Origin of the sequence: Flavobacterium sp. BFFFF1, from assembly GCF_002256285.1 — a bacterium.
GTDB lineage: Bacteria > Bacteroidota > Bacteroidia > Flavobacteriales > Flavobacteriaceae > Flavobacterium.
In genome coordinates this window covers 1-115,343 of record NZ_NKJE01000008.1, presented here as the reverse complement: position 1 = coordinate 115,343, position 115,343 = coordinate 1, and the positions used below count along the sequence as shown (strand labels likewise).

General features: G+C 43.1%; 103 protein-coding genes and 2 tRNA genes (1 of these 105 running past the window's edge). 44 read left to right on the top strand and 61 right to left on the bottom strand.

What is annotated here, in order from left to right; all coding sequences use genetic code 11:
• The 3 genes from CFE23_RS07035 to CFE23_RS07025 form a co-directional block, all read left to right on the top strand.
• Positions 1–2,175, top strand: the 3' portion of a protein-coding gene (locus tag CFE23_RS07035) for a PBP1A family penicillin-binding protein (RefSeq protein ID WP_291086121.1). It extends 159 nt beyond the left edge of the window; 2,175 of the gene's 2,334 nt are visible here — the last part of the coding sequence; its start codon lies beyond the left edge, outside the window; the stop codon is at positions 2,173–2,175.
• A 108-nt stretch (positions 2,176–2,283) separates the two neighbouring features.
• Entirely contained in the window at positions 2,284–2,982 is a 699-nt protein-coding gene (locus CFE23_RS07030; RefSeq protein ID WP_291086118.1) for a CoA transferase subunit A, read from the top strand.
• A 96-nt stretch (positions 2,983–3,078) separates the two neighbouring features.
• Positions 3,079–3,735, top strand: coding sequence for a CoA transferase subunit B (locus CFE23_RS07025; protein WP_291086115.1), 657 nt, complete (start codon positions 3,079–3,081; stop codon positions 3,733–3,735).
• Between the two features lie 29 nt (positions 3,736–3,764).
• On the opposite strand, the gene CFE23_RS07020 is transcribed toward CFE23_RS07025, so the two are convergent.
• Both CFE23_RS07020 and CFE23_RS07015 read right to left on the bottom strand, forming a co-directional pair.
• Complete coding sequence (locus tag CFE23_RS07020) at positions 3,765–4,214, bottom strand: DUF1569 domain-containing protein (RefSeq protein ID WP_291086112.1); 450 nt, start codon at positions 4,212–4,214, stop codon at positions 3,765–3,767.
• A gap of 14 nt (positions 4,215–4,228) precedes the next feature.
• The gene (locus tag CFE23_RS07015; protein WP_291086109.1) at positions 4,229–5,920 is read right to left on the bottom strand and encodes an ABC transporter ATP-binding protein; all 1,692 of its coding nucleotides are present in this window, start codon (positions 5,918–5,920) and stop codon (positions 4,229–4,231) included.
• Positions 5,921–6,092: 172 nt separating this feature from the next.
• On the opposite strand from CFE23_RS07015, the gene CFE23_RS07010 reads away from it, so the two are divergent.
• Positions 6,093–8,975, top strand: coding sequence for a S8 family serine peptidase (locus CFE23_RS07010; RefSeq protein ID WP_291086106.1), 2,883 nt, complete (start codon positions 6,093–6,095; stop codon positions 8,973–8,975).
• Between the two features lie 83 nt (positions 8,976–9,058).
• Here CFE23_RS07010 and CFE23_RS07005 read toward each other — a convergent pair whose 3' ends face one another.
• The 15 genes from CFE23_RS07005 to hemA form a co-directional block, all read right to left on the bottom strand.
• Positions 9,059–9,772, bottom strand: coding sequence for a 3'-5' exonuclease (locus CFE23_RS07005; RefSeq protein ID WP_291086102.1), 714 nt, complete (start codon positions 9,770–9,772; stop codon positions 9,059–9,061).
• 26 nt (positions 9,773–9,798) lie between these two features.
• Positions 9,799–10,953 (bottom strand): serine hydrolase, encoded by a 1,155-nt coding sequence (locus CFE23_RS07000; protein WP_291086099.1) that lies wholly within the window; start codon positions 10,951–10,953, stop codon positions 9,799–9,801.
• A gap of 63 nt (positions 10,954–11,016) precedes the next feature.
• Complete coding sequence (locus CFE23_RS06995; RefSeq protein ID WP_291086096.1) at positions 11,017–11,490, bottom strand: methylated-DNA--[protein]-cysteine S-methyltransferase; 474 nt, start codon at positions 11,488–11,490, stop codon at positions 11,017–11,019.
• A gap of 237 nt (positions 11,491–11,727) precedes the next feature.
• Positions 11,728–12,108, bottom strand: a complete 381-nt coding sequence (locus CFE23_RS06990) for a c-type cytochrome (protein WP_291086093.1) — start codon at positions 12,106–12,108, stop codon at positions 11,728–11,730.
• On the bottom strand, positions 12,105–12,506 hold the full coding sequence (locus CFE23_RS06985; protein ID WP_291086090.1) for a cytochrome c: 402 nt from the start codon (positions 12,504–12,506) through the stop codon (positions 12,105–12,107). The genes CFE23_RS06990 and CFE23_RS06985 overlap by 4 nt, the downstream gene beginning before the upstream one ends.
• A gap of 144 nt (positions 12,507–12,650) precedes the next feature.
• On the bottom strand, positions 12,651–13,637 hold the full coding sequence (hemB, locus tag CFE23_RS06980; RefSeq protein ID WP_291086087.1) for a porphobilinogen synthase: 987 nt from the start codon (positions 13,635–13,637) through the stop codon (positions 12,651–12,653).
• Positions 13,638–13,670: 33 nt separating this feature from the next.
• Positions 13,671–14,030, bottom strand: a complete 360-nt coding sequence (locus tag CFE23_RS06975) for a four helix bundle protein (RefSeq protein WP_291086084.1) — start codon at positions 14,028–14,030, stop codon at positions 13,671–13,673.
• Positions 14,031–14,064: 34 nt separating this feature from the next.
• Positions 14,065–14,967 carry an oxygen-dependent coproporphyrinogen oxidase gene (gene hemF, locus CFE23_RS06970; RefSeq protein ID WP_291086081.1) on the bottom strand — a complete coding sequence of 301 codons (903 nt, stop codon included), beginning with the start codon at positions 14,965–14,967 and terminating at the stop codon, positions 14,065–14,067.
• Positions 14,948–15,499, bottom strand: a complete 552-nt coding sequence (locus CFE23_RS06965; protein ID WP_291086079.1) for a GNAT family N-acetyltransferase — start codon at positions 15,497–15,499, stop codon at positions 14,948–14,950. The genes hemF and CFE23_RS06965 overlap by 20 nt, the downstream gene beginning before the upstream one ends.
• A complete protein-coding gene (locus tag CFE23_RS06960; protein ID WP_291086076.1) occupies positions 15,492–15,842 on the bottom strand; it encodes a hypothetical protein in 351 nt (116 codons plus the stop codon). Before CFE23_RS06960 ends, CFE23_RS06965 begins: the two co-directional genes overlap by 8 nt.
• Before the next feature lie 9 nt (positions 15,843–15,851).
• Positions 15,852–16,280: a hypothetical protein gene (locus tag CFE23_RS06955; protein ID WP_291086073.1), complete on the bottom strand. Its 429-nt coding sequence runs from the start codon at positions 16,278–16,280 to the stop codon at positions 15,852–15,854.
• Positions 16,281–16,286: 6 nt separating this feature from the next.
• Positions 16,287–17,318, bottom strand: a complete 1,032-nt coding sequence (hemE, locus tag CFE23_RS06950; protein WP_291086070.1) for a uroporphyrinogen decarboxylase — start codon at positions 17,316–17,318, stop codon at positions 16,287–16,289.
• Entirely contained in the window at positions 17,319–17,975 is a 657-nt protein-coding gene (locus CFE23_RS06945; protein ID WP_291086067.1) for a uroporphyrinogen-III synthase, read from the bottom strand.
• A complete protein-coding gene (hemC, locus tag CFE23_RS06940; RefSeq protein WP_291086064.1) occupies positions 17,972–18,886 on the bottom strand; it encodes a hydroxymethylbilane synthase in 915 nt (304 codons plus the stop codon). The genes CFE23_RS06945 and hemC overlap by 4 nt, the downstream gene beginning before the upstream one ends.
• Positions 18,886–20,142: a glutamyl-tRNA reductase gene (gene hemA / locus CFE23_RS06935; RefSeq protein ID WP_291086061.1), complete on the bottom strand. Its 1,257-nt coding sequence runs from the start codon at positions 20,140–20,142 to the stop codon at positions 18,886–18,888. The genes hemC and hemA overlap by 1 nt, the downstream gene beginning before the upstream one ends.
• Before the next feature lie 227 nt (positions 20,143–20,369).
• On the opposite strand from hemA, the gene CFE23_RS06930 reads away from it, so the two are divergent.
• From CFE23_RS06930 to CFE23_RS06910, 5 genes are read left to right on the top strand one after another with little or no spacing between them, the layout of a single operon-like run.
• On the top strand, positions 20,370–21,242 hold the full coding sequence (locus CFE23_RS06930; RefSeq protein WP_291086059.1) for an AraC family transcriptional regulator: 873 nt from the start codon (positions 20,370–20,372) through the stop codon (positions 21,240–21,242).
• A 10-nt stretch (positions 21,243–21,252) separates the two neighbouring features.
• Entirely contained in the window at positions 21,253–22,269 is a 1,017-nt protein-coding gene (gene hemH, locus CFE23_RS06925; RefSeq protein ID WP_291086056.1) for a ferrochelatase, read from the top strand.
• A 36-nt stretch (positions 22,270–22,305) separates the two neighbouring features.
• Positions 22,306–22,866 (top strand): CopD family protein, encoded by a 561-nt coding sequence (locus CFE23_RS06920; RefSeq protein ID WP_291086053.1) that lies wholly within the window; start codon positions 22,306–22,308, stop codon positions 22,864–22,866.
• A 41-nt stretch (positions 22,867–22,907) separates the two neighbouring features.
• Positions 22,908–23,699 (top strand): enoyl-CoA hydratase-related protein, encoded by a 792-nt coding sequence (locus CFE23_RS06915; protein ID WP_291086050.1) that lies wholly within the window; start codon positions 22,908–22,910, stop codon positions 23,697–23,699.
• A 15-nt stretch (positions 23,700–23,714) separates the two neighbouring features.
• The gene (locus CFE23_RS06910) at positions 23,715–25,427 is read left to right on the top strand and encodes a hypothetical protein (RefSeq protein ID WP_291086047.1); all 1,713 of its coding nucleotides are present in this window, start codon (positions 23,715–23,717) and stop codon (positions 25,425–25,427) included.
• Between the two features lie 32 nt (positions 25,428–25,459).
• On the opposite strand, the gene CFE23_RS06905 is transcribed toward CFE23_RS06910, so the two are convergent.
• Complete coding sequence (locus tag CFE23_RS06905; RefSeq protein ID WP_291086044.1) at positions 25,460–25,969, bottom strand: acyl-CoA thioesterase; 510 nt, start codon at positions 25,967–25,969, stop codon at positions 25,460–25,462.
• A gap of 64 nt (positions 25,970–26,033) precedes the next feature.
• The gene (locus tag CFE23_RS06900) at positions 26,034–26,963 is read right to left on the bottom strand and encodes an SPOR domain-containing protein (RefSeq protein WP_291086041.1); all 930 of its coding nucleotides are present in this window, start codon (positions 26,961–26,963) and stop codon (positions 26,034–26,036) included.
• 101 nt (positions 26,964–27,064) lie between these two features.
• On the opposite strand from CFE23_RS06900, the gene dprA reads away from it, so the two are divergent.
• Positions 27,065–28,165, top strand: a complete 1,101-nt coding sequence (gene dprA, locus CFE23_RS06895; protein WP_291086038.1) for a DNA-processing protein DprA — start codon at positions 27,065–27,067, stop codon at positions 28,163–28,165.
• Here dprA and CFE23_RS06890 read toward each other — a convergent pair whose 3' ends face one another.
• Entirely contained in the window at positions 28,166–30,652 is a 2,487-nt protein-coding gene (locus CFE23_RS06890) for an Hsp70 family protein (protein WP_291086034.1), read from the bottom strand.
• A gap of 9 nt (positions 30,653–30,661) precedes the next feature.
• On the bottom strand, positions 30,662–30,949 hold the full coding sequence (locus tag CFE23_RS06885) for a hypothetical protein (RefSeq protein WP_291086031.1): 288 nt from the start codon (positions 30,947–30,949) through the stop codon (positions 30,662–30,664).
• Positions 30,950–31,060: 111 nt separating this feature from the next.
• Here CFE23_RS06885 and CFE23_RS06880 point away from each other — a divergent pair, with 111 nt between their 5' ends.
• A complete protein-coding gene (locus CFE23_RS06880; protein WP_291086027.1) occupies positions 31,061–32,533 on the top strand; it encodes a hypothetical protein in 1,473 nt (490 codons plus the stop codon).
• On the opposite strand, the gene trpS is transcribed toward CFE23_RS06880, so the two are convergent.
• Positions 32,526–33,503, bottom strand: coding sequence for a tryptophan--tRNA ligase (trpS, locus tag CFE23_RS06875; RefSeq protein WP_291086024.1), 978 nt, complete (start codon positions 33,501–33,503; stop codon positions 32,526–32,528). The genes CFE23_RS06880 and trpS overlap by 8 nt on opposite strands.
• A gap of 68 nt (positions 33,504–33,571) precedes the next feature.
• Between trpS and CFE23_RS06870 the strand changes: the two genes are divergently transcribed.
• Complete coding sequence (locus tag CFE23_RS06870; RefSeq protein WP_291086021.1) at positions 33,572–34,312, top strand: lysophospholipid acyltransferase family protein; 741 nt, start codon at positions 33,572–33,574, stop codon at positions 34,310–34,312.
• An 84-nt stretch (positions 34,313–34,396) separates the two neighbouring features.
• Here the strand turns inward: CFE23_RS06870 and CFE23_RS06865 are convergent, their stop codons facing one another.
• From CFE23_RS06865 to recA, 4 genes are all read right to left on the bottom strand, one after another.
• Positions 34,397–36,208 (bottom strand): outer membrane beta-barrel protein, encoded by a 1,812-nt coding sequence (locus CFE23_RS06865; RefSeq protein ID WP_291086018.1) that lies wholly within the window; start codon positions 36,206–36,208, stop codon positions 34,397–34,399.
• Complete coding sequence (locus tag CFE23_RS06860) at positions 36,205–36,747, bottom strand: sigma-70 family RNA polymerase sigma factor (protein ID WP_291086015.1); 543 nt, start codon at positions 36,745–36,747, stop codon at positions 36,205–36,207. The genes CFE23_RS06865 and CFE23_RS06860 overlap by 4 nt, the downstream gene beginning before the upstream one ends.
• Positions 36,748–36,771: 24 nt before the next feature.
• Positions 36,772–37,185: a hypothetical protein gene (locus tag CFE23_RS06855; protein WP_291086012.1), complete on the bottom strand. Its 414-nt coding sequence runs from the start codon at positions 37,183–37,185 to the stop codon at positions 36,772–36,774.
• 111 nt (positions 37,186–37,296) lie between these two features.
• The gene (gene recA / locus CFE23_RS06850; protein WP_291086202.1) at positions 37,297–38,298 is read right to left on the bottom strand and encodes a recombinase RecA; all 1,002 of its coding nucleotides are present in this window, start codon (positions 38,296–38,298) and stop codon (positions 37,297–37,299) included.
• 194 nt (positions 38,299–38,492) lie between these two features.
• On the opposite strand from recA, the gene CFE23_RS06845 reads away from it, so the two are divergent.
• The 3 genes from CFE23_RS06845 to CFE23_RS06835 all read left to right on the top strand — a co-directional run bounded on the left by CFE23_RS06845 (position 38,493) and on the right by CFE23_RS06835 (position 40,946).
• The gene (locus tag CFE23_RS06845) at positions 38,493–39,227 is read left to right on the top strand and encodes a lysophospholipid acyltransferase family protein (RefSeq protein ID WP_291086009.1); all 735 of its coding nucleotides are present in this window, start codon (positions 38,493–38,495) and stop codon (positions 39,225–39,227) included.
• Between the two features lie 7 nt (positions 39,228–39,234).
• Positions 39,235–40,221 (top strand): acyl-ACP desaturase, encoded by a 987-nt coding sequence (locus CFE23_RS06840; RefSeq protein WP_291086006.1) that lies wholly within the window; start codon positions 39,235–39,237, stop codon positions 40,219–40,221.
• A 71-nt stretch (positions 40,222–40,292) separates the two neighbouring features.
• A complete protein-coding gene (locus CFE23_RS06835; protein ID WP_291086004.1) occupies positions 40,293–40,946 on the top strand; it encodes an HD domain-containing protein in 654 nt (217 codons plus the stop codon).
• Between the two features lie 52 nt (positions 40,947–40,998).
• Here CFE23_RS06835 and pyk read toward each other — a convergent pair whose 3' ends face one another.
• The 5 genes from pyk to CFE23_RS06810 form a co-directional block, all read right to left on the bottom strand.
• Positions 40,999–42,429 carry a pyruvate kinase gene (gene pyk / locus CFE23_RS06830; protein WP_291086002.1) on the bottom strand — a complete coding sequence of 477 codons (1,431 nt, stop codon included), beginning with the start codon at positions 42,427–42,429 and terminating at the stop codon, positions 40,999–41,001.
• A 4-nt stretch (positions 42,430–42,433) separates the two neighbouring features.
• Positions 42,434–42,907: an IPExxxVDY family protein gene (locus CFE23_RS06825; RefSeq protein WP_291085999.1), complete on the bottom strand. Its 474-nt coding sequence runs from the start codon at positions 42,905–42,907 to the stop codon at positions 42,434–42,436.
• Between the two features lie 115 nt (positions 42,908–43,022).
• On the bottom strand, positions 43,023–43,763 hold the full coding sequence (gene rnc / locus CFE23_RS06820; RefSeq protein ID WP_291085996.1) for a ribonuclease III: 741 nt from the start codon (positions 43,761–43,763) through the stop codon (positions 43,023–43,025).
• 7 nt (positions 43,764–43,770) lie between these two features.
• Positions 43,771–45,024 (bottom strand): beta-ketoacyl-ACP synthase II, encoded by a 1,254-nt coding sequence (gene fabF, locus CFE23_RS06815; protein ID WP_291085987.1) that lies wholly within the window; start codon positions 45,022–45,024, stop codon positions 43,771–43,773.
• A gap of 258 nt (positions 45,025–45,282) precedes the next feature.
• On the bottom strand, positions 45,283–45,519 hold the full coding sequence (locus tag CFE23_RS06810) for an acyl carrier protein (RefSeq protein WP_007137004.1): 237 nt from the start codon (positions 45,517–45,519) through the stop codon (positions 45,283–45,285).
• A 179-nt stretch (positions 45,520–45,698) separates the two neighbouring features.
• On the opposite strand from CFE23_RS06810, the gene CFE23_RS06805 reads away from it, so the two are divergent.
• The 5 genes from CFE23_RS06805 (at position 45,699) to CFE23_RS06785 (ending at position 50,493) form a co-directional block, all read left to right on the top strand.
• Positions 45,699–46,268 (top strand): phosphoribosylglycinamide formyltransferase, encoded by a 570-nt coding sequence (locus tag CFE23_RS06805; RefSeq protein ID WP_291085984.1) that lies wholly within the window; start codon positions 45,699–45,701, stop codon positions 46,266–46,268.
• On the top strand, positions 46,265–46,663 hold the full coding sequence (locus CFE23_RS06800) for a DUF4348 domain-containing protein (RefSeq protein ID WP_291085982.1): 399 nt from the start codon (positions 46,265–46,267) through the stop codon (positions 46,661–46,663). Before CFE23_RS06805 ends, CFE23_RS06800 begins: the two co-directional genes overlap by 4 nt.
• 8 nt (positions 46,664–46,671) lie before the next feature.
• Positions 46,672–47,151, top strand: a complete 480-nt coding sequence (gene rnhA, locus CFE23_RS06795; RefSeq protein ID WP_291085979.1) for a ribonuclease HI — start codon at positions 46,672–46,674, stop codon at positions 47,149–47,151.
• A gap of 325 nt (positions 47,152–47,476) precedes the next feature.
• Positions 47,477–48,403 carry a PfkB family carbohydrate kinase gene (locus CFE23_RS06790; RefSeq protein WP_291085976.1) on the top strand — a complete coding sequence of 309 codons (927 nt, stop codon included), beginning with the start codon at positions 47,477–47,479 and terminating at the stop codon, positions 48,401–48,403.
• A gap of 191 nt (positions 48,404–48,594) precedes the next feature.
• Positions 48,595–50,493 (top strand): amidophosphoribosyltransferase, encoded by a 1,899-nt coding sequence (locus CFE23_RS06785; RefSeq protein WP_291085973.1) that lies wholly within the window; start codon positions 48,595–48,597, stop codon positions 50,491–50,493.
• A gap of 323 nt (positions 50,494–50,816) precedes the next feature.
• Here CFE23_RS06785 and dusB read toward each other — a convergent pair whose 3' ends face one another.
• Positions 50,817–51,809 (bottom strand): tRNA dihydrouridine synthase DusB, encoded by a 993-nt coding sequence (gene dusB / locus CFE23_RS06780; RefSeq protein WP_291085970.1) that lies wholly within the window; start codon positions 51,807–51,809, stop codon positions 50,817–50,819.
• Positions 51,810–52,153: 344 nt separating this feature from the next.
• Positions 52,154–52,225, bottom strand: a tRNA-Arg gene (locus tag CFE23_RS06775).
• Between the two features lie 261 nt (positions 52,226–52,486).
• On the opposite strand from CFE23_RS06775, the gene CFE23_RS06770 reads away from it, so the two are divergent.
• The 3 genes from CFE23_RS06770 to CFE23_RS06760 all read left to right on the top strand — a co-directional run bounded on the left by CFE23_RS06770 (position 52,487) and on the right by CFE23_RS06760 (position 54,239).
• Positions 52,487–52,963 carry a hypothetical protein gene (locus CFE23_RS06770; protein ID WP_291085967.1) on the top strand — a complete coding sequence of 159 codons (477 nt, stop codon included), beginning with the start codon at positions 52,487–52,489 and terminating at the stop codon, positions 52,961–52,963.
• 47 nt (positions 52,964–53,010) lie between these two features.
• Positions 53,011–53,748: a hypothetical protein gene (locus CFE23_RS06765; RefSeq protein WP_291085964.1), complete on the top strand. Its 738-nt coding sequence runs from the start codon at positions 53,011–53,013 to the stop codon at positions 53,746–53,748.
• A gap of 89 nt (positions 53,749–53,837) precedes the next feature.
• Positions 53,838–54,239, top strand: a complete 402-nt coding sequence (locus CFE23_RS06760) for a hypothetical protein (RefSeq protein WP_291085961.1) — start codon at positions 53,838–53,840, stop codon at positions 54,237–54,239.
• Positions 54,240–54,241: 2 nt separating this feature from the next.
• On the opposite strand, the gene CFE23_RS06755 is transcribed toward CFE23_RS06760, so the two are convergent.
• The 3 genes from CFE23_RS06755 to CFE23_RS06745 form a co-directional block, all read right to left on the bottom strand.
• Positions 54,242–55,390 (bottom strand): ATP-binding protein, encoded by a 1,149-nt coding sequence (locus CFE23_RS06755; protein ID WP_291085958.1) that lies wholly within the window; start codon positions 55,388–55,390, stop codon positions 54,242–54,244.
• A gap of 254 nt (positions 55,391–55,644) precedes the next feature.
• The gene (locus CFE23_RS06750; protein ID WP_291085956.1) at positions 55,645–56,394 is read right to left on the bottom strand and encodes an SDR family NAD(P)-dependent oxidoreductase; all 750 of its coding nucleotides are present in this window, start codon (positions 56,392–56,394) and stop codon (positions 55,645–55,647) included.
• Positions 56,395–56,418: 24 nt separating this feature from the next.
• Positions 56,419–57,291 (bottom strand): aldo/keto reductase, encoded by an 873-nt coding sequence (locus CFE23_RS06745; RefSeq protein WP_291085953.1) that lies wholly within the window; start codon positions 57,289–57,291, stop codon positions 56,419–56,421.
• A 214-nt stretch (positions 57,292–57,505) separates the two neighbouring features.
• Between CFE23_RS06745 and CFE23_RS06740 the strand changes: the two genes are divergently transcribed.
• The 8 genes from CFE23_RS06740 to CFE23_RS06705 all read left to right on the top strand — a co-directional run bounded on the left by CFE23_RS06740 (position 57,506) and on the right by CFE23_RS06705 (position 66,478).
• Positions 57,506–58,510 carry a MoxR family ATPase gene (locus CFE23_RS06740; protein WP_291085950.1) on the top strand — a complete coding sequence of 335 codons (1,005 nt, stop codon included), beginning with the start codon at positions 57,506–57,508 and terminating at the stop codon, positions 58,508–58,510.
• 89 nt (positions 58,511–58,599) lie between these two features.
• Positions 58,600–59,466: a DUF58 domain-containing protein gene (locus tag CFE23_RS06735; protein ID WP_291085947.1), complete on the top strand. Its 867-nt coding sequence runs from the start codon at positions 58,600–58,602 to the stop codon at positions 59,464–59,466.
• A gap of 16 nt (positions 59,467–59,482) precedes the next feature.
• Complete coding sequence (locus tag CFE23_RS06730) at positions 59,483–61,120, top strand: hypothetical protein (RefSeq protein ID WP_291085944.1); 1,638 nt, start codon at positions 59,483–59,485, stop codon at positions 61,118–61,120.
• The gene (locus CFE23_RS06725) at positions 61,120–62,121 is read left to right on the top strand and encodes a VWA domain-containing protein (RefSeq protein WP_291086199.1); all 1,002 of its coding nucleotides are present in this window, start codon (positions 61,120–61,122) and stop codon (positions 62,119–62,121) included. Before CFE23_RS06730 ends, CFE23_RS06725 begins: the two co-directional genes overlap by 1 nt.
• Before the next feature lie 6 nt (positions 62,122–62,127).
• On the top strand, positions 62,128–63,168 hold the full coding sequence (locus tag CFE23_RS06720; protein ID WP_291085941.1) for a VWA domain-containing protein: 1,041 nt from the start codon (positions 62,128–62,130) through the stop codon (positions 63,166–63,168).
• 3 nt (positions 63,169–63,171) lie between these two features.
• Positions 63,172–63,936: a tetratricopeptide repeat protein gene (locus CFE23_RS06715; RefSeq protein WP_291085938.1), complete on the top strand. Its 765-nt coding sequence runs from the start codon at positions 63,172–63,174 to the stop codon at positions 63,934–63,936.
• Between the two features lie 28 nt (positions 63,937–63,964).
• A complete protein-coding gene (locus CFE23_RS06710) occupies positions 63,965–65,716 on the top strand; it encodes a BatD family protein (RefSeq protein WP_291085935.1) in 1,752 nt (583 codons plus the stop codon).
• Between the two features lie 18 nt (positions 65,717–65,734).
• On the top strand, positions 65,735–66,478 hold the full coding sequence (locus CFE23_RS06705) for a tetratricopeptide repeat protein (RefSeq protein ID WP_291085932.1): 744 nt from the start codon (positions 65,735–65,737) through the stop codon (positions 66,476–66,478).
• Here CFE23_RS06705 and CFE23_RS06700 read toward each other — a convergent pair whose 3' ends face one another.
• Positions 66,479–66,985, bottom strand: a complete 507-nt coding sequence (locus tag CFE23_RS06700) for a CvpA family protein (protein WP_291085929.1) — start codon at positions 66,983–66,985, stop codon at positions 66,479–66,481.
• Positions 66,986–67,106: 121 nt separating this feature from the next.
• Here CFE23_RS06700 and CFE23_RS06695 point away from each other — a divergent pair, with 121 nt between their 5' ends.
• From CFE23_RS06695 to CFE23_RS06685, 3 genes are all read left to right on the top strand, one after another.
• The gene (locus tag CFE23_RS06695; protein WP_291085926.1) at positions 67,107–67,463 is read left to right on the top strand and encodes a hypothetical protein; all 357 of its coding nucleotides are present in this window, start codon (positions 67,107–67,109) and stop codon (positions 67,461–67,463) included.
• A gap of 62 nt (positions 67,464–67,525) precedes the next feature.
• The gene (gene pheS, locus CFE23_RS06690; RefSeq protein ID WP_291085923.1) at positions 67,526–68,545 is read left to right on the top strand and encodes a phenylalanine--tRNA ligase subunit alpha; all 1,020 of its coding nucleotides are present in this window, start codon (positions 67,526–67,528) and stop codon (positions 68,543–68,545) included.
• A 181-nt stretch (positions 68,546–68,726) separates the two neighbouring features.
• Complete coding sequence (locus CFE23_RS06685; protein WP_291085920.1) at positions 68,727–69,134, top strand: hypothetical protein; 408 nt, start codon at positions 68,727–68,729, stop codon at positions 69,132–69,134.
• Positions 69,135–69,137: 3 nt separating this feature from the next.
• Here CFE23_RS06685 and CFE23_RS06680 read toward each other — a convergent pair whose 3' ends face one another.
• The 8 genes from CFE23_RS06680 to CFE23_RS06645 all read right to left on the bottom strand — a co-directional run bounded on the left by CFE23_RS06680 (position 69,138) and on the right by CFE23_RS06645 (position 74,903).
• Positions 69,138–69,347, bottom strand: a complete 210-nt coding sequence (locus tag CFE23_RS06680; protein ID WP_291085918.1) for a hypothetical protein — start codon at positions 69,345–69,347, stop codon at positions 69,138–69,140.
• On the bottom strand, positions 69,348–70,343 hold the full coding sequence (locus CFE23_RS06675; RefSeq protein WP_291085916.1) for an NAD(P)H-dependent glycerol-3-phosphate dehydrogenase: 996 nt from the start codon (positions 70,341–70,343) through the stop codon (positions 69,348–69,350).
• 235 nt (positions 70,344–70,578) lie between these two features.
• Positions 70,579–71,154, bottom strand: coding sequence for a nicotinate (nicotinamide) nucleotide adenylyltransferase (gene nadD / locus CFE23_RS06670; RefSeq protein WP_291085914.1), 576 nt, complete (start codon positions 71,152–71,154; stop codon positions 70,579–70,581).
• A 62-nt stretch (positions 71,155–71,216) separates the two neighbouring features.
• On the bottom strand, positions 71,217–71,810 hold the full coding sequence (gmk, locus tag CFE23_RS06665) for a guanylate kinase (RefSeq protein WP_291085912.1): 594 nt from the start codon (positions 71,808–71,810) through the stop codon (positions 71,217–71,219).
• Positions 71,810–72,670: a YicC/YloC family endoribonuclease gene (locus CFE23_RS06660; protein WP_291085909.1), complete on the bottom strand. Its 861-nt coding sequence runs from the start codon at positions 72,668–72,670 to the stop codon at positions 71,810–71,812. Before CFE23_RS06660 ends, gmk begins: the two co-directional genes overlap by 1 nt.
• Before the next feature lie 124 nt (positions 72,671–72,794).
• A complete protein-coding gene (locus CFE23_RS06655; RefSeq protein WP_291085907.1) occupies positions 72,795–73,328 on the bottom strand; it encodes a 3-hydroxyanthranilate 3,4-dioxygenase in 534 nt (177 codons plus the stop codon).
• Between the two features lie 26 nt (positions 73,329–73,354).
• Complete coding sequence (locus CFE23_RS06650) at positions 73,355–73,711, bottom strand: exodeoxyribonuclease VII large subunit (RefSeq protein WP_291085904.1); 357 nt, start codon at positions 73,709–73,711, stop codon at positions 73,355–73,357.
• A 91-nt stretch (positions 73,712–73,802) separates the two neighbouring features.
• A complete protein-coding gene (locus tag CFE23_RS06645) occupies positions 73,803–74,903 on the bottom strand; it encodes an endonuclease/exonuclease/phosphatase family protein (RefSeq protein ID WP_291085901.1) in 1,101 nt (366 codons plus the stop codon).
• Positions 74,904–75,038: 135 nt separating this feature from the next.
• Here CFE23_RS06645 and CFE23_RS06640 point away from each other — a divergent pair, with 135 nt between their 5' ends.
• From CFE23_RS06640 to CFE23_RS06625, 4 genes are all read left to right on the top strand, one after another.
• Positions 75,039–77,891, top strand: a complete 2,853-nt coding sequence (locus tag CFE23_RS06640; protein ID WP_291085898.1) for a carboxypeptidase-like regulatory domain-containing protein — start codon at positions 75,039–75,041, stop codon at positions 77,889–77,891.
• A 12-nt stretch (positions 77,892–77,903) separates the two neighbouring features.
• Positions 77,904–78,518: a hypothetical protein gene (locus CFE23_RS06635; RefSeq protein WP_291085895.1), complete on the top strand. Its 615-nt coding sequence runs from the start codon at positions 77,904–77,906 to the stop codon at positions 78,516–78,518.
• Positions 78,519–78,536: 18 nt separating this feature from the next.
• On the top strand, positions 78,537–79,985 hold the full coding sequence (locus CFE23_RS06630; RefSeq protein ID WP_291085892.1) for a DUF5689 domain-containing protein: 1,449 nt from the start codon (positions 78,537–78,539) through the stop codon (positions 79,983–79,985).
• 593 nt (positions 79,986–80,578) lie between these two features.
• Complete coding sequence (locus CFE23_RS06625; protein ID WP_291085889.1) at positions 80,579–80,977, top strand: hypothetical protein; 399 nt, start codon at positions 80,579–80,581, stop codon at positions 80,975–80,977.
• A 121-nt stretch (positions 80,978–81,098) separates the two neighbouring features.
• Here the strand turns inward: CFE23_RS06625 and CFE23_RS06620 are convergent, their stop codons facing one another.
• From CFE23_RS06620 to serS, 9 genes are all read right to left on the bottom strand, one after another.
• Entirely contained in the window at positions 81,099–81,467 is a 369-nt protein-coding gene (locus CFE23_RS06620; protein ID WP_291085886.1) for a DUF2752 domain-containing protein, read from the bottom strand.
• 73 nt (positions 81,468–81,540) lie between these two features.
• Positions 81,541–81,927 carry a DUF4234 domain-containing protein gene (locus tag CFE23_RS06615; RefSeq protein ID WP_291085883.1) on the bottom strand — a complete coding sequence of 129 codons (387 nt, stop codon included), beginning with the start codon at positions 81,925–81,927 and terminating at the stop codon, positions 81,541–81,543.
• An 87-nt stretch (positions 81,928–82,014) separates the two neighbouring features.
• Positions 82,015–82,974, bottom strand: a complete 960-nt coding sequence (locus CFE23_RS06610; RefSeq protein ID WP_291085880.1) for a 2-hydroxyacid dehydrogenase — start codon at positions 82,972–82,974, stop codon at positions 82,015–82,017.
• Positions 82,975–83,146: 172 nt separating this feature from the next.
• A complete protein-coding gene (gene proC, locus CFE23_RS06605) occupies positions 83,147–83,923 on the bottom strand; it encodes a pyrroline-5-carboxylate reductase (RefSeq protein WP_291085877.1) in 777 nt (258 codons plus the stop codon).
• A gap of 10 nt (positions 83,924–83,933) precedes the next feature.
• Positions 83,934–85,283 (bottom strand): magnesium transporter, encoded by a 1,350-nt coding sequence (gene mgtE / locus CFE23_RS06600; protein ID WP_291085874.1) that lies wholly within the window; start codon positions 85,281–85,283, stop codon positions 83,934–83,936.
• A complete protein-coding gene (rsmA, locus tag CFE23_RS06595) occupies positions 85,273–86,052 on the bottom strand; it encodes a 16S rRNA (adenine(1518)-N(6)/adenine(1519)-N(6))-dimethyltransferase RsmA (protein WP_291085871.1) in 780 nt (259 codons plus the stop codon). The genes mgtE and rsmA overlap by 11 nt, the downstream gene beginning before the upstream one ends.
• A 40-nt stretch (positions 86,053–86,092) precedes the next feature.
• Positions 86,093–86,416 (bottom strand): DUF4286 family protein, encoded by a 324-nt coding sequence (locus tag CFE23_RS06590; RefSeq protein ID WP_291085867.1) that lies wholly within the window; start codon positions 86,414–86,416, stop codon positions 86,093–86,095.
• Positions 86,417–86,485: 69 nt separating this feature from the next.
• Positions 86,486–88,264 carry a tetratricopeptide repeat protein gene (locus CFE23_RS06585; protein ID WP_291085864.1) on the bottom strand — a complete coding sequence of 593 codons (1,779 nt, stop codon included), beginning with the start codon at positions 88,262–88,264 and terminating at the stop codon, positions 86,486–86,488.
• A gap of 73 nt (positions 88,265–88,337) precedes the next feature.
• Positions 88,338–89,609, bottom strand: coding sequence for a serine--tRNA ligase (gene serS, locus CFE23_RS06580; protein WP_291085862.1), 1,272 nt, complete (start codon positions 89,607–89,609; stop codon positions 88,338–88,340).
• A gap of 162 nt (positions 89,610–89,771) precedes the next feature.
• Here serS and CFE23_RS06575 point away from each other — a divergent pair, with 162 nt between their 5' ends.
• Positions 89,772–91,688 (top strand): M1 family aminopeptidase, encoded by a 1,917-nt coding sequence (locus CFE23_RS06575; RefSeq protein ID WP_291085859.1) that lies wholly within the window; start codon positions 89,772–89,774, stop codon positions 91,686–91,688.
• A 125-nt stretch (positions 91,689–91,813) separates the two neighbouring features.
• Here the strand turns inward: CFE23_RS06575 and CFE23_RS06570 are convergent, their stop codons facing one another.
• Both CFE23_RS06570 and CFE23_RS06565 read right to left on the bottom strand, forming a co-directional pair.
• Entirely contained in the window at positions 91,814–93,031 is a 1,218-nt protein-coding gene (locus CFE23_RS06570; protein ID WP_291085856.1) for an MFS transporter, read from the bottom strand.
• Between the two features lie 351 nt (positions 93,032–93,382).
• Entirely contained in the window at positions 93,383–94,426 is a 1,044-nt protein-coding gene (locus CFE23_RS06565) for a Gfo/Idh/MocA family oxidoreductase (protein WP_291085853.1), read from the bottom strand.
• 160 nt (positions 94,427–94,586) lie between these two features.
• Here CFE23_RS06565 and rseP point away from each other — a divergent pair, with 160 nt between their 5' ends.
• The 4 genes from rseP to CFE23_RS06545 all read left to right on the top strand — a co-directional run bounded on the left by rseP (position 94,587) and on the right by CFE23_RS06545 (position 100,266).
• A complete protein-coding gene (rseP, locus tag CFE23_RS06560) occupies positions 94,587–95,924 on the top strand; it encodes an RIP metalloprotease RseP (protein ID WP_291085850.1) in 1,338 nt (445 codons plus the stop codon).
• Between the two features lie 85 nt (positions 95,925–96,009).
• A tRNA-Asn gene (locus CFE23_RS06555) sits at positions 96,010–96,083 on the top strand.
• Between the two features lie 304 nt (positions 96,084–96,387).
• The gene (locus CFE23_RS06550) at positions 96,388–99,630 is read left to right on the top strand and encodes a YCF48-related protein (RefSeq protein WP_291085847.1); all 3,243 of its coding nucleotides are present in this window, start codon (positions 96,388–96,390) and stop codon (positions 99,628–99,630) included.
• 381 nt (positions 99,631–100,011) lie between these two features.
• Positions 100,012–100,266 carry a hypothetical protein gene (locus tag CFE23_RS06545; protein ID WP_291085843.1) on the top strand — a complete coding sequence of 85 codons (255 nt, stop codon included), beginning with the start codon at positions 100,012–100,014 and terminating at the stop codon, positions 100,264–100,266.
• A gap of 130 nt (positions 100,267–100,396) precedes the next feature.
• Here the strand turns inward: CFE23_RS06545 and CFE23_RS06540 are convergent, their stop codons facing one another.
• The 3 genes from CFE23_RS06540 to CFE23_RS06530 all read right to left on the bottom strand — a co-directional run bounded on the left by CFE23_RS06540 (position 100,397) and on the right by CFE23_RS06530 (position 106,097).
• Positions 100,397–103,486: a T9SS sorting signal type C domain-containing protein gene (locus CFE23_RS06540; RefSeq protein WP_291085840.1), complete on the bottom strand. Its 3,090-nt coding sequence runs from the start codon at positions 103,484–103,486 to the stop codon at positions 100,397–100,399.
• Between the two features lie 89 nt (positions 103,487–103,575).
• Positions 103,576–104,196 carry a response regulator transcription factor gene (locus CFE23_RS06535; RefSeq protein ID WP_291085837.1) on the bottom strand — a complete coding sequence of 207 codons (621 nt, stop codon included), beginning with the start codon at positions 104,194–104,196 and terminating at the stop codon, positions 103,576–103,578.
• On the bottom strand, positions 104,193–106,097 hold the full coding sequence (locus tag CFE23_RS06530) for a sensor histidine kinase (protein WP_291085834.1): 1,905 nt from the start codon (positions 106,095–106,097) through the stop codon (positions 104,193–104,195). Before CFE23_RS06530 ends, CFE23_RS06535 begins: the two co-directional genes overlap by 4 nt.
• A 368-nt stretch (positions 106,098–106,465) precedes the next feature.
• On the opposite strand from CFE23_RS06530, the gene CFE23_RS06525 reads away from it, so the two are divergent.
• Positions 106,466–110,215, top strand: coding sequence for a leucine-rich repeat protein (locus tag CFE23_RS06525; protein ID WP_291085832.1), 3,750 nt, complete (start codon positions 106,466–106,468; stop codon positions 110,213–110,215).
• A 540-nt stretch (positions 110,216–110,755) separates the two neighbouring features.
• Here the strand turns inward: CFE23_RS06525 and CFE23_RS06520 are convergent.
• Both CFE23_RS06520 and CFE23_RS06515 read right to left on the bottom strand, forming a co-directional pair.
• Entirely contained in the window at positions 110,756–111,739 is a 984-nt protein-coding gene (locus tag CFE23_RS06520) for an ATP-binding protein (RefSeq protein ID WP_291085829.1), read from the bottom strand.
• Between the two features lie 478 nt (positions 111,740–112,217).
• Positions 112,218–115,343, bottom strand: a 3,126-nt coding sequence (locus tag CFE23_RS06515; protein WP_291085826.1) for a T9SS type A sorting domain-containing protein, incomplete at its 5' end; no start/stop codon positions are given.

Genomic DNA, 115,343 nt, shown 5'->3' with positions numbered 1-115,343 from the left:
GAAGAATTGGAAAACCCAAACTCAAATCTTGCGACTGAAATCATATCGGCTGACGGCGTTACCATCGGGAAATTTTACAACGAAAACCGAACCTCCATCAAGTACTCCGACCTTCCGCAACACCTCGTAAAAGCACTTGTCGCCACAGAAGACGAACGTTTCTATGAGCACTCCGGAATCGACGGAAGGAGAACCGTTGGTGCTGTGGTGAGACTTGGAACGAATGGCGGCGCAAGTACCCTTACGCAACAATTGGCTAAGATGCTTTTCCATGGTGAGGGATCGAGATTCCTGCCATTCCGTGTCATACAGAAGGCAAAAGAGTGGATTATTGCAGTACGTCTGGAGCGGCAATACACCAAAAACGAAATCATCGCAATGTATTTTAACAAGGCAGATTTTGTGAATACTGCGGTTGGAATTCGGTCTGCCGCTAAAGTCTATTTCGGAAAAGAACCAAAAGATTTAACGATAGACGAAAGTGCGATGCTCGTCGGAATGCTGACCAACCCGTCATATTTCAATCCAGTACGTCGTGCGGAACGCGTGAAGACACGTCGGAATGTGGTACTGAACCAAATGGTAAGAAACGGTGTTTTGGATAAGGCCAAGGCCGAAGCGTTGATGAAAAAGCCAATCACACTGCACTTTCACCCGGAAAGTCACACAGATGGTATTGCCACCTATTTTAGGGAATACCTCCGCGACTTTATGAAAGAATGGGTAAAAGAAAACAAGAAGCCGGATGGCAGCGATTACGACATTTACACCGATGGACTTAAGATTTATACCACGATCGACTCCCGCATGCAGACTTATGCGGAAGAAGCAGTGACAGACCATATGAAAAACCTGCAGGAAGAGTTCTGGAGTCAGCAGAAAACCAACAAGAACGCACCTTTTGTTAACCTGAACGAGGGGGAGACTGAAAGGCTTATGCAAAGGGCACGCAAAAACTCTGACCGGTGGAGCATCATGAAATCGGATGATAAATCCGACGAGGAAATTGAGAAATCATTCGACGTGAAAACAAAAATGCGCGTATTTACCTGGAAAGGAGAAAAGGATACCGTCATGACGCCAAACGATTCCATTCGCTACTACAAACATTTCCTCCAATCCGGAGTGATGGCTATGGAGCCGCAGACCGGCCATGTGAAAGTGTGGGTTGGCGGAATAAACTACAAGCATTTCCAATACGACCACGTGGCCCAGGGTGCCAGACAGGTTGGTTCCACTTTTAAACCATTCGTATATGCCACAGCGATTGAGCAGTTGGGTATGTCACCCTGTGACTCTATCCTCGACTCCCCAATCACCATTCCAAAAGGCAGACACCACGTCACAGCCGATTGGACACCAAACAACTCAAACGGAGAATACCGCGGAATGGTTACCCTGAAAAAAGCTTTGGCCCTTTCAATCAATACCGTTTCAGCTAAACTCATTGATCGCGTTGGGCCGGAAGCAGTTGTAGATTTAACGCACAAGCTTGGCGTGAAATCAGATATTCCTGCACAGCCGTCAATAGCGTTGGGCGCGGTAGAAATTACCGTTCAGGACATGGTGGCGGCATACAGCACTTTCGCCAATGAAGGCGTGTACATCAAACCCCAGGTGATTTCCAAAATTGAGGATAAGAACGGTGTGGTATTGTATGAAACTGTGCCCGATTCTCACGATGTTTTAAATAAAGACATTGCCTATGCTGTGCTGAAATTGCTCGAGGGCGTTACCGAATCTGGTTCCGGGGCACGTTTGCGCACCGAGGGCGGCGGCAATGGTTACAACCGCGTAACAGGTTATCCTTACGTATTCAAGAACCCAATTGCAGGAAAGACCGGAACCACTCAGAACCAGTCGGATGGTTGGTTTGTTGGAATGGTGCCAAACCTTGCCACAGGTGTGTGGGTTGGAAATGAAGACCGTTCCGCGCATTTCAAAGGCATCACCTACGGACAGGGCGCAACCGCGGCACTTCCAATCTGGGCGATGTTTATGAAAAAATGTTATGGAGACAGCAGCCTGCATGTGTCAATGGAAGATTTCAAACGTCCGCCAAATCTTGCGATTAAAGTAGACTGTTATTCCCGCGTGGTCAAGGATTCAGCCGATACTGAAGGCGGAGAAGAACAAGATACGGACGAGTTCGACCTTGGGATGAATGGCGGGTGATTTAATATGAATATTTAAAACGATACGGATTTCGGCATGGCGAAGTAACCACTTTTCGGTTTTTTCGAATATTAAGAAGCAGTGTCTATCCTGTTAAAAATAGATTACATGATCAATAAGAAAGTAAATAGTGTTACCGAGGCGCTTGCCGGAATTGAAGATGGGCAAACCATCATGCTTGGTGGCTTCGGGCTTTGCGGGATTCCAGAAAACAGTATCGCTGAACTTGTGAGGAAAGATGTAAAAAACCTCACCTGCATTTCGAACAATGCCGGCGTCGATGATTTTGGACTTGGACTGTTGCTGCAAAAACGACAAATAAAAAAAATGATTTCGTCATATGTTGGCGAGAATGCAGAATTCGAGCGCCAGATGCTTTCCGGCGAACTCGATGTTGAACTGACTCCGCAAGGTACCCTGGCCGAGAAATGCCGTGCCGCGCAAGCGGGAATTCCTGCGTTTTTCACTCCAGCCGGTTACGGCACAGAGGTTGCCGAAGGTAAGGAAGCACGCGAGTTTAATGGCAAAATGCACATCCTTGAGCACGCTTACAAAGCGGATTTCGCGATTGTCAAAGCATGGAAGGGCGATGAAGCCGGAAACCTGATCTTTAAAGGAACGGCGAGAAATTTTAATGCACCCATGGCGGGCGCCGGAAAAATTACCATCGCCGAAGTTGAGGAATTACTCCCCGTCGGAAGCCTGGATCCGAATGAAATCCACATTCCTGGCATTTTGGTCCAAAGGATTTTCAAAGGCGATAAATTTGAGAAAAGGATTGAACAACGAACGGTAAGGAAAAAATAATTAGATAATCAGATAATCCAGTAATTAGAAAATGAGGGGCAACACCCTTTTAAATAATTATCCCGTTATCTCATTATCCCATTTTCTAATTGAATTATGCTTGGTAAAGAAGAAATAGCAAAAAGAATTGCAAAGGAAGTTAAAGACGGTTATTATGTAAACCTCGGCATCGGAATTCCGACGTTGGTTGCCAATTACGTCCGAACAGATATCGCTGTAGAATTCCAAAGTGAAAATGGCGTGCTGGGCATGGGCCCTTTTCCTTTTGAAGGAGAAGAAGATGCTGATGTGATTAACGCCGGAAAACAAACCATAACGACGCTGCCGGGTGCAAGTTTCTTCGATTCGGCATTCAGTTTTGGGATGATCCGCAGCCAACATGTGGATTTAACAATTCTTGGCGCGATGGAAGTGGCGGAAAACGGCGATATCGCAAATTGGAAAATTCCGGGTAAAATGGTCAAAGGCATGGGTGGCGCGATGGACCTGGTCGCTTCGGCTGAAAACATCATTGTAGCCATGATGCACGTCAATAAGGCTGGTGAATCGAAGATTTTAAAACGCTGTACTTTACCGCTTACAGGTGTAGGCTGTGTAAAGAAAGTTGTCACGGAATTGGCTGTTTTGGAAGTTACTCCTAAAGGGTTCAAGTTACTTGAACGCGCGCCGGGGGTTTCGGTAGAGCATATTATCGCATCCACGGAAGCGGAACTGATTATTGAAGCAGAAATTCCCGAAATGGTAATCAATTAAAAATCCAAGCCTGTTTTTGCAGGCTTTTTTTATAAGCCAAATTGTTTCAAATGGTGGTCAAGATGGAGGTATTGTAACGACCCCCACTCCTCGTCACTCATAAACCCGAAAAACGGATGCGTTTTATTTACGATGATCGCCGGTCCTTTTTCACCAAATGCCTTCACCTCCTGCACCAGCGTTATTTTTTCCTGATCAAAGTCCGGCGTTTCTACAATCTTAAATTGTGGCGCGGTCGGCGAGTTCTTCCCAAAACCCTGTTTTTTCAGGAAACTTTTTTTCGCCATTTTGCCAAACAACCATCCGATAAGCCCGTGTTTCAGGTTTAATTTTCCGGTCGCGACATCCATCGGCTTCTGGCAGTGCAGTAGCATTTGTGACGCGTTCATCTTTCCCCACAACGGCTGCGTTGTCGAGGATAATTTTTCAAGTCTCTGGAGGATGTTATTGTTGTCGTCAGGATTAAAAATATCGCCCATAACGCTTCGTTTTTTTAATTTCCTTTCGGGATAGCATCAATAAGTTTCTTAGTATATTCTTTTTTTGGATGGGCATACAATGTATCGGCATCCGCGATTTCCTCCATCTTCCCTTTATTCATCACCATGACCTGATCGCTCATATATTTAACGACGGCCAAATCATGTGAAATAAAAATATACGTAAAGCCAAAATTCTCCTTGAGTTCATTCAGTAAATTCAGGACCTGTGCCTGCACTGAAATGTCTAATGCCGATACAGATTCATCACAGACGATTAATTTTGGATGCAGAGCAATCGTTCTTGCGATTCCGATCCGCTGCCTTTGGCCACCTGAAAATTCATGTGGATAACGGACGAAATGGCTTTCATTTAAACCGACTCGTTCCAGGATTTCAATCGTTTTTGCTTTGCGCTCTTGGTCATTTTTATACAAGCCGTGTACCTGCATGGGTTCCATAATCGCCCTACCCACAGGTATTCTTGGATTTAGTGAGGAATAGGGATCCTGGAAAATAATCTGGACTTCCCGTCGCAGTTTCTTGGTTTGGGAAGGGGTGAGTTTTGTAATGTCTGTCCCACGATAAAAAATCTGCCCGGAAGTCGCTTTGTCCAATTGCAGAATGGCATTGCCAAGTGTGGATTTTCCGCATCCCGATTCACCGACAAGCCCAAGCGTTTCTCCTTCGTACAACTTAAAACTGACATCGTTTACCGCCTTAAACCCATGCTTTTTGCCCAACAACCCAACCGATGAAAAATATTCTTTTTCCACATTCATGGCTTCGAGCAAAGGGAGACTTGCATATAACTTCTCCTGACTTTCCGCTCGGTCAGCCGCAGACACGATGGCTGTTGGTACCGTATTTTCCAGATAATCCTTGATCGTTGGCAACCGTTTTAGCCTTACGTCAAGTGACGGCCGCGAACTGATAAGCGCTTTGGTGTAAACGTGTTGCGGCTTGTGAAAAACACTGTTGATGGCACCCTGTTCCACAATCTCACCTTTATACATCACCAAAACGCGGTTAGCGATTTCGGAGACCAGCGATAAGTCATGCGAAATAAAAATGATACTCATGCCGGTTTCTTTCTGGATTTCCTTAAGGAGTTGGATAATTTCTTTTTGGACGGTAACGTCGAGCGCAGTGGTGGGCTCATCTGCTATGAGAAGCTTCGGCTTACAGGCGATGGCCATAGCGATCATGACGCGTTGCTTTTGTCCTCCGGAAATCTGGTGGGGATATTTTTCATAAAGCGCCTCCGGATCTGGAAGTTTTACTTTTTCAAATAACGAAATCACCTCCGCATATGCCTGTTTTTTTGACAGTGACGTATGCCGTAATAATATTTCCTGTACCTGAAAACCGCACCGCAAAGAGGGGTTGAGCGAACTCATGGGTTCCTGAAAAATCATTGAGACTTCATTGCCTCTAAGCAACTGCAGTTCTTTTTGATTCAGTTTTGAAACATCCTTTCCATCAAAAAGAGCGCAACCAGATGAGAGTTTTGAAATCTCTTTAGGAAGCAAGCCCATGATGGCGAGTGAAGAAACGGATTTTCCTGATCCCGATTCGCCGACAATCCCCAGGATTTCATTTTCAAAAAGTGAGTAGGAAATATGATGGATAACAGGTTGCCATCCGTCTTTACCGCGGAAAGAGATTTCGAGGTCCTGTATGGTAAGCAAGGGTTTTTGATCCATTGGATAAAAATACTAAAAACAATCTTGTGAGCACAGAAACCAGATTAAGATTTAAAACGTAAAATTTAGAAGGAGCTTAACATCTTAGCCCTCAAATGCATATATTTGGCGAACTTTTTCTTAAATAACAAATAATATTTTGAATACTGCAACTTACAAATTAGGCTTTTTCATGTTGGCTTCAATATTCTTTTTTGGAGCAAAAGGATTTGCCCAGAATGCCAAGGAAATTAACGAAATCGTGAAACATTATGACTTGGTTAAGCTTAAAGCGCTCGAGCAACAATACACAAGAAAATCTGAAATAGAAAAGCAAAAGGCCTTGCAACTTGCCAGGATTAATGGCTGGCCCGAATTCCGTACAGGAAAGGATGGCTCGCAGGAAGAATTGGTGAAAGTGTCTCCGCTTGGTTTTCCCATTTATTATTCTACTTCAAATATCAACGCTGCCATTTCAACCCGGGCCAATATCCTTCAGTTTAGCTACAACCTAAAAGGACAGGGAATGACAGCGAGGGTTTGGGACGGAGGAAAAGTCCGGGCTTCCCATCAGGAATTTGGCGGTAGGGTTGCAGTAGTAGATGCCACCGCAGGACCCGACGGAAACAATTTCCATGCTACCCATGTAACCGGGACGGTAATTGCGGCTGGAGTTGATCCCGCTGCAAAAGGAATGGCACCTATGGCCAATGCCCGTACGTTTAATTGGACCAATGACACCGGTGAGGCCTTGTCAGAAGTACAAATGGGAATGTTGCTCTCCAACCATTCCTACGGCGTACCGTCGACATCAGTGCCTGACTTTTATGTTGGATCTTATGACGACGACGCGCGCACCTGGGATGAAATCGCCTATAATGCTCCCTATTATCTCATGGTTGCTTCGGCAGGAAATAATGGCGGAGATCCTAATGCGGGCGCATCTACGCCGGGTTTTGATAAGCTGACAGGAAATAAGGTGTCTAAGAATAATCTTGTTGTAGCGAATTGCCAGGATGCTAATATTTCTGCACAGGGCGATTTGATTGGTGTTTCGATTAATAGCAGCAGCAGTCAGGGACCAGCCGATGATTTGCGCATCAAGCCGGATATTACCGGAAATGGTACAAACTTATATTCCACCTTCCAGTCAAGTGACACTGATTACGGCTCCATTTCGGGAACTTCGATGGCTTCACCCAACGTAATGGGAACGCTCTTGTTGCTGCAACAACATTACAAAAATACCAATCAGAATTTCATGAAAGCAGCCACGTTGAAAGCGGTGGCCTGCCACACAGCAGACGATGCGGGACTAGCTGGACCTGATGCAGTCTTTGGCTGGGGATTATTAAACGCTAAGAAAGCTGCGGAAGCGATTACGAATAATGGTATTGGCTCGATTATCTCTGAAGAACATCTTGTTCAGGGGCAAACATACAGCATCACGGTAAATTCTGATGGCGTCACGCCGCTGTCTGCTACGATTGCATGGACCGATGTTCCTGGCGAAGTTGCCAGCGGAATCGCAAACGATGCCACGCCGGCCCTTGTAAACGACCTTGATATCCGTATTACTAAAAACGCAACTACTTTTTACCCATGGCGCTTAAGGGCAAATGCCAATTTGGTTGCAACAAACAATTCTGATAATAATGTGGACAATGTTGAAAGGATCGATATCCCCAATGCCTCAGGATCGTACACCATCACGGTGACACACAAGGGTATACTCTCGGGAGGGTGGCAGGATTTTTCCCTTGTTGTAACTGGGTCTGATTCGGAGTTCGCTTTAACGCCGGCTTCTCCTGACCAGGTGGTATGCAGCACCGGAACCGCGTCTTATACGTTCAATTACATTACCAGCTCCTTTGACCCTACGTCTTTTTCCGCAGTAAACCTGCCGCCCGGAGTGGTGGCTACTTTCAGCGAACAGTCACTGACCCTGCCGGATCCTGTGACAATGACACTTTCAAATCTTCAAAGCCTTGCTCCAGGTGATTATATCATTGGATTTAAAGGACAAAACAGTTCAGAATCTGAAATCCAGAATGTAAACCTGAAAATTTACACAAACAATTATGAAAATCTCACATTGGTCAGCCCAGCCAATATGCAACAGGGTCTTGCGACAGCGCTTAATCTGGATTGGGAGCCAGGTGTCAATGCGCAAAGTTACCGTTTACAAGTTTCTACTACACCCACGTTTACTGCGTTAGTGGTGGATCAGGAGACGCTGCAAACGGAATATGCGGTTACTGGGTTAAGCCAATCTACCAAATACTATTGGAGGGTGCTTCCGGTTAATGTTTGTGGACAGGCGGTCTCCAATACAGTGAACCGGTTTGATACAGGATCGCAGAATTGCAACCTGGTATTCGCAGCAACCGATTTTTCAGACGCATCAATTGCCAACACGGCCAACGCTGTCGGATCGGTTCCTGTAACAGTCACCGGCGGAATGACCGTCGGAAACCTGACGGCCAATATCGACATCACGCATACCTACATAGAAGATTTTACGGTATATCTTGAAGGGCCTGATGCACTGGGTAACCCGTTTATCAGGATATTTGAAGAACCATGCGGAGACAACGACAACATTGTGGCGACAATCAGTGATGCGGGTATAAATTATACCTGTGGCGCTAATCCTGGCATTTCGGGAACGGTAAAGCCACTTGATGCCCTGAGCAGCTTCAACAACATGCCGGCCGACGGTGTCTGGACGCTCTATGTGGTCGATGCATACAATGGAGATGGCGGGACAATCAACAGCTTCAGCCTGAATTTTTGCAACGTCGTTTCAGCCAATCTTTCGGTTGAAAACCAGATGGCGGACAATGTATCCGTGTATCCAAATCCAACTACGGGCATCTTAAATGTCAATCTTCCGGACAATGCTGAAGATACTACAATTACGCTTTATGACCTTCGTGGACGAAAGATATTCTCCAAACAAACGTCATTAACTACGGAGTCGATGAATATCGGCCAGTTACAGGATGGGATGTACGTGCTTTCCATCGAAAATGAGCATATTAAGACATCGAAAAAAGTGGTTTTGAGTAGGTAGGGAACCCCGGAATCAAGAAGCAAGAGACAAGAAGCAGGAGGTTCGTTTAGATAATCCTGACTCTTGTCTCTTTTTTATTCTGTCTAAACATGTATAATCTCATCATCAACCAATAATTCTTCGCGGCGTAGTTTTAGGAATACCTGCGCAACTGCAATGACGTCCTTTTCGCAATAGGTGACGATGCGGTCAATGTCTTTTTCGACATAATACACATGGCCTACCTGGCTGCCGTCGATATCGCCTTTCGGTGAGGGTATTCCGAGTACTTTAGTGAGTAGTTTTAAAGACGTAAAGTGTTTGTAATCGCCAAATTTCCACAATTCAAGCGTATCGAGATGCGGAATTTCCCATGGCTTTTTCCCAAACAGATTCAATTTTGATGGAATCTGTATTCCGTTGATAATCATCCGTCTTGCCAGGAACGGAATGTCAAACTCCTTTGCATTGTGTCCGCACAACACATGCTGTGCCTGGTTGAAATGGTTGTTCAGCAGGTTGTTGAAGTCTTTTAGAAGTTGCACTTCATTGCCAAAAAAAGAAGTCACCCGGAAGTGGCGGATGTCACCTTTCAGCGTAAAATATCCGGCAGAAATACAAACAATTTTCCCAAACTCAGCCCAGATTCCCGCCCGGTCATAAAAATCTTCGGGTGTATATTCATCACGGCGCTGGTATTGCGTTTTCTGTTCCCACAGCAGTTTCCAGTCGTCATCAAGTTGTTGGTAATGTTCCTCACAGGGAACGGTTTCAATGTCGAGGAACAGGATGTTCGGCAGTTGGATTTTTTCGATCATGGCGTGTAATTTATTTTAATTGGCGTTTATTTTCTTTTGGCTAACATCGCATAGGCCTGATCCAAATATACAAAAAAATCGTCGCTGTGCGGACTTCCCGTAGTACTATGAATATGGCTTTTGCCCAGCCGTACAATGATTACGTCGTCTTTTGGAATGACAATTACGTACTGGCCCAAATGACCCCGCATGTAAAAACCGTGCCTGCCTTTATAGTCAAAAAGCCACCAGCCATAACCATAATGTGGCGCATCCTTAAACCGCGGTGTTACTGATTTTGCAATGAAAGCACTGTCGAGGATTTGCTTCCCATTCCACTTCCCAAATTGTTTATACAGCTTTCCAAATCGGGCAAAATCGCGGGCGTTCGACGCAAAACAACAATACGCCTTCACCATGCCGTCCTTATGGTCGGTTTGCCAAAGAGCTTCATTGTCGGCGCCCATCGGCTTCCAGAAACTTTCCGATACATAATCGGCGAGACTTTTCCCCGCGGCCTTTTCAATACACATCGCCAACAATTGGGTGTTTCCGCTTAAATATTTATATGATTTTCCTGGTTCGTCAACGCCCTTTAATCCCAGCACGACCTTATTTAAATCGTCGTCGAAATACGCGCGTGTGGTGATGGAAAACGGACTGTAATAGGATTCATCCCAATTCAGTCCGGAAGCCATTGACGAGAGGTCCCCCACGGTCATCTTTACCGCAGTACCCAACTTGAATTCCGGAAAAAAATCGGACACCTTTTGGTCGAGGCTTTTGATTTTCCCTTCCATGATCGCTTTTCCGAGACAGGCAGAGACCACACTTTTCGCCATCGAGAAAGAGTTGGATTTGGAATCTTTGTTATAATCGTCATAATAGGTTTCGCTGAAAACACTGTCATTCTTGATGACCAAAAACGCAATCGTGCCGAGTTCCTTGTTTTGTTTTTCAAGCGACTCCGTCAGGCTGATTTTGTTGTAGTCTGTTGACTCGGCCCAGGGTTGCGGATTGCCCTTAGGAATTGTCCTGTTTTCAAAATAGTAGTAATCGTCCAGGAAGGCGGTCACATGGCCGTGGAAATATACTGTACGTACAGCGGTAATGAGGTATCCGTATCCTGTCACATATAAAAGGATCACGATGGAAACGATGATGATGGTGAACCATTTGAGGAATTTTTTAAGGAATTTCATAGTGCCGTTTTAGAAGTTGTACGGACTAATTTACACAATTTATTTGTGCGTAATTCCTTAAGATTAAAAAAGGCTTTGTTGTGCGGTCGGCGATTCGTGTTCCAACAGCCATTTTTTGCGCCATAAACCGCCGGCATAACCTGTGAGAGAACCATCGGTGCCAATGACGCGATGACACGGGACTACGATCCAAAGCGGGTTTTTGCCATTGGCCGAAGCTACGGCGCGGATGGCTTTGACATCCCCCAGTTTTTTGGTGATATCCATATAGGAAACGGTCTTGCCATAAGGGATTTTAAGCAGTTCCTGCCAGACTTTTTGCTGGAAATCCGTTCCCGAAGGATTCAGTTTAAATGTAAAATCTGTTCGTTTCCCTGCGAAATAATCCCGGAGCTGGTCTACTGCTTCCCGGAGCGTTTCCGGAATATTTTCAGAAATTTCTGTTTCGGAATTCCGTATGGAAATCATCGCAATGCCATTTTCATCGCCTGAAATTTCAGCGGTACCTAAGGGCGTTTGGATGTAGGCGGTTTTCATTTTGTAAAGATAAGCATAAGCGGCAGCGTTACAAAGCCGCTGCTTTCTTAGTTTATAAAGAATGAAACTCCCAATGTCGATTCATGGAGGCATTTGAAAACCCATATTCAACGGACGGAAGGAATTAACCAGCCAGCGTAAGAGAGTAACCAGCCGGCGCATGGAACCGACCAGCCGGAATACGGAACCAACCAGGCGGTGGAAAGGAGTGCCCGTTCAAAAGGGTTAAGTAAAAGGTTACTTAAAACTGTAAATGTAAGCTTCGAGCGCCTGCAGTTCTTCGTCGGTCATGTTTTTCGTAATGGCGAAATTGGTTTTCATGACTTCGTATTGCGATGGATCTACCAATGGCGCGCCATTCCCTTTCAGGAAATTTACGATGTCACCATTTTGGGCTTTGTAGATTTTGGCGATTTCCTGCAGGCTGGGTCCGATGATTTTCTGATCCGGCTTATGGCAGGAGTAGCAATTGCCTTTGCCTTCGAATAGTTCCCGGCCAAGCTGCACCGGTGTTTGGGTTTCTTCTGTTTCGGACGATCTATGGTCTTTTGGCGTTTCCTGTTTACAGCCGAGAAACCATAGCGCGACAATTAGTGTTAAATAAATTCTTGTTTTCATTGTATATATGTTTCAATTGCAGAAATTTCCTGCTTGGTGAGTTGTGGAAAAACGGCACAGGAGTCTTTAAATTTACCATTGTAAAGCGTGTGCTTCCGCGTGCCGTGGAGGTACTGATAAAGGTTTAATTTTGCTTTTTTATAAGCAGAAGCGACACCTCTTAGAGCCGGCCCGGTCATTTTTGCATCCAGTTTATGGCATGCTAAACAATTTGAATTATATAACGCCCTCCCTTTTTGGGCGACCGAATCCAAAAGTAAACTTGGTGTGCCGCAGATGAAATGTTCTCCGCAAGGCGGTTCGTTTTGCGGCAACTCCTGCGACATTGAAAACCAATAAATCATGGCTCCGGAACCAATCAGTAACAACAGCATCATGAATCTAATATAAGTTTTCATCTTGTAAATATACTGAACCCTAGCCCCGTCCCGAAGCTTCGGGAGAAGCGGCATCCTTTTTTGTTTTGCAGGATCGCCCTTCGACTGCGCTCAGGGTGACAAAATAAAAAAGATACAGCGGAGAGCGGGAAAAAGCGCTTTAAATTATTTATTCAAAAGCACGGATGCTTCCTTCGCAAAATACGTCGAAATCAGGCTCGCACCGGCGCGCTTGATACAATACAACTGCTCGATCATAATGCGGTCATGGTCCAGCCAGCCGCGTTCGGCAGCGGCTTTGATCATCGCATATTCGCCAGAAACGTGGTACACGGCAACGGGAACATTCACGGCATTTTTTACCTCGCGCACGATATCCAGGTAAGCGATTCCGGGTTTCACCATCACGATATCGGCGCCTTCCGAAACGTCATCCAATGCTTCTTTAATGGCTTCGATGCGGTTGGCATAGTCCATCTGGTAGGTCTTTTTGTCTTTCGGGATGTTTTGCGCATCGACCGGAGCCGAGTCCAATGCATCGCGGAAAGGCCCGTAAAAGGCCGACGCATATTTCGCGCTGTAACTCATAATCCCGACGTTGTGGTGGCCGTTTTCCTCGAGTGCTTTTCTGATCGCATAGACCCTTCCGTCCATCATGTCGGACGGCGCAACAAAGTCCGCACCCGCTTCCGCATGGCTTAAGCTCATCCGGGTTAAGGCGTCAATTGTTGGATCGTTCACGACGTACCCATTTTCGATAATGCCATCGTGTCCGTAAATGGAATAAGGATCGAGTGCGACGTCAGGCATGACGATCATCTCCGGTACGGTGTCCTTGATGGCGCGGATGGTTTGCTGCATCAGGCCATCTTTGTTCCAGGCTTCTTTTCCGGTGTTGTCCTTGAGATTTTCCGAAACTTTCACATATATGTTGACGGCACGGATGCCTAAATCCCAGGCTTCTTTCACTTCCTTTATGGTGTTGTCAAGCGAATGCCTGTAAATTCCAGGCATCGACGGAATAGCGGATTTGATGTCTTTTCCTTCAGCGACAAACATTGGGAGCATGAAATCCTGTGGACTCAGGCTGGTTTCACGGACAATGGAGCGGATGGATTCGTTGGTTCTTAATCTTCGGTTTCTGTTGAACATAGTTTTTGGCATTTAGCTGTCAGCTTTCAGTAGTCAGCCGACGTGGTTTAACTTCGTGATTAATCCGTTAAGCATTTTTTTTATTTCTTCGATTTGAGCTAATAAAGGTAAGCTTTGTTGGCGTTCAATAAATGTCAGGTCAGTACTTAATATGATTTGATATTCCAATTCGTTTGCCGATCCGAAAGCAATAATCAGGAAACGGCAAAAGTCTTTATCTGTTTTTCTGCCACAGCCTTCTGCAATATTCATAGGAATGGAAATGGCAGCCCTTTTCATCTGGCTTGAAAGTCCGAATATTTCTTCTTTCGGAAATACCTTAACTTCCTTATATACATCAAGGGCCAATTGATGTGCTTTCTGCCAAACTAAAAGTTTTCTATAATCTTTCATTTGCGGTTTCATATGCTGACAGCTAAAAGCTATATTATATCCACTCCACGGGAATTCTCAGAACACCTACTAATTTATCTTCCTCGCTTCCCGCTTCCGGATGATGGTCATATACCCATTGCACATGTGGTGGAAGGCTCATCAGGATGCTTTCGATACGGCCATTGGTTTTTAGTCCGAACAATGTGCCTTTGTCGTGAACGAGGTTAAACTCTACATAGCGGCCGCGGCGGATTTCCTGCCAGTTGCGCTGTGCTTCTGAATAGGGAAGCGCTTTTCGTTTTTCCACAATGGGGATGTAAGCTTCTGTAAAGCTGTTCCCGACCTCAGTGACAAAATTATACCAATCTTCCATCGTTTTGCCGTTTTCCGCTTTGCAATAATCGAAGAACAATCCGCCGATCCCGCGGGCTTCGTTGCGGTGCGCATTCCAGAAATACTGGTCGCATTGTTTTTTGAATTTCGGATAGAATGAAGCGTCGTGTTTGTCACAGGCCGTTTTGCAGGTTTGGTGAAAATGAATTGCATCTTCCTCAAACAGGTAGTACGGTGTCAAATCCTGGCCTCCTCCAAACCATTGCTGGATGACATTGCCTTCGCCATCATACATTTCGAAATAACGCCAATTCGCATGCACTGTAGGGACCATTGGGTTTTTTGGGTGGATGACGAGGCTGAGACCGCAGGCAAAAAAGTCGGCTTCGCCCACGTTGAACAGTTGGCGCATGGCTTCCGGCAGTGTTCCATGGACTGCGGAAATGTTGACACCGCCTTTTTCAATGACTGCGCCATTTTCAATCACACGGGTCCTGCCGCCACCGCCTTCCGGGCGTTCCCATAAGTCTTCGCGGAAGGTAGCCGTGCCGTCAGATTTCTCAAGCGCGGCACAAATGGTATCCTGCAGGTTTAATATGTAGTTATAGAACTGGTCTTTCATGATGATCTGATTTTAGCAATCCAAAATAAATAATATCTTCCAACGCGCCGTCGCCATTCCTGAATTCCTCGCGCAGCGTGCCTTCGGCAATAAAACCGTGCTTTGTGGCAATGCGCTGGCTGGCTGCATTTGTTTTTGAAGTGCAGATGTATACTTTATTCATGCCAAGGTTTTCGAAACAATAATCGATGGTTTCTGAAACAGCGCTGGAAATAATGCCGCGGCCTTCAAAGTCCTTGTCGACAAAATACGCCAGTTCACATTTGGCAATTCCGGTGTTGATGTTTTTAATGGACACATATCCGATCAGTCCGTTGGTTTCGGTATGTTTTATAAAGAAGTTAAATCCTTCCCGGTTGTCCTGTCTTTTTTTTGAAGCCAGTATGAATTCGTTTGTTTTTTCAGCAGAAATACAATTCGCCAGGGTTTTTGGGAATGTTTTCCGGATGTGTTCGCGGTTTCTATGCACCAGGCTAAAGAATGCTTCAGGCTGGATCTCATAAGGGGTCACTATTGTCCAGAAATCATTCATGGGCTTTTGCAGCGGCAATTTTGTGGTAAATATCAAAAGAGAATGTCTTGCTTTCCTTTTGAATGTATTCGTATACCACGATGGCTTTTGCAATGAGTTTTCCTTCAGGGAATTGGGACAGGAAATCGGCGAAATTTTCGGCGTTCTGCCAGTCGAAATGCAGTTTTTCAAGGTGTGAAACGAGTCCCTCAGGCGTCATCTCAAGAAGCGTGGCTGTATTTAACCCGATGCCGTTCAGTTCTGTGTCGAGCAAGTCAGGAACAAACGCGAGTTCCAGCAGCCTTTTCAGGATGTTGTTGATGCGTTCATTTTCTTCGTCGCGCAGCCCGGCTGTTAGAGGCATAACTATTGATTATTTGTAAGTGTAATTTTTACCACCGTCCTGAATTTCCACTTTTACGATGCTGTCAAAAGGAATTTCCCGTTCTGCAATTTTAAACAGTTTCGCTCCGCTTCCGAAAAGAATACCATTTTGTAACATCAGCGTATCAAAATACACGGTGTATTTCTTGCCGTTTCTGAGCGTAACGCGGGTTTCCAGTGATGGAGAATTGGCGAGCGTCACTAAGTTTCCATCCTTACTCATGACATTCACTACACTCAATGCATTTGCCTGATAAGAAATCGTCCCACCAAGCAAAGGATTGTTGATTTTTGCCTGTTTTGCCCCTTCAGGATTTGTCGATTCAAGTTGTTCTTTGAGGCTTTGCGGGCTTATTAGATATGTTTTGCACGAAAACATTGTCAGACAAAGCGCCAACAAGAATAGCGTTTTTTTCATCAGAATCTATTTGGAGGGATATTCTTTTACGGCATCGATGAATGCTTTGGCGTGGTCTACGGGAATGTTCGGCAGAATCCCATGTCCAAGGTTCACGATGTATTTATCCTTACCGAACTCGTCAATCATCTGGTGGACCATTTTCTTGATCGTAGGAATTGGGGACAGCAAACGCGATGGGTCAAAATTTCCCTGTAAGGTGATGTTCCCTCCCGACAGATAGCGCGCATTCCTTGGCGAACAGGTCCAGTCGACACCTAACGCCGATGCTTTACTTTTGCCCATTTCGCCCAATGCAAACCAGCAGCCTTTCCCGAATACGATCACGTGCGTTTCATCGGCGAGCGCTTCCACGATCTGGTTGATGTATTTCCATGAAAATTCCTGGTAGTCGACCGGCGAAAGCATGCCGCCCCAAGAGTCGAAAACCTGAACTGCATTCACTCCTGCAGCGACTTTTTTCTTTAAATAGGCAATAGTCGTATCAGTGATTTTTTGCAACAGCACGTGCGCGGCTTCAGGATGCGTGAAACAGAACCCTTTGGCCGTATCAAAACTTTTGGAGCCTTTCCCTTCTACAGCGTAGCAGAAAATTGTCCATGGTGAGCCTGCAAAACCGATTAACGGCACTTCATCATTGAGCATTTGCTTCGTCAACTTGATGGCGTCCATCACATAGCCAAGTGTTTCGTCGATGTCCGGAACAATGACTTTTTCTACGTCCTGCGGCGTGCGTATCGGGTTTGGCAAAAATGGTCCGACACTTTCTTTCATCAGCACTTCGATGCCCATTGCCTGAGGTACGACGAGGATATCCGAAAATAAGATTGCGGCGTCAGGTGCGATACGCCGAATCGGCTGTACGGTGATTTCAGCGGCAAGCTCCGGTGTCTGGCATCGCGTGAAGAAATCGTATTTGTCGCGCAGGGCGATAAATTCAGGCAGGTATCTTCCGGCCTGGCGCATCATCCACACAGGAGGTCTTTGAACAGTTTCGCCACGAAGGGCTTTCAGGAATAAGTCGTTTTTAATCGCCATTTATTTAAAATATTGTATGGTTTGGATGATCACGTTTTCGACACTAGGTTTGTTCGCAATCACGATGTTTTGTGTTTTCTGTGCCAAAGCTTTTGCGGTAGTTGCACCAATACAAAAGCAGGTTTCGCTTGAAATGCTGTTCGCCGCCAGAAATCCTTCTACCGTCGACGGACTGAAAAAAAGTATTCCGTTGACGCTGGCGTCTATTTTTTTTGGTGCCAAAGCAGTTTCGTACACCTCGATTTCATTGAAATGTATACCTGATATTTTGAGGCTTAACGGCAACGTTTCCAGACGCAGGTTTCCGCAGAAAAACGTAAAGGTTTCGGAGCGGTATCCGTTTTTGATGATTTCGGCAAGATCGGCCGCGTTTGGAGCAATTTCCAAAACCGTAAATCCAGCTTCATCTAATTTTTGTGCGGTTTTTTCGCCCACGCAAAAGCAGGGTTTTCTTCTAATTTCCTGCACATCCGGGTGCGCTGCGACGGCATTCACCGCGTTGGAACTCGTAAAAATCAGGTTGTCATGAATGTCTGTGAACGTAAAATTGATATGTTGTACCGAAATGAAATCGGCTTCAAGAACGGAGATTCCGGCATTCAGTAAAAACTGCCGTTGGTTTGGCAACAGCTTTTTTGTGGAAAGAACGCGTATCATTTGTTCAGGTCTTTCCTGATTTTGTCCATGACGTTTTCGCCGCCGTTCTGCAGGATTTCTTTCGCGCATTCGCTGCCGAAATCGCTGTAATGTTCCATTGAAATTGTCTTTTCAATCTGGATTTTATCTTTCCCGTCCAATGCGCACAACATGCCTTCGAAGCGGATTTCATTTCCAATAATTTGTGCCAGAGCACCGATTGGAGCTGTACAGCCGCCTTCGAGCGTTTTCAGGAACTGCCTTTCAATGTGTGTACAGATTTCGGTGTCGCGGTGATTCAGTTTTTGAACGGCTTCTGTACTGAAGAAATCGTCATGCATCGTTACTACGACCATGGCGCCTTGTGCTGGTGCCGAAATCATCCAGTCTAAATCAATATGTTTTTTTGGGGTGATACCGAGCCTTTCCAGGCCAGCCGCAGCGAATATTGCTCCGCCCCAATTGTTGTCTTTTAGTTTTTGCAGGCGCGTGTTGACGTTTCCGCGCAGGTCTGTTACCTGATGGTGTGGATAGCGGTGCAGCCATTGCGCCTGTCGGCGGAGGCTTCCGGTGGCAATGGTGAGCGGTTGTGTAAAATCGGGCGTTTCGTTGAAAACGAGAATGTCTACGGGGTTTTCACGTTCGAGTACGGCGCTTTGGATGATGCCTTTCGGTAAGGCTGTGGGGACATCTTTCATCGAGTGTACGGCGATGTCTACCTGTCCTGAAATCATGGCGACATCAAGTGTTTTGGTAAAAATTCCGGTAATCCCGAATTCGTATAAGGGCTTGTCTAAAATCAGGTCGCCTGTCGATTTTATCGCAATGACTTCTGTGGAATAGCCCAGGTCATTTAGTTTTTTCTCTACGGTATGCGCCTGCCAAAGGGCCAGTTCGCTGTCGCGTGTTCCAATGCGGATGGTCTTGTTCATTATTTTGCGCTGGCTTCGATCTGGAAAACTTTCTCGATCCATTCTATGCTTTCGTCTACCATGGTGTTGTGGTCTTTCAGGTGGTTTGCGAAATGCGTGGTGATTTTCTGTATGATTCGTGCGCTGATGATTTCAGCCTGTTCTTCGTTAAAACCGATGATTTTTTTGCTTTGAAAATCCAGTTCAGAATCTTTAATTGCGTTGAGCTTTTCTTTCAGTGCATGGATTGTTGGGGCAAACTTGCGCGCTTTGGTCCAGGTAAGAAATTCTTCTTTAATCTCTTCAATGATGGCTTCAGCCGCAGGAATGTGTGTTTTGCGTTTTTCAAGTGTATCGTCGGTCATCTGTGACAGATGATCCATATGAATTAACGTCACTCCATTTAATTCCTGAACATTTTCATGAACATTCTTTGGAATGGAAAGATCGAGAATTAACATTGGTTTTTTAAGGTTCAGGATGGCTTTGTCAATGGTTGGGTTTTGGGCGCCGGTAGCGACGACAACTACATCGGCTTTCTGAAGTTCCAGGTGCAGTTCAGAAAAATCCTTTACAATAAGATTTAACTTTCCGGCCAGCTTTTCCGCTTTGTCTTTGGTGCGGTTGATTAATGTAATGTGCTCGTTTTTGGTATGCTTCACCAGATTTTCGCAAGTGTTTCTTCCAATTTTGCCCGTTCCGAAAAGCAGGATATTCTTGTTGCGGATGTCTTCAATATTCCGGATAATGTACTGTACAGATGCGAATGAAACAGACGCGGCGCCTGAGCTGATTTCCGTCTCGTTCTTGATTTTTTTACTCGCCTGGATAACGGCGTTGATCAGCCTATCCATGTAGGTGTTGATCAACCCGAGGGAACGCGCTTCCGCAAATGAAGATTTGATCTGGCTGATGATTTCAAAATCGCCAAGAATCTGGCTGTCAAGCCCTGTCCCGACACGGAAAATATGGTCAACCGCTTCCTGGTTTTTATATACGAAACCTACCTTTTGAAATTCCTCAACAGTACCTTTGGTATTGTCGCAGAGTAATTTAATCAGTTGGAACGGGTGTTCAGCAAAACCGTAAATCTCAGTCCTATTGCAGGTAGAGGTAACAATGAGGCTTTCGATGCCTTCTTCATTTGCCTGTGCCAACAGGCGGCTTTTTGAGGAAGCGTCTAAGCTGAATTTACCGCGTATCGCAGCATCAGCTTTTTTGTAGCTTAAACCAACACTATAAAAATAGTGATGTTTTGTAATGTAACTATTCGCCATATTCCACTCCTATCATAAGTTAGACAAAATTATTATTAACCATCATATAAAAATAACGCTGGAAGGACTATTTGTATCGCTCCGGGATATTTTAATCCAAAATGCCAGTAACAACGTAAATTCTATTAAATTTGTAATGAAATCAGGCCTTAAGAAATTTGTTATGTAGAATAATTCTAAATAAATAAATTCGCTGGTTTCAAAATCATATACGAAAAAACATCGCTATGGGTTCTCTGGAGGAAATAAAAATTGAGGAAGATTTTGTAATGCTAAGGCTACAGAACGATGACAACAATGTTTTTCGTGCTGAAAGACAGATACATCAGGGCCTGATTCAGTTTCATTTCGGCATCAAGGGCAAGGCCAAATTTATTTTTAATCAAGGAAATTATGGGTTGGATTTAAACGAAGAAAAGGCGCTTTTGCTCTATAATCCGCAGAAAGAATTGCCTTTGAATCTTGAATTGGCTCCTCATTCGTGGGTGATTTCCGTAATTGTTTCGATTAAGAAATTCCACTCGCTCTTTTCTGCGGAAGCAGATTACATTCCGTTTTTAAGTGATGAGAATAAGGATAAGAAATATTACAATGAAAGCAACATCAGTCCATCGATGGCGATTGTACTGAGCCAGCTTTTTCATTTTAACCTGAATCCGTCTATCAAAAATTTATATTATAAAGGGAAAGGATACGAGTTGCTGAGCCTGTATTTTAACCGAAGTGAGGATCCAAATGCAGAACAATGTCCGTTTTTAATCGACGAGGACAACGTGATGAAAATAAGACGGGCCAAGGAAATCATCCTGGCCAACATGGCTGAACCACCGGGTTTACAGGAATTGGCGGACCAGGTCGGCCTGAACCTTAAAAAATTAAAGACAGGATTCAAGCAGATTTACGGCGATACGGTGTACGGATTTCTGTTCGATTATAAAATGGATTATGCCCGCAAGCTACTCGATAGTGGCTCCTACAATGTCAATGAAGTCGGGCTTAAAATCGGCTACAGCACCGGCAGCCATTTTATTTCCGCGTTTAAGAAAAAATTTGCCACAACACCCAAAAAATATTTAATGTCCATCAATCCAAATACATAAAAATAAATAAATGAAAGGAGCATTATTAGTAAATCTGGGCTCTCCCGAAAGTCCGGATGCAAAAGACGTAAAGCCATATCTCGATGAATTCCTAATGGACAAATACGTCATTGACGTACCATTTTTACTGCGTGCATTGCTCGTTCGAGGCATTATCCTGAGGAAAAGACCGGAGAAATCAGCGTCAGCATATAAAAAGATATGGTGGGACGAAGGTTCTCCGCTGATTGTTTTATCCAAAAGGATGTTTGCTAAAGTCGAAAAGCAGGTTGACATCCCTATGGAACTCGCCATGAGATATGGCAAACCGAGTATCTTATCCGGACTACAGAAGTTGCATGACAAAGGCGTGACGGAAGTCATGTTGTTTCCGCTGTACCCGCAGCATGCCATGGCGTCGACTGTAACCATATTTGTGTTGGCAGAAGAACTTCGGAAAAAGCACTTTCCCGAGATGAAGTTTACCAATATCCCTGCATTTTATAATAAACCGGAGTACATAAAAAATCTCGCCGAATCGATTAAAAAACACCTTGGGAACTTTGAATATGACCATTTGTTGTTTTCTTATCACGGGATTCCGGAACGCCACATCCGCAAAACCGATGTAACGAAATCACATTGTAAAATCGACAATAAATGTTGTGTCACGCCTTCTCCGGCGCACGAATTCTGCTACCGCCATCAATGTTATGAAACAACGCGGCAGGTCGTTGCGTATCTGGGAATTTCGGAAGATAAATATAGCCAGACGTTCCAATCGCGATTGGCCGGCGACAAATGGCTGGAGCCGTATACGGATGTCGAGGTCAATAAGATGCCCGCAAAAGGGATAAAGAAGCTTGCAGTCGTTACGCCTGCTTTTGTCGCAGATTGCCTGGAAACACTCGAGGAAATTGCCATGGAAGCCAACCACGAGTTTAAGGAGAACGGTGGGGAAGAATTTGTTGCAATCCCCTGTCTCAATGATGATGACAACTGGTGTGGGACAATGGCAGGCTGGATTAACAACTGGGCCAAATCATAATTCATAGATAGAAACGGTTATCCGAATGAAACAATTATGGAAAAGTATTTCGATTATTTAAAATCGCTGCATTTGATTTTTGTTATCACCTGGTTCGCGGGATTGTTTTACATTGTCAGGCTTTTCGTTTACCAGATTGAAGCGGCAAAAAAACCTTCCCCGGACAAAGAAATTCTGCAACAGCAATACAAGATCATGACTTACAGGCTTTGGTACATTATTACCTGGCCGTCGGCGGTACTGGCAACAATTTTTGCATTGACGCTCCTTTACATCCGTCCGGTATTTTTGGAGCTTCCGTATATGCACGTTAAATTAGGGTTTGTATTCCTGCTTTTTTTATACCATGCGAAATGCCACCAGATTTACAAGCAATTGCAGCGTAATGAGATAAAATTTACCTCAAACTTTATGCGGCTTTGGAATGAAGGGGCTACGATTATCCTTTTTGCAGTGGTATTCCTGATTGTTGTAAAAGATGCCATCAATTGGATTTATGGCGTGCTGGGAATACTGTTATTCTCCATTTTGATCATGCTCGGATTCCGGTTTTATAAGCGGATTCGGGAGCGGAATGATGCGAATTCCGGCAAATAATTTGATACATTTGAAAAATTAAAACACATTAAAATCGATCCATGAGCTACGAAAACATATTGGTTACCACCGAAAATCTCCCTGAAGGGATTGCCTTAATCACAATAAACAGGCCTGATAAGTTAAATGCATTAAACAAACAAACGATACAAGAACTGCATGATGCCTTCAGGAATGCTGAGCAAAACCCATCCTTAAAAGCGATTTTGCTTACCGGTTCAGGCGAAAAGGCATTCGTTGCCGGTGCGGATATTTCTGAATTTGCATCCTTTTCAATTGAAGAAGGTGCACAGCTTGCCGCACATGGGCAGGAAATCCTTTTTGATTTTGTAGAGAATCTGCGTACACCGGTTATTGCTGCCGTCAACGGTTTTGCATTGGGCGGTGGTTTAGAACTTGCGATGGCATGCCATTTCAGGATTGCCTCGGACAATGCGAAGATGGGCCTGCCTGAAGTATCACTAGGGGTTATTCCCGGATATGGAGGAACACAGCGCCTCCCGCAGCTTATCGGGAAAGGGAAGGCCATGGAAATGATCATGACCGCCGGAATGATTAATGCTGATGAGGCAAAGTCTTGTGGCTTGGTGAATTATGTGGTGCCGCAGGCCGAATTGATTTCATTTACGACGGGAATCGCCCAAAAAATATTGCGAAATTCTCCGATGGCAATTGGACAGGCGATTAAAGCAGTCAATGCAAGCTACAAAGAAGGCATGGACGGCTTTAAGACTGAAATCAAAGCGTTTGGGAAATGCTTTGGGACGGAAGATTTCAAAGAAGGGACGACGGCATTTCTTGAGAAAAGGAAAGCGGATTTTACGGGGAAATAATTTATCATTATACGAATGAGAAAGTTTTTTGTTGTTGCAGCAGTAATATTGTCCGGCTTGACAATGCTGGCACAACAAATACCCTTTCAGATCCAGAAAAGTGAAATTTTTGAGGATGAATATAAAGAGTCAAACATAAGATTCACTGAAGGGGACGGAACCGGAGGGTTTTGGCTGGTACGCAGTTATAAAGGCCCGGTATTTTCGGGCGCGGATGGTTACTATGTGGAGCATTACAACGAAAATTTAGAACTGCTTAAAACCGCCCAAATTCCAATAAAACACCCTGTATCCGAAAAAGACGCTACTGTTATCGGGACATTTTTGATGAAAAACCGGTTTCAAATTATTGAGTTTTTTTATGACTTAAAAAAGAAATCATATGTCTGTTTGGCAAATACTCTTGACATCTCAGATTTTAAGATCACTAAAAAAATTTTATTTGAATTGACACGGGAGGAAGCCAATGATTTTGGCTCCTTTTCGTTGAAGGAATTGTCGTCGGCGATCGATCGTCGGATTTTCCCCAATTACGATGAAGGCTTTTTTGTAGCCAGTCGGACAAAGAAAATGGGATTTCCATTCTTTGATGAGGATAATGCGGGAATGCCTTCAGAAGGAAATAATAAAGGATCCGGTATTGCAGTCCTGGCCAACAAGTCGCGGAATGCCTTTTCGATTGTGATTGACCTCGATGGAATGAAAACTGAGGCAGTCAAAGTGTTTCTTTTCGATGCGGATTTGAATCAAAAATTCGAACGGGTGCTCACCAAGGAGACAAACAAACGCAAATACTTCTTTCAAAACATCAATATTTCTGAAGATGGGAATTCCATTTTCCTCATGAGTAAATATTTTTCAAAGACCGCAAAAAAGAAGAGCGAAGGCGGTAAATATGTCTTTGAACTAACGAAAGTCAGCGCTGATACTGAACTGGTGACAGAAATTGATCCCGCAGAACATTTTTCCGGTTACCTGAAGATCGTTGTAATTGGCGAAAAGCTATACGGCATGGGTTTTTATTCCGACTTGAACGACAATAGGTACAAAGGTGTCGCATTTTTTGAATTCGACCCGATAAATACAACGCTCCTGAAATCAAAATACAGTCCATTTAGCCAACAATTTATTTCAGATAAATATGGAGGACAGGCAGGCGAAGAATTAAAGTTTCTATTAATCAAAGATGTACTGGTGTCAAATGACAACGCGATAATACTGAATGCCGAAGAAATTTACCGCGATACCTGGCCAACCTTGATGGGGTACTCGTCTTCACATTACACCAATAATAACCCAAACGATAATTTCACTAACATCAACAGCGATTATAATTTTGATGATATTGTCAGTGTTAAAATAAATCGTGATGGCGAAATGGTATGGGCGCGCAATATTAATAAGCGGCAGTCTGAAAAGGGTGACACCGCATTTCTTTCTTATACTTCTGCGGTTTATAACGATGAAGTCTATTTTTTTATTAACGCCGCGGAAAAAGTAAAAAAATTGAGTAACGAGAGGATACAGTTCAAGCAAGTGCGAAAAAACAAATCAAACCTCAATGTCATAAGGATTGATAAAAACGGAAATTTTGATTTTCAGGAAATTTTGGATGATGAACTAAATGAAGTTCCTTTTATGGTGGCAAAAGGAAGTTTCACCGGAAATAATTGCTTCTTTTTGGGCAGACGCGGTAAAAAGAAACAATTGCTCAAAGTCACCTTATAATCAAAAAACACCGGAAAATGTGCTTTGGCTTTTTATATAAAAAGCGCCCTCAACTCAGTCGCTTCCGAGGGTTTCATTTTTCCTGCCAACACCAGGCTCAGCTGTTTGCGTCGTAAAGCGGCATCAAACCGTTCCTGCTCCAGATCAGTCTCCGGAATTACAGGCGGCACTTCCACCGGGCGTCCCGTTTCATCGACGGCAACAAATGTATAAATGGCTTCGTTTGCTTTGGTCTTGATACCAGATTCGCGGTCCTCAATCCAGACATCGAGGAAGATTTCCATCGAGCTCTTGAAGCTGCGGGATATTTTCGCCTCGATCGTAACCACACTTCCTAATGGAATACTGCGGTTGAACGCCACGTGATTGACGGAAGCCGTAACCGTAATTCTTCTGGAATGCCTTCGCGCCGCGATACTTGCCGCTCGGTCCATACGCGCCAGCAATTCGCCACCGAAAAGATTATTCAGCGGATTGGTTTCGCTTGGCAACACTAAGTCGGTTAAAATCGTAAGCGATTCTGAGGGATGTTTGGGCTGCATAATTTTTTTCGCAAAGATAATACTTACAGCCATAAAAAAATCCCGCATTTACGGGATTATATTTTTAAAATTTCCTGACCAAGAGCCAGGCATCGGGGTTTTGCGTCTTGTGGATTTCAGTCAGAGCGGATTGCGCTTCGCCATAAGTGGTATAACTTCCGAAAAGCACCGGGAAAAGCCCGAAGCGATTTTTCTCCATACGCCGCGCCTTATAACCGAGCCCGACAAGTTTATCATAAATTTTCTGCGCATTCTCTTCATTCCTGAAAGCACCTGCCACGATATGGTAAGGCATTTTAGGCTGTTTCACAGTCAACGTTACATCGGGCAACGGATTGCTGATCACAAATGTGGCTTCCTGGATTTTTCCCTGTACCTCTTTTTGCACTTCAGTTTGGACCAATTGTGTCTGCGCTGTAATCTGCTGTTGGTAGTAATTGTTGCCAAAGAAACCGGCAGTACCCAGTCCAACCACAAATATTGCCGCATATTTCAGGTAATTTGTCTTTTGCTTTTGTGGCATCAGATCAATCACCGGTTTTTCATCTTCAACGGTCGATTCAACAGCTGCCTGCCGGATAATGGCCGGAGATACGAAAGATGACAAACCAAATGAAGCCGTAAAGTAATTGGTTTGGTTGTTCGCTTCAAAAACCAGTCCGCCTTCAAAATTGAGCGCGAGCGTTCCAATGTTTGTCAACGAAACCGATTGGTTATTCTGAAGGGCGATGCGCCAGAGCGATACTTCTTTTTGAATCAAATCGACCGCTGATTCATAAGAAATTCGTTCCGACTGTGATATGTGCGTGGCGAGGAGGCCATCGTTATTTTTTAAATAGCCGTTGAAGGAAACCAACTTTTTTGGCGGGTTAAAGCCATGCGTACCATCATTGACCTGCGCCGACTGGATTTCAGTGAGAAAAGCACCGAATCCCGGGACAGTGACACATTGGTAACGGAATAAAAGCTGTGATAAATAATGTTCAATCTTCATAGGAACAAAGTTAAATATAACGGTGTGGTGTCAAAATTTTATCAACAATTTTTATTAACAATTTCGGCGAAAATATATATCTTGAGCCTCAAATACTTATTATGCGCCATACAGAATTATTTTACCTTTTGGCCCTTCAAAAGACGGAGGGCATCGGAGATGTTAATGCCAGGAAACTGATTTCCCACTTCGGAAGTGCAGAGGCCATCTTTACCGAAAAACGTCCAAAACTCAAAAAAATCGACGGGATTGGAAGCGTTACCATGCAGAAACTAAACGACAAAACCGCATTTGATAAAGCCGAAAAAGAATTGGCATTTATTGAAAATGCTGCGGTTAGGGCGATAACATTCTATGATGACGGCTATCCTGAAAAATTGCGGCATTGTTATGATGCGCCACTGATCCTTTTTGTTTCCGGGGACATCAATCTAAAGGACAGGAAACTGATCAGTATTGTCGGGACACGGGAAATTACCGCTTACGGACGTGATTTCTGCAGGGAATTGGTTTCTGAAATAGCCCCATTGGAACCGGTTATCATCAGCGGTTTTGCGTACGGTGTTGATATTACAGCCCATTTGGCGGCGCTTGAAAACAACTTGCAGACGGTTGCCGTGGTGGCTCATGGATTAAACCAGATTTACCCGAAACAGCATAAACGTTACATTTCAAAGGTTTTGGAGAACGGCGGTTTTATGACAGAATTCTGGAGTTCCAGTAACCCCATCCGGGAAAATTTCCTTCAAAGAAATCGCATTGTGGCAGGCATTTCCGACGCTACCATTGTCATTGAATCGGCTGAGAAAGGCGGTTCTCTGGTGACCGCAGCTGTAGCAAATGATTACAGCCGCGACGTTTTTGCAGTGCCTGGTCGGACGACTGACAAGTACAGCCAGGGTTGCAATAACCTGATCAAAACCCAAAAGGCACAAATGCTTACGAGCGCCGCAGATTTAATTTACATGATGAACTGGGATTTACAGCAACCTGTGAAGCCGGTACAGAAACAATTGTTCGTATCGTTGGATAGCGAAGAACAATCCGTTTATGATTTTCTTCATAGCAATGGAAGGGAGTTGCTTGATATTATTGCGCTGGAGTGCCGTTTGCCAGTCTACAAAATGTCAGGAATCTTATTTAATATGGAACTCAAAGGCGTCATCAGGCCGCTTCCGGGAAAGCTGTTTGAGGCGATCTGATTATTTTAAACCCAAATTGCCGTCAAAGGTGTTGAAATCGTCGCGCCGTGCCGGTTTCACCTTCAGCAGGTGGTACATTTGCGTGTAAATGGCCCGCAATTCGACATAGCTCGTTTTTTCCAGCGCTTTTTCACCGAGCGAACACAACTGGCGAAATTTTGCCACGTCCTTGTATTCACCTTCATCTTTTGTCATGTAGAAGTAATAAGTGTTTACAATGGATTCGCTTTGGTTGTAATAAATGGCATCTAAAAGGCTTTCCAGTTCCTGATTTTTTTTACGGATCAGGTATTTGTTATTCGATTGAAGGACTTCCTTTTCATTTTTGGTGATTTTGTCAAATTCCTCGCGCTGTTTTGGAGAAGCTTTTTCAAGATATTCCGTAAAATACGCTTTGGTGTCATTGTATTCGATCAATTCCTGGAGCACATGTTTGTGGCGCACCATGTCGTCGTATTCCTGGATAAGGATGCGCTTCATTTCCTCAAGCTGGTATTTTTTGTCGGTCGAATTGTCGTTGCGACAGGCGATCGCTTCATCGTATAACACAATTAAATGTTCTTGTACACGCTTTAATTTAGCTAGATATTCATAATTTTCCTCAGGCGCTTCGAAGTCAATTTCACTATTAATATCGTCAATTGCATCCTTAATTTCCGAAATTAATTTTTCAACAATAACGGTTCGCTGGTGTGGATTGAAGACTTCATTGATTTCAAGGTCCAAAGAGCCGATGTATACACTCACGCTGAGGTCGCGGGATTCCGAGATCTTAAAATTCAATTCAATATCCATACCTTTCAGCAGGTCATGCGGGAAATTTTCACCTGAAATCTCAATGTATCCAATGGTCTGGTTACTGCCCACCATACTGCCGGAATTTCCTTCCACGACATTAATAATCAATTTCTCATCGGAGTTTTTCAGGATATTTTTGGAACTGAGTTTGTACACCGTTTTTTTTAACGGAAGAATTTCGTTCTTCTTAAAAATGCGCTCCATGTAAGTCTTTCCGCGTTCTTCATCCAGTTCAAGGCAGATGTCGTTCGGAAGTGGCTGGCCCTGCACATTATACAAACCATTTGTGATCCGGACGGCATTGTTGGAATAAACCAGGTTTTGCTGGGTATCGTAGAGACTCACGGTAAATTGATTTGTGGCTTTGGTTAGCAATGGAACAAATTCGGTAAACTTTTGGCCCGCTTTCATCAGGCCGGTATCAAAACCGCCGTCTTCGCGCGTGATCCTGTAAAAACCTTCAAACGGATCTGAAATAATTACTGCGATAAGTTCTTCGGTATCCTTGGAATTGGGTTCAAAGACCAATTGTACCCCCATTTCCTTTTGTGCGGAATGATCAACGACGGCTTCGCTTTTTTCGACAAGTTCCGATTGTTTCGAACCGGCATAAAACGCGGCGCCCACAATCACGGCGGTCGTCGGATCGATCGACGTGTCGACGCTGATGCCACTCCGCGAGGCAAGTTCCTGGCGGATGTAAGGAATATAAGTGGTTCCGCCCACGAGGATGATTTTCTCGATATCGGTAAAGTGCAGGTTGTTTTCCTTCAGCAGGTTTTCGGTCAGCTGGAAAGATTCCTCAAATTTTGGGGCGATTGAGGCTTCAAATTCCGCCCTCAGGATGTCGATGTCAACTACGATATCAAGATTGTCTGAATCAACTTCAATACTCGTATGGTCTTTCAAAGACAGTTCTTTTTTTGCTTCTTCAGCTTTGAACAGCAGTTCGAAATACAGTTTTTTATAATCGGCGTTGTCGCCGGCAATCATTTTTTGCCAAAGATTTTCGACGCCGGCACTTTCTTCAATTTTCGGACAGATTACTTTCTCTACAAACAAATTGTCAAGATCGACGCCACCCAAAAAGTTATTTCCTTTGTGGTCAATGACTTTCAGCTCGCGCTCGTCAATATATACGACCGCTACGTCGAAAGTGCCGCCACCAAAATCATAGACCAGCCATTTTTCAGGATTCAAAATTTCCAGATTTTGCGCATTGGAATAAGCAAGGCATGCCGCGATGGGTTCCTGCAATAGCACAACTTCTTCGAAACCAGCGAGATAACCGGCTTTTTTAGTCGCATTGGTCTGGATCGTGTCAAACGAAGCGGGAATCGTAATCACCGTGGACTTTGGATTTTCGCCCTGAGCAAAATTGATGAGTTCCTTCAGTACCATGGAAGAAAGCTCGATGGGGGTGATGTTGTTTTCGGTGTCTTTTATGAAATAACTTTCGTCAGAGCCCATTTTTCGTTTGAAAGAAGCGAATACACTTTCCGAGTTTGATACCAGATGTTCGCGGGCTTTCTCGCCAATTTGTATACGGCCTTTTCGAAAAGAAACCACAGACGGAACCGTATCCCGGAAACCGACCGGATTTTTATAAATGACGACTTTTCCATTCTCGTATTTGGCAAAACCAGAATTGGTCGTACCCAGGTCAATTCCAAAATTGATATTTTTCATAGCGTATTTTTATTCAACAATCACAACACCTTTCTGCACCAGCTTCAGGCTTTCATGGTCCAATTTGTAAATTACCGGCTTTAGGACTTTGGTGATCTTTGTGGAGCCTGCATTGAGGATATTGGCTTCCAGTGAAGCATCGCGTTCATCATAGTTTGTGCCAAGCGGATTCACAATTTTATAACCCATTTCCTCCAGCTCATGAAAAGCCCGGCGCAGGTTCCTTTCAAAAATGTCAAGTCCTTGTTCTGTGGCTTTTTTCTCTATTTCAAAAAGTTGGTTGATGATGTTTTCCATTTGGATTGCAAATTTTGCAGCAATTTACAATATTATTTATTTTTTTATCGAATCAGAATTTAGCGGGATATAAATTAAAACATATTTTTGTCGGTTCCCAACAACAACGATATGAATATCATTGCACTTATCGAAAAACTACAGCTTGATAAATCGACAATAGCTGCCATTTCGCCGGAAGAAATTATCCGTATTGAGAAGCGGATTAACATGGAGAAACGCCTTGATCCTGATATCGACACGAATTCGGCAGCTAATCTGGTTGAGGCGCTGCGCAACTACCAACCGGAGCTTGCCTATGTTTGCGGGACGCGGGTGTTCTATAATTTCCTGGCCGATAGAAACCATTCGCGGAACAGTTTTAATTTTCAGGTGCCAGATATTTCGGCAGATCGGATCAGATACTTTTTTACAAGATTTCTGGAAGACGCCGTGGTGCTGCATGCTGAACGGGACTTGAGCGAAAATTATTTTTTCAGTCTGGTTTCAGTCTGCAGCAGGAAAGAATATTTGCCGGAAGACGCGTTGTTTAAAATACACAAGAAATTGCTGGGGAAAATCGATTTTGCGCTGGGAGAACTGCAGAGCGGAAACATTTCCGAAAACTCAAAAAGCATCATTGCGAACAGGGAATTCTATGAGTTGTTAGATTGCTTCAGCGATTTGGAGACCGATGACAAAATGCTGTTGCTGGTCAATCTGGTGGCGAAGAAATACAACCTGGAACTGAATAGCAGGGAAGTGCTGCGAACGGTTTTAATTTCGATGACGGCATACCATCCATTTGACGAGGAACTTGCTGGTGTGATAGAGCGTAATTACACGGTGATGACGGCTCCAGTGACGACGTCCGGGAATTCTTCGGATTCCTCGTTTCCTTGGTGGAAGACCATAGGGTTGGTTGTTTTGGGTCTGCGGGTAATTTTTGCGTTGTTTAGGACGTCTAATACGCCAAGTACAAATTATGACAGCACAACATTCGAAAATACTGAAAACTTTAAACAGCAGGATTCCAACATTGACAAGATTTACTTCTTGAATTACCTGGTGCAATATAAGCCAGAGGATGTGAAGGTCAATTTTGCCAAAGCAACGATTTCTAACGGCGAAGTTCCTTTCTACGGACTGTATGGCGGTGCCAGTGCCGACGGCGGTGAGAAGATCAAAATAAGAAACAACTCGAAGTATGACCTTATATTGCTGGTTAGCGAGGAAGCGAATGGGAAGTTCACGCCGTTCAGTTCTCAATATGTAAATTCTAATGCAACGATTGAAATCAGCAAAAAGAGTCTTTATCCAAGACGATACGCATTTTATTTTGGAGAAAATCTCGCTTCTTTCGGATCAGGCGATCCCTACACCCGCGGCGAAGGGAAGCAGGAATACCGTTTTTCGAAATTGCCGGAAAATGGGTTAGAGCTGCTGTATAGGGAATTTACGCTGAAGCATGATCTCGTGATTTCAAACAAGAAGGAAAAATTCGTGTTTAAATCTGATTCAATCAGTTGTGTGTCGGATCAAAACCCAGCGTTTGTAAATAAGTTTGTCTTTCCAGCCGACGAGAAAGTCAAAGCGATTAAATAAAGCCCAACTTCTCCCTGACGCGTGAAAGAACCCCTCCAGCGACAACCTTTGCTTTTTCGGCGCCCAATCGCAGTGCGTTGTCAATTTCTTGGAGGTTTTCCATGTAATAATTATATTTTTTTCGCTCGTTACCGAATTTATCGACGATCAATTCAAACAACTCCTGCTTCGCATGGCCGTAACCGAAATCACGCGTTGCATTTTTGTATTTTTCCCGCATGGTTGATACCTGGTTTTCATTGGCCAGCAACGCGTAGATGGCGAAGATCTTACAGGTATCCGGATCTTTAGGCTCTTCCAGTGGTGTGCTGTCGGTTTCAATAGACATCACCTGTTTGCGTAAGGCTTTATCGTCAAGGAAAATGTTGATGATATTATTGGCCGATTTGCTCATTTTGCCACCATTGGTGCCCGGAACCAATTTTGTTTCTTCCTGTGTATAAGGCTCGGGCAGCACAAACGTTTCACCCATTTGGTGGTTGAAACGGGAAGCCACGTCCCTTGTGATTTCAATGTGCTGCAGTTGGTCTTTTCCAACGGGTACAAATTCGGCATCATACAGAAGAATGTCGGCAGCCATCAGCATAGGATAGGTAAAAAGCCCGGCGTTGACATCTTCCAGGCGGTCCGATTTGTCTTTAAAAGAATGCGCCAGCGTCAGCCTTTGAAAAGGAAAAAAGCAGCTTAAATACCAGGTTAATTCTGATGTTTCAACCACGTCAGATTGCCGATAGAAGGTCACACGGTTGATATCGAGTCCGCATGCCAGCCAGACTGCTGCGGTGCTGTAAGTATTTTGTTTTAGGATTTCGCCGTTTTTAATCTGTGTTACCGAATGCAAATCGGCGATAAAAAGGAACGATACATTTTCCGGTTTTTGGGATAATTCGATCGCGGGCAGGATGGCACCAAGTAGATTTCCGAGGTGTGGTGTTCCTGTGCTTTGTATGCCGGTGAGGATTTTTGCCATTTCAAATGAATTTCCGCAAAGGTAAATGTTTTGGCAAAAAACGAATTCAAATTCTTACATTTGATTTTATGAAATTCCTGAAAATTGCTTTTTGGATCTTATGGCGCATCTGGTTCTACATCCTGATGGCCATTCCAATCATCATTATGTTTCCGTTGTTGTTTATCTCGATACTTCGGGAAGAATGGTATCCATATTTCTTTGTTATGGCTAGAATCTGGGCCCGATTTATTTTATTCGGGATGGGATTTTCGTATCGATTGGAAGTAGAACAACAGCCACAGCAGGGGCAAAGCTATATGTTTGTCGCCAATCACACTTCAATGACCGATATTATGTTGATGTTGTGTATTCTCCAAAATCCGTTCGTATTCGTTGGAAAGATGGAGCTTGCAAAAATTCCGTTATTTGGATTTTTCTACAAACGAACCTGTATTTTGGTGGACAGGAAAAGCTCAAAAAGCAGAATGGAAGTTTTTGACCGTGCCCAAAAACGATTGAGTCAGGGGTTGAGCATCTGTATTTTTCCCGAAGGAGGCGTTCCTGATAACGAGGCTGTTTTACTGGATGAATTTAAGGATGGTGCCTTCCGCCTGGCTTTGGAACATCAGATCCCAATTGTGCCGATTTCTTTTGCAGACAATAAAAAGCGATTCTCGTATACTTTTATGAGTGGCAGCCCAGGGCTGATGCGCGCAAAAATTCACCGTTTCATACCCACCGAAGGCAAAACGATCGATGACAGGAAAATCGTCCGTGAGCAGACGCGCGATGTTATTTATCAGCAATTATTGGATTTTTCTAAATAAAAAAGAGCCCACCGTCGCGGACTCTTTTAATTTATTACTCCCGAAGTAATAAAAAACCAAGTAAACAATAACAAAAATTTAAAACTAAAATTTAAAGCTGATTCCGGAATACAGCCCGATAAAATAGGGCTTAAAGTTTCCGGCATCTTTGCTGAACGTATTCAGCTGGTATTTGAACATCGGTTCAAAATTAAATTCAAATGATTTCAAGAACCTGTAATTGAATCCCATCCCTATATTAGAGCTGAAATGAACATCATTCAGATTACTCGCTTTTCCAAGGTCTGCTTTCATCGTGTTCGACGTGACGCGTATTTCATTTTCGTTAAGGAACAGGGTACTCATCCCGCCGATTAGTGTAACGCCGAATTGCTTATCAACGAGCTTGTAAGACATCTCCATAGGGACTTCAATATAACCCATTCTTTGGCTAATAGAACCATAATTGAGATCCTGAAGATTGGTTTCAAACGGCAATAGCCCGTTTAACCCATCCTTATTCACGACTTCTATGAATGCTTCATTTCCTTGTTGCGATACGTTGCTGATGCTTTGTCCGTCAAGTCCGGCATAAAAAATTACTCCGTTTGTATCATAACCAAGAGACAATTTATTGACACCTGTCCTGATGCTGAGTTTGTTGTTTACAGCATAATTCACACCAACACCAAAACTTACGTTGTTTTCATAGCTCTTGTCGTTTGAAGCAAACTGCTTGTCAATTGGAGAACCTTTTGAAGTTGAACTAAAATAAATAGGGGCAACAGCCGAGGTGACCTGCCACCTATTTAATTTAGATTCAGCAACGTTTTTTTCTTTTTCATTTTTTGCCAGCAATTTCTCCAGCTCATTAGTTTCGACAGTAGCAATTGCTGCCGAATCTAATTTCTTTTCCGCTGCCGGAATTTCGGTGGTTTTGGATTTTGTATCCGATGCCAACTGCATTCCGTTTGCGTTATTTTTTATGTTTTGGATTGTATTCGTATTGTCCAATAGATGTTGTTCCTGCTTTTGGGTTGCGTCTGATTTGGGATTCTTCGCAATATTATTTTCTGCCAGGGTGTTTGGCGTATTAGAATTACCATCCGGAGAATTACGGTTTACGCCGGCTAGTTTATCGTTGTTTGGACTGTTATTAATTTTAGACGTTCCTGAAGCAGCAATATTTCCGGTTTTGTTAAATGTAGTCGACGTGGTGTTTTTCCTGTTGCCCAATTGGTTATTTTCAGAAGACGCAACACGGTCCATCGCTTCAGTGCGGATTGTTTTCGGGGATTTTATTTTACTCGGTATCGGATGGTTTTTTCCTGAATTCGCCACCGTATTATTTTCAGAGCCGGTCCTGTTGGTATTTTTGCCGTTTTGTTTTTCGCTGGATTTTTTCGGGTTTGATGCAACTGCATTGTGCCCTTTTGAATCGACAATGGTCTTAACCGCGGCACTGGAAGGTTTTTGTTTTAATGCAGGAGACAACGCCTGCGATGCCACACTTTGTTCCGGAACAGCTACAGATTTATTTTTGATGGAAATCGGGTTGGCGGGATCTGAATTGTTCGTATCGCCCGTTTTATCCGGGTTTACATCATGCTTATCGTTGCTTTTACTCACAACGCCCCCATCATTGTCCGGAACAATTTTACCCGAAGGCGTTTTGTCGTTTGTCACGACCTGTTGCGCCGGACTTTCCGGATTGAAGAAATAATTGGTCGCAAGCAGCCCTATCACCAGTGCTGCGGCAACGCCGGAAAGCCTCCACCAAAACGGAATAACCTTACGGTCTTTTTTATTTTTGCTAAGCGATGCCTCAATGTTTTTCCAAACCTGATCGCTTGGCTGTGCCTCGAAATCTTTGAATTTCTCCTGAAACAGCCGGTCTATGTTTTTTCTATCACTCATTTTGCCGATGGTAATTTTTTACCGTTGTGAATGTCTATTTTTTCTTTCAGGATCATCCGTGCCCGTGCCAGATTAGACTTCGTTGTTCCTGTAGTTATATCAAGCATTTCTGCTATTTCTTTATGCGAATACCCGTCCAATACGTACAGGTTAAAAACCAGGCGGTATCTTTCCGGGAGTTCCTGGATAATCCCGATCAGGTAATCCAATGAAATATTGTCGTCATCGATTTCAACATTTTCCTCTGCAGCAATGTCTTCATTTACAATTTCCAAAAAGCGCACACCGCGAAACTTCTGCAACGCATTGTTGATCATAATCCGTTTTGCCCAGCCTTCGAATGAACCTTTGAAATTGAATTGTTCAATCTTGTTAAAAATAATCAGGAAACCATCCTGCAAATTGTCTTCTGCTTCTGCGTAATTTGCAGAATACTTCAGGCAGACACCAAAGAACTTAGGCGCAAATAACTTGTAGATTTCCGCTTGGGCTCTGGCATCATTTTTTTTACAATCGGCGATGAGTTGTTCTAACCCCACGGGCTTCCCGGTCTTAGTGATTAATTAATAGGTAACGGGGACGGTTACCTCCTCAAATACATTGTTTCCTTCTGCATCTTCTCCTTTATAAAACTTAAACGTGTAATGGTCATTTCCTGGCGTACAAAGGAATTGGAAAGATACTTCAACCGGTTCTTCGTCTAACGGCGCGCAATTATCAGCCTCTAACACACTTGTCTGTACCCCAATGGTCCTTGTCTGGCCATCTTTTTCATAGTAGATCCCTTGATAATAGTGGCAGTTTGAAGGTTTTTTGTATTTTACTTTAATTTCATAATTCTGGTTCATGTCGAAACTGGCAGGAAGCGTGTAACTTTCGACAGGAAGTACTTCGTAATGGAATTCAGGGCCGTCATCACTTGGACTGCAGGAATTTAAAGCAAAAATAGCCAATAAAAGCAGTGCTAATCTTTTCATTTTCAATAAATTAATTGAGTTTTATTATTTAATTCATATTCCATAGATGGATTTTACCCCTATAGGTTGCGTTTTCGCATAAAAAAACCCGAAAAGTTCGGGTTTTATATTTTAAACATTTTCCTTAATCTGCAACTTGATTTTTTCTTCAAGTTCGTCTGCCAGTTCAGGATTGTCTTTAATCATGGTTTTGACTGCATCCCGGCCTTGTCCTAAGCGTGTCTCGCCATAACTGAACCATGAACCCGATTTTTTAACGATTTCAAATTCCACGGCCAAATCAAGGATTTCGCCTGTTTTTGAAACACCTTCACCATACATAATGTCAAATTCAGCAGTTTTAAATGGAGGAGCCACTTTATTTTTCACCACTTTTACTTTCGTACGGTTTCCAATGACATTCTCCCCGTCTTTAATCTGCGACGAACGACGGATGTCCAGCCGTACCGATGCGTAAAATTTTAAGGCATTACCCCCAGTTGTTGTCTCCGGGTTTCCAAACATGACACCGATCTTCTCGCGCAGCTGGTTGATGAAAAACACGGTACAATTCGTTTTACTGATGGTCCCGGTAAGTTTACGAAGCGCCTGCGACATCAATCTCGCATGAAGTCCCATTTTGGAATCGCCCATTTCACCTTCGATTTCACTTTTTGGCGTTAGCGCGGCTACTGAGTCGATGACCACGATATCAATCGCTCCGGAACGGATCAGGTTTTCAGCGATTTCAAGTGCCTGTTCGCCGTTGTCCGGTTGGGAAATGATCAGGTTTTCGATATCGACGCCAAGTTTACCCGCGTAGTTCCTGTCAAAAGCATGCTCAGCATCTATAAATGCAGCAATGCCCCCGGCTTTTTGTGCTTCGGCAATCGCATGCAGCGTCAAGGTGGTTTTACCCGAAGATTCCGGGCCGTATATTTCAATAATCCTTCCTTTTGGATATCCGTTTACTCCAAGGGCAAGGTCCAATCCCAGTGATCCGGATGAAATCGTTTCGACTTCTTCAACGGCTTTATCACCCATCTTCATTACGGTGCCTTTCCCGTAGGTTTTATCAAGTTTGTCTAATGTCAGTTGTAAGGCTTTTAATTTTGATTCTTTTTCTGAACTCATCTTTTCTTTCATTTAAATTGGCGTTTATTTTTCGTAAAAATAATGCTTTTTTTAATATGAAGTGGTAAAAGTGTCAAAACTGAGGATGTCTGTAAGACCACATTTTAGTTCGAATATCTTTCAGGATTTACCGGCAATACGAACATCGGAACTTTCTCAAATTTATCATTACTTTTGCAATAGAATTTTAACAAATGGAGAAAATAATTTCGTACCCCATATCCGCTTTATATTACCTTTGTTTTGGCCTGACCCTGGTCATTTTTCATCCGATACAATGGATTTGCTTTAACATTTTTGGCTATCAGGCACACAAGAAAAGCGTCGATTACCTGAATTTCTTTTTGCTCAAGAACACCATGCTGTTGGGAACGCGTGTCACATTCAGGAATATTAACTCCATCCCGAAAGATGCACCCATCATCTTCGTGGCGAATCACCAAAGCCTTTACGATATCATTTGTATCATCTGGTATTTAAGAAGGTTTCATCCGAAGTTTGTCAGTAAGGCCGAGTTGGGGAAGGGAATTCCCAGCGTGTCCTATAACCTGCGCCATGGCGGCTCCGTATTGATCGACCGCAAGGATCCGAAGCAAGCGATACCTACGATAAAAGGATTATCCGAATACATTGAAAAGTTCCGCCGTTCCGCAGTTATTTTTCCGGAAGGCACCCGCAGTAAGAATGGCACGCCTAAGGAATTTGCCCAAAGCGGGCTGAAGATTTTGTGTAAATACGCACCTTCTGCTTATGTCGTTCCAATCACAATAAATAATTCGTGGAAAATTGTTAAATACGGATTTTTTCCATTAGGTTTGGGAAATCGCCTTACCTTTACAGTGCATGAGGCAATGGCAGTTCAGGATTGGTCTTTTGAGGAAATTATGCAACGCACTGAACGCACCATTGTTCAGGGAATTAAAAATTAAATTATATATGTCTTTAAAAAATATAAGGCTGGAAGTAATGCAGCTTCTTGAAAAAAATGTCGACGGTTTCGTAAAAGATTATCTGATTCCGGTTGAATCAATTTGGCAGCCGACAGATTTTCTACCCGATCCCCAAAGCGAGAATTTCTTCGAGGAAATCAAAGAGATGCAGGAGCTGGCCAAAGACCTTCCTTATGATTTTTGGGTGGTACTCATTGGCGATACGGTGACTGAAGAAGCGCTGCCGACTTATGAATCATGGTTAATGGATGTGGAAGGCATTGACAACGTAGAGCGTAATGGATGGTCTAACTGGGTACGCCACTGGACCGGAGAGGAAAACCGTCATGGCGACCTGCTCAACAAATACCTTTATCTTTCAGGGCGTGTGAACATGCGCGAGGTGGAAATGACGACACAGCATTTGATTACTGACGGTTTCGATATTGGTACCGCGCGCGATCCGTATAAAAACTTTATCTACACCAGTTTTCAGGAATTGGCAACGTATATTTCACACAACCGTGTGTCGCAGCTCGCAAAATCATATGGCGAGAAAAAACTGGCGAAAATGTGTAAAATGATTGCCGGCGATGAGATGCGCCACCACAATGCATACAGTGAATTCGTCAGCCAGATTTTTAAAGTCGACCCAAGCCAGATGATGATTGCTTTCCAGGATATGATGAAACACAAAATCATCATGCCGGCAGGATTTATTCGGGAATCCGGTGCAAAAATAGCATCGGCATTTGAGCATTTTTCCGATTCTGCACAAAGGATTGGTGTATACACGTCTGCAGATTATGTGGATATATTGCAAAAACTCATCAACCGTTGGGAAATTGAAAACATGAATGGCCTTACCGATGAAGCGGAAAAGGCACGTGATTATCTAATGAGGCTGCCTTCACGAATGATGAAAATTTCGGAAAGACTTGTTATCCCTGCAGAATCCCATATTTTTAAGTGGGTGGAGCCAGCGAGGATATAATTATAAATTAATAATTAATAATGCTGGATTAGAAAATTGTTTCTGATTCAGCATTTTTTTATTGAATACAAATGGAAGATACCACATTGATACAAACTACGATTTCTTTTGTAAAGGAAAAGCTGAAAGACGCGGAAGGCGGTCATGATTGGTTTCACATTGAGCGGGTTTACAAAAACAGCCTGCTGATTGCCAAAGACGAGAAATGTGATTTACTGATTGTACAACTAGGCGCTTTATTACATGATATCGCAGACAGCAAGTTTCACGGCGGTGACGAAAATGTCGGACCGGAAACCGCGCGCACATTTTTAGAAGGACAAGGTGTCGACGAAAGCACTATGGTCCAGGTGATCAGCATAATCGAGAATATTTCCTTCAAAGGTGGTAATTTTGAGAAGAAATTCGATTCGATTGAATTGCAGATTGTTCAGGATGCCGATCGTTTGGATGCTATCGGTGCCATTGGCGTTGCGCGAACATTTAACTATGGAGGGTTTAAAAATCGGCCAATATATAACCCGGATATTCAGCCGGTTTTAAACATGTCGAAAGACGCCTACAAAAACAATACAGCACCTACATTAAATCATTTTTACGAAAAGTTATTGTTGCTGAAAGACAAAATGAATACGTCGACGGGCAAAAAGCTGGCGCAACAAAGGCATGAATTTATGGAATCGTTCCTTTCGCAGTTTTATGCGGAATGGAATGGTGAAAAATAAAAAACCGCCCTGTTGTTAACAAGACGGTTTTCCCAATATAAATAATCATAAACTATTCGATTTCCGAAACACGCAATGTGTTCACCATTCCCTTATCAGTCACCGGCATTGCGGCTAGGTTAATCAGGAAATCCCCCTTATCTACAAATCCTTTTTCGCGTGCGATCTCGTTGATGTCCGTTACGGTATCATCAGTGCTGACGAATTTGTCATAGTAAAAGGATTTTACACCCCAAAGCAGATTCAATTGCGTCAGGATTCTTCTGTTTGAAGTAAATACTAAGATGTGTGATTGGGGTCTCCAGGCGGATATTTGGAACGCCGTGTAACCACTATTGGTCAATGTACAAATGGCCTTCGCCCGGATCACATTGGCCATCATCGCGGCATGGTGGCAGATTGATTTGGTAATGAACCTTTTGGTCCTGATCTGCGGTGTATTTTGCGGCACCTGAATCAATGGGGAATCTTCTACCGCTTCAATAATCTGCGTCATTTTTTCGATTACCTGTACCGGGTAATTTCCTACTGAAGTTTCTCCGGAAAGCATGACGGCATCGGCGCCATCCATGACAGAGTTTGCGACGTCGTTTACTTCAGCACGCGTAGGAGTAAGGCTGGTAATCATTGTTTCCATCATCTGGGTCGCAATGATGACTGGAATCCTGGCTGTTTTGGCGCGGTTTACAAGCTTTTTCTGGATTAACGGTACTTCGTGTGCAGGAACTTCAACACCCAAATCGCCACGGGCAACCATTAAGCCATCACAGAAAGCTACGATTTTATCGATGTTTTCTACGGCTTCCGGTTTTTCGATTTTGGCAATGATTGGAATTTTATGATCAGAATGTTTCGCGATAAGATCCTGGAGTTCTTCAAGGTCTTTAGGCGTCCTGACAAACGAAAGCGCTATCCAGTCTACCTTTTGCTCAATAGCGAAAATGGCGTCTTTGATGTCTTTTTTAGTAAGCGCAGGCAATGAAACTTTCGTGTTTGGAAGGTTTACCCCTTTCTTGGATTTTAGGGGGCCGCCCTGAACCACCTTACAGACCACTTCAGTAGTGCCGTTGCTTTCAATGGCCTCAAAAATGAGTTTCCCATCATCAAGAAGAATGCGTTCACCGGGATTGACATCTCGCGGAAACTCTTTATAGTTCATGTAAACACGTTGCGCAGTTCCGGGAACATCTTCAGCGGTTTGGAACGTAATCAAATCTCCGTTTTTAACGACAACATCTTCGGTCATTACGCCAACCCTGAGTTTTGGCCCCTGAAGGTCACCCAGAATGGCGGTGGTATATCCGTATTCATCGTTTAATCCCCTGATGATATCTATTTTTTCTTTAACATCACTGTAGTCGGCATGGGAAAAATTTACCCTGAAAACATTTACTCCTGCATCAATCATGTCCTTAAGGACTTCTTTCGTGCTACAGGCGGGACCCAATGTGGCTACAATTTTTGTCTTTTTGTTGGTTGGCATTTTATTAAAAAATTAAATTATTTTTTGACTTTATGTTTTTTGAATCAATGGTGTAGACGGCTGTAATCCGTTCAATGCTATTTATTTTAGAAGTAATTTCTTCTGCGGTTTCCGACGCGTTTTCGACTTTGAGAAAATAATCCACTTTTTTAAACTCGGGCAGCAGGTATACTTTGGTTGCCATCGGGCTGTCGGTGAACAAATCCTGTACGGTAGTTACGGTACCACCGATTTCATTCTTATTCTGGATTAAATCCCAGCAGATTTCCTTTTCATCGTTTTCAAAGGTAAATCTGGAAAAACTGGTTTGTCCCTGTTTTACCCTGATCTGGATTTCGTCTTTGTTTTTATGTAAAAGGATGGGGAGTTTTTTATTAATGAAATAGGCCAGCCTGTAGTCTTCAATCGAAGTGTGAATTGCAACGAGGGTGTATTCCGTTTCGTCAAATTCATCAATATGCAATTTATGAATGGCCATATTTTAATTCAGAAATTAGGCGTAAAGATACTATTTATCAGACATAAAAAAACAGTTAACCAATCAGTTAACGTTTATTTATCAACGAAAACGTTATAGTTTTGAGGAATTATTTTTATTTTGTGTTAATTTTTTCCTGAAACGCAAAATAGGCTCTTTGGGATGCTTTCTCCTCCGCTTTTTTCTTAGACACGGCCCTGGCTTTCGCAATTACCTTGCTGTCGATGCTTAGCTTCACCCCGAATAAGCGTTCCCCGGCGATCCCATTGTCTTCAAAAACGTCGTAGTGGAAAGTCCGCTTTTCTTTTTGACACCATTCAATCAACAAGCTTTTATAGCTGATGACCTTCCCTTCCAGTTTGGCGATGTCGACATATGGCCGGATGACGCGTGCGCGGATGAATTGTTCGCACGCGGGATAGCCCATGTCTAAATAGATTGCTCCTACAAGCGCTTCAAAAATATTGCCGTGTATGTTGTCCCCGAAATGCTGTGAAGGCACTTTGCTTTCCACAAACCGAATCAGATTCAGGTCGCGGCCCAGTTCGTTCAAATGTTCACGGCTCACGATTTTTGAGCGCATTTTAGTGAGATAGCCTTCATCGCCTGAGGGTACTTCGTTGAAAAGATGTGCCGCAATCACCGCACTTAGCATCGCATCGCCAAGGAATTCCATGCGCTCGTAACTGATTGGGTTTCCTTTTGCATCGGTCTTATTGGAGGAACGGTGCGTGAATGCCATCACATATCCATCAATATTAATCGGACGAAATCCGATTATTTTTTCAATTTCGGTAAAAAAAATCCCGCCTTCTTGAGCACGGGATTTTGAAAATATTTTTTTAAAAAGATTCATTTAACAATTAATCTTCGAGTTTTTTAAACAAAACACAGGCGTTATGTCCGCCAAAACCAAAAGTATTGCTCATCGCCACCTTAATATCTCTTTTTTGTGCCTTGTTCAAGGTCAGATTTAATTCGGGGTCAATACTTTCATCTACTACCGTATGATTGATCGTAGGGGGAACAATGCCGTGCTTCATGGCGAGGATCGAGGCAATTGCTTCAATGGCCCCGGCCGCACCAAGCAAATGGCCCGTCATCGATTTGGTAGAATTAATATTCAACGTTTTAGCGTGATCGCCAAATACGGCGCTGATCGCTTTTAATTCGGCCACATCACCAAGTGGTGTTGAGGTACCGTGCGTGTTGATGTGGTCAACCTGCTCAGGAGTCATTCCTGCATCCCGTAACGTATTTTTCATCACAGCGATGACACCGATTCCGTCAGGATGCGGCGCAGTCAAATGATAAGCATCTGATGACATACCGCCACCGCCTACTTCACAGTATATTTTTGCGCCTCTTGCTTTCGCATGTTCGTATTCTTCCAGTACCAAAGCTCCGGCCCCTTCGCCCAGAACAAATCCGTCGCGGGTAGCATCGAAAGGCCTTGAAGCGGTTTCGGGCGTTTCATTTCTTGTCGAAAGTGCATGCATGGAGTTAAAACCACCCATACCGGCAATGGTTACCGCAGCTTCAGATCCTCCGGAAATAATCACGTCGCACATGCCCAGCCTAATGTAATTGAACGCGTCAATCAAAGCATTTGCTGAGGAGGCACAGGCAGAAACCGTGGTGTAATTAGGTCCCATATAGCCGTTACGCATGGAAATATGCGCTGGCGCGATATCGGCAATCATTTTTGGGATGAAGAAAGGGTTGAATTTTGGTGTTCCATCACCTTTGGCATAATACATCACTTCTTCCTGGAATGTTTCAAGCCCGCCGATTCCGGCACCCCAGATAACACCCACACGATATTTGTCGACGTTGTCTGCGGAAAGCCCGGCATCCTTGATGGCTTCGTCACTGGCCGCGATGGCATACTGCGCAAATTTGTCCAGCCTGCGCGATTCCTTACGGTCCATGTAATCTTCGATATTGAAGTTCTTTACTTCGCAGGCAAATTTTGTCTTGTGTTTCTCCGTATCGTAATAGGTGATCGGAGCCGCACCACTTACGCCGTTAATCAGGGCGTTCCAGTATTCTTCAATCGAATTACCTATTGGTGTGAGCGCACCTAAACCTGTTACTACAACCCGCTTTAATTCCATAACCTGATTCGTTTATAGTTTGTTTTAAACTAATAATACCTATGCTGACTTCTATGGGAATCATAAAACGACATAGGTATTGTATATTCTGGGTGATTGTTGCCAATCCAATGATTTAAAATAATAACACCCGATTTTATAAAATTCAATTTCAAATCCCAAATTCCAAAAGCGGAACAACGCATTACCCTAATGTAAATGAGAATAACTGTTTGGTATTTTACTATCGATGCTTTTAAAAATCGGGTGTCTGATGTATTATTTCTTTGCTTCTTCGATGTAAGAAATTGCCTGTCCTACAGTAGCAATGTTTTCAGCCTGATCGTCCGGAATCTGGATGTCAAATTCTTTTTCGAACTCCATGATAAGCTCAACAGTATCCAATGAATCTGCTCCCAAATCGTTCGTGAAGCTTGCTTCTGTTACAACTTCGTTTTCGTCAACGCCTAATTTGTCTACGATAATCGCTTTAACTCTTGATGCAATGTCTGACATAATCTTTAAATTTAATTTTTAATTTGTTGGCAAAAATAAAAAACTTTATTTTAAAACAACGGTTTAGTTAATAAATATGAATACTAATGTAGAAAAAAATTTTAACAAACCGCCACAATTCCACTTTTAAAACCATTTATTATTCCTTTTTTTGCATAACCATTTTTTTAACATCCGAAATGAAGGACATCGTCATTTTTGCGTCAGGGAGCGGTACCAATGCCGAAAACCTGATACTGCATTTCCGCAACAGTGATATCGCTCGCGTGAGCAGGGTTTTCTGCAACAATCCAAAGGCCGGTGTGATTCAAAAAAGCGACGCCCTCCAGGTGCCTGTTTTTATTTTTTCAAAGGATGCTTTTGCCGACCACACGGTTTTAAATGAGTTGAATGCCATGAAACCCGATTTGATTGTGCTGGCGGGTTTCCTGCTGAAATTTCCGGATGATATTGTCCGGGAATACGCGGGTAAAATCATCAATATCCATCCGGCATTATTGCCGAAATACGGCGGCAAAGGGATGTACGGCATGCATGTCCACCAGGCTGTATATGACAATCAGGAGCTGGAAACCGGCATCTCAGTGCACTATGTCAACGAGCACTATGATGAGGGCGGACTGATTTTTCAGCAGAAAGTCGATGTGAGCCGTTGCGCTTCCGCAGATGATATCGCGGCCAAAATCCACGGATTGGAGCAGAAATATTTTCCGAAAGTGATAGAGTTACTCTTAAATAAAGAAGAATGAGGTATATAGCGCTTGTGTTTTTGGTTTTATTAACGGGCTGTAAAAACAGTAAGATTGAGAACGCACCGAAAGATCATGGCTTCGATGTTTTCTTTGAAAAATTTGCAAGTGATAGCGTTTTTCAGAAGAAGCACTTTGATTTCCCGGTAATAGCATATTATTCAGATGTGGATCTCCCGTTTGATTTAAAGGAAAAATCAATCGATGAAGATTCCTATTTTTACACCGACTTCACTAAAGACAAGTCCATTTATGATGTATCTGTGGAAAGAAAAAAGGATTCTGTCATTTACACCAGGAGATTGCGCGATACGTATCATTTACCCCTTATTTATAAATTCGCTTATAAAAACAAACGCTGGATGTTCGTTGAATTCAGTGATTTAACAGATTGACCCGAATTATGGCACACCAGGTCCACATATACACTGACGGCGCTGCCAAAGGAAACCCCGGAAACGGAGGCTATGGCGTAGTCATGGAACTCGTCGGGACAGGGTACAGGAAGGAATTTTATGAAGGCTTCCGCCTGACTACAAATAACAGGATGGAACTTTTGGCCGTAATCGTCGGTTTGGAAAAGCTTAAAACCCCCAATATGACGGTGCTCGTGGTTTCTGATTCCAAATACGTGATCGATTCTGTCGTAAAAGGCTGGGTTTTTGGCTGGGAAAAGAAAGGTTTCGCCGGCAAGAAAAACCCCGATCTGTGGATGCGTTTCCTGAAAATTTACCGGAAACACAAAGTGGATTTTATGTGGGTGAAAGGACACAACGCGCACCCACAGAATGAACGCTGCGATGAACTCGCGGTGATGGCATCGATGCAGCCGAAACTTTCGGTGGATGTTTTTTATGAAAAGGAGGAAGCGAAGCTGTTATAGCGGTCCCGATTTTCCGTACCGTTTTTAAAACCAAAAAGATAAATTTATCCGGATTATTACCGCCATTCGTTGGGCTTTGATGGCGTTTTCATGAGGTTTCCATAGGGTTTCTCCAGTAAATACAGGGCTTTCGTGAAGAGAATCCCAACAAAACCCCAACAAAACCCCAACAAAACCCCAACAAAACCCCAATGATACCCAACGAAAGCAGCATTAAAATCAGTAAATAAACCTACCAGACTTCCTGACGAATTTATAAAACCTGGCGACTTTGCAACTTTGAAAACTATAAACTACCTTTGCACCTTAATTCGAAATCCGAAAAATGAACAAATTACTGATCGTCGGAACGGTGGCTTTCGACGCGATTGAGACCCCATTTGGGAAGACAGATAAAATCCTTGGCGGCGCCGGAACGTTTATCGGACTATCCGCATCTTATTTTAACCTGCAATCTGCTATAGTTTCCGTTGTCGGGGATGATTTCCCTCAGGAATACCTTGATTTGCTTACCGCAAGAAACATCGACATTACGGGGCTTGAAATCGTAAAAGGCGGGAAAACATTTTTCTGGAGCGGACGTTACCACAACGACCTGAATTCGCGCGATACTTTGGTAACTGAACTGAATACGCTCGCGGATTTCAATCCGGTCGTGCCACAAAATTTCAAAAATGCCGACGTGGTCATGCTGGGCAACCTGCACCCGTTGGTTCAAAGCAGTGTGTTGGATCAGATGGAACAAAAACCGAAACTCGTTGTACTCGACACGATGAATTTCTGGATGGATTGTGCATTGCCTGAATTACTGGATGTGATCAAACGTGTTGACGTAATTACCATCAATGATGAAGAGGCAAGACAGTTGTCAGGGGAATATTCATTGGTAAAAGCAGCGGCGAAAATCCATACGATGGGGCCAAAATATGTCGTCATCAAAAAAGGGGAGCACGGCGCTTTGTTGTTCCATAATAAGGACGTGTTTTTTGCACCGGCATTGCCATTGGAAGAAGTTTTTGACCCAACAGGAGCAGGAGACACCTTTGCAGGGGGATTTGCAGGGTTTATAACGCAAAGCGAAAATATCTCTTTTGACAACATGAAAAAAGCGATTATTCATGGATCGAACCTGGCTTCGTTCTGCGTAGAAAAATTTGGAACTGAAAGAATGCAGCAACTCCAAAAAGGCGAAGTGCAGGAAAGACTGAAACAGTTCAAAGCACTGACACAATTCGAAATAGAAATAGAATAGATAACATATGCCCCGAAGTTCCGGGGCATTTTTGTTTTATTCAAAGTCGAAAGTCGAAAGTCAAAAGTCAAAAGTCAAAAGACAGGACTTATAAAGAGTGAATAAAAAATAATAACTACTAAAGTTGCAGGTTATAATTCAGATGCCAAGTGCTTTTGACTTTCAACTTTCAACTTTCAACTAAGAAAACCATGAGCGACAAACTCAACCACGAATGTGGCATTGCATTCTTAAGGCTTAAAAAACCGCTGGAATTTTACAAAGAAAAATACGGCTCTGCTTTCTATGGCATACAGAAAATGTACCTGCTCATGGAGAAGCAGCACAACCGGGGTCAGGATGGCGCTGGATTTGCCTCTATTAAATTCGATATGGAGCCCGGCGAGCGATACATCAGCCGCGTGCGCTCGAACGATGCCCAGCCGATACAGGACGTTTTTGCTCAGATCAATGGCCGAATCAATGATGAAATGCTGGCACACCCAGAGTATACTGATGATGTCGCGTTGCAGAAGAAGCACATTCCATATATCGGGGAATTGTTTTTAGGACACGTACGCTATGGTACTTTCGGGAAGAACAGCATTGAAAGCGTGCACCCTTTTTTACGGCAAAACAACTGGATGCACAGGAACCTGATTGTCGCGGGAAATTTCAATATGACCAATGTCACGCAGCTTTTCAACAGCCTTGTTGAATTAGGCCAGCATCCCAAGGAAATGGCGGACACGGTGACCGTTATGGAGAAAATCGGGCATTTCCTGGATGATGAAGTGACAGACCTTTACCTGGAATGCCGCAATAACGGATTGTCAAAACGCGAAGCGTCTCCGGTAATTGCCGAGAAACTCGACATCCGTAAAATCTTAAAACGCGCTTCAAAAGGCTGGGATGGTGGTTATGCGATGGCAGGACTATTTGGGCACGGTGATGCTTTTGTCTTCAGGGACCCGGCAGGCATACGTCCAGCCTATTTTTATGAAGACGATGAGGTAGTCGTAGTGGCTTCCGAGCGCCCCGTAATCCAGACCGTCTTTAACGTTGATTTCGAGAAAGTACAGGAACTACAGCCAGGGAAGGCGTTGATCATCAAGAAAAATGGCACAGTGACAGAAGAAGAAATCATTGAGCCCGTGACCAAAAAGGCCTGTTCTTTTGAACGCATATACTTTTCCCGTGGCAGTGACGCAGAAATATACCAGGAGCGCAAGAATTTAGGCAAACTTATTCTGCCGGCGGTATTGGAAGCCATTGGTGATGATACCGACAACACCGTCTTTTCTTATATCCCGAATACTGCGGAAACGTCTTTTTATGGCATGGTTGAAGCGGCGCAGGATTTCCTGAACCAACGGAAAAACCAATATATTCTCGACAACCGCAAAACGCTGACTAAGGAAAAACTAGAGGAAATCCTTTCGGTTAAAATCCGAACCGAGAAAATAGCGATCAAGGATGCCAAGCTTCGTACGTTCATTACAGAAGATAGCAGCCGCGATGATTTGGTCGCACACGTCTATGATGTGACGTATGGCGTCATCAGGCCAACCGATAACCTTGTTATTATTGATGACAGCATCGTACGCGGCACTACGTTGAAGATGAGCATCATTAAAATGCTGGACAGGCTGAAGCCCAAACGCATTGTAGTCGTGTCATCGGCGCCGCAAATCCGCTATCCCGACTGCTACGGCATCGATATGGCAAAATTAGAAGGGCTGGTAGCGTTCCGGGCCGCGTTGGCGTTGCTGAAAGAGCGGGATTTGTACCATATCGTTGATGCGGTATATGCAAAGTGCAAAGCGCAGGAACACCAGCCGGACGCCGAAATCGTGAATTACGTGAACGAGATCTATGCGCCGTTTGAACCACAGGAGATATCGGATAAGATTGCTGAGATGCTGAGTTCAGAGACCACAAAAGCCGAAGTGAAGATTATCTTCCAAACGGTCGAAAACCTGCATCAGGCATGTCCTAAAAATCTCGGAGATTGGTACTTTACGGGAGATTATCCTACGCCGGGAGGCAACCGCGTTGTCAGTAAAGCCTTTATGAATTTTTATGAAGGTAAAGACGCACGGGCGTATTAATTTTTATAAAAAGGTATTACAACGTTTTTTTAAGCGTTTCATCTAAAATATTTGTTGCGCAAACATAACCACTATACTTTTGGTGGACCATGGAATTAGTAGGTTAAGTTTATGGTAGATTTGGGGCAAAAAGGGTGAAATTAACATTTCACCTTTTTTATTTTAATCCGAAGTCTAAAGTCTAAAGAGAAAAGGATTATTGGAATAATAAAAAAATACCGCCTTGTGGGCGGTATTTTTATTTTTAAGAATCCCAATTGATTTGTTGCATTGATCAGTCTCTTGCTTTTTAACTTTCGACTTTCGACTTTTGACTTTCCCTATTACACCATCTGATAATCCGCAAAATCCTCGCGGATTTCATCAAATACTTTCATTAAATCATCTGCGCCATCGGTCGTAACCAGTCTTTGACGGTATTCCTTGAATCCGTGGATGTTTTTAAAGTAATTGGTGTAATGGCGTCTGGTTTCAACAATGCCTAAACGCTCACCTTTCCATTCCATAGCCCATTTCAGGTGGTTGGAAGCCGCTTCTATCCGTTCCGTCATTCCCGGTTTCGGAAGGTTTTCGCCGGTCTGGAAATAGTGTTTGATTTCATTGAATATCCATGGATAGCCAATGGCAGCGCGGCCAATCATCATGCCGTCAAGCCCGAACCGGTTCTTGTATTCCAAAGCTTTTTCAGGCGAGTCGATATCGCCGTTGCCGAAGATGGGCATCGTAATCCTGGGATTGTTCTTGATGCGCTGTATATGTGTCCAATCAGAATGGCCTTTATACATTTGTGCACGTGTCCTGGCGTGGACTGTCAGCGCCTGGACACCCACATCCTGTAGCCTTTCGGCCACTTCGTCGATGTTGATGGAATCCTCATCCCAGCCCAGCCTGGTTTTTACGGTCACGGGCAGGTGTGTACTGCTGATTACTGCTTTGGTAAGGCGGATCATGAGGTCCACATCCTTCAACACGCCGGCTCCTGCTCCTTTACAAACCACTTTCTTAACCGGACAGCCAAAATTGATATCAATCAGGTCCGGATTTACCGCTTCGACGATTTTTGCAGACATCGCCATGGCTTCTTCATCCCCACCGAAGATTTGGATACCAACAGGCCGCTCATAATCGAAGATGTCGAGTTTCTGGCGGCTTTTTATCGCGTCACGAATCAATCCTTCTGAAGAGATAAACTCGCTGTACATCAGGTCGGCACCATGCATTTTGCACAGGCGGCGAAACGGTGGATCGCTGACGTCCTCCATGGGCGCCAGTAACAGCGGGAAATCAGGAAGTTCTATGTTGCCAATTTTGACCATATTATAATTTGGGGCAAAAGTAACGAAATTTCATTAACCCGGAACCCTAGCCCCGATTGCAGCGGAAATCATTTTTTGATTTTGCCGGAGTTTACGGAGGGGAATTCAAAAAATATTGCAGCGGAAAGCGGGAAAAAGCTCCTTAAAATAAAAAAACCATCCGGTGAAGATGGTTTTGTAGCCTCGCCAATCCCGAAGCTTCGGGAGAACTTGGATCTAAAGTTGTTGAAATAAAAAAACCATCCGTTGAAGATGGTTTTGTAGCCTCGCCAATCCCGAAGCTTCGGGAGAACTTGGATCTAAAGTTATTGAAATAAAAAAACCATCCGATGAAGATGGTTTTGTAGCCTCGCCAAGAATCGAACTTGGATCTAAAGTTTAGGAAACTTCTATTCTATCCGTTGAACTACGAGGCCGAATTTCTGGACGCGAAATTAAAAAAAATTACGGAAGAAATGCAGGAAGGACAAAAATAATAACAAGTCTGGAATAATGATATCGCATAGATCTTTTTTACAAAGTTTTTATAAATTCGTTTTTCGCGCATTCAAAGGGCTAAATTTTAACAAATTGTACATAAAATGCGTAAATCCGGGATTGGGAAGTTTTTAATTTTACGACATCAAATTGCTGCAGACGTTTGATTTCATAAATTTTAATCTTAATTATTATGTACCATGAAAAAATTATTTTTTACGTTATTCGCCACATCATTACTCGCGCTATCCGCCAATGCACAGTCTAAGTTCACAAGGATGGAATTACCAGCATCCAGGCAAGCTCCGGCGGGACCTTCAGAGACAATTGTTTACGAAGTTTCCTTTAAGGGCAACACCGGAAAAACAGGAACGGGTCAGATCAAATTTGTTGTCCCGGACGATGGCAATGGCTTGATTGCCCTTGAGATCACAGACAACGTGCTTCAGTCCCTTGGGATAAACGCAAATTATCTTGTGTCCGCATCACGCGCATTGGCTGAGGGATCCACTGAAAGCCAGACGCTTTCGCAATGTCTGGACGGCTGTAATAAGAAATTCACCACAGCCGACGGGGTAAAAATCAAAGGCAGGGGAAAATGTAAGGCCAACTGCTGGTTTGGGTCGTTAGAAGAGATTCTGCCAGCGGTGCTGACCATTATTAAAGTATTAGGCTAATAATCAGCGCCAACCTGCTTTTAGGTTGGCGCTACAATATTTTTTGTATGAGAAAAACAATAGTTATCGTATCGATTTTTTTAGTGCTGGTGTCTTGTGGAAAAATGATGACGAGATATCAGATAAAAACGTACAACGCGCTGTTTATGGTATGGCATTATACAAATGGGAAGAAAGACGTTCAGTTCATTCCAATGGCCCATTTGAACAAGCCGGAGAAATTTGCAAGAATCAAGCAAATAGCGGATTCCTTGAGAAGCCAGGGATATGTTATTTACTATGAAAGTGTTGAATTAGAAAACCCTTCCGATTCGTTACGAAATGAAACGATTCAGAGAAAATTCCGGCGTGTCATCGGGATTGTTCCGGGGGATTACTCCGACAAAAATAATAAATCGTACCGAGCCCTTGCGTTGGAAGGATATGTAATGCAAACGATGACAAATACAGGCTGCGACCGAAAGCGGGATAAGAAGGTGGATTTATCTATGGACAGTCTGGTCGCCTTATATGAAAAAGAGCGGGGCGAAATAAAGCTAACGCAGTGCGACTGGAATACGCCGTATACGGAAAAATACCGTTGTCATCGATTGAAGGTGAAGGATCAGAAATTTATGGCGCTAACGCTCAGAAACCGTTACCTGAGTTACTTCCTGACCCACTCAAAAGACAAAAAGATTGTTGTGATGTATGGGGCTGAACACGAGAAATTCCTGGAAGATGACCTGAAAAAGGAAGATCCAAACTGGAAAATGGTACACAACAGTCCGTCCATCAGATGGTAGTAAGGCAAATGCAATTTTGCAATACTTCGGCCTGATTGTAAAACGCTGCACAAGCAAAAAATTACTGGTTTTAATCAATTATACACGCCATGAAAACACTACTTTTTTTTATTATCCTTTTTTCCCCGACAATCAACTACCCACAATCTGACCTTGATAAAACCATTAAAGCGGGAGAATTGCTCCTCGGTGGATTTAGCATTTTTAAGGTGGCCAGATCGGACACGAAAAAAGACAGTAAGACCATATCTTCGGTATGCATTAAAAATAAGCTATCTGAAAAAATTGTTTTCAAATTGGAAGGCAAAGATGAGCAGGAGAATGATGTTAAGAAAGAACTGGTCGTCCAAAGTGACGGCAAAGAATGTGTGTTTAATCTGCCGAAGGGCGTTTATACCTACGAAGTAACTTTAGCCAGTAAGGAAATCTACAAAAAGGGAGAGTACAAATTCGACGATGAAGTGATCATCACCATCAAAAAAGAAGATTAGTATTACAGGTCGCCACTTTTATCATACTTCATCTTTCTCAGGATTCGCAAAGCCTCCTTAAACGACAGGTATACTTTTGGAAACGGTTTTAACACGAGTTTCGCATCAATCAGTTTTTGCTTCGCGTCTTCAAACCCGTTAAGATAGCAGATCATAAAATTTGAGGGCAGATTCTCCAGATCTCGCCGGTCCCGATCGGTCAAAGGCAGGCCTTTTTCAAGCTGCTGTACAAGGGATAAATTGGCGTTGTAAATATGATACAGCATCTTGCGATTGAATTCGGGAGGCTGAAACAGCATATCCCTGTCGATACGGTAATAACCATTGTCGTAAAAATGGATGGTCAGTTTTTCCAAAGGGTAGTAGCTTGTCTTGTCATTGAGCCCAAGCGGTACATATTCCGTAATCGTAAAAGTGTGGTCGTCGAATGTAATGTCAACCTCATCCTGAGCGGAGTAAAACAATTTTACCTGTTCATTAATCAGTTCAATATCTACTCGTGAAAGATAGGTCCTGTCCCGCACTCTCTTCGGAATTCCAGCCCAGCAAATTACGAAAAGCTCTTTGAATACCTTATATTTTGGAGCCATGTCAGGATGCCGGAAATTCATAAAATCAATGACACCGTCGAGCGTATAACCAATGCTGTTGCGGGAGTTATTTTCAATTCCAATAACGGTCTCGGCATTTTGGTAGCTTTTTTCAGAAATGCCATCAACAGGTACTGAGTTGCTCCCGCGGCGCACAAAAATACTGTTAGCCGGAATTGTATGGATTCCTTTTTTGAAGTAGGAGGTTTTATTGTTCGGGCGGATTGTTACCAGCCCAACCACTTTATCCTTAGGTAAACTGGGGAACGGTACGTTTTCATACTGTATCTTCGGAGGATGTTCCAAAAAGGCGTTCACTAAATTTTGAATCCGGCTGTCGTCAAAGAAATCGTCACCAACAATTTGGTTGTCCTGGTCCTCAACCCCCACAACAATATATGAATTGTTTGTTGGATTCGAGTTCGACAGCGCACAGATGTGCTTCAAAAATTTTGCTTTACCCTCTCGTGAATGCAGGTTGAGCTGCCTTTTCTTGTCATAAAAACTGCTCTCGTCATTGTGTGCGAGCAGGTTCTTAATCAAAAGGCGCTTGTTTATCATCGTTTTTTAGCTTTTAGCTGTCGGTACTTAGCCATCAGCGATATACATCGTTCATCGAATGACGCACCATGTTTGCTCGGCATAAGCCAATCGCTGACGGCTGAAAGCTACTGGCTTTTTGGGCGTTGCCTGCGGCCGGGCTATTCGCTTCAATCTTTTTAGCGTCCGTTTGGGTGTGCCTGACAGCATCGTACCCATAAACCGCTAAAAAAGGATTTTCGCTGCTATCCCTAACGCAAGCTGGTCGTTAAATTTTAATCCCGTTTCACGATCGTTGCGGTCGCCTGTGCCGTGGGTGTAACGATCAGGTCCGAAATGTTCACATGGTACGGGCGTGTGATTACAAACAGGATAATGTCCGCAATGTCTTCTGGCTTCAATGGGGTAAACGCTTTATACACTTGGGCCGCCCTCTCCGTATCGCCTTTGAAACGCACTTCGCTGAATGCTGTTTCCACCATTCCGGGGTGAATTGCTCCCACGCGTATACCAAACGACACCAAGTCGATACGCATCGCTTTGTTCAACGCATCAACAGCGTGTTTGGTGGCGCAGTAGACATTGCCATTTGGATACACTTCCTTACCAGCGATCGAACCGATGTTAATGATGTGGCCACTGTTTCGTATCGTCATGCCGGGAATAATGGCTCTTGAAACGTATAGCAAACCTTTGACATTGCTGTCGATCATCGCGTCCCAGTCATCAAGGCTGCCGGTTTGTATGGGATCAAGTCCATGAGCATTCCCCGCGTTGTTAATAAGGATATCAATTTTTGAGAATGGTTCGGGCAACGAATTAATTGCATCAAATACGGCTTTTTTGTCGCTTACGTCAAAGCGAAGGGTATGCACCTCAGTCTGTTTTGACAACACCGACTTTAGTTCCTGAAGGCGTTCTTCACGTCTGCCGCAAAGGACGAGTTTGATGCCATTTGCGGCAAAAATCTCTGCTACTGCTTTTCCAATTCCGCTGGTTGCTCCGGTAATTAAGGCTGTTTTCATTTGTTTGGCTTTTAGTAAATATTTTTACGGCACATCATTTCCCATACTTTCCGCCCAGATGGCAAACCAATCTTCGGGTTCGAGCTTTAAGGCTGCGGCGGTCATCAACGCCTGGATTCGTGCAACATTCACAGTGCCGGCAACGGGGATCACGCCTGCGGGGTGCTGGATAATCCAAGCCAACAATAACGTATCCGAACCATAGTGGTATTTGTCAACCAGCCGGGCCAGTAGTTTTTTCAGTCGCCTTGTTTGGTCGGTATCTTCCCTGAAGATGCTCCCTAAAGGATTCCAGGACATGGGGGTAATGTTATGAATCTGCATGTAATCGAAGCTGCCATCCAGCATGGGTTCGAAGTGTGTTGCCGAAAATTGCACCTGATTGTAACTTACGGTTGTCTTTTGTCGGATCAGCTCGGTTTGGGATGCAGTGAAATTTGAAAGCCCAAAATCAAGGATTTTACCTTCGGATTTCAGCTTTTCGACCGCTTCAGCAATTTCATCAGCCTGCATCAAAGGGCTTGGGCGATGCAACAACAACACATCAAGGTAATCTGTATTCAGGTTGGCCAATGAATTTTCGACAGACCAGATGATGTAATTCCTGTCGTAATTGTAGTGTTTGATCTTGTTGTCCCGGTTTGGCGAGATATGCTGGATCCCACATTTGGAAACCAGCTGGATTTTTTCCCTGGGAATTTTTGAGGAAGCAAATGCTTTCCCAAACTCAGACTCGGTGGTGTACGAACCATAAATGTCCGCGTGATCAAAAGTGCTGATCCCATTTTCAAGGCACAGGTGAATCATGTGCGCCATTTCAGTCATAGAGAGTTTTTTGTCCCAGATTCCCCAATTCATGGTTCCGGCAACAATCGGCGATAATTTAGTCTTTGTCAAGGTTTGTTTTTTAGATTATTGAGTATAAAAAATGCCTCTACGGCACTCATTTATATAAAGTTCTTAAAATTATAAAAACAAAATCACAAATCATCCTTAACAACAAAGGTTTGAAAGAATTTTTAACCATTTTTTAACATCCTTAAACTGAAAAAAAATTCAATTTGCACCGTCAAAATTAACTGATCAACCCAAAAGCAATAAATATCAGATTATGGAAGAAAATGCTGCCCCTTTAGACATAAGGGCAATTAATGAAAAAATTGAAAGGGAAAGTGCTTTTATTGAGCTTTTAAACCTTGAAATGAACAAGGTAATTGTGGGCCAGAAGCATATGATTGAAAGACTGCTCATCGGACTCCTTGGGCAGGGACACATCTTGCTGGAAGGCGTTCCGGGACTGGCGAAGACACTTGCGATCAATACCCTGTCACAGGCGGTGCATGGTTCGTTCAGCCGGATACAGTTTACGCCAGATTTATTGCCTGCAGATGTTGTCGGTACGATGATTTACAACATCAAGGCTAATGAGTTTTCCATAAAGAAAGGACCTATTTTTGCAAATTTTGTCCTGGCAGATGAGATCAACCGCGCCCCGGCAAAAGTGCAATCGGCATTATTGGAAGCCATGCAGGAAAAACAGGTTACTATTGGCGACACCACTTTCAAACTGGACAAGCCATTTTTGGTGCTTGCCACACAAAACCCAATTGAGCAGGAAGGGACTTATCCGCTTCCGGAAGCACAGGTCGACCGGTTTATGTTGAAAACGGTAATCGACTATCCAAAAATGGACGAAGAGCGCATGGTAATCCGTCAAAACCTTAAAGGGGCATACGAAAAAGTAAATCCCGTAATCTCTGTGGATCAGATTATACGAGCGCAACAAGCCGTCCGTGAAGTGTACATGGATGAGAAGATTGAGAAATATATCCTTGATATTGTTTTTGCTACCCGATACCCGGAAAAATACAAGCTTGAAAGTTTGAAACCTTTAATTGGATTCGGCGCTTCACCTCGTGGTAGTATCAACCTTGCCAATGCAGCAAAATGCTATGCTTTTATCAAACGAAGGGGATATGTAATTCCGGAAGATGTCCGTGCCGTCGTTCACGATGTGCTTCGTCATAGGATTGGCGTTACGTATGAAGCGGAGGCCGAGAATATCACTTCCGTAGACATTATCAACAAGATCGTTAACGAAGTCGAAGTACCTTAATAGATTTTAGTATTGAGAATTCAGATGTTGGATCCTTCGCCGGGATTTAAGATCTCAATTCTCGAATCCCAATTCTCAATTCTAAAAAGATGGATACAAAAGAGCTTTTAAAGAAGGTCCGTAAGATAGAGATCAAGACCCGGAGGTTGAGTGATCATATTTTTTCGGGCGAATACCATACATCATTCAAGGGACGTGGTATGACTTTTTCTGAAGTACGCCAATACCAATACGGCGATGACATCCGTGCCATCGATTGGAATGTGACGGCACGGTATAATGAGCCTTATGTGAAAATATTCGAAGAAGAACGTGAGCTGACGATGATGTTGATGGTCGATATCAGCGGTTCGGAAAGCTTCGGCACCAAGAGCCAGTTCAAGAACGAGATTGTTACCGAAATCGCCGCTACGCTTGCATTCTCAGCAACCCAAAACAATGATAAAATAGGGCTGATTTTATTTTCGGACCAAATTGAACTGTACATTCCGCCAAAGAAGGGCAAGTCACATGTCCTCCGGATTATTCGGGAATTAATAGAGTTCCAACCAAAAAGCCATAAGACAGACATTGCACAGGCACTGCGTTTTTTGTCCGGTACACAGAAAAAGAAGGCGATTGTTTTTTTGATTTCTGACTTCATGTCGGACGATTTTGAGCAACCCTTGAAAATTGCCTCTAAAAAGCATGACCTCACGGGAATCCGGGTATACGATGCACGCGAAGAAAAAATGCCAAATATTGGAATGGTGCCCATGCTTGATGCAGAGACAGGCGCCATGCAGCTGGTGAACACGGGTGCAAAATCGGTGCGTTTGGGGTATGAAAAATACTATCAGGACAAAGTGAAATATTTTAAGGAAACCTTCCGCAAATGCGGTTCCGGCGTGGTAAGCACCCGTGTCGACGAAAGTTATGTTACGCGCTTGCTGGGTTATTTTAAATCAAGAAGTTAATGACGTTATCCCAAAAATGAAAAAATACATCCTCTCGCTTTTTATGCTTCTCATGTCCCTGGCTGTTTTCCCACAACAGGGCACTGTCACGGCAAGCATAGATAAGAAGAAAAATAAAATAGGCGCGCAGTTCAACCTTACATTGAAAACGACAGTCGACACGTCGGCCATGGTGGTTTTTCCAAAGGGTAATAATTTTGGACCGATGATGGTCATCCGTGATTTTGTTGTTGACACGGTGAGGAAAGGGAATAAATACGACCTGACTAAGAAATACGGCCTTACCCAGTTTGACAGCGGACGGTACAGCATCCCAAAACTTAAGGTGCTCATCAACAAAAAGCCAATATTCACGGATACACTCAACGTTGAGGTGGCGAATGTGAAAGTAGATACGCTGCAACAAAAACTATACGGAATCAAAGAGACTATTGCTGCTCCAAAGCCCTCAGGCAGCTGGTGGATGTACCTGCTCATCGCAATAGCCACCGTGGGAATTGGCATCGTCGTATTCTACCTGATCAAAAAAATTCAGATAAAAAAAGCGGAGCAGCCAGTTTACAAGACACCAATCGAGAAAGCGACATCGTTGCTGAGAAATCTTGAAAATAAACAGCTTTGGCAAAAAGGAGAGGTAAAGTCTTATTACTCAGAGCTGACCGATATTGCCCGGACCTACATTGAAGAGGAAATTCATGTTCCTGCGATGGAAAGCACTACATCGGAGTTGATCACAGCACTCAGGAAAGTGGCGGGACAAAAGAGATTGTCGCTATCAAAAGAAACTTTTGTAAATCTTGAAAAAGTTTTGAAGCAGGCAGATTTGGTAAAATTTGCCAAATCGCAGCCGCCTGAATTTGAAATCCAGGAAGACAGGAAGCGAATTGAAAATTCCATTGTGCTAATCCACAAAGCGGTGCCTGAAGAAATTGTCGAAGAAGACACCAATGTGCTTGACGCGTTGATGCAGGAGAAGCTTAGGAAAAGAAAAAAACAAAAACGCGTTACCACGATCGTCATATCTTCGATAGGCGCTGTTTTACTGGGGCTTGCCATTTTAATAGGCATTAAAGGAGTCGATTATGTAAAGGATAATGTTTTCGGGCATCCCACAAAATCGCTATTGGAAGGCGAATGGATCAGTAGCGAGTATGGCAATCCATCTATCGCACTTGAAACGCCCGAGGTACTGAAAAGGATAAACGCGGAAGATTTCCTACCGAAAGACGCGATGGCATTGATAAAAGACATGCAGACTTTTCAATATGGTGACATTTTTGGAACATTCGGAATTATGGTGGCTACGAACACTTACAAGGAAACGCCGGATCAGCCACAGGCCGAAATAAAGCTGGACGATGCCATTGAAGGCGAAATTAAACTATTTGAAAGGAAAGGTGCCCAGCGTATTACAGTGTACAAAGAAGATTATACGGACAAGGATGGTTCTGTAGGCATGAAGGCTTATGGCACCTACCTTCGCGTGGATCCGGAAAATCGCAAAAGCATCAAGATGGCTTACGAAATGATTTATTTCCATCAGGGGAATGGCTTGCAAAAAATCATTGTCGTGCATGAAGAAGATGACCGCTATGCCAAACCGCTTACCGACCGCCTGATAAAATCCGTTGAACTTAAAACTGCAGCACCATGATGAAAGGTATCTCTTTCCTGAATCCGGAATTTTTATGGCTGCTGTCAGCAGTTCCTGTGCTCGTCGCTTGGCATATATGGCAGCGCCGGCAGCAGACAGCCACTTTAAAAATCAGCTCGCTGAAAGGTTTTGCTTCGTCGGGATCATTTCTGGCAAAACTCAAACCCATACTTTTTGTTTTCAGGATATTGGCCATTACGCTTGTCATTGTTGCGATCGCGCGCCCACGGAAAGTCGACATCAGCAGCAGGACAAAAACCACAAAAGGCGTCGATATTGTTTTGGCCATCGACGTTTCGGGAAGTATGCTGGCACGCGACCTCAAACCGAACCGTCTGGACGCGTTGAAGAAAGTCGCTACGGAATTTGTAAAGGAACGACCCAATGACCGAATTGGCGTTGTCTTATACGCCTCCGAAGCCTACACAAAAATGCCGGTGACCAGCGACAAAGATGCCGTAACGGAAGCGCTAAGGGATGTGAAGTTTGATCAAAGGTTACAGGACGGGACTGGAATCGGGATGGGTTTAAGCACTGCGGTAAACCGTTTGAAAGACAGCAAGGCCAAAAGTAAAATCGTAATCCTCTTGACAGACGGTGTCAATAATGCGGGGTTTATCGAGCCTGAAACGGCCTCGGATATTGCAAAGGAATACGGCATCAAGGTCTACACTATCGGACTTGGAACCAATGGAATGGCAGAATCGCCCTATGCTTATGGCCCAAATGGTTCGTTACTATATCGGATGGCCCAGGTTGAAATTGACGAGACGCTGATGAAAAGTATTGCCTCAAAAACGGGAGGAAAATACTTCCGTGCGACCAGTAACAGCAAGCTGAAAAGCATATATGAATCGATAAATAAACTTGAAACCACCGAAATCCAGGAACTGAAATTCTATGATTACGACGAAAAGTATCGTCCGTTGGCCATGGCGGCCTGTGCGCTGCTGCTTGTTGAAATTACATTGAGAAAAACCGTTTACCGGAGCTTTATCTAAAAAATTATGTGGGAACTTGACGAAATAAAATACGCTTACCTGCTCTTTGCAATACCTTTTCTGGTGTTGATTTTCCTTTATAATTTATATTGGAAACGCAAAAAGCAGCGTGAATTCGGTGACAGGGACCTTGTCCGAAAGCTAAGCCCCGAGAAATCGCTCTTCAAGCACATACTGAAGTTGGTGGTGGTTTTACTAGCGTTCGCCAGTCTCGTGGTGGCGTTGGTGAATCCAAAGATAGGCACCAAGACCGAAACAGTGAAGCGAGAAGGCATCGACATCGTGTTTGCGATGGACGTTTCAAAAAGTATGCTTTGTGAAGACATCGCGCCGAGCCGGCTTGAGAAAAGTAAGCAGATCGTATCACAATTGATCAATCAGTTTGGAAGTGACCGTATCGGAATTGTGGCGTATGCAGGAAGCGCCTTCCCTGTGTTGCCGATTACGACAGATTACAGTGTCGCTAAAATGTTCCTCCAAAGCATCAACACGGATATGGTTTCTTCGCAGGGAACTTCGCTCGACGATGCGGTCAGGATATCGGCCGGGTTTTTCAAGGAGGAAGATAAAAAAGTCAATAAGCTTTTGATCCTTATTTCAGATGGGGAAGACCATGGAGAAGGCGCTGGCACAGCAGTAGAAGAAGCCAACAAAGTGGGTATGAAAATCATTACTGTTGGCGTAGGGACTGACAAAGGCGGCCCTATTCCACTTCGTAAAAACGGCGTGATCGAAAGTTACAAACGCGACAGCAATGGCGATCCGGTGAATACAAAACTGAATGTGGAAGCACTTAAAAACATTTCTAAATCAACCAAAGGATACGTCAGCGGAAACAATACCAAGGAAGTAGTCGAATATGTCAAAAAAGCGTTGGACAATATTGAAAAGACGGAGTTTAAGTCGGAGCAATTCACGGATTATAACTCACAATTCCAATGGTTTTTAGGACTTGCCTTCGTATTGCTGTCATTAGACGTGTTCCTTCTCGAAAAGAAAACGAAATGGGTACGGAATCTTAACCTCTTTAATGAAAAAGACCAATAGACCATGAAAAGGTTATTTATATACACGCTGATTTTTATCTCGTTTGCTGTCAAATCACAGGAAAAGGATTTTTCTTTGCCAAAAGGAAACGAAAAGATAAAAGAGAAAAAGTACGCTGACGCAGAAGCAGAATACCGGGTTTCACAATCCAAATTTCCTAAAAAGGCCGCTGCAACCTACAATTTGGGGAATGCAATTTTTCTGCAAAACCAAGCCGAAGAAGCGGCGCTTTTTTATCAACGGGCCATCAAGAACGCCAAAACACACGATGAAAAGCATAAGGCCTATCACAACCTCGGCAATGTGCACATGAAGCAAAAAAATTACGAAGCGGCGGTCGAGGATTATAAAAACGCGTTAATCAACAATCCGGCGGATGAACATACACGATACAATTATGCCCTTGCAAAGGATATGTTGAAAAAAAATCCTCCAAAAAAGGACGACAAGAAGAATAAGGACAAGAAAAAAGACCAGGATAAGAAGGACCAGGATAAGAAAGATCAAGACAAAAAAGACCAGGACAAAAAGGATCAGGATAAAAAAGACCAAAACAAAGAAGACCAAAACAAAGACGGAAAGGACAAACCCGATCCCAACAAAAACCAAGGCCAACAAGGCCAGCCAAAGCCAAAGCCAGGCGGCATTTCAAAAGAGCGATTGCAAAATCTGCTCGACGCGGTGAACAATGAAGAGAAGAAAGTTCAGGAGAAAGTGAATGCCAAAAAGGTAAAAGGCAAGCCCGTACAAACTGAAAAAGACTGGTAAAACCGGATTACAATACAAAACAAATAAGATGAAGAAGTTAATTTTCCTTTTTTTAATAGCCTTTAACGGATTGTACGCCCAGGTGCAGTTTGAGGCTAAAGCCAGCAAGACGACCCTTGGGCTAAACGAAAGGCTGCGCGTTGACTTTACGATGAACGACGATGGTGATAATTTTGTACCACCGGGCTTTGAAGGATTTAAGGTAATCGCCGGCCCAAGCCAGCAGGTGAGCCAATCCTGGATTAACGGTAAGGTAACCTTCAATAAAACCTATTCTTATTTCCTACTGCCCACACAAAAGGGATCGTTGACCATCAAGCAGGCGTCCATCGAGATACGCCACCAGGTATACAAGACAACCCCAATCAAAATTACCGTGACGAATGCGGTTGAAATGCCAAAGGATCCAAATGACACCTCTATTTCTGCCAATGACGCCATTCATCTCGTGGCCGATGTCTCGAAAACCAATCCGTATCTCAATGAACCCATCACGGTCGTGTACAAATTGTACATCAGCTACAATATCGGATTGACAAATTTTAAGGAACTCGACAAGCCGAAATACAATGATTTTTGGAGCCAGAATATAGAGATTAAGCAATTGAATGCGGAAGACGCGACATATAATGGCGAACGCGTACGTTGTGTCGTATTGAAGAAAACGGTGCTGTATCCTCAAAAATCCGGAAAACTTACCATTGAACCGTTGTCATTGGATCTCGACGTACAGATTCCGACAAACCGCCGTAACTTCTGGGGACAGGCGCTGTTAAAGGAAGACAACAAGCGCGTGTCTGCCGGCGCAAGGGTCATTAATGTAAAGCCTTTGCCGGAAGCTGGAAAGCCGTTGGATTTTAGCGGTGCAGTGGGACGTTTTGATTTTAAGGTTACACCGTCCAAAACGGTATTGAAGAATGGGGAAAGCCTTGAACTCAACGTCAGCGTCAGCGGAAACGGGAACCTTAAGCTTTTTACACTTCCCAAGCCGGTAGTGCCTACGGCGCTGGAAATGTATGATCCGGTGCACAAAGAACAGGTGAATACGCCATTATCAGGAATGAACGGGAAAGTATCCGATACCTATACCATCATTCCACAGTACAAAGGGAATTACACGATCAAACCCATGGTTTTCTCCTATTTTGATCTGGGTGCCGGAAGGTACAAGACAATTTCGTCACCGGAAATTCTGGTGAAAGTGTTGGACGGGCCATCACCATCGGACGCGACAGTGGCTTCCAACGGCAATTCTAATAAACGCCAAATTTCAAAAACAGATCATTTCGAGTTTATTAAGCTTAAAACAAAACTTGTTTCGGTTAATAAAAAGGATTTTCTGGGCTCTAAGCTATTTTATGGATTGCTGTTTTCGCCATTTCTATGCATTCCGCTATTGATTTTGTTCAGAAGAAAAAAACAAGCTATTGATTCCGATATTGCAGGGAACCGGACAAAAATGTCCAACAGGCTGGCCAAAAAATACCTATCAGAAGCAAAGAAAAATATTGGAAATAAGGAACCATTTTACATTGCATTGGAAAAAGCAATGCACAATTTCCTTAAGGCAAAAACCAATATCGAGACGTCTGAGATGAGCAAAGACAAGATCCGTGAAATCCTTCTGGGGCGAAATGCAAAGCCTGAAACCGTCAACGATTTCATAAACCTGACCGAAAACTGCGAGTTTGCAAGATATGCCCCCGCATCGAGCGTGACCATAAACAATGATTATGAAAAGGCTGTTGAAATTATCTCTGCGCTGGAGAAACAGATCTAATCCTTTTACAACAAGAAAATGAAAAACGTATTTTATCTCTTATTACTGTTCGTTTCTTTTTCTTTCGCGCAAGGCGAATTTGAAAAAGGAAATGCATCGTACCGCAAAGGCGATTATGCTGATGCAGTTGCCTCTTATGAGAATGTGCTGAGCACTAAAAAACATTCGGCGGAGTTGTATTTCAACCTGGGCAACGCATACTATAAACTGAACAAAATTGCACCGGCAATTTATAACTATGAAAAGGCGTTGCTGCTTGATCCAAATGATGCCGTGATTTTGAATAACCTCAAATTCGCCCAGAAAGCCGCCATCGACGACGTCAGGGAAGTGCCTCATGTAGGGTTTACAAAAATGCTGGAAAACCTTGCCGCAACTTTTGCATATGACAGCTGGGCGTGGATTGCCGTAGTCTTCGCATTTGCTTCGTTGTTGTTTTTCATTGGGTACTATTTTTCGGGAAATACACTTCGCAAAAGAATCTATTTCGTGGGCATGTTCGTCGCAGTTTTTGTGATTGCCGTAAGCGTTGGTTCAGCGATTCTGAGCAAAGACGCCGCATCCGATGAACGAAATGCGATTGTTTTTGAGGATGTATTGCCTGTAAAAGCAGAACCCAAAACAGACGCTCCTGATGCATTTGTATTACACGAGGGTACAAAGGTTGCCGTGGTCGATACGCTGGATGTCTGGAGAAAAGTGAAGCTTCCGGATGACACGCAGGGCTGGGTTCCATCCAATGCCATTAAGGAGATAAAATAGTCAGGATTTTTTTTGCTGCGTTTCAATCCAGCTTTTCATAGAGGGATAAATCCATGAAGTGGTTTTTAGGATGCTGCCGTAAAACACGGACTTTTCCAACGTTTCTTTTTTTGCAAAAGTGTGTCCCTCGTTCAGTTTTTCAAAAATCATGAGTGCAACACCGAGCATTAATACCATTCTGAAAAATCCAACAACGCCACCAGCAATGCGGTTAATTAACCCGAAAGCCGTAAAATTTGCAAACGCTGTCAGCGCTTTTCCCAGAACAATAACGCCGAGGACCACTAAAATAAATGTAAGCAGGAAAGCAACAGCCTGCACCGTTTCAGGATTCCATGATACGTGCCCAATTAGAATATCCTTTAGTACAGCCGAAAATTTAAACGCAACATAAATTCCGACAAAAAGCGAAAGCAACGACGCCAGCTCGGTGAAAAAACCATTCCAAAGGCCGCTCAGGATGCCAAAAATCAGGAAGCCGGAAAAAATGAGATCCAATAAAATCATATCAATAAAATGTTGCGCCAAGATAAGCACTTTTGCACAATAACAAAACCGAACTCCTTATCTTTGCCGCTTGTTGAGGTACTGTCATCTCAATACTCACTACCCAATTCTCAATACTAAAATGTCAAGAGATATACAATTAAAACAACGCTGGGAACAGCTCGTACAGATACTTTCAGACCAGTTTTCGCAGGGTGAAGACCTCGATCTCGACGCCATCATTTACCTTATTGGCGTTCAGGAATTTGGCAAGGTACACCAGAAATTTAAAAAAGACGAAAAGCTGAACCTGATGCACATCGCAATATGCCGCGTGCTCGAGCCCTATGGTTACTACGAATTTGATTTTGTAGACCACGATGGCTGGCCACACTATAAAGTAAAGGAAATGCTTCCGGCGCTTAAGGCAGGCGAGCAGTCGGTTTTGATGAAAGAAGCGATCGTGAATTATTTCCTCGAGAAAGAAGTTATTGATTGATCCATTTTAAGCTTCTTAAACTCTAAACATTTCCGTAAATTTGCACACTTACTGAAAGAACGATGATAGACAAGATCAAAGAATATATTGGCGAAGCACAGGCTTTTTCCACACAAAAGAAAGAAGAACTCGAAGCATTCCGAATCAAATTCCTGGGCAGCAAAGGCCTCATAAAAGAGATTTTCGCCGAATTCAAGAACGTACCCAATGACCAGAAAAAGGAATTTGGGCAGGTCATCAATACGCTGAAAAACATTGCCGAGGAAAAACTCAAAACCATCCAGGACGAACTGGAAAGCAAACAGGAGACCAAAAGTATTTATGGTGACCTTACGCGTCCCGCTGAACCGGTAATCATTGGCTCGCGCCACCCCATTTCGTTGGTTAAGAACCAAATTACCGATGTTTTTTCGAACATTGGATTCAATGTGTCTGAAGGACCGGAAATTGAGGACGACTGGCACAATTTCACTGCATTAAACCTTCCGGAATACCATCCGGCGCGTGACATGCAGGATACTTTTTTCATCCAGACCAATCCCGATATCTTATTGCGTACCCACACTTCTTCAGTGCAGGTGCGTTATATGGAAAACAACAAGCCGCCAATCCGGACGATTTCTCCGGGACGCGTGTTCCGCAACGAAGCCGTTTCTTCGCGTTCCCACTGTATTTTTCACCAGGTGGAAGGCTTGTATATCGACAAAGATGTTTCCTTCGCCGACTTGAAACAGACCATCCTGTATTTTACTAAGGAGATGTTCGGAAAGTCAAAAATCCGCCTGCGCCCTTCGTATTTCCCGTTTACGGAACCAAGTGCTGAAGTTGACATTTACTGGGGATTAAAAACCGAAACGGACTACCGCATCACCAAGGGAACCGGCTGGCTCGAAATTATGGGCTGTGGCATGGTCGACCCAAATGTATTGCGCAATTGCGGTATCAACCCTGATGAATTCAACGGATTTGCTTTCGGGATGGGTATTGAGCGCATCGCAATGCTGTTGTACCAGGTAGACGACATCCGTATGTTTTTTGAAAATGACGTGCGGTTTTTGCAGCAGTTTAAGACGAGCATATAGTTTTTAGGAGCTGTTCCGGCTGTCCGCTGTATCTTTTTTGTTACCCCGCGCCGCAGTCGAGGGGCGTTTCGTGCGACAAAAAAGGATGCCGCTGCCATCCGGGCTAGGGATACCGACTTCACCTTTCATTAATCAATCTTCAGTATTAATGAATTTTAAACAACGAACTTAGAACTTTGAAATGAGAGAACACATCACCATCCCCGAAGTAGAAAACGTTTTTATGGCCGCCGTCTCCGAATGGAATGACGATTTCATGAGCAATGTGTGGAACGTGTATCTGGTGAATGACAGCGACAATGATTTGCACGACATTATGGTGGTTTCAAAAGCTTTCGGCACGATCGATGGCGAAATGCGCAAAACGTCCTTATTGCGCCACGCATTGGTAGAAATGCCTGCCGTTTCAGTCGTGAAAATCGAAATGATTGAAGATAGTGTGCTCGTACTCAATAATGAGTTTATGGTCACGTTTTTCATCGGGAAAACATTGTACGACCGCAAGTATATTTTCCGTGCGAATTCAATTAACGAAACGAATTTTGAAGAGGTGCCTATTTTGTTTAAGGATGGTGTAGTGGTCCGGTAACGACTATGCCTTTTTTTCTCGGGAGGTCCAACTGAAATAGCCCACCACAAAAATCCCGGCCAAAATCTGTAGCAACAACCGAATGTAAAACCATTTGTTGCTGAGTTGCAGCAGTGCCGGTGTCTCGTTTAATTCAAAAAGCAGTTGAAAAACAGACATAAAAATGCCCCAGAAAAGGCCCATGCGCACTTGAAATTTCCAACGTTCGCTCATCTAATCCAGTTTATCTGTGAGCTTCTTAAACACTTTACGCGCTTCTTTTCCTTCATATAAAATGCTATACACCGCATCGATAATCGGTGTCTTAGCGCCATATTCCTGGTTTAGCGTGTAGGCGCTTTTAACGGCATAATATCCTTCGGCCACCATACTCATTTCCATCATGGCGCTTTTAACAGTGTAACCTTTGCCAATCATATTCCCGAACATGCGGTTTCTGGAAAAAACGGAATAACCGGTCACGAGCAAATCCCCTAAGTACGCTGAATCGTTGATGTTGCGTTTCATCTTATGGACTTTACGTATGAACTTTTTCATCTCCCGGATTCCGTTACTCATCAGCACCGATTGGAAGTTGTCGCCGTAGCCCAATCCGTGGGCGATTCCGGCAGCAATGGCATAAATATTTTTTAGCATCGCCGCATATTCCGTGCCAATAATGTCATCAGAGATCTTGACCTTGATGTAATTTCCTGCAAGATTTTCAGCCATGATTTTCGCTTTTTTCTCATCACCGCAGGCAATCGTAAGGTACGATAGTCGTTCCAAGGCAACTTCTTCCGCATGGCACGGACCAGTAATCACGCCGATATTTTCATAAGGAATGTCAAATTCGTTGTGAAAATGCTCCCCGACAATCAGGAACGTCTCGGGTACAATCCCTTTAATGGCCGAAAAAATCACTTTAGATTTCAGGCTGACGGTCAGCTTAGACAACTCGGCACTCAAAAAGGCAGATGGAATGGCAAAAATGAGATAATCGGCATATGCAACGGCTTCATTGATATCAGAGGTAAGCCGTAGCTTTTTAACGTCAAATTCGACGGAGCTCAGGTAATTCGGATTGTGTTTGTGGGTTTTAATGTGTTCTACCGCATCGGTATTTCTCATGTACCACGCAATTTCCGGCAGGTTGACACACAACATCTTTGCGATGGCCGTGGCCCAGCTTCCTCCCCCGATTACTGCAAATTTTGGTTGTTCATTCATTTGGGTCCAATTAGGGTTCAAAAATACTCAAATTCGCAGGATAATAAAACGTTTTCGTAGTTCTATAGGGGAAATCTTTAACGCTTTTTTATGAGTATTGGACACAATCTCATTGAAAGTGTCCCGTTATTATGGTGTATGATTTTTGGTTGGTTAATTTCATACTGCCATAATTATTGAAGTTAATAAATTTTGTTTTTGGTGTTAGAAGGCGTTGCTGTTTCAGGAGCGCCTTCTATTTTTTATAGAAGTTGTTGTGGTCAACGTATTCCCAGACTTTTTGCGGGAGCATTGGCGAAGTGTTTTTCCTGTTCTTAATGCTTTCGCGGATGAAAGTAGATGAAATCTCTACGACAGGCGCGTTAATGAAGTGTACTTTGGCATGGTTTTTCAGGTGTGATGCTTCTGCCGAAATCCGTGGGTACACATAAATATCATGGTGTTCCAGAATGTATTCGTAATTTTTCCATTTCGGGAGCGAATTGAGATTGTCTTCGCCCATAATCAATGCAAATTCATGCTGTGGAAATTTTTCCAGCAGGTGTGTCAGCGTGTTTACGGTGTAATTGGGCTGTGGCAACTTAAACTCGATATCGGACGGTTTAATCTTAGGTAGTGCTTCGGTAGCGAGGTGTACCATATGCAACCGCTGGTAATCATCAAGCAGGGTGCTTTTCTGCTTGTGCGGATTGTGGGGCGTGACCACCATCCAAACCTGGTCCAAATCTGAATTTTCCGCCATATGGTTTGCGATAATCACATGGCCAATGTGTATTGGGTTAAATGTTCCGAAGTACAGACCGATTTTCATTTTGTGGTTTTCAGGGCGCAGGGTTCAGGCTTGTATCCGAAGCTTGTACGCTGCACCTAATTTTATATCATATGCAGGTAATCAGAAACCAGGCGGTAGGCATCATTTTTCGCGTTCTCGAGGTCGTAGTTTTTTAAGATTACATCGAAATGCCCGGATACTGAAATTTCACGTTCGGCTTTTGCGATGCGCATCTGGATTTTTTCTTCTGTTTCTGTTTGCCTGAATCGAAGCCTTCTTTCAAGTTCTTCAACCGATGGCGGGCTCACAAAAACAGCCAATGTTTGCTCCGGGTATTGTTTCTTGATGTTGAGTCCGCCAATCACGTCAATGTCAAAAATGACATGTTTGCCGCTGGCCCAAATCCGTTCCAGTTCGCTTTTTAGCGTGCCGTAGTAGTTATTCGCGTAAACCTCTTCATATTCGACAAAGGCATTTTCCTCAATTTTCCGCTGGAAATCTTCTGAGGAAAGAAAATAGTAGTCTTTGCCATTTACCTCATCTCCACGCTTTTGGCGGGAAGTCGCTGAGATGGAAAAGTCGAGATGCAGTTCTTTTTGTTCTAATAAATATTTTACGATTGTCGTCTTGCCGGAACCGGAGGGTGCTGAAAAAACCAGCAGCTTGCCTTTTTTGGGAGTAGTTTTTTCCATCATTATAACACATTCAGGACCTGTTCCTTGATTTTTTCGAGTTCGTCCTTCATTTGCACAACCAGTTTCTGCATTAATGCATGATTCGACTTAGATCCCATAGTATTGATCTCGCGACCCATTTCCTGAGTGATAAAACCAAGCTTGCGGCCATTTGCCTCACTGCCTGCAATGGTTTCAATAAAGTAATTCAGGTGGTTTTCGAGACGGACTTTTTCTTCGGTGATGTCGTATTTTTCAAGATAAAAAATCAATTCCTGTTCAAAACGGTTGTCATCAACATTTACCTTAATCTCATCAATCGCCGTCCTTAGCCTGTTTTTTACCGTTTCGATGCGCTCACTGTCCAGCGCGACCGTTTCGTTCATGAGGGTCATAATATTCGCGATTCGGTGTAGGAATTCTTTTTCCAGGGCAACGCCTTCAGAGATGCGGAACGATTTTAGGTTTTTTAATCCTTCATCAACGACCTGCTGTACCTGCTTCCAATCGTCGTCTTCAATCTCATCGCGTTCGGTCTTTAGCGCATCTGGCATTCTGACGGCCATTTTCATCAATTCTGTCTCATCAGCGTGTTCATAGACTTCGCGAAGCTGCCGTATATAATCCTTTACGATAGGTACGTTGACTTTGGTTGAAGTTTGCTCAGCCGTATTTTCGATGAAAATGCAGAAATCGATTTTTCCGCGTTCGAGTACGGTAGCAATCTGATTCCGGACCCCCAATTCCATTTCGCGGTACATCGAGGGCATTCGTACGTTCAGGTCAAACCCCTTGCTGTTGAGTGACTTTACTTCAACGGTTATTTTTTTTGAAGGGAGCTGTAGTGTGGCCTTCCCAAAACCGGTCATTGATTGTATCATAAAAAATGTAATAGCGACAAATGTACTAAAAACTATTTATCCGAAGGCTTTGCGTGAGATGTTCGCATGCCCGGGAACGTTAAATTTTGTATTTGAAGGAAGGTCTGCAGAGGACTGATTCGCGCTATTCTGTATATCTGGGATCGGTATCCATCACGGTGCCGCATTTATCACACGTGCGGAGCTCCGGAGAATTGTAAAATTGCTTGTAGTGGGGAAGGAAATCCTTTTCGATGTCGTGCAGTTCAAAATAAACCTCATGAAGTTTGTGGTTGCATTTTTCGCAAAACCAAAGCAGGCCGTCCATAAAGCCGCGGCCGGCGCGTTTACGTTCAATCACGAGTCCGATTGAATTTTCAGTTCGTATGGGCGAGTGCGGAATCCTTGCGCCGTGCAGGTACATGTCGCCGGCGTTGAGTTGCATTTCCCGGCGTTCCCCGTCTTCCTGGATGATTACGGTGATGGTTCCTTCGAGCTGGTAAAACAGTTCTTCGGTTTCATTGTAGTGGAAATCTTTGCGCGCGTTGGGGCCGGCTACAATCATGACAATATAGTCCTGGGCGTTGACGTAAATATTCTTGTTACCAACAGGCGGTTTAAGCAGGTGTCGGTTGTCTTCAATCCATTGGTTCAGGTTGAAAGGCTTTGTAGTTGCCATGGCGAATTTTTATTTAAAATTACGCTTTATTTTATTTGGATCTGCGTCGGGTTGAAGATTTGCGGTGTTTGTCCATTGTTTTTTTCAACAGTGATTTTTCCTTTGACAAGGATTTTTTTGCCTTTGGCTGCCGCGAGATTCAATTTCAGCCTTTGGGCATATTTGGTGTTGATTACAACCGTAAAAACATTGTCCGGGAATGACTTGTCCACATTGATGTAAGCGACGTTGTTTTCAGCTGTAGCCTGTTTTACAGAGGCTACTGTACCTCTTACCCACACTTCCTTTCCAATAAACTCTTTTGCCCGCGAGGTGGGAATAGTATCCTGTGAGAAACTTTTTAATGCGGTCAGCATGATAAGTAAGAAGAAGACATTTTTCATAAAGTATTGATTTTAGGAAATCTGCGTGCAAATGTAATACTAATAATCAAAAAAGCCGGAAAAATCCGGCTTTAATGAAATTTGTATGAAGTTACTTTACCTGACGAATCAAATAGATATAAACGGGAAAGTGGTCGCTGAAACCCACTTCATTCGCGGAATGTCGAAGCGGATAGCCCTTATACTGGCCATCAGTCTGTATCATAAATGGCTTGTTGTATATTCCGGCTTTCCAGTATCGGAGCGAGTCATAACCCTCTTTGATTAATGTCTCAGAGACCATAATCTGGTCAAAAATGTCGCCGGCATCACGATAGAATAACGACGCATTTCCTTCTTTAGCCATTTGTTCAAACGGATTGTATACGCCAAATTCCTTTACTTCAGTCTTCTTCAACTTGGCACCAATACCTACTTTGACGCTTTTGTTGTAGGTACCATCGTTTAAGTCGCCCATGCACATGATTTTAGCATTTGGGTTTACCTTATATATAGAGTCCATTACTTTTCTCGCCAATCTGCCTGCAGCTTCACGGAATGGGCTGCTCTTTTTCTCACCTCCGGAACGCGATGGCCAGTGGTTCACCAGGACATTTACTTCTTCGCCATCCAAAAGGCCAGTAACCAACAGGATATCACGGGTATACACCCTGTTGTCTTTGCTTATTTCAATTTTATCATCTGTTATTTCTTCTTTTTCTTTTTTGGTGTCTTCCGGCTTTTGATCACGGTAGATCATTAAGGGAATGTTAATGTAACTCGTTGGCTTAAAATGTTTCTTCTGATATAGTAATGCCACGTCAATCCCACGTTTGTCTGGAGAATCAAAATGTACGATTCCGTAATCCCAGGTTTTCATTTTAGGCTGTTTTACCAGATCTTCGAGGACGCCACGGTTTTCGATTTCGGACCCGCCCACCAATACAGGTGCGTCTTTTTGCTGGTCATTGGTTCCGATTTGAGAAATCACACGCGCGAGATTCTCCAACTTCTGGTGGTATTTTTTCGAAGTCCAATGCTGTGCGCCATTCGGAAGCCATTCTTCGTCGTTGTTCGGATTGTTGATGGTGTCAAACAGATTTTCAAAATTATAGAACGCTACGGTGCTGATAGCGAACTTTTTTTCCTGTGCACGCGCAAGGAACATTGAAGATAAAACAACAAACAGGGCTAAATTTTTACTAATTCGCATAAATCCTATATTAATTTAAGGTGAAGTTTAACATAAAGTTGGGAGCAAAAGTAGATAATATTAATTAAACATGTACATTTGCACCCTGTTAAGAAATTCTTATTCTTTTCAACTTAAATTAATTTAATATTTTTTATGAAAAAACTTGTATTTAGTATTCTATTTGTGATGCAGGTGTTTTTTGGCTGGGCTCAGCAAAACGCTACCGTTACTGGTAAAGTTGTTGATTCCAAGACACAGAAACCATTACAAAGTGTTGTGGCAACGGTCCAAAACACAAATCTTACCGGACTGACCAATGCAGCAGGTGTTTTTGTGATTGAAGGCGTCGTTATCGGTAAGCAACTGTTGAAAATCACCAGTACCGGCTACTCGCAGCAAATCCTTCCAATCGAGCTCAAAGAAGGTCAAAAACTCGATTTAGGCACGGTGGTTCTTGAAGAGGACGTTACATCAGAGCAGGAACTGAGTCTGATTACCATCACAGAGAATGACCTGGGAGATGATAACAGTGGCTCAGAGAGTACTTCCGGTTTGCTTCAGGCGAGTCGTGATGCGTATCAGCAGGCAGCAGCATTTAACTGGGGACAAGCGCGTTTCAGGATCCGTGGATTAGATAATGAATATGGGATAACGATGATCAACGGCGTTGTGATGAATAAGATTTACGATGGAAGACCACAATGGGGCAACTGGGGCGGAGTGAATGATGCAACACGCAATCAGGAGTTCACCATGGGCTCAGCACCGTCTGACTACACCTTCGGAGGAATTCTTGGCACACAGGAAATCAATACAAGAGCTTCTATATACAGACCAGGTACTAGGATTTCCTTCTCAGGAACCAACACCAACTATTCTTGGCGTGCTATGGGTACCCACGCTTCCGGCATGAATTCAGAGGGATGGGCGTTCGTGGTGTCCGGTGGCCGCAGGTGGACGAAAGAAGGTTATTTTGAAGGTACTGACTATAGTGCGAACTCACTGTTCGCCAGTGTTGAAAAGAAGTTTAATGAGCACCATAGTTTAAACGTTACCGCGATTTACGCACAGAACAGCCGTGGAAAGAATTCTCCAAACACTAAAGAAGTTACGGATCTTGCCGGAGTTAAATACAATTCTTACTGGGGATGGCAAGATGGTCGCAAAAGGAATTCCAGGGATAAAGATCTTGAAGAGCCAATCCTAATGCTAAACCACTACTGGAAAATCAACGAGAAAAATAAATTGAATTCAAGTCTTACTTATCAGATTGGACGAATCGGCAACAGCCGTATTGACAACGCTGAACAGACTATAGCGATTGACCCGTTTACAAACCAGAATTTGGGCTACCTTCCTGATCCTGCTTATTACAAGAATTTACCAAGTTACTATACATCCATGTATAACCTTGATGATTATACTGATTTTCAAGGAGATGATCCGCTTAATCAGGCCAATGCTGCATTGTTGAAGTCTCAGTTTCTTGCAAACAAGCAAATCAACTGGACTGCAATGTACAGGGCAAATGCGGCCGCTCTTGATGGCAAAAGCAACTATGTATTGTATGAAGACCGCACAGACGACAAGTTAATTACTGCGAATTCTATTTTTACTTCCCAGCTTTCTGACAACATCTCGATGAATGCAGGAGTAACTTACAGGAAACTGAAATCAGAGAATTTCCAGAATTTGCTGGATCTATTGGGAGGAAGTTATTTCAGCGATGAGGACGGTTTTTATACAGGAAACCAGTCTCAGCCTAACCTGAACAACCCAAACCACATCGTCCGTGAAAACGAGCGTTATGGCTACAATTATATACTGAAGGCTGACGTTATTGACGCTTTTACTCAGTTCAAATTTTCATACAACAAATTCGACTTTTATCTCGCAGAATCTTTTAGTTCTTCTGTTTACCAGAGAGAAGGCCTTTACAGGAATGGATTGTATCCTAACAACTCTTTTGGTGAAAGTAGAAAGACTAATTTCGAGAATTTCGGATTTAAAGGTGGTGTAACCTACAAAATCTCGGGAAGACAGTTCCTGAATTTTAACGCGGCGCACATGACAAAAGCTCCGACACTAAGAAATACCTATAATAACGCCAGGTTGAATAACAATATAGTGGGAGATCTTGAAAACGAAATTATCACAAGCGTAGACGCGAGTTATATCCTTAGGGCGCCTAAGTTTAAAGGAAGACTTACCGCTTTCATGTCGAGATCGAAAAACGGAACTGCAAACACATTTTTCTATGCTGAGGGTGCTTTTGAAGAAGATAATGAGGGCGATGGAAGCGACGCGTTTGTGGGACAAACAACAACCAATGTTTCTAAAAGAAATATCGGTGCTGAACTTGGTGCTGAATACCAAATCACCTCTACTATAAAAGCCACTTTTGCAGCTTCATATGGAGAATATATTTTTGACGGAAACCCAACGGTAACGTTAACAAATGATGCGTTGGCCAGCGACACCAACACAAATCCTGTGACCAATTATGGCGAAGCTACGATGAAGGATTACAGACAGGCTGGTATGCCACAACAGGCAGCAACGTTCGGATTGGAATACCGCGACCCAAAATTCTGGTGGATTGGTGCCAATGCCAACTACCTTGCGGAGACATATATTGATGCTTCCCCGTTATTGCGTACAAAAGCGTTTTTCAGGAATCCGGCTGATCCTTTCGGACTGCCATTTCCAGAAGCGACTGAAGCCCGTGCAAGGCAGTTGTTGAAACAGGAGAAGTTTGATCCTATCCGTCTGGTAAACCTGACAGGAGGGAAATCATGGAGAATTGACGGCAAAACTTTTGGATTCTTTGCTTCCGTAAATAACGTTTTTGACGTAACTTACAAGACCGGAGGATTCGAGCAGGCCAGAAATGCAAACTTCAGGGAACTCAATCAGGATGTTTCCAGCGGTACGCCTTCTTTCGCGCCAAAATATTTCTACGGATATGGACGTACTTATTTCGTGAATCTATACATTCAATTCTAAAAAAAGATAGTTATGAAAATTAAAAATTTAAAAATCTGGGCGCTGGCTGCCGTTGCGATTGTAGCATTGGCCGGATGCACACAGGATGAAGATTACAAGACAGCCGAATTTACGCCGCTTGTACTTGCTGAGGATTTTTTACACAGCGCAGACAACACCCCATTGGTTATAACCAATTGGGAGAATATCGCAACTGCCGGTACCGCAAAATGGAAGCAACAGATTTATCAGGGAAATGGTTATGCGGAGTTTACCTCCTACCAATCCGGTGAGCCGTCTAACATTGGGTGGCTGGTTTCACCAGCGGTAAGTATGGATGTTGCTGAGGGTGAGATCCTCAGATTCCAGGTTTCTCAAAGTTATGTCAGCAACACTGTATCAAACAAACTTGAAGTGTTGATATCATCAGATTATGATGGAACGAACTTTGCTGCTGCAACATGGACGCCATTACAAGCTAACCTACCAACGGTTGACGCGAATTATTTTGTGTTTCAGGATTCTGGCGAAATCGACTTGTCGGGATATACGGGAAATATTCACGTGGCCTTTAAAGTGACCGGAGGAACTGCCAATGCTATCGATGGTTCGTACCAAATTGATAACGTAAGGATTTATCACAACTAATTATTATTGCAAAAAAATATGAAATTAAATATTTTCAAAACCGTTTTCATGACGGCGCTTTTAACTGGTGTTGTCGCTGGTTGTGCCAATGACGACGAGTATGGCACCCCAAATTTGGACTGCCCCGAAACAAGCCTTTCGGCCAACAAAACAGTACAGGAAATCATCGCGACCGTACCTGCAGAGGTACTGCCGGACCAGCCTTATACAGACGATGACATCATTGAGGCTTACGTCACTTCAAGTGATGAAGGCGGGAACTTCTACAAATCCATATCATTCCAGACACACCCTACAAACGGTTCAGCGCCGGTTGGATTCAGCGTGCCGGTTGATGCAGGCGGAACATTTGTAAACTATCCTACAGGGACTAAAGTATTTATCAAATTAAAGGGACAGTACCGTGACATTTATAACGAGTCAATGCGTATTGGAGGGCTGTATGAATTAGATCCTGCAACGGACACAAATCCCGCAGTCTATGCAGTTGGAAGGCTTTCCATTTTTGATTACGCTAAAGTGCTTGTACGTTCTTGTACAAGGCTTGGTGAGGAAGATCTGGTAAGGACAATGACCATTGCAGAGGCAAAGAATGATGCCAACCTGAATACACTGATCGAACTTGACGGTGTGCAGTTTACAACGGATGTCGTAGGTAAGACCCTTTATGATGCAACGGATGACCTGGGCGGCGCCACAAACCACTTGCTTACCGACAATGTGGGCAATACGATTGATTTCCGCACAAGCAGCTTTGCCAATTTTGCAGGGGATATCGCACCGGGAACCAGTGGTAAGATAAGGGGTGTATTGACCAAGTTCAGCGGGACATACCAATTCCTGGCACGTACTAAAAACGATATTAAACTGACTGAGCCAAGATTCACAATTGACCTTTCCTCACCTATCGTTGGAAATGCACTTACATTCTCAGGAAGCTTCAATGAAACTTTCGAGAGCGGTGTTACTACAAGCCCTGGAAACAGGACTTTTCCAAAATACATCAACGATCCTGTGGTAGGTACGCGTTATTGGCAGACAACCACCTTCAGCAATAATAAGTACCTCCAGATGACGTCTTTTACATCTTCAACTTCTACGACGTTGGTGAACGAAGACAACCGTTCGTTGTTTTTCATGCCAGTGGATTTCACTGCTGCGAGTAATTTTTCATTTCAGTCAAAAGCAGGTTTTGTCACTGGCCCGGTTTTGAAAGTATATTACATAAGCGCATCAGATTATACGCCCGGCGGTCCCGTTAACAATGCAGCTTTGGTAGACATTACGTCTAACTTCACTATTTCCGCTGGATTGGCTACAGGATATCCTGCAAACTTTACACCGAGCGGGAACTACGCAATCCCTGCGACGTTAACCGGCAATGGGTATTTCGTGTTCGAATACGTCGGAAGCGGACTTACAGGAAATACGACGACGATGCAAATTGACAACGTTACTGTGAATTAATTTCGCTTTAAGATAAATGAGAAAGGCTCCTGAATTGGGAGCCTTTTTTATTGGCTTATTGCGATTAGAAATTAATACTTATTTCACATAATTGTTTGTTAAAGAAATACAGATAATTTACTTTCGTCAAAAACTCGAACTCATGACAAAGATTTTTATGACTTAAGTATTTATGTGCCAAATATCACTATATACGCAAAAAATAGAATGGGAAAATCGTATGGCGGATAGTGTAGGTGCCATTGGGTGATTTAAAACATGTGGAGGCGAATATGACGATCTGCTTGCCAAAATTATACCTACTAAGGGGAATATCTTGCAGGCGGTTATTCTAATTCTACGCAATCGCTGGTGAAATTTAACGTCAATTTTGGAACAGGAAGTAATTTCTGGATTCGGAAATTAAATATCAATAGCAATATCGAATGACAGCGGACTTTGGGTGGAACATTGGAAGGTGAATTATATGCTATGACTGGTTGGCGCGCGCCCGTCGCAGGGATTTATTTTGCAGCAGATATCCTTGTGCTTGCCACCACTGGTAACAATATCGGAGATTATTTTGATTCATTATTTGACTAAATCTAAAATCTATGGAAATAATAAACTACATTTTTTACAGATTGCACGAATATTATCGTAACGACTTATCAATATTTAACGCAACGCAATATTTAAGCTTGTTGGAAATGGCAGGCCTTGCCTTTTTTGTTCTTACTGCAAGAGCAATATTCTCTCCCCATGAAAATTTTATTATGGATTATATCATAGAAAATGATATATCAAAAATCCAGTTAAGCACGTTTGCTATTTTAATATATGCAGTAATATCTTTTGCTAATTATCAATATTATAAGCCAAAGGTTGCTCATTATCAAGCAAAGTTTAAAAACGCCAATGCCAATAAATGGTTTAAACTTTGGATGATTTCTATCATTGGGATATTCCTGATTGGATTCCCAATTTTGCTGTTGAAGTGGAGACAATCGTAATTTTCTATTTGAAATATTATGAAACGTTTGACAGAACACCCCTCAACAATGCTGACAACGTTACTGTGAATTAATTTCGCTTTAAGATAAATGAGAAAGGCTCCTGAATTGGGAGCCTTTTTTATTTCCAGATGGATTGCTTTAATACATCATCCCAATTGTGCTCCATCACAAAATAGACCAAACGTACGCTGTGGTAAATGGCCAAAGTAATTCCCAATACAATGGCGAGTTTCCTGTTGTACAGCCATTTGTTGAAATATTCCTTTCCGGTCGCCAGTTCCGCTGAAAGCACGAAAACCGTGACCACACAAAACAAAATTACAAACGGCCCGAAGATATGGTAGTACAGGCTTTTATACAAGTTGCCATCATACAGGTAAACCAACGACTTGGTAATACCACAGCCTGGGCAGGGGAAGCCCGTAAGCAGTTTAAAAGGGCACAGCGACTGCGCAGTATCCAAATGATGGTCAGCGTTTTGCTGCATTAAAAAAAACGGAACTGCCAGCGTGATTAACGCTCCGGCAATTCCGTAAATTTTACGCCTGTTGCGTGTACTCTTATTTATATAATCTGTTGATGTCACCTTGTACAATCATCGCAGCCACCATTGGGATAAAGAAGCCCAGAATAAGCAGCAAAGTAGAATCGTCTTTTTGTAAAGAACCTGTCCTTTGATATACTTTTGGAAGTCCGTCCTTGCCTGCGAGGTAATAAAAATACATATTTACAGGCGAGCAGCATCCGGCGAAAATCGCGACTGGCTGCGAAATCACTTCACGCTCATTGACCGCATTCAGTACATCAGCCACTTTGATATTCCAGTAAATCAAATACAATCCACAGGTTACAATTCCAAGCAGCAACACAGCTACCGGATCAACTTTAAAATAAGGGATATTTGGCGGCGGTGTATTCCAGCTCTCGGTATTGTTCACTTCAGTCATAATATTTTGGTTTTGGTTATTGGTGTATAAAAATAAATAATTTATTGGAATAGGTTATGTTTTAGCGACTAAACTTCAATTTATTTTCTAATCGGCCAGGTACATTGAGTTGATTTTATCCACAATCACCTGTGCCAGCAAAGCATGGCTTTCATAGGTCCAGCCGGCAATATGCGGGGAAAGCAAAACGTTATCCGCTTTGAGTAAATACCGAAACGCTTCGGGAATGTCATGCTCTTCAAAAAGATGCTCAAATGAGCTTTTTTCATACTCCAGCACATCAAGCCCTGCACCTAAAACCTTCCCGGATTGTAACGCATTAGCCAAATCAGCAGTAACCACATTCTTACCGCGGGAGGTATTTATTAACCAGAACGGCTTAGCGAAAGCGTCGATGAAATTTTGATTCACCATTTTATCAGTTTCCGGGGTCCACGGGATGTGCAGGCTTAGTACATCCGCTTGCTGCTGCAACTCTGCCAGTGAGACCTGCTTTGCATTGGCATCACCTACATTTTCTAAAATATCATAGCATAAAACCGTCACGGCAAAGCCACGCAATTTTCTCGCAAAAGCCTTGCCCATATTGCCATAACCAATAATCCCTACCGTTTTTCCATCGAGCTCATGGCCCCGATTGGCTTCCCGGTTCCAATGTCCCGAGCGAATTTCGCGGTCTGCTTTATTGAGCTTGTTAAACAGTGAAAGCAACATGCCCAGCGCATGCTCCGCAACGGCATTTCTATTGCCTTCGGGCGCCGCAATCAAAGCAATATTTTTCGCCGACGCATAGTCTGTGTCAATACTTTCGAGACCCGCGCCAACCCGTGCAATGAACTGTAAGTTAACGGCTTTGTCCAGAAACACCCTGTCAATCTTAAACCGGCTCCTGATCACGATGCCCTGGTATTCATGGATCTTCGCTTCCACAGTCTCTTTCGAAGAAACAAAATCCTGATGGTTTTCAAAACCAGCTTGTTCTAATTGCGCGAATAGCAGCGGGTGGTTGCTGTCGAGGTGTAATATTTTGAGGGTAGATGGTTTCAAACGAAAGGTATTGGTGGTCCAAAGTTATAAAAAAAGAAAAGGGAATTCTTTCAGGAAGGCTCATATATTTTGTTACAGGAGCTGGTTCCTGCTGTCCACTGTATCCTTTCCTTTTTACAGAAAAAAGGAAAAGGATGCCGCTGCTCCCGAAATTTCGGGACGGGCTAAGGGCCTATCCCTTAATTTTCTGCAACGATGTTTTAATCCCCTTAATCAGCGAAGAACTAAATCCTTCGTGCTCCATTTCGTTTAACCCGACAATCGTACAGCCCTGAGGTGTCGTGACCCGGTCGATAAGCTGCTCCGGATGCACATTTTCTTCCAATAGCATCTGTGCAGCACCTTTTACCGTCTGCGAAGCGATGGCTAATGCGGTCTGGGAATCAAAACCGATTTCAATGCCCGCCTGCATAGAGGCCCTGATGTATCGCAAGGCATAGGCGGTACCACATGCTCCCAGTACCGTCGCCGCATCCATTAATTTTTCGTCAATGACCGGCGCTGTACCGACCGTTTTAAAAAGCATGATGACGTCCTGTGCCTGCGTTGCGTATTTTTCGTCAAACGCAATACACGTCGCCGATGCGCCAAACTGCGCTGCAATATTTGGCATAATACGAACCAGTGGCTGCTCCGCGCCAGTAAGCGATTGCAACATCTCCAGCGTCATTCCGCTGATTGCAGAAGCGACCGTTTTTCCCGCAATATGTGGCAGGATTTCACGGATCACAGACTCGGCCTGATATGGTTTCACGGTCAGGATAATCAAATCTGCGGAAGCGATGTCAAAAGTATTGTCTGATGAGATGCGGATGCCTTTTTGTTCGAGGTTTTTGATCAAACCGGTATTCCTGCGCGTGACGGTTACGTTGATGCCTTTGGCATACGCCGAGAAACCAAGCGCAATGGCAGCGCCAAGATTCCCGCCGCCGATGATGTGTACATTCATGGTATTGGTTTTAAAGGCCTAAGATGAGTTTGGCTATGGCAAAATACAAAATAATTCCAAACACATCATTTGTAGTGGTGATAAAAGGCCCCGTCGCTATAGCCGGATCGATTTTATTTTTGTTCAGGAAAAGCGGAACCAGCGTGCCTAACGTGGCTGCAAAAAGAATGACTGCGATAATGGAAATCGAAATCGCCAAACCGACCTGCAGCTGCCCGTACACAATGGTGTGGAAAATGAAGAGGAACATCGAAATAATCGATCCGGAGATCATCGCAACCGTCAATTCCTTTGTAAAATATTGCTTACTGAATTCTTTCAGCGTACCGTTGGCCAATCCCTGTACTACAATTGCAGAGGCCTGTACGCCGATATTTCCAGCCGTAGCCGATAGTAATGGAACGAAGATAATCAGTGTCTTATAACGGTCAAATGCGCTTTCATTGTCTTTCAGTACGAACGAAGCCACGATTTCAATGACCATCCCAATTAACAGCCATGGCAACCGCCCTTTGATCATTTCCAAAACACTGTCACCGGCTTCTACGTCCTGGGTAATACCCGCGGCCAGCTGGTAATCCTTTTCGGCTTCATCTTTGATTACATCTACAATGTCATCGATGGTAATGCGGCCTACAAGGCGACCTAACTCATCAATGACCGGAATCGCTTCAAGATCGTATTTCTGCATGATGCGGGCGACTTCTACATCTTCGGCATCCACTTTGACCGAGTTTAATTTTCGGATATAAATGTCGTTGATCTGCTGCCGTGTTGATGTGATCAGCAAATCTTTAAGGGAAAGGCGGCCTTTAAGTCGGTCTTCGTCATCCACCACGTAAATGGAATGCACGCGGGAAATATTCTCTGCCTGAATGCGCATTTCCTTCACGCAGGTCAATACGCTCCAGTTTTCGTTGACTTTTACCAATTCCTTATGCATAATACCGCCTGCGGTGTGTTCATCGTATCGCAGCAGGTCCACGATGTCTTTGGCATGTTCAACATCCTGAAGCTCAGAGATTACTTCCTCTTTTCGGTCTTTGGAAAGTTCTGCGATGATATCAGCTGCATCATTGGTTTCGAGCTCGTCCAGCTCTTCAGCGATTTCTTTTGGGGAAAGCCTTTTCAGGATATTTTCCCTAAGGTCGTCTTCGAGTTCCAGCAGGATTTCTGCCGTTTTTTCGCTGTCCAGTACTTTAAAGATGTACGTGGCATCGTCAAAATCGAGCTCGTCAAGAATCTCAGCAATATCGGCATGATGAATGTCATTCAGTAAAACTTCCAGTTGCTGGTCGTTTTTCGACTGAATGAGTTCTTCTAACTGCGTGATTAATTCCTTGCTGAGTTTAAATTCCATCGGCTTCTATTTTTTGTGTCAAAGCGATAAACTGTTCCACGGACAACTGTTCCGGACGGAGGTCAAAGATAGTGTCTTCCCGCAAATTATCCGACAAATTTAAGGTTTTTAAACTATTTCTTAATGTCTTGCGCCGCTGTTGGAACGCGGTTTTAACCACCGTAAAAAACAATTTTTCACCGCATGGCAAGGTGTAATTGTCTTTTCTGCGGAGGCGCAATACCCCTGATTTTACTTTTGGTGGTGGATCAAATACATGCTCTGAAACAGTGAACAGGTATTCGGCATCGTAAAAAGCCTGCGCGAGGACTGAGAGGATTCCGTAGGCTTTGGAGCCCTTTTTTTCACAGATGCGTTCCGCGACTTCTTTTTGGAACATGCCAGCAAATTCCGGAATCTGGTTGCGGAATTCTAAGGCGCGAAATACAATCTGGGTCGAAATATTATAAGGGAAATTGCCGATGATGGCAAACTGCTTTCCTTCGAAAACCGAGTTGATGTTGTATTTTAGGAAATCTTCGCTGATAATCCGGCCGTGCAGCGTTGGATAATTGGCGTTTAGGTATTCTACTGATTCCTTGTCGATCTCGATTACATAAGTGTTGTAAGGTTTATCGAGCAGGTATTTTGTGAGTACACCCATTCCCGGACCGATTTCAAGCACATCGTTGTAGCCGTTTCCGTTCAGGCTTTCGGCAATCTGGGAGGCAATGCTTTCATCTTTTAGAAAATGCTGCCCTAGATGTTTTTTGGCTTTTACTTTATCCATCCTGGAGTTTTTTTTCGTTATGGTAACCTGAAAAGGTTTCCTATTCTACACTGAAATGGTCACTGAGGACTTCGAGTTCTGTCCTGAATGCAATCATTTTGTCGCCAAACATCCGATGGCCTTCTTCACGAAGACGGGGGGCATCTTCGTCATAATACCGTTGGAGCGTCTCTTTGCAGTCGGTTGTATATTGCACGGCATACGTGACACCGCCCATTTCTTCATCGATCAATACCCTGGCCAGCCTTGCTGAAGTAAACTTTCCCGTTGCCAGTACATCCGTGATGTGTTTGGTCTGCATCCAGTGCAGCCAGCGTTCATGGATTGATTCTTCGAGGTTTGATGTGACGTTATAGATAATCATTGTTTTTTGTTTTAGGATTTCCTTATTGTTGGAAAATGCGATATGTAGCTGCCGTACTGGAAAGAAATTCTAGGAATTCGTGTCTCCGCGCAACTGCCTGAACTTTGCCCTGGCATCAATAAAATAAATGCTGTCCTGGTGGCTGAACAATATCTTTTCGTATAATGGCTTTGCTTTTTCAGGGTCTTTAAGTTGGCGGTTGTAGATTTCGGCAGAGAAATAAAGGGCTTCGTCAATGTAGATGCCTTCTGAAAATTTGTCGATTATGATCTGGTATTGCTGTAACGCCGAAGCGTAATCGCCTTTTTTTTCATAAATCCTTCCGAGCCTTAACAAGGTCACATCTTCAATTTCCTGCGTTTTGTGGTCTTTTAAGATTTCCTGGAATAAGGCCAGCGATTCCGATTTTTTGTGCTGGTAGAGCAGATAATCAGCGCGTGAAAATTTCTTCAAATCGGTTTGTGTAGAATCTGAAACGGTGTTGTCGCTGATGAGTAAAAAGTACTCGAGCGCATCGTTTGCGATCAGTTGGGATGAAGCTGATTTGAGCTCCTTGAATTGCTTTTGGGCCCAATCGAAATCCGCTTTGAAGTAACTTGTTTTTGCTGCTTTGAGGCTGGCTTCATGACCTACTTCATCATTTTTAAGGTCTTCTTCGATTTGTGAATAGTAGATTAAAGCCTGGTTGAATTTTTCTTCGTACAGCAGGATGTCCGCCAATTCCATTTTTACATCTGCTTCCTGGTACTTATTGAGTTGCAGGCCCAGTGCTGATTTTAGGATGGTTTTTCCTTTCTCCGGATTGTTCTGGCTGAATGTCAGAAAATGCGCCTGCAGGATTTGCAAAGGAAGCGAAAATGGAATGATTCCAAATTGATTGAAAAGTGCGTCAAATTCGGTGTTGATTGCGCCAAAATCGGTCGCGGTCGCTTTTTCGGTCTTCATTTCCATCAGGAACGTATGTGCCTGTATCTGAAGTTGAATGTCCTGTGTATTTTCAAGGACAAATCCAAAAATCTCAGCAGCGGTGTCATTCTCACCATCCTGCTTGGCAAACTGCGCCAGGTTGACGATGTTGTAAAATGATTCCGGATTTCTCTTGTAAATTGCTTTCTCCTGAACGAAGGCTTTGCCATAGTCTTTCTGCTGCACATAGAACCAGCTCAGGTATTGGTTCCAGAACACATCCTGGCTTTTCTGTGCGCGAAGCAACAGCGCTTTTTTAAGGTCGGCGTTGAAAGACTCTTCAGCGTCTTCCGTCATAAACCTGGAGAGCTGGTTCTGTATGGCAATGGAATTTTGTGGATTTTTATAAGCTTCTTCCAGGAACCGTTCGATCATCATGCCGGTATTTCCAAGCTGTCCGTAAATAATGGCTGTTTGGTAATTAAAAACAAGTTTTGGATCCAGCGACGAAGCCAGTTCATATGATTTCAGTGCATAATCCAGAACAACTTTTCGTTCGAAAGCGCTGGCAATCATGTAAACATTCGTTGGGTTTTCCCTGATTTTGTCCAGTGCTTTGTCATAATATTTTTTGGCCTCAGCTTCTTTTTTCTGCAGTTGAAAATTATAGCCTGATTCGACAAGCAGGTTATCCTGTTTAAATTTTTCGTAACGGGCGGTAAGCGCTTTGTCGGCTTTGTCAAACTGCGACAGCTGTTGATAGGAATCGATGACCTTTTGAAAATAGAGACCATTTGCCGGCTGGTTTTTTAACAATTCCTCGTAACTGATTACCGCTTTCTCGAAATCACCTTTGTCAAAATAATTTTGCGCGAGCTGCTCATTCTGTGCGGAAACAGCATGCATAAGGAAAAGGACCAAAAGTAAAAACAGCTTTCTCATAGGATAGAATCAAAATCCGCACTAATATAACAATAACTTTTGCCCGATTATTATTTAAAAGGCTAAAGTATTGTTAATCGATGATGTCAAATCCGGTATAAGGGCGAAGCACTTCCGGAATCACGATTCCTTGCGGCGTCTGGTAATTTTCCAAAATTCCTGCCAGTACACGTGGCAAGGCCAATGAGCTGCCGTTCAGCGTGTGCGCCAGATGGTTTTTTCCATCCTTATCGCGGTAACGCAGTTTCAGCCTGTTTGACTGGAACGTCTCGAAATTAGAAACCGAACTGATTTCCAGCCAACGTTCCTGCGCGGTGGAATAGACCTCAAAATCATACGTCATTGCAGAAGCAAATCCCATGTCTCCGCCGCAAAGGCGCAGGATGCGGTAGGGCAATTTCAGTTCCTGCAAAAGTGTTTTTACGTGTTCCACCATGCCTTCCAGCGCTTCGTAAGATTTTTCAGGGTGCTCAATGCGTACAATTTCGACTTTGTCAAATTGGTGCAGGCGGTTCAGTCCGCGGACATGTGCGCCATAGGAACCAGCTTCGCGACGGAAACACGGCGTATAGGCAGTACACAGCACGGGCAATTCGCTTTCGCTTAATATGACGTCACGGAAAAGATTTGTAACCGGGACTTCAGCGGTGGGAATTAGATACAAATCATCGGTTTTGTCATGGTACATCTGCCCTTCTTTGTCCGGCAGCTGCCCCGTTCCGTATCCTGATGCTTCGTTAACCAAATGCGGCACCTGGTATTCGTCATAACCCGCGGCGGTATTTTTGTCCAGGAAATAAGTAATCAGTGCGCGCTGCAGTTTGGCACCTTTGCCTTTGTAAACCGGAAAGCCTGCGCCCGTAATTTTATTTCCGAGTTCAAAATCGATGATGTCATATTTTTTCACCAAATCCCAATGGGGCTGTGCGCCTTCGTGTAAGACGGGAATATCGCCCTCCTGGAACACGTTTAAATTGTCGTCCGGTGTTTTGCCTTCCGGCACAAGGTCTGCAGGAAGGTTTGGAAGCGTATATAATTTTTCAGTCATTTCAGAAGCAAAGGCATCGAGCTTTTCAGCCAGGTCTTTGCTTTTTTCCTTGAGAAGCACTGTTTTTTCCTTTAAGATACCGGCTTTTGATTTTTCACCACTTTTCATCAGTTCTCCGATATCTTTCGAAAGCTTATTGGATTCGGCTAAAGTGTTGTCTAATTCGGCCTGTGTCGCGCGGCGTTTTTCATCGAGCTGAACGACATCGGCCACCACTGCGTTCGCGTCGATGTTCCGTTTAGCCAATGCCTTGATGACTTTCTCCTGATTTTCCCTGATAAATGCGATTTGTAACATAATAATTTTTTATGAGCCAGCAAATTTAATCAAATGTTTTAAATACCGCATTTTAAGCGTATGAAAAACGGGATGTGCATGCATCACGTATATCCTTAAAATTAAGGCTAATCCAAATCAAATCAGGAATTTGTTTTTATCTTTGGCAAAAAATACGCTAAAATGAAATATTATTACGCATTCATCCTATTATTTGCACTACAGGCGGTGCGTGCCCAAAAGGTAGGTGATGGTCTTGGCGGCATTGCAGAAGCGGAAATGAAATCTGCCGCAAATGTCATCAATTTTGTAGTGAATCCCAATACCACCAATTACGACATCACATATCAAAAACTGGAGTTTAATGTAGATCCTGCTGTATATTTCATTGAGGGTAAGGTGACCACCACATTTACAGCGTTGTCTCCGATGAACACAGTTGTGTTCGACCTAACCAGTGAGCTTACTGTGAGTTCCGTCAAGAGAAATAATGTTGCGTTATCCTTTGTTCAGAATGGCAACAATGAGGTCGTGATCACTTTGCCGGGCGGACTGGTGACTGGCGCATCTACCACGGTCGAAATTTCGTATTCCGGCCAGCCTGCTTCTGCGCAGGAGGCATTTACGACGGAAGAGCATAATGGTTCTCCAGTGCTTTACACGCTGTCTGAGCCTTATGGCGCACAGGATTGGTGGCCGTGCAAGCAGGACCTAAATGACAAAGTGAATAGCATCGACGTCTTTATTACGGCACCTTCACAATATGTCAGCGTGTCTAACGGAAAGCAAATCGAAGAAGTGATTAACGGGAATGGTACAAAGACGACTCATTTTCGCCACAACCATCCGATTCCCGCTTATCTGGTCGCGATTGCTGTTACCAATTACAACATATATACCCAAATGGCGGGTACCGCGCCGAATCAGTTTCCAATTGTCAATTACGTCTATCCTGAGGACCTGCCGTCAAACATGAACAACCTCGCGCAGACGGTTCCCATTATGAATTTATATGAGCAATTGTTCGAAACCTATCCTTTCGCCGACGAGAAGTACGGTCACGCACAATTCGGATGGGGTGGCGGTATGGAACATACGACGGTCTCGTTTATGGTGAGTTTTGGACGCGGGCTGATTGCGCATGAATTGGGCCACCAATGGTTTGGCGACAAAATTACGTGTGGTTCGTGGAAGGACATCTGGCTGAATGAAGGTTTTGCGACGTACCTCGCGGCGCTTGTCATTGAAAACTTTGATGGGGAAACTGCCTTCACAAACGAGAAGTCGAACATGATCAACAACATTACGTTTCAACCCGGCGGTGCGGTATACCTCACCGATGCCGAGACGAATAGCGTCAACCGTATTTTCAGCGGCAGGCTTAGTTATAACAAGGGCGCGATGGTTATCAATATGCTGCGCCTTAAGCTTGGAGACGCGCTGTTCTTTCAGGGTTTGAAAAATTACCTGGCTGACCCAAACCTGGCATACGCTTATGCCACCACGGCAGATTTGCAGGCGCACCTTGAGGCAGTGTATGGGCAAAGCTTAAGTGAATTCTTTAACGACTGGGTATACAACCAGGGTTATCCTTCTTATACGATTAATGCGAATAATGAAAGCCCGGGTGTCGTAAAATTTGTGGTGAGCCAGACGCAATCGCACTCTTCGGTTACTTTTTTTGAGATGCCATTGCCAGTCAGGGTATTCGGTGCCGGTGGGCAGCAAATGGACCTGGTGCTGGAGAACATTTCTAACAACCAGGTGTTCCTGAAGAATGTACCATTTGAGGTTACTTCTATTGCATTTGATCCGAATAAAAATATTATTTCTGCCGGAAATCAGGTGGCTCTGGGCATGGAAGATTTCGGGACTGCAGCGGTACAACTGTATCCGAATCCAGCCGAAAACATATTGAAACTGGAGGTGCCGGAAGGTACGACAATCACGGGTACTGATTTTTACAATACGGTGGGCCAAAAGGTAAAATCGACGGAGGGCGATACCAACTGGGATGTGTCGGGATTATCCTCAGGCGTTTACTTTATTCAGATCACTACCAATTCCGGAAACAAGACCATCCGCTTTGTGAAAAAGTAGTTCACTTTTCACCGGATCGCGCGACGGATCGCAGCGGCATCCTTTTTCCGGCGTCAGGGCATCGCCCGAGCCGGGAAAAGATACAGCGCAGAGCCGGACCCGAAGGGCGCGCCAAAATTCAGATGCTACATTGTGCGAAAGGCATTCAGCTTTGAAACCATGATGGCAATGAAAATGCCGAAAATGCCGATCAGGGCAAATGAGAGGCGCAGGCTGAAAGCTTCAGCAATATACCCAATTACAGGAGGACCCATCAGGAAACCGAAGAAACTTACACTCGATACAATGGTCAGCGCTTCGCCGGGTGGTACCGTCTTGTTTTTCCCGGCAATGCTGTATACGGTGGGAACGATTGTGGAAACCCCAAGGCCGACCATCATGAATGCGATCGTGCAGGGAATAATGTAGGGCAGGAGCACGGATAGGAACAATCCGGAGGAGATAACCAAGCCGCTGATTTGCAATACTTTTTTTCGGCCAAAACGGTGAATGACCTTATCTCCGAGAAATCTTCCTCCGGCCATCATGATCATAAACGACGTATAGCCGAGTACGACCAGCGGACCTGGCGCTTTTACGATATCCTTAAAATATACGCCACTCCAGTCAAACATCACGCCTTCGCTCGCCATGCAACAGAACCCGATGACACCAAGCCAAAGTAATGCAGCGTCTGGTTTCGAGAAAATCTTTTTCTTTTTTGTGCTGATCACTTCCTGGGTTTTGATTAGGAATTTATACCCGAAGGCGACTACCAGTACCACCATGGCAAGAATGATGCAGAAGTGTTGCAGCGGCGTTAGTTTGATTGCCATCATACCGAGCCCTACAAGTGCTCCTGTGAATCCGGCGAAGCTCCACATGCCATGAAACGAGCCCATTATCGTACGCCTGAATAGCATCTCAGTATAGACGCCCTGGGTGTTTACAGCGATATTACACACGTTTCCTGCCATACCAAAAAAGAACAAGCCCAATGCCAGCTGCCAGCGCACAGATGCGAAACCAAGACTGGCCAAAGCAAAGGCGTAAAGCAACAAGGATATAATCAACATGCGGTAACTGGAAAATCGCGTGACCAGCTTGCCGGAAAAAGGCATGACCAGAAGTTGGCCCATCGGGATGGAAAACAGGATTGTCCCGAGTTCACCGTCACTAAGCCCCAGTGTGGCCTTAATGTCCGGTATGCGGCTTGCCCATGAGGCGAAAGTGAGTCCCATGGCGAAGTAGAATAATGTTACCGTGCGCCGGATCCTGTTCAGGTAAGAAAGTTTAGCGTGTTGATAGCCTTTCCTGAAGTCGTCTTTTGCCCTGAAGCGCGTTATAAAATTGAAATCGATCACAGTTTTCGTTTTTATGGCGAAGCAAACTGCTGCAAATGAACAAAATTTATTTGCCCTGTCATGATATTATTTTTTCAAAAACTGCCGTAAAGCTGTAGTGAGTTTGAAAAATTATTTTAGTTACTCTTTTAATTGCCAAGCGCTGCATCATCTAAAACAGTAGTAATTTCCTTGTTTAAGCAAGATTTGGAGCCGTAACAATACTTTTGATCTGGTCAAGGTTTGTGGCGCTGACAATGGCCGTTGTAACGGATGGTCGGTTAATCAGCCAGGCCAAAGCAATTGTCCCTTGTATTGAGGTCCATTGAAACATTTAAGTCGGTACGGACAAGTTGTCTTTTTTCCATTACGTCAGCTTATTCTAACAATTTTTTTGTCTTTGTTGCTTTTAATGGCCGCCTCGATAACTTTCATCACATTAATGCCATCCTGTGCGGTGACGGGTTCTACTGCGTTATTGGCGATTGCGTCGTAAAGCAGGTCGAAAAATGTGTAGTAATTCCCACTAAATGTCGGCAGGAAGTCGCGTATGATTTTGCCTTTAAATTCGGTGTGCAGTAGGCCTTCCTTGCTCCGCGGTTCAATTCCCCAGGTCTTCGGATTGATTTTTTTTCCGATTTTGAGGTCTTCTTCCTGTACATCACCGCGTTGTTTGAGGAAGGAGCCATTCTTGCCGTGCACCACGAAAGAAGGGACCATTTCGCGAACAAAAAAACCTGCTTTAAGTCGGACGCGCAGGTTTTGGTAATACAATAAAACGTCGATGCAATCGTCAACAACTGACTGTGGGCGGGTAATGCGGATGTCGGCAAAAACCGCGTCGGGTACTCCAAACAGGGAGAGTGCCTGGTCAATCAGGTGTGAGCCAAGATCTTTAAGAATGCCCGCGCCTTTGTTTGGTGTTTCCTTATGGATTTTTGGGCTTAAGGAGGGGTTGTACCGGTCAAAATGGAACTCGGCTTCGACGACATCGCCTAAAAGATTTTTTGAAAGCACATCTTTTACGGTCAGGAAGTCGCTGTCCCATCGGCGGTTGTGGAACACGGCCAGTTTCACGCCTTTCTTTGAGGCAATTTTCTTCAGATCTTCGGCTTCGTCGAGCGTGGCTGTAAACGATTTTTCCACCAGTACATGTTTGCCGGCCAGCATCGCTTTTTTTGCGTATTCGTAGTGTGTGGAGACGGGTGTGTTAATGACCACGAGGTCCGGACCGTCATCGATAAGTTCCTTAAAGGAATTGTAGCTTTTAACTTCGGGGTAGTCACTTTTGATGTGCTTATGTGTTCGCTCCCAGCTCCCCAGCAATTCATAACCCGGATGGATGGACAAAAAAGGGGCGTGGAAAACCTTGCCTGACATGCCATAAGAGAGTAAAGCGGTTTTGATTTTTTGCATCGGATTATTTTTAGGAAAGTAAATTTAGCCCGTAATGCCCGATTATAGAATGATAATCCTGATAATTAACAAACATTTAAATGCCGGTTGGATATTATGCTGAAATTAATAAACAGAAAACGTTACTTTTGTGCGTTATTTAAAAACGGAAATACAAAACATGGAAATAGTTATCAAGCTTTCACAGTTTTTACTAAGCTTATCTTTACTTATTATACTTCACGAATTAGGTCATTTCATTCCTGCAAAATTATTTAAAACCCGCGTTGAGAAATTCTATTTGTTTTTCGATGTGAAGTTCTCGCTGTTTAAGAAACAGATTGGTGAAACCGTTTATGGAATTGGGTGGCTGCCATTGGGTGGCTATGTGAAGATTTCGGGGATGATTGATGAGAGCATGGATACCGAGCAGATGGCGCTTCCGCCACAACCGTGGGAATTCCGTTCTAAGCCGGCATGGCAAAGGCTGATCATTATGTTGGGCGGTGTGACGGTAAATTTTGTCCTGGCGTTCCTCATTTATATCGGAATGGCGTATGCTTATGGGGATATTACCCTAAAAAACAGCGAAATTAAAGAAGGGCTGGCGTTCAGCAAAACGGCGGAACAGATCGGTTTCCGGACAGGTGACAAGATTGTGGCACTGGACGGGGAAGCAGTGTTGACATACAATGAAATTCTCGACGACATCGTGTATGCCAAGAAAGCGACAATTGAGCGCAATGGTGCGAGACAGGATATTGACATACCGGTTAATATTTTCGGGAGGTTGGTAAAGGACGAGAAGCAGCGGCTGATTTCGTTGCGTCAGCCTTTCGTAGTGTCACAGGTTCCGGATACTTCAGCGAATTTCAAATCGCTGAAGGCAGGCGATATTATCACATCGATCAATGGCAAGGCTACAAAGTACTCAGAAGATGTCATGGCGGCGCTTAAAACGACAAAAACCCAGTCGGTACCGGCTAATGTACTTCGCGATAATAAAACGATGCCTGTAACACTTCAGATTTCTGAAAAAGGGAAGCTTGGTATTGTGGTGAGCCGTGCCGATTTTAAAAGCCTTGAAAAATTGGGTTATTATCATTTTGACAAGGCAACTTATGGTTTTTTTGCCGCGATACCGGAAGGGTTGAAAGACGGAAAAGACCAAATCGGTAAATACCTTCAACAGCTGAAAGCGATTTTCACACCAAAAACGGGTGCTTACGAAGGCGTTGGCGGTTTTGGGGCGATTTACAATATTTTTCCACAGGCATGGGACTGGGAAGTGTTCTGGAACATTACAGCATTTCTTTCAATCATGCTTGGTGTGATGAACTTATTGCCTATTCCGGCTTTGGATGGCGGGCATGTGATGTTCCTGCTGTACGAAATGGTGAGTGGGCGTAAACCGAGCGACAAATTCCTGGAGAGGGCGCAAATGGTTGGCATTGTGCTTTTATTGGCATTAATCCTGTTTGCAAATGGAAATGATATCTACAAATGGATTACGAGATAAAATAATTTTTCAAAATTTCTTCCAAAATGTTTGCGGGAATAATTTTTCATAGTATATTTGCACCGCTTTAAAAGGCAATACGCCTTCCTCCTTAGCTCAGTTGGTTAGAGCATCTGACTGTTAATCAGAGGGTCCTTGGTTCGAGCCCAAGAGGGGGAGCAGAAAAATCCTGACAGAAATGTCAGGATTTTTTATTTGGATATGTTTTTGGGAAAGCGGGGTTTGAGGATTTGGACTTTTTGAACTAGTTTTTTTGGTGTGTTGAATCGAGATTTTTTCGGTGAGGGCATTTTTTAAAAGCTAACACAAGTACATATTGTCGATATTTTAAGCTTTTATTGGATAACGATTTGATTGTTTGTATTTGTGGTTGCGTATATTTGTAACAGACTCTAAAATCCGGCAACGACACGCAGCCAGAACGTTTGGCAACCTATTAAATGAATGGAATAATATATTAAAAATGAGAAAAAAGCTACTTATCCTGTTTTGTTTTGTTGTATGCATAAATACAATACATTCTCAAACCAATTGGGAATTATTAAACCCCAAACCAACAGCCAATACAGGAAAAGATGTTGATTTTGTTACCGATGAAGTGGGCTACATTATTACATCCAATGAATTGTTAGAAACACTGGATTCGGGCAACACCTGGGCAAAAAAGCAAAATATTTCCAGCGGAAGGGACATGGGTTTCTACAATACAACTGGGTACATTGCAGGTGATTATGGATACGTGCTGAAATCCCTAGATGGCGGAACCTCATGGAGCCAGATATCTACCGGTTTTAACGGGTCATTCAACACGGTTAACATCATTGGTGACAACACTGTTATTCTTTCGACTTCGAATAGTATTGTAAAAACGGATGATGGGGGCAACAATTGGGTAAGTTTCAATATCCCCAATACTGGAGTGAATAAAACATTTTTTACGAGCGCGTCGACAGGACATGCTGTTTGTAGTAATGGGACTATATTAAAAACAGTTGATGGTGGGCAAAACTGGTACGTAACACAAAGTACCAATACTTTTCCTTCAGGTTTTTTTACCGTGTACTTTATTAATCAATCAGTTGGTTTTGCAAGCAGGGAACATGACGCCATTTTTAAAACAACCAATGGTGGTGAAACCTGGACAGAAACATTATATAATGGAGAAGCTATCTTTGACTTCCATTTCTTAGATCAGGATAATGGTTTCGCTACCGGTGAATATGGCGCTACCTATAAAACAACTAATGGCGGATCTACCTGGAGCCAGATATTTTTTCAAAATGGATTTATCGGTGGTACTTCGATGTATGGCATTTATTTCCATGACAGCAATATTGGCTACGCTACTGGCGCGCGCGGCCGGATCGTTAAAACTACAAATGGCGGAACCAGCTGGACGGCTCAGTCCGAAAATTACAATGATTTTAATAATCTGAAAATATTTAATAGCGGAACCGGATTTGCCAGATCAGGAAATAAATATTATAAAACAACTGATTTTGGAGACAACTGGTCTTACGTGTCTATCGTCAATCATTTTTCTTATTGTAGCGGATTTTATTTCGTCAATGAAAATATCGGATATTCTATCGGAGGCGGAACTAACAGCCCGTCAGGTGATGTTTTTAAAACTACTGATGGGGGCATTACATGGAATCAGTTAAATATTTATGTTGATGAAGGTTTAGCGTCCGTTTTCTTTGTTGATGAAAATATTGGCTTTATTTCAGGCGGTTACAATCAAAGAAAAGTAATGAAAACCGTTAATGGAGGTGCTACATGGACACAAGTTTTTAATCAAGTATTTGGTCAAATACAATTTATCAATAACCAGGTTGGATATGCACATAGGGTTGGATATTCTACCAGTATCATGTATAAAACCATTGATGGCGGAAATACCTGGAACGCTATTATTGATGTAGATGAACAAATTAATGCCTTTGATTTTGTTGACGAGAACAATGGCTATTTTTTAGGTAATCAGGGCCTAATTTATAAAACAAATGATGGAGGAGCGAACTGGCAAGAACTGGAACTTAGTTATGGTGATTACACAGAAATTAATTTTCAAACAAAAAATATCGGCTTCGTAGCAGATGATGATGGTGCAATCTATAAAACAGAAAATGGCGGTTTGGACTGGGAATTTCTAACCAACCAATATATTATAAATTCAATTGACCTTGTTAACGATAAAATTTATACAGCAGGCACAAATGGTAAATTATACAGAAGTGATGTAGATTACCAAACCATACTTCTGCAGGTCAACGCTGCTGAAAACATCACTAATTCAGGCGTAAGCTTAACCGGAAACGTTGCCTCTAACGGTGATCCCATTTCAGATATCCAGTTTGAGTATGGTTTGTATTACGCTTTCGATACTGTTGTTGCTACAACTCCAGGTACAATCGGGTCCAATGATGCTTTGAACGTGTCCATTGATTTAGCGAACTTAGAAACCAATGCTACTTATTATTATAGATTGAAAGCAACCCAGAATTCAAATACTGTTTATAGCCAGATATTGACTTTTACGACACTTCCTGATTATGTAATAACCACAAATTCTACGTTTGGTTATTCTTCAACCACGGCAACAATTTCAGGTACAATTATATCTAACGGTTATGATATTACGAATGTGGCGTTTCAGTATGGCTTGAGTGCTGATGCCCTCGATAGTACTATCGGAGGAACACCCTCGTCAATATCGGGAAACACTACAGAAAACGTCACGGCAAGTTTAATTAATTTAGAACCTGAAACACACTATTTCTATAGAATCAAGGCAACACATCAGGGACAGGATATCTATGGCAGCATAAAGTCTTTTACCACTTATCCGAAATATATCATTAGTCTCTATAATCCGTATATTAATGGTTCAGATGTCACATTATCGGCATATTTGACTTCCTATAGCCAAAATATAACGGATATTGTATTTGAGTATGGCACCACTGGTTTCGAAAACGCAATTTCTACCACTCCTTCGCAAATTAATGCTAATAGTTCCGACTATGTCAGCGCAACGCTCACTAACTTAGATCCAAATTTAAATTATCATTACAGACTAAAGGGCGTACTCAACGGGGAAGCTATTTATAGTGAGGAAAGACTCTTCAATCTTTCAGGAAATATAATAATGGCCGGCGGAACAGCGGCAGAATTAGGAACAAATACTTTAGAGCTAAAAGGCCTGATTAACAGTTATGGAAGCTATTTAACTAATATTCATTTTGAGTACGGATTAACTGACAGTTTTGGTTCGTCGGTAGCAGGAACGCCAAACTATGTTTACGGCTACAATACTAAATTGATAACCGGGTTAATCAATAATACTTTACCAAATCAAACTTATTACTATAGGTTAGTCGCAAATAATAATAGCAATACGATTTACTCAGATACTTATCAATACACAACAGGCTTATTGGGTCTTACAGTTCTTGATCCTGAAAAAGAACTATCAATATATCCGAACCCGGCTACTGATTTTTTGAATTTTAAATCAAATAATTCTGAACAAATTAAGTCGATTGAATTTTATAGTGCATCAGGGCAGCGTGTTTATTGCGAGAACTTTTCTAATGGCGCTGATATAAAAGTGGATGTATCGAATTTGAGAAGAGCTATCTACTTTATAAAAATAACGTTTGGAAGCGCCAGGGTGGTATCATCGAAGTTAATATTGAAGTAAGGACATTGTTTCCAACATGGGCTATAAGCATTTGTGCTTCATTCTCTACATTTTTGGTTTTGAAGTAAAGTTGTCGTTAACTCATTCGAGAATTCGAATCCAAAACATTAAAACCTATCCCGTTCGATGTCCAAAACGGGGTTTATTTACAAGCTATGGTACAAAAAATCAAACACTTAACGTTCGAAATTCAATCAGTAGGGGGAGCAGAAAAGAGTAACATGAAAATGTTGCTCTTTTTTTATTTTAGGATATTCCTTGATTTTATAGAGGATTTTAAAATCCTATCTTCTGATCGGTCGTGTATCAAACGTATTGGCGGAAAGTTAATATGTGACAGCTGTAATGGCTTGCTTACCAAATACGGTAAGTGTTCAGCAAATGAAATATTTTATCGTTGCAGGAATTGTGGAAAAGCAAGAGTTGAAACTCATACTTATGAAGCTTATCAATCTGGCACAAATCAAATATTCATTAGCGAAACTAAAAGAAGCCTTTGGTATAGAAAGCATAGCTAGATTAGTACGAATCTCAGCGACTATTTTATTGTCAAGGATCATTTCAATTGCTAAAAATATCCGGCAACCCATTATTTCTCAAGAGAAGGTTTTTCAGGGAGCATGGTATAGCGTGTGACACTTTTATGTTGCAATTATAAATAGGGCGATACCCTATATTTCCTGAGTAGTCAATAAGATTTAATACGACGTTGTCTTTTAATAAAAAATCCCCCAATTATGGGGGACCTTTTATTTTTTTGACCTATTTATAAAACTATTTTTTTAACCACCGTGATACCCTCGTCTGACTTGACCTGTACCATCAATACTCGCGATTCGGCCGGGAGGTTTTCAATGGTGGCAGTATCGCCGTTTATATTATCCAGTGAGTAGATTAATCGCCCTTGTATATCAAATATTTTTACCTCATTCATGGGAAAAGCTGCCGACTTTATCTGTAAGATTCCCTGCTGGGTGTATAAAACCACGCTTTCATCATGCGATGAGGTGGGTATGCCGAGTGTTGTATTTTGGAACGCCACTTGAAATCTATCTGCAAAATTGCCTTCCTGAGAAACAAAAGCATAGGCACTATCTTTAAGATTATGGGTGGTTCCGGTAAAACTATCTTTTAGAAAAATTTCCTCCCCATTGGCGAAAACGCCATCAAAATGATCGAGTGAAATAGTATAATTTCCGGACGCGACTGCTTTGAAATTCAATGCAACCAAATCGGTGCTTTCAAATGGTATAGGGCGGCCCTGAATTGTAAAATCGGCACCGTCAATAAGGCTTGAAAGGCTGGTGCCTTCAATATCTATCAACTTACCGTCCATGGATTCGTCAATATTCAAAGTAGCACCATCGAGGTATCCGACTAACATTTGACTGACATTCGAATCATTATAATTCAAGTTGAGCCAGAAGCGGCTTTTATTTTCGGTATTGGTCCTGAAGAACTGCCCATCGTTATTGCCAGTCCGCATTGTATTGTTAAAAGTCGCCATTCCCGAAGTGGTTTTCAGCAACAGGAAACCTTGTGCAGTTTGTATGGTGCCATTGGGTACCTCATTTCCGTTAGGTGCCGCCGTTCCAACTGTGTTGTAGGTGGCATAATTTGCGTTACCCGATCCTAAAGCGTTATGTGTCCAGAAGTACAGCGTCCCCGGATTCGCCTGCAAAAATTGGTCTGCGCTGATTGGCGAAGGATATGGATTCCCCAATAAGTTGAAGCCACCATTATTTGCTGTAACCGGAATTGAGAAATCACCGTTGTTTGGTTTTCCAGTAAAAGTTCCCTGAAAAAGCTGTTTAGGGGCGGGCGCATCCAAAAATGTATTAGGAGCCCTGAGCATATAGCCGCCGGGTGCCACAAAATTAGTTGCCGCAGGATTGGTTACCTGAACGAAACTATTTGTGGTTTCACTGAAAGTGTAAAAACGGTTGCTTAATGTTAAAGGTGAAAATGCCTGTAATTGTTGACCCGTAACTGGTGTCCCCCAGTAAACGTATTCTTGCCTTCTCATCATGGCATTTCTTTTGACCTTGATATTGCCCGAATTCTCCAATGTGTTGGTCTGTAATAAATTGGCATTATTTTGAAAAGTAAGTGTAGCGGTTGATGCGACGACTACTTTGTTAACGATTGTAAAATCATGGCCTGAAAGAACCGTTACGTTAGCGGTTCCGTTTACCACCAATCCGCATGCTGACAGGTCGCCTGTTGAGGTATAATCAGCGTTAATAATTGCTTTAAGATTTGCGTCTGGATAGCCTGCACTCCAGGTTACACCGTCCCAGGTTGTTGTCCCGCCCTCCGTTATGTTGAAACTCTTGCTGGTGCTACAGCCATTGGTATCGAAAATAAAACAGATATAAGAACCTGGTGCAAGGTTTGTCGCAGTAGCCGCATTTCCGCCAGACGGGAACCATGCATAACTGTACGTCCCTGAGCCACCCGTTACTGATACGGAAGCGGTGCCATCGTTCTCACTGTTGCAGGTCACATCCGTTTGCGATCCAACCGCAAGTATTTGTGAAGGCTGCGTAATCGTGAAGGTACTTGAGGCAGTACACCCATTCGTATCAGTAATATTGACAGTATAGGTCCCGGCAGCAAGTCCGGAAACTGATGCAGTTCCGTCTCCTGATGGATTTCCTGGTGTCCAGTTATAACTGTATGATCCGATGCCTCCTGTTACATTAACAGTTGCCGATCCGTTGTTACCGCCAAAACAGCTCACATCTGCCTGTGACCCGATAATGGTCATATTGGACACTGTAAGCGTAGCGGCATTTGTATTTACGGAGCCATCGGCATTTGTAACGACACATCGAAAAAGATATCCTGACATTGCCCCTGTAACGGCAGTTAATACCAACGTATTTGTAGTTACATTGGAGTAAACCCCACCATTACTTAAATTAGTATATCCTGAACCCGAATTGAGTTGCCATTGGTAGCTAATGCCGCTTCCTGCCGCGGCGACATTGAATGTCGTTGAGCTACCAGCACAAATAGCCCTGTTTGCGGGATGGGTTGTGATGCTTGGAGGCATTACAAATGTGACTGTACCCGGCGGTACAACAACGGGTAGACCACTTGTAAGATTGAACGAACGATTCCAGTTTGCTTTGGTCAGGATTGCCGTTCTTGCCGCGGCTACGTTTGCATAAGGCGCGCCCGTACCTTTGAAGGAGGCATTGGTGTAGGTGCCGCCAGTGCCCGGATTGCCCATCCATATTGTTGAGGTACTTGACGATAAGCCAGCAGGTCGGGCTGACGTCGTGGGTCCTGCGGCACATGTCCCAATAGTATCCCAATTGGCGTCACTGGCTAACGAACAAGTGCCCCAATGAAGACCGGCAATAAATGTGGTGCCCGTGGCCGTAGGGTCGCCTGCAACATTTTGGAAAGCGATAAGCTGATCGCCAGCGGTACTTAGGTTAAGGCCTGATATCGCATTACCCCCTAAAACCTGCGTTACCACCCCATTTGCGGTACCATTTACAGTAGCGGTATAAGCCGTTATATACACTTCGGCTCCGACTGTCAAATCAGAACCTGAAACCCATTTAATGGTACCCTCAGATGTGCCGGATGCCTGCCAGCTTGAAGTGAAATAGCCGCGATCCGTAAAGTAAATGACCGTTCCGGACGAAATATTCGTTAGCAGCACAAAAGAGAACCGATCGGCTGCGCTTGCATTATTTGTTCCGAAGTTTGAATCATAACCGGTGAATAACAAATCGCCAGCGGCAAGTGACGTTTGTGCAATTGCCTTGTTACAGGCAAAGAAAAACATTATCATAGTAAAGGATAAATGCAACCATTTTTTTAAGTCTAATTTGCTCATTTTAATATATTTGGTGTTTAGTATATAGGAAGTTACACAAGTCAAATTTGCTGAGTAATTTCGTCGGCTTTTTTGTAAATACAGTCGTGCTAAAACAGGATAAACCCTAATTTTACAGCTTGTTTTACTAACAGTGCGGTATTATTGGTCTTGAATTTAGCTAATAAATTAGTCCTGTGGCTGTCCACCGTTGTAGGGCTAATGAAAAGTTCTTTAGCGATTTCTGTATTTGATTTACCGCTTGCGATAAGCTGTAAAACTTCTCGTTCTCTTCGGGTCAATACTATTTCTGTTACTGTTTTGAAGGTGTTTAGAATACTTTTTGCTTCCTCCGAAATATACGTTTTATGCGATAAGACTGTTTTTATGGCTTTTAACAGTTCGTCTTTTGTAGTGTTTTTTAGCAAATACCCTTTTGCGCCACTGTCAAGCATTGCCTGGATATAACTGGGCGTATTAAATGTGCTTAAACCAATAATCAGAATGGATGGGAATTTCATTAAAATCGCTCTGCACAAATCAATTCCGCTGCAATCGGGCAGGTTGATGTCCAGAAAGAGGATATCGGGTTTTTCTATTTTAAGGAGTTGATTTGTTTGATGTCCATTTAAAGCAATGCCAATAATTTCCAGCGAACTATCGGTTTCTATAAGCGATTTTATGCCTTCAATAATCAATGGATGGTCATCGACAATTATAATTTTTGTCATATTGGAAGTTCAATGTTTACGGTTGTTCCAAGATGGTTTGAAGTAATTTGCATCGTTCCTTCTAATACGGAAACCCTGTTCCTGACATTTGAAATTCCAATTCCATTTGTTGCATTGTTGGTGTCAAAACCTTTACCATCATCTTCAATAGTAATCTGTAATGTATTGCTTTGCGCAGCTAATTGAACAATCAAATTTTTTGCTTCGGCGTGCTTCACTGCATTGTGAACCAATTCCTGAATGATTCGGTAAACCGTGACAGAATGCGTGAAATCTTTGTGGTAGTCAGCCATATTGATCGGGCTAAAAGCTACCTCTAACGCATTTGAATTGTTGATATAAGAGCAATAATCGCGCGTGGCAGTTTCCAGGCCAAACTTTATCAGATTTTCCGGAATCATATTGTGTGCGATGTTTCGCAAATCCCTGATCCCCTGATCCAGAATATCAATTGTTTTTTCGAACGACTGCGCCTCATTGGCTTCCATTATAAAGCTATTTTTCATACTGTTTAACGACTGTTTTACCCCCGACAATAAACCACCCAAACCATCATGAAGGTCTTTTGCAATTCGGGTTCGTTCATCTTCCTGGGTTTTTATGATTGATTTTGAAGCCACGATTTGTTGAATTTGACTCGCTATTTTTTGTTTTTTCTCTCTGTTCTTGTAAACAAACCAGCCTAGGACGACCAAGGCAACGATCCCAAATGATAGAAAAAAGATGATCATTTCTTTGCGTTGCAACGCGGCTTTCTGCAATTTGAGCTCGGCATTCTTTTTCTCAACTTTAAATTTTGTGTTTAAAATATTGATATTTTGCTGGGTTTCTTCTCCCCTGAAAACGTTGTCAATAGAGTCATAAACGGTATAATAATCTTCGGCTTTGCTATAATTTCCCAATCGTGTTTCAATTTCATACATCAGATAATGTACCTGCATGACGTTTTCGGGATTGTCCTTTTCTTTGGTGGAGTTTCCTAAAGCAATTTCAGCATATGATTTCGCTTTGTCAACTTGATTGTTAAATAAATAAGCTCTGGCTAATAAGCGATCACTCTTTATCCATTCAGAAACAAATTCTGGGTTTGCTTTGCTGATTTTATGAAAAATCGTTGCTGTTTCCAGCATTTTCGGATAGTTCCGTTTAATATTCCATAAATCGGTTATGTTTTCCAAAACGTATAATTGTTGAATTACGTTTTGATTTTTGTAGGCTAATTCCAGAGCCCGGCTATAGTGATAATCGGCACTATCCAATGCTTTATCATTTGTAAAACCCAAACCCAAATTGATATGTGCTTCCGCCAGAAATCTTTTTTTGGGATGCTTATTGGCATAATACAGTGATTTTCGGCTGTATGCTATCATTTTTTTGTAATCATGAATGGCATAACTGTTAGCACTTAAATTTACATACAAAATCGCGAGCCTATAAGCGTCTGGCTTGAGCTTTTCTTCAATATGTAGTGCATTTAAAAGCGCAAATCTGGTAGAATCGGGATAGCCTTTCATCGTATACGCGAACGCTAAATTGGAATACGATTGTGCTTGTTTATCGAATTTTAACTTCCTGGCATTTTCAACGCCTTTCTTCGCAAAGTAAACACAGCTGTCCGGCTCATTTTGATAGGAATAAAATTTTGCCATCAACTGATAGTACCTGCCTTCTCCATTGGGATGGTTCAATTTTTTACTTAGAGAAAATGATTTTTGAAGGTATTGTTTGAAATTTTTTGGATCATCAATATACGTTTCCGCTACATCCAAAAGCAAATATACTTTGGTGGTATCCTGTTTTGCTTTGGCAAGTTCCTGTAACAAAACTTTACGGTCTTTTTGCCCATAAACCGAAATGGAACACCAAATAATTATTAATAATAGTTTGAAAAATTGCTTCATAATTGATCATCTAAATTAAACGTCCGGCTATTTGTAAACAATGGTGTAATTCCACCATTTTTTAAAAAATTATGTGCGAATATAACGACAAAACCAGTTCAGAAAATGGTGCGTTTACACTATTTTTTGAACTTTTTTTGCCGTCTATATTTGCCGAAATAATATAGATATCATCTTAAAATTCGTCTAATACCTAAAAAAGGATAATCGCTCCTTTTGAAAGGACACTTGTTGAAAGGGTAAGTAAATTAATGACAAACATCAAAAAAATTAACTTTTACATCGTTAAAGGCAAAATGACAAATCAAAGAGGCTACTTTAATAACGCGCCTATTTTTTGTGTATCAATAACAAATAAATCTATAAGTATGAAGTTAAAATTATTTGAAAAAATAATGTTCCTGATAACATTTGTATGTTTTAGTTCCCAGTTTAGTGCAAATGCTCAACAATGTAGCGGTGAGTATGCCATCTCTATTAACCCTTGTGGCTATTGGGACGAATCAACTTTTATAATTAAAAACGAATCAGGAACAACCGTTTTTCAAGCGAATGCTACAGCGGGAACATTCACTTACGTTGCAGATGGCTTAGGAAATAATGTTGGCCCGTTTACAGTTTTTATAAGTACTATTGGGAATTATAATGACAATTGCGCTTCCTGGTCTGTTGCGGGACCAGAAGGTGAAATTCTTTCAGGGCAAATTGGCGGAGGACAAACATATACGTCAACGCCATTTTGTGCTGGCTCATCAGCAACTATTTCTTCAGTTTTATCAGGTAGTACTACGATTTGTTCGGGAAACTCAGCCAATTTAAATATTGCAATAACTGGTGGAATAAGCCCATATGAAGTAGTTTATAGCGATGGAACTTCAAATTTCTCGGTTGCGTCTTATATTTCAGAAGCAAACATTCCTATAACTCCAACAGATACAACAACGTACTCAATTATTTCGGTAACTGACGCTTCTGGTGCTTTAGGGGCTGGAAACAGTGGTACTCCTACGATTACAGTAATACCAACTCCAACAAGTTTTACTTTCGGGGGCATTAATTATGAGGTTACCGCTCCAAACACTGTTGCGGTGGGCTATAGTCCAGGCGCAAACGGTGATGTTGTTATTCCAACTTCTGTTACTAATGCTTGTGGTACCTATACTGTAGCGAGCATGAATTATGGTGCTTTTCAAGGCAATACCGGTTTAACGTCGATAACGATTCCAGACACAATAACCAGTATTGAAAGCGACACTTTTAAAGAATGTACCAGCTTAATAGCTGTTAACATTTCAAACTCGATAACCAGTATTGGCAGCTTTGCATTTATTGGGTGCACCCAGTTGTACTCCGTTACGATTGGAAATGCTGTCACTAGTATTGGTTTCGGTGCGTTTGCTAATTGTTACGCATTGACTTCTATTACTATTCCTGGTTCAGTTACTAGTATTGGAGATATTGCATTTTATGACTGTGTCTCATTAACTTCAGTTACGGTAAGTTGGACAACGCCATTACCAATTAATGCCAATATATTTAGCGGTGTAAACCTGGCCAGCGCAACACTTAATGTACCTACAGCGACCGAAACAACTTATGATGCCACTGCGGTATGGACAGATTTTGGGAACATCACATCAGGATGTACGCTAACAGATAACATTACAACGATTTCGACTTGTGGCAGTTATACCTGGGCAAATACGGGTCAAACCTATACTTATTCCGGGGTTTATATCGGCACGACAACCAATTGCGTAGTCGAAAAGTTAGATTTAACGATTACATCCACGCCAACGATCTTTGGTTTCGATGGTATTTATTATGAGGTTACCTCGCCAACAACTGTTGGTGTTTTTGACGGTTCAGGTGCAAGCGGCGATGTTATCATTCCTGCAACTGTAAATACTGCCTGTGATAGTTTTTCAGTAACGGGCATTAATTATGCTGCTTTTCAAGGCAACACAGGGTTAACTTCCATAACCATTCCAGACACGGTAACAAATATTGATACTGATGCTTTTAAAGAATGTACCAGCTTAATAGCTGTTAACATTTCAAACTCGGTAACCAATATCGGCAGCTTTGCATTTATTGGGTGCACCCAGTTGTACTCTGTTACGATTGGAAATGCTGTCACTAGTATTGGTGTCGGTGCGTTTGCCAATTGTTACGCATTGACTTCGCTTACTATTCCTGGTTCAGTGACGAGTATTGGAGACATTGCATTTTATGACTGTTTCTCCTTAACTTCAGTATCGGTAAGTTGGCCAACGCCATTACCAATCAATGCCAATGTTTTTAGCGGCGTAAACCTTCCCGGCGCAACGCTTCATGTACCTACGGCTACCGAAGCAACTTATGAAGCCACTGCGGTATGGACAGATTTTGGAAATATTACATCAGGATGTACGCCAACAGATAACATTACAACCGTATCGGCTTGTGATAGTTATACCTGGAACGGACAAATCTATACCACCTCCGGGGTTTACACGGGTACAACCACCAATTGTGTAACAGAGAAATTAGAGTTAACCATCAACCGGACCATTTGGGATGGATCATCCTGGAGCAATGGTTTACCTGACAGCAACAAAGGTGTTTTAATTTCGGGCGACTACGCCGAGGCTGCTGATTTAACAGCATGCAGTTTAGAGGTTTCGGGAAATGCAATTGTAACCATTCCTTCAGGTTTTGATTTTACGATATCAGGGAAAGTTACGGTGGCGCCTACCGCGAGTTTGACTGTAGAGAACGATGCCAATCTGATCCAACTTGACAATGTGGAGAATGCTGGTAATATCAAAGTAAAACGCGACGCCACGATGCGAAGGCTTGATTATGTTTTTTGGGGTACGCCGGTTACCGGTCAGGATTTGAAACTGTTTTCCCCAAAAACCATTTCACCGCCGGTCGGTAATTCACGTTTTTATACACTGGACGAGCCTTCCAATAGTTTTTCTGCAATCGTAGAACCTTCGGGAGTGAATTTTATCGCTCCGAAAGGTTACATGCTGCGGGCACCGAATAATTTTCCAACCAATGGATCGCTGGCGACTTTCTCCGGTGTATTTGCCGGTGTGCCGAACAATGGTGATTTGTCGATAGGCATTACAAATTCCGGGGTAGGGAAGGGTTACAATATGTTAGGAAACCCATATCCATCAGCGATTAATGCCGATTTATTCCTGGCACAAAATCCCGGCGAACTTTATTTCTGGACACATTTCAGCCAGGATGCTGCCTCAGGAGCCAACTATGCTACTTACACTACATTCGGAACTGCGGCTGCCGCAGGAGGTATTGCACCTGACGGAACAATTGCCGTCGGGCAAGGATTTATTTTCAGGAAAACAGTTGCAGGATTGGGAACGGCAGTGTTTACCAATGCCATGCGTACCGAAAATAATACCGCCACTTTTTTTAGGAATGTCCATGCTGAAAAGCACCGCATCTGGCTGAACCTGAGTAATGCCGTCGGAATCCAGAATCAAATACTTGTAGGTTATATGGATGGTGCTACAAATGAGATTGACGTTTCTGTTGATGCCAAACAAATCGAAGGCGGTATCAGCAACATTGCCTCATTGATTGGTGATGAGAAATTCAATATTCAGGCAAGAACGCTGCCGTTTTCGATTGCTGACGAAGTACATTTGTCTTTTAATGCCTTAACCTCCGGTGATTATACCATTGCAATCGATCATATTGATGGCTTGTTTGCAGACGGACAGGATATTTTCCTGAAAGATGCCCTAACTGGAACCGTGCATGATGTAAAAACATCGGCTTATGAATTTGCTTCGGAACAAGGAACTTTTGCAAACCGGTTTTCTATCGTTTACCAAAATACCACCTTGGGTACGGGAATTCCAACGATAAATCCGGAAAGTATTATTCTGTTTGAGGAAAATGGCATAATAAACATCAACTCAGGGAATGCTATTATGAAAGCCATTAAGGTATTTGATGCACGCGGCAGGTTCGTTTATGCCACCGACGGTATAAATACATCAGCTTTTTCGCTAACCGAATTACATACCGAAAGGGAAGTGCTTTTGGTACAAGTCACTTTAAATGACGGACAGTTGGTAACCAAAAAAGCGATCAATTAAAATATAGTTTATTTTTAATGCGAGAGCTCCCGCGGTCAATTGGCCCGGGAGTTTTTTATTAAGGAAAAGGCTATTTGTTCTTCGTGTAATTTTACATTAAATCAAGGCCTCTTTAATTGGCTAAGTTAAAAGTGAAACGGGTATTAGTCCGAAGCTACTTTTTTTCAACAATGGAATATTTAATTGCGAATCGACCAAAGGGGGTATGGTAGAAATTGTTTCTAAAGCCCAAATGCACAACAGGCTTTCACAACGGGATCGTAGGCACTCTAATTATTGTTCATTTACTTGTTTGAGGTGATACTGTTGTCTGAATCTGTACTCCTCAACCGAGTTCTAAAATTCGAATCCAGCACTGTTTCCGGCACGAACTCCAAAAGGGTCTGATTTTAAATGTGACTTAGAACGGTGGGACGAAATGGCAGTTTTTCAGCAGCTCTGTTTAATAATGAATTGGTGAAATGGTAAAAATCCATTATTTTAACCATAGCTTTTTATTTCCGTAAAAGTTGCTACGGTCAATATTAATCGAATGTCATACTAAAATTGCTGTATGGGAATAAATATATTGAATGTGCTGCCTTTGCCAATTTCGCCTGACGCGGTAATAATTCCTTGATGATTTTCTACAATCTTTCTTGCGATTGTTAATCCAATACCCGTGCCCTCATAATTTTCTTTATCATGCAAGCGTTGAAAAATATCGAAAATCTTGTCTTTATATTTCGGATCGAATCCCAGGCCATTATCGCTTACTGTAATATGACAATAGTCAACTTTTCTACGGAGTGCCTTATCTCGTGATGTCTCACTGGTGACTTTCTCGCTTTTAATAATGATGTGGGGAGGAAGTTCGGTTTTAGAGAATTTCAGAGAGTTTGTGATTAGGGTCTGCATTAATTGCCGGAATTGAAATGGGATGATATTGACTTCACTCAATTTTCCGAATTCGACAATCGCTTCTTTTTTCTGTAGTTCATCCTGCAAAGCCGACACAACTTCTTTGACTATTTTGCTAAGATCACTAAATTCAAATTTGCGTTCAGCGGCAGTCATGCGTGAATAGTCTAATAAATCATTTATTAATGTTTGCATGTGCGATGCTGAATGTTGTATCCGTTCAAAATAGTAGCTTGCCCTTTCTGACAGATCCTCACTTTCTTCCATGAGAATGCGTTTGCTGAAGGTCTGTATTTTTCGCAATGGTTCCTGTAAGTCGTGGTTTGATATAAAAGTAAATGATTCCAATTCCTTGTTGGCAATCATCAACTCAATAGCCCGCTTTTCTTTTTCCTGGTTTTGGAAAGCAAGTTCTTTATTGGCAATAACGAGCTCGGCAGCCCGTTTTTCTTTCTCTTCGTTTTGGAAAGCAAGTTCTTTATTGGCAATCAATAATTCAGCTGCCCGCTTTTCTTTCTCTTCGTTTTGATAGGCAAGTTCTTTATATGCGATAATTAATTTTGCATAACTATTTTCATCCTCCATCCCCAGCATATTTTTTATTTTAAACTTCCTCTTTTTCAAAGATAGCGTTTCAATCGTTTTATTTAATCTCGGTAAAGCATTATACACAGGGACACTGCGCGCTAAGTTTAACCATAAGAAAATTTTGCCTGCACCATCTTTCGAAATCGTGTAGCCACTATAATTATTTTCTATTTGGTAGTCGAGCAGCGGTCAGATGACACCTGATTTCTCAATATTCGCTTTGGATTGTTGCTTGTTAATCCATTCGAAAGTTCGAATCCAAAATATCAGAACCTGTTCCGTTCGATATTCAAGATGGGTTTGTTTTTAATCTAATTTATAAAATATTAAACAGTCACCGTTTCATATTCAGTCAGGAGAAGGAGCATTCTGGACACTAATTTGATTCTTTTAGTTTAAGTACTTGGTAAAAGCCCAAAGTTTGCTTGTAGTGTGGATGCACAAAAATGAAACTTCCGGACTTCCAGGAATAATGATCCTGAAAATCCGGAAGTTTTTATGGCTTGACGTTAGTCTAATTTTTGGCTAAAATCAGTTTCTTAGTGGTTTCAGTATTGTTGTATATGATTTTTACATAATATACCCCATCTTCATAGCGATTAACATCCATTAATGTGGTGGTAGCCGAAGGTTTGGTCTCGGTAATCAATCTGCCACGGCTGTCGATAACCACAATCTGATCCGCCACGATGTTGCCAGTGTTCACCGTGAAATTACCACGGCTAGGGTTAGGATACATTGTAATGGTGTTGGCCAATTGCGTATCGATACCCAACGAATCAATTGTGACACAAGTGCTGGTTACCGTACAGTCACCCAGGGTGATAATCACCGCATAACTGCCGTTCGCTGTCGCGGTAAAAGTTTGACCTGTTTCTCCATCTAATGTTCCCGGTGTTTCATCACATGAGATCCATTGGTAAGACGCACCAACCTGATTGGCTGTAATTGTTGCCTGGTCCAAAGTCACGGTACCGTCAAGAACATTAATAGTAATGTTGAAACTTTGCTCTGCGGAGCATGAGCCATTGTTGTTATATACATATACGGTCTGTGAGCTTGTGATAACGTCACCGGCGTTTAGCATTGTTCCAGCACCATTTGACTCAGAATAGTAATTCCCTGCTGTTAAAACAGGCAGTGTGAAGCTATCGCAGGCCGTTACATCCGCAAGGTCATCTACAGTTGGCGAAGCATTGATGGTCACTATAAAATCACTTTCGTCAGTACAAGTGTCGTTTGCGGCATAAATGTAAACCGTTTGAGATGTTGTAAGTGCTTCTCCGGCATTTAGCATTGTTCCACCACCGTTTGCTTCAGTGAAGTAATTACCTATTGTCAACACTGGTAGGGTGTAGCTGTCGCAAGCCGTTACGTCAGCGATTTCATCTACTGTTGGCGTAGTATTGATAGTGACTGTGAAATCACTTTCGTCAGTACAGGTACCGTTTGCATCGTAAATGTAAATCGTTTGAGATGTGGTAAGCACGTCTCCTGCATTCAGCATTGTTCCTGCGCCATTTGACTCAGAATAATAGTTTCCGATCGTTAAAACAGGCAGTGTGTAGCTATCGCAAACCGTTACATCCGAAAGTTCATCGACTGTCGGTGTGGCATTGATGGTTACTGTAAAGTTACTTTCAGCAGTACAAGTGTCGTTTGCGGCGTAGATGTATAATGTTTGAGATGTTGTAAGTACTTCTCCTGCATTTAGCATTGTTCCGTTACCGTTTGCTTCAGTGTAGTAATCACCCGTTGTTAAAGCTGGCAGTGTATAGCTATCGCAAGCCGTTACATCTGCAAGATCGTCTACAATTGGCGTCGCATTGATTGTCACGGTAAAATCACTTTCATCAGTACAAGTGTCGTTTGCAGCGTATACATATACCGTTTGGGATGTTGTAAGTACGTCTCCTGCATTCAGCATTGTTCCAGCCCCGCTTGGTGCTGTATAGTAATTACCTATTGTTAAAACCGGTAAAGTGTAGCTGTCGCAAACCGTTACATCCGAAAGTTCATCGACTGTTGGCGTAACATTAACCGTTACAACAAAATCACTTTCAGCGGTACAGTTACCGTTTGAAGCATAAACATAGACGGTTTGTGTCGAGCTGATAACATCACCTGCATTAAGCATGGTTCCTAAAGCACCCGCAGCAGTATAATAGTTGCCACTTGTTAGTATTGGCAGCACATAGCCATCACACACTGTAATATCGGCAAGCTCATCGACTGCCGGAATCGGGTTTACAGTTACTTCAAAATCGCTTTCTGCTGTACAAATTGCAACCGCTCCCTGAACATAAATATAGATGGTTTGAGAACTTGAAATAACATCACCAGCACTCAACATTGATCCAGCGCCGTTAGGTTCAGTATAATAGTTTGCATTTGTGGTCAATATCGGTAAAGTGTAACTACCGCATACAACGACATCGCTAAGTTCATCGATTACCGCTACGGCAGAAATCGTTACATCGAAACTAATTTCAGATGAGCAAAAGCCATTCGATGCATAAACATAAATCGTTTGGGAGTTAGTAATAGTGTCTCCACCATTCAACATCGTGCCGGAACCGTTTGTATCCGTGAAGTAGTTGCCATTAGTTAAGGACGGCAAAGTATAACTTACGCACGCTGTGACGTCGTTAAGCACATCCAAAGTCGGCAATTCGTTTACAATAATGGTCAATGTCGTTGTCAACGCACATTGTCCGGCAGTTGGCGTAAACGTATAAGTCGTTGTAGCCGTGTTATCGATTGCTGGCGTCCATGTTCCGGTAATTCCATTGTTCGAGGTTGTTGGCAATGCGGCTAATGAATCTCCTGAACAGATTGGTGCAACACCAGTAAAGGTTGGTGCAACGTTCGGGTTTACCGTGATGGTCAATGTAGTGGTCAAAGCACATTGTCCGGCAGTTGGCGTAAACGTATAAGTCGTTGTAGCCGTGTTATCCAATGCTGGCGCCCATGTTCCTGTAATACCGTTGTTTGAGGTCGTTGGCAGCGCGGCCAATGAATCCCCTGAACAGATTGGTGCAACCGCAGTAAATGTTGGTGTAACATTCGGGTTTACCGTGATGGTCAATGTCGTTGCCAAAGCACATTGTCCAATAGTTGGTGTAAACGTATACGTTGTGGTTGCCGTGTTATTCAATGCAGGCGACCATGTTCCTGTGATACCGTTGTTGGAAGTCGTTGGCAATGCGGACAATGAAGCTCCTGAACAGATTGGTGCTACTGCAGTAAATGTTGGTGTTACATTCGGGTTTACCGTGATGGTTAATGTAGTGCTTACAGCACACTGTCCTGCGGTTGGTGTAAATGTATAAGTAGTGGTTGCCGTATTATTCAGTGCCGGTGCCCACGTTCCGTTAATTCCGTTGTTGGATGTCGTTGGCAATGCAGCCAATGTAGCTCCTGAACAGATTGGCGCTACTGCAGTAAACGTTGGTGCAACGTTCGGGTTTACCGTAATTGTTAAGGAAGCTGTAGTAGCACATTGACCAACAGTGGGGGTAAAGGTGTACGTTGTGGTGGCAGTGTTATTCAAAGCCGGCGCCCATGTTCCAGTGATGCCGTTGTTCGAGGTGGTTGGCAATGCAGCCAATGTAGCCCCTGAACAGATTGGAGCAACAGC

Coding starts and splice junctions, on each gene's coding strand:
- CFE23_RS07030 (WP_291086118.1), top strand. CDS start 2,284: ATGATCAATAAGAAAGTAAATAGTGTTACCGAGGCGCTTGCCGGAATT.
- CFE23_RS07025 (WP_291086115.1), top strand. CDS start 3,079: ATGCTTGGTAAAGAAGAAATAGCAAAAAGAATTGCAAAGGAAGTTAAA.
- CFE23_RS07020 (WP_291086112.1), bottom strand. CDS start 4,214: ATGGGCGATATTTTTAATCCTGACGACAACAATAACATCCTCCAGAGA.
- CFE23_RS07015 (WP_291086109.1), bottom strand. CDS start 5,920: ATGGATCAAAAACCCTTGCTTACCATACAGGACCTCGAAATCTCTTTC.
- CFE23_RS07010 (WP_291086106.1), top strand. CDS start 6,093: ATGTTGGCTTCAATATTCTTTTTTGGAGCAAAAGGATTTGCCCAGAAT.
- CFE23_RS07005 (WP_291086102.1), bottom strand. CDS start 9,772: ATGATCGAAAAAATCCAACTGCCGAACATCCTGTTCCTCGACATTGAA.
- CFE23_RS07000 (WP_291086099.1), bottom strand. CDS start 10,953: ATGAAATTCCTTAAAAAATTCCTCAAATGGTTCACCATCATCATCGTT.
- CFE23_RS06995 (WP_291086096.1), bottom strand. CDS start 11,490: ATGAAAACCGCCTACATCCAAACGCCCTTAGGTACCGCTGAAATTTCA.
- CFE23_RS06990 (WP_291086093.1), bottom strand. CDS start 12,108: ATGAAAACAAGAATTTATTTAACACTAATTGTCGCGCTATGGTTTCTC.
- CFE23_RS06985 (WP_291086090.1), bottom strand. CDS start 12,506: ATGAAAACTTATATTAGATTCATGATGCTGTTGTTACTGATTGGTTCC.
- hemB (WP_291086087.1), bottom strand. CDS start 13,637: ATGTTCAACAGAAACCGAAGATTAAGAACCAACGAATCCATCCGCTCC.
- CFE23_RS06975 (WP_291086084.1), bottom strand. CDS start 14,030: ATGAAAGATTATAGAAAACTTTTAGTTTGGCAGAAAGCACATCAATTG.
- hemF (WP_291086081.1), bottom strand. CDS start 14,967: ATGAAAGACCAGTTCTATAACTACATATTAAACCTGCAGGATACCATT.
- CFE23_RS06965 (WP_291086079.1), bottom strand. CDS start 15,499: ATGAATGATTTCTGGACAATAGTGACCCCTTATGAGATCCAGCCTGAA.
- CFE23_RS06960 (WP_291086076.1), bottom strand. CDS start 15,842: ATGCCTCTAACAGCCGGGCTGCGCGACGAAGAAAATGAACGCATCAAC.
- CFE23_RS06955 (WP_291086073.1), bottom strand. CDS start 16,280: ATGAAAAAAACGCTATTCTTGTTGGCGCTTTGTCTGACAATGTTTTCG.
- hemE (WP_291086070.1), bottom strand. CDS start 17,318: ATGGCGATTAAAAACGACTTATTCCTGAAAGCCCTTCGTGGCGAAACT.
- CFE23_RS06945 (WP_291086067.1), bottom strand. CDS start 17,975: ATGATACGCGTTCTTTCCACAAAAAAGCTGTTGCCAAACCAACGGCAG.
- hemC (WP_291086064.1), bottom strand. CDS start 18,886: ATGAACAAGACCATCCGCATTGGAACACGCGACAGCGAACTGGCCCTT.
- hemA (WP_291086061.1), bottom strand. CDS start 20,142: ATGGCGAATAGTTACATTACAAAACATCACTATTTTTATAGTGTTGGT.
- CFE23_RS06930 (WP_291086059.1), top strand. CDS start 20,370: ATGGGTTCTCTGGAGGAAATAAAAATTGAGGAAGATTTTGTAATGCTA.
- hemH (WP_291086056.1), top strand. CDS start 21,253: ATGAAAGGAGCATTATTAGTAAATCTGGGCTCTCCCGAAAGTCCGGAT.
- CFE23_RS06920 (WP_291086053.1), top strand. CDS start 22,306: ATGGAAAAGTATTTCGATTATTTAAAATCGCTGCATTTGATTTTTGTT.
- CFE23_RS06915 (WP_291086050.1), top strand. CDS start 22,908: ATGAGCTACGAAAACATATTGGTTACCACCGAAAATCTCCCTGAAGGG.
- CFE23_RS06910 (WP_291086047.1), top strand. CDS start 23,715: ATGAGAAAGTTTTTTGTTGTTGCAGCAGTAATATTGTCCGGCTTGACA.
- CFE23_RS06905 (WP_291086044.1), bottom strand. CDS start 25,969: ATGCAGCCCAAACATCCCTCAGAATCGCTTACGATTTTAACCGACTTA.
- CFE23_RS06900 (WP_291086041.1), bottom strand. CDS start 26,963: ATGAAGATTGAACATTATTTATCACAGCTTTTATTCCGTTACCAATGT.
- dprA (WP_291086038.1), top strand. CDS start 27,065: ATGCGCCATACAGAATTATTTTACCTTTTGGCCCTTCAAAAGACGGAG.
- CFE23_RS06890 (WP_291086034.1), bottom strand. CDS start 30,652: ATGAAAAATATCAATTTTGGAATTGACCTGGGTACGACCAATTCTGGT.
- CFE23_RS06885 (WP_291086031.1), bottom strand. CDS start 30,949: ATGGAAAACATCATCAACCAACTTTTTGAAATAGAGAAAAAAGCCACA.
- CFE23_RS06880 (WP_291086027.1), top strand. CDS start 31,061: ATGAATATCATTGCACTTATCGAAAAACTACAGCTTGATAAATCGACA.
- trpS (WP_291086024.1), bottom strand. CDS start 33,503: ATGGCAAAAATCCTCACCGGCATACAAAGCACAGGAACACCACACCTC.
- CFE23_RS06870 (WP_291086021.1), top strand. CDS start 33,572: ATGAAATTCCTGAAAATTGCTTTTTGGATCTTATGGCGCATCTGGTTC.
- CFE23_RS06865 (WP_291086018.1), bottom strand. CDS start 36,208: ATGAGTGATAGAAAAAACATAGACCGGCTGTTTCAGGAGAAATTCAAA.
- CFE23_RS06855 (WP_291086012.1), bottom strand. CDS start 37,185: ATGAAAAGATTAGCACTGCTTTTATTGGCTATTTTTGCTTTAAATTCC.
- recA (WP_291086202.1), bottom strand. CDS start 38,298: ATGAGTTCAGAAAAAGAATCAAAATTAAAAGCCTTACAACTGACATTA.
- CFE23_RS06845 (WP_291086009.1), top strand. CDS start 38,493: ATGGAGAAAATAATTTCGTACCCCATATCCGCTTTATATTACCTTTGT.
- CFE23_RS06840 (WP_291086006.1), top strand. CDS start 39,235: ATGTCTTTAAAAAATATAAGGCTGGAAGTAATGCAGCTTCTTGAAAAA.
- CFE23_RS06835 (WP_291086004.1), top strand. CDS start 40,293: ATGGAAGATACCACATTGATACAAACTACGATTTCTTTTGTAAAGGAA.
- pyk (WP_291086002.1), bottom strand. CDS start 42,429: ATGCCAACCAACAAAAAGACAAAAATTGTAGCCACATTGGGTCCCGCC.
- CFE23_RS06825 (WP_291085999.1), bottom strand. CDS start 42,907: ATGGCCATTCATAAATTGCATATTGATGAATTTGACGAAACGGAATAC.
- rnc (WP_291085996.1), bottom strand. CDS start 43,763: ATGAATCTTTTTAAAAAAATATTTTCAAAATCCCGTGCTCAAGAAGGC.
- fabF (WP_291085987.1), bottom strand. CDS start 45,024: ATGGAATTAAAGCGGGTTGTAGTAACAGGTTTAGGTGCGCTCACACCA.
- CFE23_RS06810 (WP_007137004.1), bottom strand. CDS start 45,519: ATGTCAGACATTGCATCAAGAGTTAAAGCGATTATCGTAGACAAATTA.
- CFE23_RS06805 (WP_291085984.1), top strand. CDS start 45,699: ATGAAGGACATCGTCATTTTTGCGTCAGGGAGCGGTACCAATGCCGAA.
- CFE23_RS06800 (WP_291085982.1), top strand. CDS start 46,265: ATGAGGTATATAGCGCTTGTGTTTTTGGTTTTATTAACGGGCTGTAAA.
- rnhA (WP_291085979.1), top strand. CDS start 46,672: ATGGCACACCAGGTCCACATATACACTGACGGCGCTGCCAAAGGAAAC.
- CFE23_RS06790 (WP_291085976.1), top strand. CDS start 47,477: ATGAACAAATTACTGATCGTCGGAACGGTGGCTTTCGACGCGATTGAG.
- CFE23_RS06785 (WP_291085973.1), top strand. CDS start 48,595: ATGAGCGACAAACTCAACCACGAATGTGGCATTGCATTCTTAAGGCTT.
- dusB (WP_291085970.1), bottom strand. CDS start 51,809: ATGGTCAAAATTGGCAACATAGAACTTCCTGATTTCCCGCTGTTACTG.
- CFE23_RS06770 (WP_291085967.1), top strand. CDS start 52,487: ATGAAAAAATTATTTTTTACGTTATTCGCCACATCATTACTCGCGCTA.
- CFE23_RS06765 (WP_291085964.1), top strand. CDS start 53,011: ATGAGAAAAACAATAGTTATCGTATCGATTTTTTTAGTGCTGGTGTCT.
- CFE23_RS06760 (WP_291085961.1), top strand. CDS start 53,838: ATGAAAACACTACTTTTTTTTATTATCCTTTTTTCCCCGACAATCAAC.
- CFE23_RS06755 (WP_291085958.1), bottom strand. CDS start 55,390: ATGATAAACAAGCGCCTTTTGATTAAGAACCTGCTCGCACACAATGAC.
- CFE23_RS06750 (WP_291085956.1), bottom strand. CDS start 56,394: ATGAAAACAGCCTTAATTACCGGAGCAACCAGCGGAATTGGAAAAGCA.
- CFE23_RS06740 (WP_291085950.1), top strand. CDS start 57,506: ATGGAAGAAAATGCTGCCCCTTTAGACATAAGGGCAATTAATGAAAAA.
- CFE23_RS06735 (WP_291085947.1), top strand. CDS start 58,600: ATGGATACAAAAGAGCTTTTAAAGAAGGTCCGTAAGATAGAGATCAAG.
- CFE23_RS06730 (WP_291085944.1), top strand. CDS start 59,483: ATGAAAAAATACATCCTCTCGCTTTTTATGCTTCTCATGTCCCTGGCT.
- CFE23_RS06725 (WP_291086199.1), top strand. CDS start 61,120: ATGAAAGGTATCTCTTTCCTGAATCCGGAATTTTTATGGCTGCTGTCA.
- CFE23_RS06720 (WP_291085941.1), top strand. CDS start 62,128: ATGTGGGAACTTGACGAAATAAAATACGCTTACCTGCTCTTTGCAATA.
- CFE23_RS06715 (WP_291085938.1), top strand. CDS start 63,172: ATGAAAAGGTTATTTATATACACGCTGATTTTTATCTCGTTTGCTGTC.
- CFE23_RS06710 (WP_291085935.1), top strand. CDS start 63,965: ATGAAGAAGTTAATTTTCCTTTTTTTAATAGCCTTTAACGGATTGTAC.
- CFE23_RS06705 (WP_291085932.1), top strand. CDS start 65,735: ATGAAAAACGTATTTTATCTCTTATTACTGTTCGTTTCTTTTTCTTTC.
- CFE23_RS06700 (WP_291085929.1), bottom strand. CDS start 66,985: ATGATTTTATTGGATCTCATTTTTTCCGGCTTCCTGATTTTTGGCATC.
- CFE23_RS06695 (WP_291085926.1), top strand. CDS start 67,107: ATGTCAAGAGATATACAATTAAAACAACGCTGGGAACAGCTCGTACAG.
- pheS (WP_291085923.1), top strand. CDS start 67,526: ATGATAGACAAGATCAAAGAATATATTGGCGAAGCACAGGCTTTTTCC.
- CFE23_RS06685 (WP_291085920.1), top strand. CDS start 68,727: ATGAGAGAACACATCACCATCCCCGAAGTAGAAAACGTTTTTATGGCC.
- CFE23_RS06680 (WP_291085918.1), bottom strand. CDS start 69,347: ATGAGCGAACGTTGGAAATTTCAAGTGCGCATGGGCCTTTTCTGGGGC.
- CFE23_RS06675 (WP_291085916.1), bottom strand. CDS start 70,343: ATGAATGAACAACCAAAATTTGCAGTAATCGGGGGAGGAAGCTGGGCC.
- nadD (WP_291085914.1), bottom strand. CDS start 71,154: ATGAAAATCGGTCTGTACTTCGGAACATTTAACCCAATACACATTGGC.
- gmk (WP_291085912.1), bottom strand. CDS start 71,810: ATGATGGAAAAAACTACTCCCAAAAAAGGCAAGCTGCTGGTTTTTTCA.
- CFE23_RS06660 (WP_291085909.1), bottom strand. CDS start 72,670: ATGATACAATCAATGACCGGTTTTGGGAAGGCCACACTACAGCTCCCT.
- CFE23_RS06655 (WP_291085907.1), bottom strand. CDS start 73,328: ATGGCAACTACAAAGCCTTTCAACCTGAACCAATGGATTGAAGACAAC.
- CFE23_RS06650 (WP_291085904.1), bottom strand. CDS start 73,711: ATGAAAAATGTCTTCTTCTTACTTATCATGCTGACCGCATTAAAAAGT.
- CFE23_RS06645 (WP_291085901.1), bottom strand. CDS start 74,903: ATGCGAATTAGTAAAAATTTAGCCCTGTTTGTTGTTTTATCTTCAATG.
- CFE23_RS06640 (WP_291085898.1), top strand. CDS start 75,039: ATGAAAAAACTTGTATTTAGTATTCTATTTGTGATGCAGGTGTTTTTT.
- CFE23_RS06635 (WP_291085895.1), top strand. CDS start 77,904: ATGAAAATTAAAAATTTAAAAATCTGGGCGCTGGCTGCCGTTGCGATT.
- CFE23_RS06630 (WP_291085892.1), top strand. CDS start 78,537: ATGAAATTAAATATTTTCAAAACCGTTTTCATGACGGCGCTTTTAACT.
- CFE23_RS06625 (WP_291085889.1), top strand. CDS start 80,579: ATGGAAATAATAAACTACATTTTTTACAGATTGCACGAATATTATCGT.
- CFE23_RS06620 (WP_291085886.1), bottom strand. CDS start 81,467: ATGCAGCAAAACGCTGACCATCATTTGGATACTGCGCAGTCGCTGTGC.
- CFE23_RS06615 (WP_291085883.1), bottom strand. CDS start 81,927: ATGACTGAAGTGAACAATACCGAGAGCTGGAATACACCGCCGCCAAAT.
- proC (WP_291085877.1), bottom strand. CDS start 83,923: ATGAATGTACACATCATCGGCGGCGGGAATCTTGGCGCTGCCATTGCG.
- mgtE (WP_291085874.1), bottom strand. CDS start 85,283: ATGGAATTTAAACTCAGCAAGGAATTAATCACGCAGTTAGAAGAACTC.
- rsmA (WP_291085871.1), bottom strand. CDS start 86,052: ATGGATAAAGTAAAAGCCAAAAAACATCTAGGGCAGCATTTTCTAAAA.
- CFE23_RS06590 (WP_291085867.1), bottom strand. CDS start 86,416: ATGATTATCTATAACGTCACATCAAACCTCGAAGAATCAATCCATGAA.
- CFE23_RS06585 (WP_291085864.1), bottom strand. CDS start 88,264: ATGAGAAAGCTGTTTTTACTTTTGGTCCTTTTCCTTATGCATGCTGTT.
- serS (WP_291085862.1), bottom strand. CDS start 89,609: ATGTTACAAATCGCATTTATCAGGGAAAATCAGGAGAAAGTCATCAAG.
- CFE23_RS06575 (WP_291085859.1), top strand. CDS start 89,772: ATGAAATATTATTACGCATTCATCCTATTATTTGCACTACAGGCGGTG.
- CFE23_RS06565 (WP_291085853.1), bottom strand. CDS start 94,426: ATGCAAAAAATCAAAACCGCTTTACTCTCTTATGGCATGTCAGGCAAG.
- rseP (WP_291085850.1), top strand. CDS start 94,587: ATGGAAATAGTTATCAAGCTTTCACAGTTTTTACTAAGCTTATCTTTA.
- CFE23_RS06550 (WP_291085847.1), top strand. CDS start 96,388: ATGAGAAAAAAGCTACTTATCCTGTTTTGTTTTGTTGTATGCATAAAT.
- CFE23_RS06545 (WP_291085843.1), top strand. CDS start 100,012: ATGAAATATTTTATCGTTGCAGGAATTGTGGAAAAGCAAGAGTTGAAA.
- CFE23_RS06540 (WP_291085840.1), bottom strand. CDS start 103,486: ATGAGCAAATTAGACTTAAAAAAATGGTTGCATTTATCCTTTACTATG.
- CFE23_RS06535 (WP_291085837.1), bottom strand. CDS start 104,196: ATGACAAAAATTATAATTGTCGATGACCATCCATTGATTATTGAAGGC.
- CFE23_RS06530 (WP_291085834.1), bottom strand. CDS start 106,097: ATGAAGCAATTTTTCAAACTATTATTAATAATTATTTGGTGTTCCATT.
- CFE23_RS06525 (WP_291085832.1), top strand. CDS start 106,466: ATGAAGTTAAAATTATTTGAAAAAATAATGTTCCTGATAACATTTGTA.